Source organism: Pseudoduganella sp. LjRoot289, assembly GCF_964252925.1.
Classification (GTDB): Bacteria; Pseudomonadota; Gammaproteobacteria; order Burkholderiales; family Burkholderiaceae_D; genus Rugamonas.
In genome coordinates, this window is sequence record NZ_CAXUPN020000001.1 from 6,183,970 (window position 1) to 6,296,282 (window position 112,313).

The window sequence follows — 112,313 nt, forward strand, 5'->3', positions numbered from 1 at the left end:
GGTGTCGGTGAGGCGATCGCTGACAAGAAGGTCCTGGAGCACGCCGTTGGCGACCTGACCAAGATCGCTGGCCAGAAGCCAGTGACCACCAAGTCGCGTAAGGCAATCGCAGGTTTCAAAATCCGCGAAGGCTACCCGATCGGTACCATGGTGACCCTGCGCGGCGCCCGTATGTATGAGTTCCTGGATCGTTTCATCACCGTGGCCCTGCCGCGCGTGCGCGACTTCCGTGGCGTGTCCGGTCGTTCGTTCGACGGTCGCGGCAACTACAACATCGGTGTCAAAGAACAGATCATCTTCCCAGAGATCGAGTACGACAAGATCGATGCGCTGCGTGGTATGAACATTTCGATCACCACCACCGCGAAGACCGACGACGAAGCGAAAGCTCTGCTCGCCGCCTTTAAATTCCCGTTCAGGAACTAATAGATCATGGCAAAACTCGCACTGATTAACCGTGAACAGAAGCGTGTCGACCTGGCAAACAAATTCGCTGCCAAGCGCGCCTCGCTGAAGGCCATCATCGACGACCAGTCGAAGACGGAAGAAGAGCGTTACGAAGCCCGCCTGAAACTGCAGGCGCTGCCACGTAACTCCGCTCCGACCCGTCAGCGCAACCGTTGCGCCGTCACCGGTCGTCCACGCGGCACCTTCCGTAAATTCGGTCTGGGCCGTATCAAGCTCCGTGAATTCGCCATGCGTGGTGAAATTCCGGGTATGACTAAAGCCAGCTGGTAATAGGAGAACAAGCAATGAGTATGAGCGATCCTATCGCCGATATGCTGACCCGCATTCGCAACGCCCAAGGCGTTCAAAAAACGACTGTGGCCATGCCATCGTCGAAAGTCAAAGTAGCGATTGCCAACGTCCTGAAGGACGAGGGTTACATTGAGGATTACGCTGTCGCCGAAGCTGGTGGCAAGTCGGAACTCAAAATCGGTTTGAAGTATTATGTAGGCCGTCCTGTTATCGAGCGCCTTGAGCGCGTGTCCCGTCCGGGCCTGCGCGTGTACAAGGGCAAGGATGAAATCCCAACCGTGATGAACGGCCTGGGCGTTGCCATCGTGTCGACCCCGCAAGGCGTCATGACCGACCGCAAAGCGCGCGCTACCGGCGTCGGCGGCGAAGTCATCTGCTACGTCGCGTAAGGAGCAATAATGTCTCGTGTAGCTAAAATGCCTATCGCTGTGCCAGCTGGCGCTGAAGTCGCCATCTCCGCAGCAGCGATTACCGTAAAAGGCCCGCTGGGCGTACTGACCCAGGCCCTCACCGGCCAGGTGAAAGTAGAAAACAACGCTGGCACCCTGTCCTTCGACGTGGCCAACGACAGCCGCGAAGCCAATGCCATGTCCGGCACGCTGCGCGCGCTGGTGAACAACATGGTCACCGGCGTCACCAAGGGTTTCGAAAAGAAACTGAACCTGGTTGGCGTGGGTTACAAGGCGCAAGCCGCTGGCGACAAGCTGAACCTGTCGCTGGGCTTCTCGCACCCGGTGGTCCACTCGATGCCAGAAGGCATCACCGTGGCCACCCCGACCCCGACCGAGATCCTGATCAAGGGTGTCGATCGTCAAAAGGTCGGCCAGGTCGCCGCCGAAGTTCGCGCTTACCGCCCACCTGAGCCTTACAAGGGCAAGGGCGTCCGTTATTCGGACGAAGTGGTTAAGATCAAAGAAACCAAGAAGAAGTAATTAGGGGCTGACGATGGATAAAAAAGAATCTCGTCTGCGTCGCGGACGTCAAACCCGGATCAAGATTGCTCAGATGAAAGTGAACCGCCTGTCGGTTCACCGCACCAACCTGCACATCTACGCAAACCTGATTTCCCCGGATGCCAAAGTACTGGTTTCGGCCTCGACCGCGGAAGCGGAAGTGCGCGCTGAACTGGCTGGCAAAACCGGCAAGGGTGGCAACGCCGCCGCCGCCGCTCTGGTTGGCAAGCGCGTAGCAGAAAAAGCACTGAAAGCAGGAATCACCGAAGTCGCGTTCGACCGCTCCGGTTTCCGTTACCACGGCCGTGTCAAAGCGCTGGCAGAAGCTGCCCGCGAAGCCGGTCTGAAGTTCTAAGGGTACGATCATGGCAAAAATGCAAGCTAAAATGCAAAGCGACAAGCCGGATGACGGCATGCGCGAAAAAATGATCGCGATCAACCGCGTGACCAAAGTGGTCAAGGGTGGTCGTATCATGGGCTTCGCGGCGCTGACCGTGGTTGGTGACGGCGATGGCCGCATCGGCATGGGTAAAGGCAAATCGAAAGAAGTGCCAGTGGGTGTGCAAAAGGCAATGGAAGAAGCCCGCCGCAACCTGATCAAAGTGCCGCTGAAAAACGGCACGCTGCATCACACCGTTATCGGCCGCCACGGCGCGTCGAAAGTGATGATGATGCCAGCCAAGCCGGGTACCGGCGTGATCGCTGGTGGCGCCATGCGCGCGATCTTCGAGGTGATGGGCGTGACGGACGTGGTGGCGAAATCCACCGGCTCGTCGAACCCGTACAACCTGGTGCGCGCGACCCTGGACGGCCTGTCGAAAATCAGTACTGCTGCTGACATCGCTGCGAAACGCGGCAAGTCGGTGGAAGACATCCTGGCTTAAGGGGAATCCACATGAGCACTATCAAAGTACAACTGGTGAAGGGCCTGATCGGCACTCGTCAAGACCACCGCGCCACCGTGCGTGGCCTGGGTCTGCGCCGCGTCAACTCGGTTTCCGAGCTGCAGGACACCCCATCGGTACGCGGCATGATCAACAAGGTCAGCTACCTCGTGAAAGTCGTATCGTAAGCCTCGGCTTATGATCTGGAGAAATCAATGGAATTGAATACCATTCAACCTGCTGACGGCGCGAAGCACTACAAGCGTCGCGTTGGTCGCGGTATCGGCTCCGGCCTGGGTAAAACCGCTGGTCGTGGTCACAAGGGTCAAAAATCGCGTTCGGGCGGCTTCCACAAAGTCGGTTTCGAAGGCGGTCAGATGCCTCTGCAACGCCGTCTGCCTAAGCGCGGTTTCAAGTCGCTCAACGCCACCTTCAAAGCTGAAGTGCGTCTGTCCGACCTGGAAAAGCTGGCAGTGGGCGAAGTCGACCTGCTGGTCCTGAAGCAAGCCGGCGTGCTCGGCGTGCTGGCGCGCGACGTGCGTGTGATCGCCTCTGGCACCATCACCAAAGCCGTCGTCGTCAAAGGCCTGAAAGTCACCGCGGGCGCGAAAGCGGCCATCGAAGCGGCTGGCGGCTCGGTAGCCTGAGTCACCGCTAACAGCTAGATCGGAGCGAAAATTGGCGACCAACCCACAACTTGCTAAGAGCGCCGCGGCTGGCTTCCCTTGGGGCCGCCTGTGGTTCTTGCTTGGCGCATTGGTGGTGTACCGTATCGGCGCTCACGTTCCTGTACCGGGTGTAGACCCGGTACAGCTCGCGGCACTGTTCAAGTCGCAGGAAGGCGGCATCCTGGGCATGTTCAACATGTTCTCCGGTGGCGCCTTGTCTCGCTTTACGGTGTTTGCGCTCGGTATCACGCCTTACATCTCGGCCTCGATCGTCATGCAGTTGCTGTCGATCGTGTCGCCGCAGATGGAAGCGCTGAAGAAGGAAGGCGAATCCGGCCGCCGCAAGATCACCCAGTTCACCCGTTATGCGACGGTGGCGCTGGCGTTGTTCCAGGCACTGGCTGTTTCCGCGGCCCTGGAATCGCAAGCTGGCCTGGTGCTGGATCCTGGCCTGGGCTTCCGCTTCGTGACGATCGTGACGCTGTTGACCGGCACCATGTTCCTGATGTGGCTGGGGGAGCAGATTACCGAGCGCGGTCTCGGTAACGGCATCTCCATCATCATCTTCGCCGGCATCGCCGCCGGTCTGCCGGGCGCCTTGGGTGGCTTGTTCACCCAGGTGTCGACCGGTTCGATCGGCAGCTTCTCGGCCATCATCATCGTGGTGCTGGTAGCCCTGGTTACCTACGCGGTGGTGTTCGTGGAGCGTGGACAGCGCAAGATCCTGGTCAACTACGCCAAGCGTCAAGTCGGCAACAAGATCTACGGTGGCCAAACCAGCCACCTGCCGCTGAAGCTGAACATGGCAGGCGTCATTCCGCCGATCTTCGCATCGTCGATTATCTTGTTCCCGGCTACGCTCGTGGACTGGTTCTCGAAGGGCGCTGACAAGTCCAACGTTGTCGTCGTGTTCATGAAGGACCTGGCGGCATCGTTGAACCCCGGCGAGCCTATCCATGCATTGTTGTACGCCGTGGCAATCGTGTTCTTCTGTTTCTTCTATACCGCGCTGGTGTTCAACAGCAAGGAAACAGCGGACAACTTGAAGAAGAGCGGGGCCTTTGTGCCAGGGATCCGTCCCGGTGAGCAGACTGCCCGCTACATCGACAAGATCCTGACGCGATTGACCTTGGCCGGCGCCGTCTACATCACGCTGGTGTGCTTGTTGCCGGAGTTTATGAATGCCCAGTGGAAGGTTCCCTTCTACTTTGGCGGCACCTCCCTGTTGATTATTGTGGTTGTGACCATGGATTTCATGGCCCAGGTGCAAAACTATGTGATGTCGCAGCAATACGAATCGCTGCTGCGCAAAGCAAACTTCAAGGGCGGGATTCCGCAGCGATAAGCGCGGCAAACATAGCGAAAAATGGCAAAAGACGACGTCATACAGATGCAAGGCGAGATTCTGGAGAATCTCCCCAATGCAACATTTCGAGTGAAGCTGGAAAACGGGCACGTGGTGCTCGGACACATTTCGGGTAAAATGCGGATGAACTATATCCGCATCCTTCCTGGCGACAAGGTGACGGTCGAACTGACCCCTTACGACCTGAGCCGGGCCCGCATCGTGTTCCGGACCAAGTAAATAAACAATCGTACTAGAAGAGAGTGCAAAAATGAAAGTTAACGCTTCAGTCAAGCGCATCTGCCGCAACTGCAAGATCATCAAGCGCAAAGGTGTGGTCCGCGTAATCTGCGTCGAACCGCGTCACAAGCAGCGTCAAGGTTAATAACCGTTATTTATCGAGGAATAACGAATGGCACGTATTGCAGGGGTTAACATCCCAAATCACCAGCACACCGTTATCGGCCTGACGGCCATCTACGGTGTAGGCCGCCCGCGCGCGCAGTTCATCTGCGCCCAGACGGGTGTTCCGACCAACAAGAAGATCAAAGATCTGGACGACAGCGAACTGGAAAAGCTGCGCGATGAGATCGGCAAATTCGTAGTAGAAGGCGATCTGCGCCGCGAACTGTCGATGAACATCAAGCGTCTGATGGACCTGGGTTGCTACCGTGGTATGCGTCACCGCAAGGGCCTGCCGGTCCGCGGCCAGCGTACCCGCACCAATGCACGTACCCGCAAGGGCCCGCGCAAAGCCGCTCAATCGCTGAAGAAATAATCTAGGAAAATATTATGGCTAAGCAACAAAGCAGCGCAGCAGCAGCTCGCGTACGCAAGAAGGTCAAGAAGAACGTTGCAGAAGGTATCGCACACGTTCACGCTTCCTTCAACAACACCATCATCACCATCACCGACCGTCAGGGCAATGCTCTGTCGTGGGCGACCTCCGGTGGCGCTGGCTTCAAGGGTTCGCGTAAATCGACCCCGTTCGCAGCGCAGGTTGCTGCTGAAGCCGCTGGTAAAGTGGCTGTCGAGTGCGGCGTCAAAAACCTGGAAGTGCGCATCAAGGGCCCTGGTCCTGGTCGCGAATCCGCAGTGCGCGCACTGAACAACCTGGGCATCAAGATCACCGAGATCCAGGACGTTACCCCAGTACCGCACAACGGCTGCCGTCCTCCTAAGCGTCGTCGTATCTAATGGCGTTGCCGGCGGCTGGTCCGCCGGCGTCGTCCTCTTGGAAGCAAAAAACCGCTGGAACAGTGGGCCGGAAACGGCTATACTGTCCGGCTGTTATCGCCTGTCGAGATGGATTTCGACGGGTTTTTCGTTTTGAAGCCACCGTCCGAGCTGAAAGTGAGCTGGACTAGCGCCTAACCGCATGATGCGGCTGGGGCGTCATATTTAAAGGAAAACATCGTGGCACGTTATATCGGACCAAAAGCAAAACTGTCCCGCCGTGAAGGCACTGACCTGTTCCTGAAGAGCGCACGCCGCTCCCTGGATTCGAAATGCAAACTGGACGTCAAGCCAGGCCAGCACGGCGTCAAATCCGGCGCCCGCACCTCGGACTACGGCAACCAGCTGCGCGAAAAGCAAAAAGTCAAGCGTATGTACGGCATCCTGGAACGCCAGTTCCGCCGCTACTTCGCTGAAGCCGACCGCCGCAAAGGCAACACCGGTGAAACCCTGCTGTCCCTGCTGGAAACCCGCCTGGACAACGTTGCATACCGCATGGGCTTCGGCTCGACCCGCGCTGAAGCGCGTCAGCTGGTATCGCACAAAGCCTTCACCGTGAACGGCCAGGTTGTGAACATCGCTTCCTACGTCGTCAAGACCGGCGACGTGATCGCCGTGCGCGAAAAAGCCAAAAAGCAAGTGCGTATCGTTGAAGCGCTGTCGCTGGCTGAACAAGTCGGCATGCCAGCTTGGGTGTCGGTTGACTCCAAGAAAATGGAAGGCACGCTGAAATCGCTGCCAGAGCGTAACGAAATCGCTCACGACGTCAACGAATCGCTGATCGTCGAACTGTACTCGCGTTAATCGCGGTCGGTAGTTCCCCGCCCACTCCCCGGAGTGGGCGTTTTCACTAATGCCATCAGCCTTATCGGTGTAATGAGCCGAGGGTATTGAAGAGGACATTTCATGCAAAACAGTTTGTTGAAACCACGTATCATCGACGTCGAAGCCCTGGGCGCCGGTCACGCTAAAGTCGTGATGGAGCCGTTCGAGCGTGGCTATGGCCACACCCTGGGCAACGCGCTGCGCCGCGTGCTGCTGTCGTCCATGATCGGCTACGCGCCGACCGAAGTGACGATCGCCGGCGTCGTGCACGAGTACTCGTCGCTGGACGGCGTGCAGGAAGACGTGGTTGATCTGCTGCTGAACCTCAAGGGCGTGGTATTCAAGGTGCATAACCGCGATTCCGTCACCCTGACCCTGAAGAAGGAAGGCGAAGGCGCCGTCCTGGCATCGGACATCGACCTGCCGCACGACGTCGAGCTGATCAACCCGGACCACGTCATTGCCCACCTGACCGCAGGCGGCAAGCTGGACATGCAGATCAAAGTGGAAAAAGGCCGCGGCTATGTGCCGGGCAACGTCCGCCGCCTGTCCGAAGACACCAACAAGACCATCGGCCGCATCATCCTGGACGCGTCGTTCTCGCCAGTGCGCCGTGTGTCGTACTCGGTGGAATCGGCCCGCGTGGAACAGCGTACCGACCTGGACAAGCTGATCATCAACATCGAAACCAACGGCGTGATCACGCCGGAAGAAGCGATCCGCCAGTCGGCCCGCGTCCTGGTGGACCAGTTGAATGTATTCGCCGCCCTGGAAGGCACGGAAGCGGCCGCCGAAGCGCCATCGCGCGCTCCGCTGGTCGATCCTATCCTGCTGCGTCCTGTGGACGACCTGGAGCTGACCGTTCGTTCGGCCAACTGCCTGAAAGCGGAAAACATCTACTACATCGGCGACCTGATCCAGCGTTCGGAAAACGAACTGCTGAAGACGCCGAACCTGGGCCGCAAGTCCTTGAACGAAATCAAGGAAGTGCTGGCTTCGCGCGGTCTGACTCTGGGCATGAAGCTCGAGAACTGGCCGCCTGCAGGTCTGGAGAAGTAATTGCTCTACCCGCGCGCGGCATGTGCCGCGCGCGTTCAACCCCTTAGAACCGGTCCGCGCCCGGGCGATAGCCTGAGCGATCGAAGAACTCGGAATTAAACAAAACCGAAAGGAATTACCATGCGTCACCGTCACGGCCTCCGTAAGCTGAATCGTACCTCGTCCCACCGCCTGGCTATGCTGCGCAACATGACCGTTTCCCTGCTGCGTCATGAAGCCATCAAAACCACCGTTCCTAAAGCTAAGGAACTGCGCCGCGTGATCGAGCCGATCCTGACCCTGGGCAAGACCGATACCCTGGCAAACAAGCGTCTGGCCTTCGCCCGCCTGCGCGACCGCGAAATGGTCCTGAAGCTGTTCGCTGAACTGGGCCCACGCTACGCCAACCGCAACGGCGGTTACCTGCGCATCCTGAAAATGGGTTTCCGCGTAGGCGACAACGCTCCTATGGCTTACGTTGAACTGCTGGACCGTCCAGAGATCACCGAAGCTGTTGAAGTTGCCGACGAAGCGTAATTTACGCTGAGTAAGAAGAAGCCAGGCTCTGCCTGGCTTTTTTTACGCCCGCGCGCCGGCCCCGGCGGGAAATCGCGCCCGGGTGTACTATTTATGGGTTTTAGTCCAAGAAGCCCGCCATGTCCCGCTACACCCAGATGTTCATGCGCCTGTTCGCGCTGCTGATGCTGTTCCAGGCCGTTCCGGCCCGCGCCGAGGAGGAATTCCTCCAGCCTGCCGCAGCCTTCAAATTCTCCGCGCGCATGATCGACGGCAAGACCGCCGCCGTCACCTACCAGATCGCCGACGGCTACTATATGTACCGCGAGCGCTTCATCTTCAAGGCGCAGGGCGCCGCCCTGGGTGCGCCGGACATCCCGCCGGGCAAGATCAAGTTCGACGACACCTTCAACAAGGAAGTCGAAACCTACCGCAAGCAGGTCACCATCACCATCCCGGTCGACACGGCCGGCCCGTTCACCCTGATCGCCAGCTCGCAGGGCTGCTCGGACAAGGGCCTGTGCTACTCGCCGCAAGAGGCGAGGATCGGCCTGGTTGGCAGCGGCGGCAGCGGCGCTGCGGACGGTGCGCTGCAGCCGGCTGCGACGGGGCAGGCTGGCATGGCGGACGGCACTGCGCCGGCGGCAGCGCGGCGGAGTGCTGCGCTTGCGGCCGGGGATGCTTCCGCAGCGGGCACGGTGCCCAACGCCGATACCAGCGAGCTGGGCAAGATCGAGGCGGCGCTGAAAGGCGGCCGCTTGCTGGTCATCCTGCCGCTGTTCGCACTGCTCGGCCTGGGCTTGGCGTTCACGCCCTGCGTGCTGCCCATGGTGCCCATCCTGTCGTCCATCATCGTCGGCGAGGGCGCGCGCAGCAGCCGCGCGCGCGGCCTGCTGCTGTCGCTGACCTACGCCTTCGGCATGGCCATCGTCTACACCGCGCTGGGCGTGGCCGCCGGGCTGATCGGCGAAGGGCTGGCCGCCGCGCTGCAGAACCCCTGGGTGCTGGGCGCCTTCGGCCTGCTGATGGTGGCGCTGTCGCTGTCGATGTTCGGGCTGTACGAACTGCAAGTGCCGGCCGGCCTGCAAAGCCGCCTGAGCACGGTCTCCAACAAGCAATCCTCCGGCAAGCTGGCGGGCGTCTTCGCCATGGGCGCGATTTCGGCGCTGATCGTCGGCCCCTGCGTGGCCGCGCCGCTGGCCGGCGCCCTGGTCTACATCAGCCAGACGCGCGACGTCCTCATCGGCGGCGGCGCGCTGTTTGCCATGGCGGTGGGCATGAGCGTGCCGCTGCTGCTGGTCGGCGTGTCGGCCGGCACCTTGCTGCCGCGCGCAGGCGCGTGGATGGAAGGCGTGAAGAAATTCTTCGGCGTGTTGCTGCTGGCCATGGCGCTGTGGCTGGTGGCGCCCGTGCTGCCGGCCAAGCTGGCCATGCTGGGCTTCGCGCTGCTGGGCATCGGCTACGGCGCCTACCTGTTCGCGGGGGGCGGCAAAACCGGCTGGCTGGGCAAGGCCGCTGCGGTGGTGTTCGTCATCCTGGGCGGCGTGCAGCTGGCGGGCGTGGCGACCGGCGGCAGCGACGTGCTGGCGCCGCTGGCGCACCTGAAGGGCGAAGGCGCGCAGCCCTTGCACTTCACCCGCGTCAAGACCGTGGCCCAGCTCGACGCCGCGCTGGCGCGCACCGGCGGCAAAACCGCCATGCTGGATTTCTACGCCGACTGGTGCGTGTCCTGCAAGGAGATGGAGAAGCTGACCTTCATCGATCCGGCCGTCCAGGCCAGGCTGGCCGGCACCGTGCTGCTGCAGGTGGACGTGACTGCCAACGACGAGGACGACAAGGCCATGCTGAAGCGTTTCAATCTGTTCGGCCCGCCGGGCATCATCCTGTTCGACCGGCAGGGCAAGGAGATCGCCGACGGCCGCGTGATCGGTTTCCAGCATGCCGACGCTTTCTTGAAGTCGCTGGGCAAGCTCCCATAAAAGCAAGGGGGCGCCGCGGCGCCCCCTTCTCCATATGAAAAGATTGCTTAGCCGTGGCGCATCATGGCGCCGTGGCCGCCGTGCATCCTGCCGTGGTGCTGCCTGGCCTGCTCGTCGAAGGTCTTCTTTTGTTCCGGCGTCAGCACCGCGTAGAAGGTCTTCAGCGCCGCCAGGCGGGTTTCATGCTGGGCCAGCATCTGCTTGTGCAGTTCCAGCCGTTTTTCCATGCGTTCCGGCGCGCTCAGCTGCGCCAGCGCGGCGCGGTCCGGGCGGGCCGCAGGCAGCTGCGGCGTGGCGGCGGCAACGAAGGTGGCCCAGGCCGGCTCCTGCGCGGCGGTCAGCTTCAGCGCGTCGTGCAGCTTGGCCTGGTGCTGGGCCACCATCGCGCTGAATTTCGCCTTGTGCTCGGCCGCTTTCGCCGCGCGCTGCTCCTCGGTCAGGGCCTGGCCGTGGCGGCCGTGCGCCGTGCTGTCCTCGGCACGGGCGGCATTGCCCACCGCGCCCAGGCTGAGCACGGCCATGCCGACCAACAGGGTTTTGCGTATCGTGTTCATGGTATTTCCTTTGTGTTTGGGTTCAGTGGCGTTGATGTGCCCGAATGCGTGTGCACTGCACATGGAACACATCTTGGCAGCGGCGTGTTTCCGATGCGTGTCCCCCGCCGCCGCATTTGTATCAAACTGTTTCCCTGAAGCGTCACTCCCTGCCGATATACAAGACGATACAAAGGCTCATTGGCCTTCGCCTGCCGAACTGGGGATAATTGGGACATGGAACAAACCTCTACCATCCTGATCGTCGACGACGACCGCGACATCCGCACGCTGCTGGCCGACTACCTGGAAGCGAACGGCTACCGCACCCAGTGCGCGGCGGACGGTGCCGGCATGTGGAAGCAGCTCGACGAAGCCCGTCCGGACCTGATCGTGCTGGACCTGAACCTGCCCGGCGACGACGGCCTGACGTTGTGCCGCAAGCTGCGCGCGACCTCGTCGCTGCCTGTCATCATGCTGACCGCCCGCAGCGAGCCGCTGGACCGCATCCTGGGCCTGGAGATGGGCGCCGACGATTACCTGCCGAAGCCGTTCGAGCCGCGCGAACTGCTGGCCCGCATCCGCAGCGTGCTGCGCCGCAGCCACGCCATGCCGTCCAATGCCGGCTCCGACAAGGTGCAGCAGATGCGCTTTTCCAACTGGACGCTGGACCTGACCGCGCGCCACCTGCTCAATCCGGACGGCATCGTCATCATGCTCTCGGGCGCCGAGTTCCGTCTGCTGAAGGTGTTCCTGGAACACCCCAACCGCGTGCTCAACCGCGACCAGCTGCTGAACCTGACCCAGGGCCGCGACGCCGACCCCTTCGACCGCTCGATCGACATCCAGATCAGCCGCCTGCGCCAGAAGCTGGGCGAGGACGCGCGCGTGCCGCAGATCATCAAGACCGTGCGCAACGGCGGCTATGTGCTGGCCGGCGCGGTCAGCGTGGAACCGGCAACGTGAAAGCCTTCCTCAGCTCGATGACGGGCCGCGTCTTCCTGATGCTGCTGCTCGGCATCGTGGCCTCGGCCACGCTGACCCAGTACCTGGCCGTCACCGAACGCCAGCGCACCCTGGAGCGCTACCGCGATTCCTACGCGCTCGAGCGCGCCGACGAGCTGCTCTCCACGGTCAACGTGGTCAAGCCCGAAGCGCGCGCCGACTATCTGAAAATCACGGCCAAGGGCAGCTTGCGGCTGGAGCCCACCGGCGACGCCATCAACACCGCCCAGCCGCCCACCGAGTTCTCGCGCCAGCTGGCGGCCCGCCTCGGCGCCGGCTACCTGCTGTCGCCGCTGCCCGAGCGCCCGGCCGCCTGCGACACCCCGCGCGAGATCAACTCCGTCTTCGGCCCGGCCCATTGGCACGGCACCTGCGAGGCGATCAACGTGGCCATGCAGGACGGGCAGGTGCTGCGCCTGACGGTGCTGCCGCCGCGCTCGCCGCCGCCCACCGGCCAGAACGAAATCGTCTCCATCCTGCCTTTCCTGTTCAGCATCACCGGCCTGGCCTACCTGGTCACGCGCATGGCCGTGCGCCCGCTCAAGCAGCTGGCCCAGGCCGCGAAAGACCTCGGCGACGACATCAACCATCCGCCGCTGGAACTGCGCGGGGCCAGCGAGATCCGCCAGGCCAGCGCCGCCTTCAATGCCATGCAGGCACGCATCCGCCAGCACATCTTCCAGCGCACCCAGATGCTGGCCGCCATCACCCACGACCTGCAGACCCCGCTCACCCGCATGCGCTTGCGGCTGGAAAAAGTGGCCGACGCCGACCTGCAGCAAAAACTGCTGGGCGACTTGTCCGCCACCCAGCAGATGGTGAAGGAAGGCCTGGACCTGGCGCGCAGCATGGACAGCACCGAGAACATGCAGGCGCTGGACCTGGACTCGCTGCTCGACAGCGTCTGCGCCGACGCGGCCGACGCCGGCCAGGACGTGGCCCTGAAGGGCCGCGCCGCGATGGCGCTGATGGGGCGCCCGCTGGCGATACGGCGCTGCCTGGTGAACCTGCTGGACAACGCCGTCAAGTACGGCCAGAGCGCCAGCGTGACGGTCGAGCGCCTGGTGGGCGCCGCGCGCATCCGCATCCGCGACAGCGGTCCCGGCATTGCGGCCGACCAGCTGGCGCAGGTGTTCGAGCCCTTCTACCGCATCGAAACCTCGCGCTCGCGCGAATCGGGCGGCACCGGCCTGGGCCTGACCATCGCGCGCAACATCGCCGAGCAGCACGGCGCCAGCATCGCGCTGGCCAACCACCCGGACGGCGGCCTCGAAGTCACGCTGGTGGTTCCCGAATACTATGCGGCAAAATAATTCTGCCTTGCAATAACGTAGCGCAATACAATTAGAACAATGAAAAAGACAACTTTGGCAATTCTGGTCGCTGCGGCCGTCGTCATCGGCGCCGGCGCATGGCATTACTCGCAGCCGGCGCCCGCCGCCGCATCCGCACCGGCGGGGCAGGGCAAGAGCGGCCAGGGCCAGCAAGGCCCGACCTCGGTCAACGTCGTCACGCCGCAGCGCCAGGACGTGCCGGTGATGCTGGCCGCCAACGGCACCGTCAGCCCGATCAGCACGGTCGACCTGCACCCGCAGACCACCAGCACCATCGTCAAAGTGCACATCAAGGAAGGCCAGTTCGTCAAACAGGGCGAGCTGATGTTCTCGCTCGACGGCCGCAGCGAGACGGCCAATGTGGACAAGGCGCAAGCCCAGGTCATGCGCGACCGCGCCACGCTGGCCGACCTGGAACGCCAGCACCAGCGCAGCCAGGAGTTGCTGGCCCAGAAATTCATCGCCCAGGGCGCCGTGGACACCCTGCGCAGCCAGGTCGAGTCGGCCCGCGCCCTGCTCAACGCCGACCTCGCCGCCGCCCAGGCCGTGAAGGTGGACGCCAGCTACACCAGCATCCGGGCGCCGATGAGCGGCCGGGTCGGCGCCATCAATGTCTACCCGGGCAGCCTGGTGCAATTGTCCACCTCGCTTACCACGGTCACCCAGCTGAACCCGATCAACGTCTCCTTCACCTTGCCGGAAAGCGCGCTGGCCGGGCTGCTGGCGGCGCAGCAGGCCGGCACGGTGCCGGTCGAAGTGGAATCGGGCGGCAAGCAATTCAAGGGCAAGCTCAGCTTCATCGACAACGCGGTCGACCCGATGGCGGGCGTGATCCGCGTGAAGGCCGAGTTCGATAACAGCCGGACCCAGCTGTGGCCCGGCCAGTACGTCAACACCAGGCTGACCGTGCAGACGCTGAAAGATGCGCTGGTGGTGCCGCAAAACGCCATCATCACCAATACCCGGGGCACCTTCGTGTACACGGTCGGCGCAGACCAGACCGCCACGGTGGCCAACATCAAGCGCCTGCACACCTTCGGCCCCTATGCCGCCGTGTCCGGCCTGAGCGGCGATGAAAAGATCATCGTCGAAGGCAAGCAGAACCTGCGTCCCGGCGGCAAGGTGCGCATTGCCGACGCCGTGCCGGGCGGTAAGAAGAAGAGCAAAGAGCCGAGCGCCGGCAGCGAGCCGGCCCAGAAGAGGGATGGCGCGGCATGAATCTGTCCGAATTGTGCATACGCCGCCCGGTGATGGTGGTGCTGCTGTCGCTGAGCCTGATCCTGGCCGGCGTGCTGGCGTATTCCCGCATCCCGGTCGCGGCGCTGCCCAGCTATAACACCCCGGTCATCAACGTCGGCGCCGACCTGCCGGGCGCCAGCCCGGAGACCATGGCGTCCTCGGTGGCGCTGCCGCTGGAGAAACAGTTCTCCACGATCGCCGGCCTCAACCTCATCACCTCCACCAGCACGCTGGGCAACACCTCGCTGACCCTGGAATTCGATCCCAGCATCAATGTCAACGAGGCGGCGGTCGACGTGCAGGCCGCGCTGCTGCGCGCCCAGCGCTCGCTGCCGCAGGAAATGACGGACCTGCCGTCCTACCGCAAGGTCAACCCGGCCGACGCGCCGGTGCTGTTCATGGCCATGACTTCGCCGTCCCTGAGCCTGTCCGAGCTGAACGACTACGCCGAGAACCTGATCGCCCCCAGCTTGTCGACCTTGCCCGGCGTGGCCCAGGTGTCGGTCAACGGCCAGAAACGCTTCGCCGTGCGGGTGCGCGCCAAGGCCGACCTGCTGAACGCCCGCAACCTCACGCTCGAGGAACTGGCCGCCGCCATCAAGTCCGCCAACGCCAATACCCCGCTCGGCATCCTGGACGGCCCCAGCCAGACCCTGACCATCCAGGGCAACGCCCAGCTGATGAAGGCCGCCGAGTTCGCCGAGCTGATCATCGCCACGCGCAACGGCCAGCCGGTGCGCCTGAAGGACGTCGCCAGCGTCGAGGACAGCTACCAGTCCATCAAGGCGGCCGGCAGCTACAACGGCGAACGCTCCATCGTGCTGCTGGTGCAGCGCCAGCCGGACGCCAACACCGTGCAAGTGGTGGACGGCGTGCGCAAGCTGCTGCCGCGCTTCCTGGCGCAGGTGCCGGCCTCGGTCAAGATCAACCTGGTCAACGACCGTTCCATCTCCATCCGCGAAGCGCTGCACGACGTCAACCTGACCCTGGCGCTGACGGTGGGCCTGGTGGTGCTGGTGATCTTCCTGTTCCTGCGCAAGGCGGCCGCCACCTTCATCCCCGCCGTCACCATGCCGATCTCGCTGCTCGGCGCGCTCAGCCTGCTGTACGCCTTCGGCTACAGCCTGGACAACGTGTCCCTGCTCGGCATCACCCTGGCCGTCGGCCTGGTGGTGGACGACGCCATCGTGGTGCTGGAAAACATCGTGCGGCATATCGAATTGGGCAAGAAGCCGCTGCAGGCGTCGCTGGTCGGCGCGCGCGAGATGGGCTTCACCATCATTTCGATTTCGATCTCGCTGGTGGCCGTGTTCATCCCCATCTTCTTCATGCCGGGCGTGATCGGCCTGCTGTTCCACGAATTCGCCGTGGTGGTGGCGCTGTCGGTGCTGGTGTCGGCGGTGGTCTCGCTGACCCTGGTGCCCATGCTGTGCTCGCGCCTGCTGCCGGCCGACGCCCACGACGCCGAGGGCGACGACACCTTCATCGGGCGCTGGTTCGAAGCCGGTTTTTCGCGCCTGCGCCAAGGCTACGCCAGCACGCTCGACGTTGCCCTGAAGCACCGCCACGTGGTGCTGGCGATCGCGGTCGGCACCTTCGCGCTCACCATCTTCCTCTATATCGAGATCCCGAAAGGCTTCTTCCCGGAAGAGGACCTGGGCCAGATCCGCGTCACCACCGAGGCCTCGGAGGACATTTCCTCGGCCGCGCTGCTCGAGCTGCAGGGCAAGGTGGCCAGCGTCATCATGGCCGACCCCAATGTGCAGGACGTGACCTCCTTCATCGGCGGCGGCAACGGCGGCCGCATGTTCCTGGTGCTCAAGCCGCGCGGCGAGCGCGCCCGGATGCCGCAGGTGCTCGACAGCCTGCGCAAGGCCACCAAGGCCGTGCCCGGCATGGCCGTTTACCTGAGTCCGGTGCAAAACCTGCAGCTGGGCGGCCGCCCGAGCAAGAGCCGCTACCAGTACACCCTGCAGTCGGTCAGCCCGGACGCGCTCAACGACTGGGCCGGCAAGTTCCAGGAGCGCATGCGCGCCGACAACGCCTTCCGCGACGTCACCAGCGACTCGCAGAACAAGGGCCTGCAGGCTTCGCTGAAGATGGACCGCGACAAGGCCAACACCCTGGGCGTGGAAATGAGCGCCATCCGCAGCGCGCTCTACCTGGCCTTCGGCGAGCGCCAGGTGTCCACCATCTACTCGTCCGCCGCCAGCTATTTCGTGATCCTGGAAGCGGCCACCGAGGACCGCCAGTTCGACGACGCGCTGACCAGGATATCCGTGCGCAACAAGGCCGGCCAGCTGGTGCAGCTGTCCAGCTTCGCCAGCGTCGAGCGCACCGTGGGACCGACGGCGGTCAACCACCAGGGCCAGCTGCAGGCCATCACCCTGTCCTTCAACCTGGCGCCGGACGTGCCGCTGGGCGTGGCCACCGGCAAGATCGACAAGATGGCGGTGGAGATGGGCTTGCCCGCGTCCATCATCACCACCTATGGCGGCGACGCGGCCGTGTTCCAGAGTTCCCAGGGCAGCCAGCTGATCCTCATCATCGCCGCGCTGGGCGTCATCTACGTGCTGCTGGGCGTGCTGTACGAGAGTTACATCCACCCGCTGACCATCCTGGCCGGCCTGCCGTCGGCGGCCGTGGGCGCCTTGCTGACCTTGCGCATCTTCAACCTGGACCTGACGATGATCGCCATCATCGGCATCCTGATGCTGATCGGCATCGTGAAAAAGAACGCCATCATGATGATCGATTTCGCGCTGCACGCGCAGCGCAACGAGGGCATGCAGCCGGCGGAAGCCATCCGCGCCGCCTGCGTGCTGCGCTTCCGTCCCATCATGATGACCACGCTGGCGGCCCTGATGGGCGCCTTGCCGATCGCGCTCGGCCTGGGCGCCGGCGCCGAACTGCGCCAGCCGCTGGGCCTGGCGGTGGTGGGCGGGCTGATCTTCTCGCAGGTGATCACGCTCTACATCACGCCGGTGATTTACCTATTCCTCGACAAGTACAGCGGCAGCGGCCCGATGGACGACGCCACGCTGGCGCAGGAGCCCGGAGGGCCGGCCAAGGGGGCGGTCGAGCTAAAAGCTGTCAGCATGGCCAAGCACTGATATCATACGGCGGGCCGGAGATACAACCGGTTACATCCGTCAAGACCGAGTCCGGGTAAGCTGGCGGCTCTCGGGTGTTGTGCCTGTTTTATGGTCAGTGTGAGATCAGAAAGTCCGTAACCTTGTTCCAGTCCAGCCACACCCACGCGGGCGAACACGCCCACGAATACTGCGAAGCATGCGGCCAAAAGCTGCCCAGGCACGACGGCTACGGCTATGGCGGGCCGCGCAAGCACAACCGTATCGGCATCGGCATCTCGATTGCGCTGCACTTGCTGATCGTCGCGTATTACCTGTTCCATCCCAAGGACAAGATCACCATCAAGCCGCCCGCGAAAGAGGGTGAAATGGTGTGGGTGGCGCCGCTGAAGGACAAGCCTGCGCCGAAAGCCAAGCCGGAACCGAAGAAAACCGAGGTGGCGAAAGCCGCGCCGCAGCCGCGCCGCGAGTCGAAAGTCGTCAGCAAGACGGCCAAGCCCAAGCTGGAAACCTTCGTGCCGCCGGTGCAGGCCACCATGAAGCCGCCGACCCCGGCGCCGGAAGAGGACATGATGGCGCGCGTGGAAGCGGCCCGCAAGCGCCGCGCCGACGCCAATCCGCAGCCCCAGGCGGAGCCGCAGGAAAGCGAAAACGACCGCGCCAACCGCATCGCGCGCGCCAACATCATGGGCGCGCAGGGACGCAACGCGGCCGGCGAGCGCGACGAGACGGGCGGCATCTTCTCCATCGTCAACAAGTCGGGCTTGAGCGCGGACATCAAGTTCCGGGGCTGGAACACCAACTTCAAGCGCAACTGGTCGCAGCAGGTGCACGTCGAGCTGGGCACCGACATCGACATCGAAACCGCCATCGTGCGCCGGATGATCGATCTGATCCGCAAAGAGAAACCGGGCGAGTTCCAGTGGGAATCGCACCGCCTGGGCAAGGTCATCACCATGAACGCCGGCAAGCCCTACCAGGCCGAACTGGAAGCCTTCCTGCTGAAGGAATTCTTCCCGAACTACCGCCGATAATCCCGCAGGCAACCGCCGCCGGCGGGCCTGGCACAGGAGCGCAGATGAAACGACGCATGGCAGCGACTATCTTGTTGGGGGCATGCCTGGCCTGGGCCGGCGGGGCGCGGGCCGAGGTTGCTGCGGGCGGCGTGATGCGGGTCGACACGCGCGGCGTCAGCGTGCCGCTCTACGCGGCGTGGCGCGAGGACGCTGTCGCCACCGTCGTGCTGTACTCGGGCGGCAACGGCGGCTACGGCCAGGTCGGCGCCGACGGCTGGCCCGGCAGCCAGAACTTCCTGGTCCGCGCCGCCCGGCTGTTCGCCGCGCAGCCGTTCAATGTGGTGCTGGTGGGCCTGGCGCCGGACCTGCGCGAGCTCGACGGTAGGGCCAGGCTGGGCGACAGCCACGCGCAGGACAACCAAGCCATTTTCAAGGCCATCAAGGCCAAAAGCGCGGCGCCGCTGTGGCTGGTGGGCACCAGCATGGGCACCATTTCGGTCGCGGCCGCGGCGATCCGCGACGGCGCCGCCGGCGACGTGGCCGGCATCGTGCTGACGTCGACAGTGACGGCGTACAAGCGGGAGGGCGCCGTGCCCACGCAGGACATCGGCAAGATCAAGGTGCCGGTGCTGGTCGTGCACCACCAGCAGGACGCTTGCGGCATCTGCCGCCCCTGGGAGGCGAAAACACTGGCGTCGCGGCTGGGCGGCGCCCCGGTGACGAAAACCATGCTGGTCGACGGCGGGAGCGAGCCCGGGGGAGATGTCTGCGGAGCGCTGCACTACCACGGCTTCATCGGCATGGAACAGCAGGCCGTGGACCTGATCGCCAACTGGATCCGGCATCCGGCCCCCTGAAGCGCCGGCTTTGCTTAGCCTTCAGCTTGGGCGCGCTGTCGCGCGTATAAAAGCAAAAAGGCAAAAGGGGCCAGGGTTATTTATTCTCCGGGCGGAGAAAAATAACCCTGGCCCTTTTTAATATTTGACCCTGGCCCCTTTTTCGGGGCTGGTGTTTTTCAGGCTTTGAGCTTGCGCGCGATGTCGAGGGCGAAGTAGGTCAGCACGCCGTCGGCGCCGGCGCGCTTGAAGGCCAGCATGGATTCCATCATCACCTTGTCGTGGTCGAGCCAGCCGTTTTGCGCGGCCGCCTTGATCATCGCGTATTCGCCGCTGACCTGGTAGGCGAAGGTCGGCACCTTGAACTCGTCCTTCACGCGGCGCACAATGTCCAGGTAGGGCATGCCGGGCTTGACCATCACCATGTCGGCCCCTTCCTGCAGGTCCAGCGCCACTTCGCGCAGCGCTTCGTTGCCGTTGGCCGGGTCCATCTGGTAGGTGTTCTTGTCGCCCTTGCCCAGGTTCTTGGCCGAGCCCACCGCGTCGCGGAACGGGCCGTAGAACGCCGACGCGTACTTGGCCGAGTAGGCCATGATGCGGGTGTGGATGTGGCCGGCTTCCTCCAGCGCGGCGCGGATGGCGCCGATGCGCCCGTCCATCATGTCCGACGGCGCCACCACGTCCACCCCGGCGTCGGCCTGGCACAGCGCCTGGCGCACCAGCATGGCTGTGGTGATGTCGTTGAGCACGTAACCGTTGTCGTCGATCAGGCCGTCCTGGCCGTGGCTGGTGTACGGGTCCAGCGCGACGTCGGTCAGGATGCCCAGCTCGGGGAAGGCTTGCTTGAGGGCGCGCACGGCGCGCGGCACCAGGCCTTCGGGATTGGTCGCCTCGATGCCGTCCGGCGTCTTCAGCGCGCTGGCTATCACCGGGAACAGGGCCAGCACGGGAATGCCCAGCGCCACGCATTCTTCCGCCACCTTCAGCAGCAGGTCGACCGACACCCGCTCCACGCCCGGCATCGACGCTACCGGCTCGCGCTGGTTCGCGCCGTCGAGGATGAACACAGGGTAGATCAGGTCGGACGCGGTCACCGCGTTTTCGCGCATCAGGGCGCGCGAGAACGGGTCGCGGCGCATGCGGCGCATGCGGATGGCGGGGAAGGGCGTGTTGTGGGCCATAGTTCCAGGGTTCCTAGGGTTGGTTGATCAGGTCGGTTTATCCGCGTGTTCGTCCACGTCGTCCAGCTCGTCGTCATCGCCGTCCACCGGGTCGATCAGCTCGGCCTGTTCGGACGCGGCTTCCTCGTCCAGGCCGGCCAGTTCGACGATCTTGGCGGTGGCTTCGTCGATGCCGACCCGCTTCAGGGCCGAGAACAGTTGCACGGTGAAGGGGAAGCCTTCGCCGTCCTCGTCCACGTAGCTGGCCAGCTTGGCTTGCGCCTGGCGCAGCACGGTGGTCGATTCGCTGCGGGTCAGCTTGTCTACCTTGGTCAGGATGCAGTGGATGGGCTTGCCGGTCGGGGCGAACCATTCCAGCATCTGCACGTCCAGGTCGGTGAACGGGCGGCGCGAATCCATGATCAGGATCAGGCCGGCCAGCTGTTCGCGCTGCTGGATGTAGTCGCCCAGCAGGCGCTGCCAGTACAGCTTGGTGTTTCCGGACACTTCGGCGTAGCCGTAGCCCGGCAAGTCGACCAGCATGCACTGGATCTCGTCGACATTGGTCGGGTCCTTGCGGTGCATGGCCACGTGGGCGCCGCCGATCGAGAAGAAATTGATGTGCTGGGTGCGGCCTGGCGTTTTCGACGCGAAAGCGAGCCCCTTCTGGTTGCACAGGATATTGATGGAGGTCGACTTGCCGGCGTTGGAGCGGCCGGCGAAGGCGATTTCGGGCACCGTGGTATTTGGCAGTTCGCGCAAATGGTTTACGGTGGTAAAGAAGCGGGCTTGCCAGAGTTTGGACATGGGAGGGGATGGGCAGAAATGCAACAAAGAAAGCTAAAACGGCGAAAAGCTATTGTACAATAAGGGGTTACGAATTGTTGCCATGCAAAAAAGCAAATAGAGGCAGGCGACAGTCCCGCCATTTTTTTCACTAGTCTCAGGGTGTTTGAATGAATCGTGCGTTTTCCCCGTTTGTAAAGTCCTTGCTCGTTGCATTGCTGGCCGTTTCGGGTGCCGCATCGGCCGCCGAACATGCAGCCACCCCAGCGAAAGCCGATCCCGCCAAAGGCGGCAGCCTGTATGCCGACGGCGACAACGCCCGCGGCTTGCCGGCCTGCGTGTCCTGCCATGGCGCGTCGGGCAATTCCACCATCGCAGCCAACCCGAAACTGGCGGGCCAGCCGGAAGCGTATCTGTACAAACAGCTGGTGAATTTCGCCTCGCCGTCGCGCAGCAATCCGGTGATGAGCACCTATGCGAAGATGCTGACCGAGGATGAAAAGAAAAACATCGCGGCCTATCTGAGCACCCAGGCACCGAAAGCCGGCGCCGCCAAGAACAAGGACACCGTCGAACTGGGCAAGAAGATCTACCGCGGCGGCATCGCCGAGAAGAACGTGCCCGCCTGCGCCAGCTGCCACGGCCCCGCCGGCGCCGGCATTCCGGCCATGTACCCACGCCTGGGCGGCCAGCACCAGGACTACACGGTGGCGCAGTTGACCGCCTTCCGCGGTGAGGGGCGCAAGAACAGCCCGGAGATGAGCACCATCGCCAAGCGCCTGTCGGACGATGAAATGAAGGCAGTGGCCGACTACGTGGCCGGCCTGAAGTAATTCCCGGTGCCATCCGGCGCCTGACGTGCGCCTGAGCGGCGCCGGATATAGCGCTTATATGGCAGTGAGTATCGAAAAGAGGGCGGCCGCGTAAGCGGGCTGCCCTTTTTGTTGGTATTCTGCTGCCAGCCCTTTGAGAGATAGTGTCCGCATGAGCACCACCAGCACCGCCGGTATCACAATGAAGACCCGCCGTCCGGCAATCGACGCCACCGTCGAACTGCTGTCCTCGATGCGCTTCGCCATCAGCCTGCTGACCATGATCGCGATCGCCTCGGTGATCGGCACGGTGATGAAGCAGAACGAGCCGATGTCCAACTACGTGAACCAGTTCGGCCCGTTCTGGTTCGAAGTGTTCGACAAGATCGGCCTGTACGCCGTGTACTCGGCCTGGTGGTTCCTGGCCATCATGGGCTTCCTGGTGCTGTCGACGTCGCTGTGCATCATCCGCAATGCGCCCAAGATGATGAAGGACATGCGCAGCTGGCGCGAGAACGTGCGCGAGCAGTCGCTGCTGAACTTCCACCACAAGAACGACTGGCAGTCGCCGCTGCCGCGCGCCGCGCTGGCGCAGCAGATGGCGCAGCGCCTGGGCCACGCCGGCTACCGGTCGCGCGTCGTCGAGAAGGAACACGCGACCCTGGTGACCGCCAAGCGCGGCGCCGGCGCCAAGTTCGGCTACATCTTCGCCCACACCGCCATCGTGGTGATCTGCATCGGCGGCCTGCTCGACTCGGACATGCCGATCCGCTTCCAGGAATGGTTCATGGGCAAGACCCCGTTTGCAGGCAGCGGCGTCATCGCCGAGATCCCGGCGCAGCACCGCCTCGGCCTGGGCAACCCGACCTACCGCGCCAACACCGCCATCCCCGAGGGGCAGGGCAGCAACACCGCCATCATCCCGCGCGCGGACGGCGTGCTGATCCAGGAACTGCCGTTCACCATCCTGCTGAAAAAATTCAATATCGATTTCTACAGCACCGGCATGCCCAAGCTGTTCGCCAGCGAAGTCGAGGTGCGCGACCATGAGACCGGCAAGACCTTCAGCTCGGTCATCGAGGTGAACAAGCCGCTGATCTACAAGGGCCTGGCGGTCTACCAGTCCAGCTTCGAGGACGGCGGCACCAAGCTCAAGCTCAAGGGCTATCCGATGGCGGGCACCGGCTCGGCCAGCTTCGAACTGGCGGGCGAGGTGAATGCCGCGACACCGCTCTCGCTCGGGTCCGGCCAGGCCTACACCGTTGAATGGTCCGGTTTCCGTCCCTTCAACGTCGAGAACATGTCGACCCAGGACGCGCGCAGCGTGGCCCAGGGAGAGAAGCTGGAAGAGGGCTTCGCGCGCGGACTGGGCAAACAGCTCGGTTCGGCCGCCAAGAACGCCAACAACAAGGACTTGAAGAATGTCGGCCCGAGCGTGCAGTACAAGCTGCGCGACAAGACCGGCCAGGCGCGCGAGTTCCAGAACTACATGCAGCCGGTGACCATAGACGGCGCCACCGTGTTCCTGGCCGGCGTGCGCAGCAATCCGGGCGACCCGTTCAGCTATCTGCGCATCCCGGCCGACGGCGACCATACCGTCAAGGAGTGGATGCGCTTGCGCGCCGCGCTGAACGATCCGGCCCTGCGCGCGGCAGCCGCCGAACGCTACGCGCGCCGCGCCATGCCGGCCGCCGGCGCGGGTTCCAGCAAGGTGCTGCGCGAGCAGCTGGCGCAGTCGTCGGCGCGCAGTCTGAACATGTTCGCCGGCGAGGACGGCGCCAAAGAGGACGGCGCCAGGGGCGGCGGCTTCGTCGCCATCTCCCGCTTCCTGGAGAAAGTGCCGCAGGCCGAGCAGGAAAAAGCGGCCGACATCTTCATGAAGATCCTGAACGGCAGCATGTGGGAACTGTGGCAGGCCGCGCGCGAGAAGGACGGCTTGCCGCCGGTCGAAGGCAACGAGCAGCATGGCCGCTTCCTGCAGTTGGCCACCAACGCCCTGTCGGACAGCACCTTCTACGGCGCCCCCGTCTATTTGCAGCTGGACGAGTTCACCGAGGTGAAAGCGTCCGTGTTCCAGGTGACCAAGTCGCCCGGCAAGAACGTGGTGTACCTGGGCTGCCTGTTCCTGGTGCTGGGCGTGTTTTCGATGTTCTACATCCGCGAACGCCGCCTGTGGGTCTGGATCAAGGACAGCGAGCAGGGCGCCCATGCGCTGATGGCCATGAGCACGCAGCGCAAGACCCTCGATTTCGACAAGGAATTCGCGGAGCTGAAAGAAAAACTGCCGCAATCGGCGTAAGCTGGACGCGGCACACAAGCAGTTAGGGAGACAAAATGGAAATGACGCAGACTCAAACGTACACCCAGGCGCCGGGCTATTTCAAGCGCCTGAACGTGGTCGACTGGCTGTTCGCGCTGGCGCTGGCCGGCGGCGCGCTGTTCGCGCTGAACCGCTACGGCGCCCATATGGACATCTACGAGAAGGTGATCCTGCTGGCCGCGGCGCCCGCGTTCGCGGCGCTGGGATGGCACTGGAAGCCGGTGCGCTGGTTCATGCCGCTGGCCTTCGCGCTGGCGCTGCTGGCGGTGGCCATGTACGGCGGCAGCCTGGAGGCGGCCAACCAGAAGTTCTGGCTGCGCTACATGCTGTCGAGCCAGTCCGCCATCCTGTGGATGAGCACCTTCTTCTTCCTGTCGACGCTGTTCTACTGGATCGGCATGGTGGGGAATTCGTCCATGGGCTACACGGTCGGCTCCAAGCTGTGCTGGGCCGCGCTGGTGATCGGCCTGACCGGCATGCTGGTGCGCTGGTACGAGTCCTACCTGATCGGCATGGACGTGGGCCACATCCCCGTGTCCAACCTGTACGAAGTGTTCATCCTGTTCTCGCTGATCACGGCCATGTTCTACCTGTACTACGAGGCCCACTACAAGACCCGCCAGCTGGGCGCCTTCGTGCTGCTGGTGATCTCGGCGGCGGTCGGCTTCCTGCTGTGGTACACCGTCTCGCGCGGCGCTTCCGACATCCAGCCGCTGGTGCCGGCGCTGCAAAGCTGGTGGATGAAAATCCACGTGCCGGCCAATTTCATCGGCTACGGCACCTTCGCGCTGGCGTCCATGGTGGGCTGGGCCTACCTGCTCAAACATGAAAAGATCCGCACCCTGTGGCAGGCGCTGGTGATCGCCCCCGTCGTGCTGCTGGCGCTGGCCTGGCTGATCGCCTACCTGGCCGGCGCGGGCGAGGCCGTCATCAAGGGCATGGTCAACGCCAGCCGCTTCACGGCGGTGCTGGTGGTGCTGTTCGCCGTCACCAATCTGCTGCGCGACCGCCTGGCCGCGCGCATCCCGGACGCCGAAACGCTGGAGGACGTGATGTACAAGGCCATTTCGGCCGGCTTCGCCTTCTTCACCATCGCCACCATCCTGGGCGCGCTGTGGGCGGCCGAGGCGTGGGGCGGCTACTGGTCGTGGGATCCGAAGGAAACCTGGGCGCTGATCGTCTGGCTCAACTACGCGGCCTGGCTGCACATGCGTTTGATGTCCGGCCTGCGCGGCAAAGTGGCGGCCTGGTGGGCGCTGGTGGGCCTGCTGGTGACCACCTTCGCCTTCCTCGGCGTGAACATGTTCCTGTCCGGTTTGCATTCCTACGGCAAGCTGTAAATCCCCCCGCCGTGCCGGTCCGCCATGGGCCGGCACGGCCGCCGCACTGCCCTCCGCCCTGAAATGGCGCTCTGCCTCCCTGCGCTGTATCCCCGCTCTGCATCCCCGCTATGCATCCCCGGTCTGTAATCCCTGTCTGTATCCCATCTGTAGCGACTTGCTGCCCTGATGCAAGCCCGTGTATCGGCGCGTCCGCCGGACACACGGGGATACAAAAACCCGCTTTCCCTCCGCCGCCGCATTCCATAAGATCGCATCTGATTTAATCGTAAGCGCTTGATTAAGCGCTGCTTAGATCACTTATTCATAAGGAATCCGATGAAGTCTATCAAAACGGCGGCCCTCGCCCTGGCCGTCCTGGCGCCGGGCCTGGCCAGCGCGGCATTTCCGGACGTGGTCGTCTCCGGTGCGAAGAACGTGGTGCTGGTGCATGGCGCCCATGTCGACGGATCGAGCTGGCGCGCGATCCACGATCAGCTCTGGATCCGGGGCTACAAGGTCACCGTGGTACAGCAGCCGCACACCTCGCTGGACGAGGACGTGGCGGCGGCGCGCGAGGCCATCGACAGCCAGGACGGTCCCGTGGTGCTGGTGGGCCACGACTCCGGAGGCGCCGTCATTTCGATCGCCGGCGTCAGCGGCAAGGTCGGGGCGCTGGTCTACATCGCCGCCATCCAGCCCGAGATCGGCGAGAGCGTGTCGGAACTGGCCGCTTCCAGGCCGCTCCCGTCCAGTGCCGTGAAATCGACGCGCGACGGCCGCCTGTACATCGAACCGGCCAGGTTCAACGACGTGTTCGCCGCCGACCTGCCGCCCAACCGCACCAACTTCATGTCGGTCGCGCAGCCCAAGGTGGCCCGCGCGGCGCTCGATGCGCCGGTGTGGGCTGCCGCCTGGCGCGGCAAGCCGTCCTACGCCATCGTCGCCACCGACGACCGCTTCCTGAACCCCGAGCTGCAGCGCTGGATGTACCGGCGCGCCGGCGCCAGGGTGACGGAAATCAAAGCCAGCCATTCCCTGCAATTGTCGCAACCGGAAGCGGTGGCGCAAGTGGTGGTGCAAGCCGCCTTGAACGTCAAGTAAGCCAACCCGAAAGGATCAAACGATGAAAACCTCCCCTGCAGCCCTGGCCGCCTCGCTGGCCCTCGCCCTGTGCGCATCCGGCGCGCACGCCGCCGACGTCAAGAAGCCGATGGAAAAGTGCTACGGCGTGTCGCAGGCCGGCCAGAACGACTGCTCCGCCGGACCGGGCACCTCGTGCGCCGCCACCTCCAGGACCGACTACCAGGGCGATGCCTGGGTGCTGGTCGAGAAGGGCAGCTGCACCAGCATCAAAACGCCCAAAGGCTATGGCTCCCTCACCCCCCTCGCTTCGAAATAAACACCAAGGAGTATCACCATGAACCAGCAACTGAAATCCCAGGTCTTGCGCGCCGGCGCCGCTGCGCTGTTGGCGTTGTCGTCGATGAGCGCGGTCGTGCCCGCGCACGCCGAAAAGCCGGAACAGCCGGGCCGCTGCTACGGCGTCAACACCTGCAAGGGCACCAGCTTGTGCGCGACCGCCAAGAACGACTGCAAGGGCCTGAACGACTGCAAGGGCGAGGGCGTGCTGGTCAAGACGCCGTCCGAATGCAAGGCGCTGGGCGGCACCTTGACCGAGCAAGAGTAATCACGGCAAGCCTGTCCGGCAGCGGACGGGCTTCCGGCCTTTTCAAGCGAGCGCGAACATGTCTGCATTGCCACCTCCCCGACCTTTTTCCGGCTACGGCCTCGGGCTGCGCCGGGAGCATTACCGGCACTTTCTCGACACCGGCGTGCCGGTCGATTTCGTCGAAGCCGTCTCCGAAAATTTCATGGTCGATGGCGGACAGCCGCGCCATATCCTGCGGCAGGTGCGCGAGCGCTATCCGGTGGCCATGCATGGCGTGTCGATGTCGATCGGATCGGCCGACGGCTTGCGGCGCGACTACCTGCTGCGCCTGAAGGCACTGGCCGACGAAATCGAGCCGCTGTTCGTGTCGGACCACCTGAGCTGGTCCCGCATCGGCAGCTTCAACGCGCACGACCTGCTGCCGCTGCCCTACACGGAGGAGGCGCTCGACATCGTGTGCAACAACATCGACATGGCGCAAAACGTGCTCGGCCGTACCATGCTGTTCGAGAATCCGTCGAGCTACCTGGCCCTGCCCGGCGCGGCCATGCGCGAATGGGAATTTCTCGCCGAGATGAGCCGCCGCACGGGCTGCGCTTTGCTGCTCGACGTCAACAACGTCTACGTCAGCGCCGGCAACCACGGCTTCGACGCGCATGCGTTCCTGCAAGGTATTCCAGCCGACCGGGTGTTCCAGATCCATCTGGCCGGTCACAGCCGGGGCAGCGAATTGCTGATCGACACGCACGACAGCGCAGTCGCCGACGGGGTGTGGGCCTTGTACGCCGAGGCCGTCGCGCGCTGCGGGCCGGTGGCGACAATGATAGAGCGCGACGACAACATGCCCGCGCTGGCCGAGCTGCTTTCCGAACTGGACCGCGCCCGCCTTGCCGGCGTGCAGGCGGCGGCATGATGTTGGCCGACCTGCAGGGCGACTTCCGCAGCTGGCTGACCAGCGCTTCTGCCGGCGCCGCCAGCCGCCTGGGCGGCGGCTCGGGGGCAGGACTGGCTGTGTACCGGAACAACTACCGCGCCCAGTTGGTGGGTTGCCTGGGGGAAAGCTATCCGCGATTGCGCGCCCTCGTCGGCGAGGAGCGGTTTCTCCACGCGGCCACGGCGCATATCGGCGCCCATCCTCCGCATGCGTGGACGCTGGACGCTTACGCGGACGAATTCGGCACGACGCTGCAAGCGCTGTTCCCGCACAACCCCGACCTGCATGAACTGGCCTGGATAGAGCATGCGTTGTCGGCCGCTTTCGTGGCGCCGGACGCCCAGCCGCTCGCGCCCTCCGCGCTGGCCGCCGTGGACTGGGAGCAGGCCCGCCTGCGCTTCAGTCCCACGCTGCGCCTCGCGCCGCTGACCACCAACGCAAGCGACATCTGGTGGGCCCTGCACGCCGGGCAGCCGGCCCCGGAGGCGGAGATGCTGTCCGGTGCGGGCGGAGTGATGGTCTGGCGGCGCGGCTATGTGTCCAGCGTGCGCGCGCTCGACGCGCTCGATTTCGAGGCCCTGGTGCTGGCCAGCGGCAACGGCGATCGCCATGGCGCAGGCAATGGCGATAGTGGCGACAGTGGCGGCAGCTTCGGCGCGCTGTGCGGCATGCTCATCGGCCGGCTTGGCGAGGCCGGGGGCGTGGCGAAAGCCGGTGCGCTGCTGGCCGACTGGATAGGCAGCGAACTGATCATAGGACTGGACAAGCAGGGAGCCGGCCATGGGTGACCGTGCCGGCGTCCCCCCGTCGCCCGCCGTGCTGCCGCCGCTGTCCCTGCAGCGGGTTGCGACCGATGTGCTCGACATTGCCTACTTCAGCGCCGGACCGGAGGAGGGCAAGCCGGTCGTCCTGCTGCACGACCTGCTGTACGGACCGCAAAGCTACGCGCGGGTCGCGCGGCTGCTTGCCGCACAGGGCCTGCGCGTGCTGGTGCCGCACTTGCGCGGCCACGGGCAGACCGTTTTCAGGGATGCGGCCACGCCGCGTTCCGGACAGCAGGCAGCATTCGGCCTGGATGCGATTGCCCTGATCGACGCCCTGCACATCCCGGAGGCGGTCTTCGCCGGGTTCGGCTGGGGCGCCACCGCCGCCTGCGCCGTGGCCGTGCTCAAGCCGACCCGCTGTGCCGGCCTGGTGTCCGTGGATGGCTACCAGCTCGACGATCCCGCCCGGCTCGCCGAACCGCTGGCGCCCGAGGCCGAAGCGCGGCTTTGGCACCAGTATTACCTTCAGACCGAGCGTGGCCGCGCAGGGCTGGCGGCGTACCCGCGCGCCATCGCGCGCAGCCTGTGGCAGGCCCAATCCAGGGGCGGGCGCGTCGACGCCGCCGCCTTCGAGCTGATCGCGGGCGGCTTCGACAATCCCGATCTTGCCGCGATCGTCACCCACGCGCACCGCCACCGTTTCGGCAGCGCGGCGGGCGACCCGCGATACGGCAAAACGGAAAGCAAGCTTGCGCTGCGCCCGGCAATTGCGGTGCCTGCCATCACGCTGGCCGCCGCGCCAGGCGATAGCCCGGCCGGCACGAGGGAGGCCAGCGGCGCTGCGCCGGCCGCCGGCACGCTTGCCGCCGGCTTTCGCGGGCCCCACAGTCGCCGCCAGCTTGCCGCCACCGGCCACCATGTGCCGCACGAAGCGCCCCAGGCTTTTGCGGACGCGGTTGCCGACTTGGCGCGAGAAGGCCATTGGCGGACCTGACCGCCCGCTTTTCAACCACCTGCCTGCCCCTACCATCATGACGACTCGAACCACCAGACTCAACTCCCTGCTGGCGCGGCTGCTCCCGGCCCCGCTGCTCCTGCTGCTCGCGCGCCTGTCCGTCGCGGCCGTCTTCTTCCTGTCCGGCCGCACCAAGGTGCAGGGCCTGTTCACCATCAAGGACGCGGCCTACGAGCTGTTCCTCTACGAATACGCCTTGCCCCTCATTCCTGCCGAATTCGCGGCGCAGCTGGCCACGGCGGCCGAGCACGTATTGCCCGCCATGCTGGTCGCCGGCCTGTTTACGCGTTCGGCCGCTGCGGGCCTGCTCGGCATGACGGCGGTCATCCAGCTGTTCGTCTATCCGGCCGCCTGGCCCACGCACCTGAGCTGGGCCGCGCTGCTGCTGCCCCTCATTGCGTCGGGCGCCGGTGCATGGTCGCTGGACCATGCCTGGCGTGGGCGCCAAGGCTTTAAGCGGAACGTAAACGCCGCGCGCGGCGGATTGGTGTAAGGTTATCCATGTCTCGGCCGACAGAGCTGATACGAGCCCCTTTTATCCGGAGTAGTCATGTTGATCAAACGCAGTCCCAACGGTATCGATCTGCCGTTTCCGTCAGAAATCACGCCGCGCGAGGTGTTTGAATCGCGCCGCAGCTTCATCAAGCAGATCGCGGCCGGCACCATCGCCAGCGGCGCGCTGCTCGAGATGGTCAACCGCGAAGCTTTCGCCCAGGGCGTCCCTGGAAAACTGGGCGCCAAGCTCAATCCCGCGTATTCCGCCCTCGACAAGCAAACCGCCTATAAAGACGCGACCACCTATAACAACTTCTACGAGTTCGGCACCGCGAAGGAAGACCCGGCGCACAACGCCCACACGCTGAAACCGCGCCCGTGGACGGTGAGCATCGAAGGCGAAGTCAAGAAGCCGATGACGCTGGACCTGGACCAGCTGCTCAAGCTGGCGCCGCTGGAGGAGCGCGTGTACCGGCTGCGCTGCGTGGAAGGCTGGTCCATGGTGATCCCGTGGGTCGGCTATTCGCTGTCCGAGCTGATCAAGAAAGTCGAGCCGACCGGCAACGCCAAATACGTCGAGTTCATCTCGCTGGCCGACAAGAAGCAGATGCCGGGCGTGGGCAGCCGGGTGCTGACCTGGCCCTATGTGGAAGGCTTGCGCATGGACGAGGCCATGCATCCGCTGGCGCTGCTGACCCTGGGCATGTACGGCGACGTGCTGCCGAACCAGAACGGTGCGCCGGTGCGCATCGTGCTGCCGTGGAAATACGGCTTCAAGTCGGCCAAGTCCATCGTCAAGATCCGCTTCGTCAAGGAGCAGCCGCGCACCGCGTGGAACGAGGCGGCGGCGTCCGAGTACGGCTTCTATTCCAACGTGAACCCGGAAGTGGACCACCCGCGCTGGTCGCAGGCGTCCGAACGCCGCATCGGCGAGGACGGCTTCCTGGTACGCAAGCGCAAGACGCTGATGTTCAACGGCTACACCGACGTGGCGCCGCTGTACGCCGGCATGGACTTGAAGAAGTTCTTCTGACATGGCCAGCTATCCGACCGCCAGGCAGGTGTCGGCGCTGAAGGCCGCGGTCTTCGTGCTGGCGCTGCTGCCCTTCTTCAAGCTGGTGTGGCTCACGGCCAGCGATCAGCTGGTCGAGCCGCTGCAATACATCACGCGCGCCACCGGCGACTGGACCTTGTACTTCCTGTGCATCACCCTGGCGGTGACGCCGCTGCGCCGGCTCACGAAGTGGAACTGGCTGCTCAAGCTGCGCCGCATGGTGGGGCTGTACGCCTTCTTCTACGGTCTGCTGCACTTCACCACCTTCCTGTGGTTCGACCATTTCTTCGACGTGCAGGAAATGCTGAAGGACGTGCTGAAGCGGCCCTTCATCACGGTCGGCTTTATCGCCTTCGTGCTGTTGATACCGCTGGCAGTGACCAGCACCAACGGCATGGTGCGCCGCCTGGGCGGCAAGCGCTGGCAATGGCTGCACCGGCTGGTGTATGTGGTCGCGCCGCTCGGCATCCTGCACTTCTGGTGGATGAAGGCGGCCAAGCACGACTTCTCGCAGCCCATCCTGCTCGGGCTGATCGTGCTGGCGCTGCTGGGTGTGCGGGTCTACTGGGCGCGCAGCAAGGCCGCCGCAAGCGGGCGCGCCGTCAGCTCGGCATAGCTTGGCGGCTTACGCACTGCGTGCTAATCCGCCCTGCAAGACAGCGATAGCCGTTCCGTAGGGCGGGTTGGCGGGGGACGCCGAGTCGGCCAGCCGCCGTAACCCGCCACGGCCCGGAACCTTACTTGATCAGCGATTCCAGCGCGAACAGGTCGGCCGGATTTTCGCGCTGGCGCACCAGGTGCACCTGGGTGCCGTCGACGATCAGTTCGACGGCGCGGCCGCGCGTGTTGTAGTTGGACGCCATCGTCATGCCGTAGGCGCCGGCCGTCTTCATCACCAGCAGCTCGCCTTCCTGCACCGCCAGCGCGCGGTCGCGCGCCAGCCAGTCGCCCGATTCGCAGATCGGTCCGACCACGTCATACAGGGCGCCGCCGCCGGCCTGCAGCACCGGCTGCATGTCCATCCAGGCCTGGTACAGCGCCGGACGCGCCATGTCGTTCATGGCCGCGTCGACGATGCAGAAGTTCTTTTCTTCGCCGTGCTTGATGAACTCGACCTTGGTCAGCAGCACGCCGGTGTTGCCGACGATGGAGCGGCCCGGCTCGAAAATCACCTTGATGGCCTTGCCGCCGTGGCGCTCGGCGCGCCAGGCGTCGATGCGTTTGAACACGCGGCCCAGGTAATCGCCCACCGGCACCGGCGCGCCGTCTTCCTCGTCGCCGTAGTCGATGCCGATGCCGCCGCCCAGGTCGAGGTGGTGCAGATGGATGCCCTCGGCGCCCAGCGCGTCGATCAGCTCGATCAGCTTGTCCAGCGCTTCCAGCAGCGGCGCGTCGTCCAGCAGCTGCGAGCCGATGTGGCAGTCAATGCCGGCCACGTCCAGGTGGGGCAGGCCGGCGGCCGCGCGGTAGGTCGCCAGCGCGTCGGTGTAGGCCACGCCGAACTTGTTGGCCTTCAGGCCGGTGGCGATGTAGGGGTGGGTCTTGGCGTCCACGTTGGGGTTCACGCGCAGCGACACGCGCGCCTTCTTGCCCATGCTGCCCGCCACTTCGTTCAGGCGGTGCAGCTCGGGGATCGATTCCACGTTGAAGCACAATATGTCGTGTTGCAGCGCCAGGCGCATTTCTTCCACGCTCTTGCCCACGCCCGAGAAGATCACCTTCTGCGGATCGCCGCCAGCCGCTAGCACGCGCAGCAGCTCGCCGCCGGACACGATGTCGAAGCCCGCGCCCTGGCGCGCCAGCAGGTCCAGGATGGCCAGGTTGGAGTTCGCCTTCATGGCGTAGCACACCAGCGCATCGCGGCCCTGGCAGGCATCGGCGTATGATGCGTAGTTAGCGAGCAACTGCTGTTTGGAATACACGTACGCTGGCGTGCCGTATTGTTCGGCGATGGCGCTCAGCGACACGCCCTCGGCGTGCAGCACGCCTTCTTGATAGGAAAATTGCGACATAGGGCTTATTTGTGAAGCTTATTGTTGGGATGCGGGGGGAGTCGAAGGCACGGGGGCGGACGGCGGCGCCACGCCGGGTTTGCCTTGGGTATTGGCAGAGGCGGGTTTGGCGGGCTGTTTGGGTAGATACAGCGGGCCAGGCTGGCCGCAGCCGCCCAACAGGGCAGCGGTACAGGCCAACGCGGTGAGTTGCAGCGCTAATGTGGACTTCACGATTAAAATCACGGTTTGACTAGAGAGCTTGGAGTGTAGCATGACCGAAACAGAATTTTTGACCCTGGCCGACGCCACCCTCAACACCATCGAGGCCGCGCTGGACCGTTTGAACGACCAGGACATGGTGGATGTGGAGTGCAAGCGCAGCGGCAACGTGCTGGAAATCGAGTTCATCGACAACGGCTCCAAGGTCATCGTCAACAGCCAGGCGCCGATGCAGGAGCTGTGGGTGGCGGCCCGTTCCGGCGGCTTCCACTACAAGCGCATCGAAGGCCGGTGGATCAATACCCGCGACGGCTCCGAGCTGTTCCAAGCCTTGTCGGACATCACGACCGCCCAGGGCGGCGCCCCGGTCGTCCTCAGCGACGCGTAAGAACAAAGTGGGCCGCGACAGCGGCCCACTTAGTTAAAACAATTCGTTTTTCACGGCATCTTTGGCTTTTTCCTCGGCCGGCGTGGCGCGCGCGGCGCCTTCCAGGCTGCCGACCCCGGTGCCCGGCGGGTTTTCCGCATAGTAATACTCGCCGTCCACCACGACCATGCCTTCGGGCACCACCCGCTCCTCGATCGGAATGTTCTTCAGCGCCTTCTGCATGTAGCCTATCCAGATCGGCAGCGCCAGGCCGCCGCCGGTTTCGCGGTTGCCCAGGTTCTTGGGCTGGTCGTAGCCGATCCAGGCCACCCCCACGAGCTTGGACTGGTAACCGGCGAACCAGGCGTCGATCGAGTCGTTGGTGGTGCCGGTCTTGCCGGCGATGTCGGGCCGCTTCAGCGACAGCGCCTTGGTGGCGGTGCCGAAACGGACCACGTCCTTCATCATGCTGTCCATCAGGAAGGCGTTGCGCTCGTCGATGACGCGGTTGGCGTCCACGCCGGCCCGGTCCGGGTTGGCCTGCGAGAGCACCTTGCCGTTGGCGTCGGTCACTTTCGAGATCAGATAGGGCGCCACCTTGTAGCCGCCGTTGGCGAACACCGCGTAGGCGCCGGCCATCTGCAGCGGCGTCACCGCGCCCGCGCCCAGCGCCAGGGTCAGGTAGGGCGGGTTGCGCTCGGCTTCGAAGCCGAACCGCGTGGTGTATTCCTGGCCGTACTTGGCCCCGATGCGGTGCAGGATGCGGATCGAAATCATGTTCTTGGACTTGGTCAGGCCGCGCCGCATCGACATCGGGCCTTCGTACTTGCCGTCGTAGTTCTTCGGCTCCCAGGCCTGGCCGCCGGTCTGGCCGGCGTCGAAGGAGATCGGCGCGTCGTTGATGATCGTGGCCGGCGACAGGCCGCGCTCGAGCGAAGCCGAGTAGATGAAGGGCTTGAACGAGGAACCCGGCTGGCGCCAGGCCTGGGTCACGTGGTTGAACTTGTTGCGGTTGTAATCGAAGCCGCCGACCATGGCCTTGATGGCGCCGTCCTCGGTGGAGGCGGCCACGAAGGCCGACTCGATTTCCGGCATCTGGGTGATTTCCCAGTCCTTTTCCTCGCGCATGACGCGGATCACGGCGCCGCGCCGGATGCGCTTGTTCGGCACGGCCTTGTCCGACAGCCAGGACTTGCCCATGTCCAGCCCGGCGCCGGTGATGGTCAGCTCCTCGCCGGTGGCGGTCACCGCCGTCACTTTCTGCGGCGTGGCCTGCAGCACCATGGCCGCCACGATGTCGTCGCTGTCCGGGTGGCCGGCCAGTTCGGATTCGATGGCGTCGTCGGCCTCGTCCTTGCTGGCCGGGATGTCGATATAGGCCTCCGGACCCCGGTAGGCGTGGCGCTTTTCGTATTCCATGACGCCGCGGCGCAGCGCCAGGTAGGCCGCGTCCTGGTCGGCCTTGGTGATGGTGGTAAATACGTTCAGGCCGCGCGTGTAGGTGTCCTCCTTGAATTGCTCGTACACCAGCTGGCGCGCCATTTCGGCCACGTATTCGGCGTGCACGCCGAATTCGCTGCTGTCGGTCTTCACTTTCAGCGGCTCGGCCTTGGCGGCCTGGAACTGCGCGTCGCTGATGTAGCCCAGCTGCGCCATGCGGATCAGGATGTATTGCTGACGGGTGCGCGCGCGTTTCGGATTGACCACCGGGTTGTAGGCCGACGGCGCTTTCGGCAGGCCGGCCAGCATGGCCGCCTCGGCCACGCTAATGTCTTTCAGATTCTTGCCGAAATAGATCTGTGCGGCCGATGAAAAGCCGTAGGCACGCTGGCCCAGGTAGATCTGGTTCATATAGACCTCGAGGATCTGGTCCTTGCTGAGGTTTTTCTCGATCTTCCAGGCCAGCAGGATTTCGTACAGCTTGCGTTTGAAGGTCTGCTCGCTGGACAGGAAGAAATTGCGCGCGACCTGCTGGGTGATGGTGGAGGCGCCCTGACGCGCGCCGCCGGTGGCGTTGTGCACCGCCGCGCGCAGGATGCCGGCGTAGTCGATGCCGCCGTGGTCGTAGAAGCGGTCGTCCTCGATCGCCAGCACGGCCTTCTTCATCACGTCGGGGATGTCCTTGATGCGCACCAGGTTGCGGCGCTCCTCGCCGAACTCGCCGATCAGCACATTGTCGGCGGAGAAGATGCGCAGCGGCATCTTGGGGCGGTAGTCGGTCAGCGAGTCCAGCTCGGGCAGGTTGGGGTAGGCCATCGCCAGCCCGAATACCACCAGCAGCACGGCGGTCAGCGCCAGGCCCAGCATGCAGACCAGCGCGGTCAGCAGGAATTTCTTGGAACGGGAAGGGGCGGCGGAACCGGATGGGGCAGAGCGCATGCGTGATCTTTCGATATCGTTATAGTGCGATAGATTATCCGGCCCATTATAAGCGAGCCCAGATGGCTGCGGCGCTTCCGCAGCCCTGCCGGGTTTTTGGAAATATTTACCACTGAGTAACTAAACAACTTAGTTGTTTTTGCAGTCACAGCAGGGGTGAAACCGGTGTGGCCGAAGTGTGGCGAACGCGCACAACCCAGCAATTGTGCACAGTAGAAATACCTTTACACTGGATTCATCTTATTGCTAGGATTTAATGTAGCGCTTCACTTCTGTCTCCTAAACGCTGGTTTTCAAACGAGTTCCCTTATGCATTCAACCACAGGTGTTGCAATATGAACCTGGACCTCGGTACTCTGTTCGGCGGTGGCAATCCACCGCTGGTCGGCGTGGACATCAGCACCTCCAGCGTGCGGCTGGTGGAACTGTCGCAGTCCGGCAAGGAAGGCTGGCGGCTGGAACGCTACGCCGCCGAGCCGCTGCCGCGCGGCGCCGTGGTGGACGGCAATATAGAGAACCTGGAGCAGGTGGTCGACGCCTTGCGCCGGGTGTGGAAGAAAAGCGGCACCCGCGCCAAGCTGGTGGCGCTGGGCATGCCGCCCGCGTCCGTCATCACCAAGAAGATCGTGCTGCCGGCCGGCATGGCCGAGGACCAGCTCGAAGTGCAGGTCGAATCCGAGGCCAGCCAGTACATCCCCTTCGCGCTCGACGAGGTCAGCCTGGACTTCGACGTGATCGGCCCGGCGCCCAATTCGCCGGACGACATTGAAGTGATGCTGGCCGCTTCGCGCCGCGAGAAGGTCGAGGACCGCGTTGCCATCGCCGAGGCCTCCGGCCTGAAGGCGACCGTGATGGACGTCGAGTCTTATGCCGCGCGCGCCGCGCTGGACCGTCTCCTGGTGCAATTGCCGGAAGGCGGCGCCGGCCAGATCGTCGCGCTGTTCCAGATCGGCGCCCAGGTCACGCACATCTCGGTGCTGCTGGACGGCGCCACCATTTACGAACGCGAGCAGCCCTTCGGCGGCAATACGCTGACGCAGGAAATCGTGCGCACCTACGGCATGTCCTTCGACGAGGCCGAGGGTCGCAAGAAGTCGGGCGAGCTGCCGGACGGCTACGCGGCCGACATCCTCACCCCTTTCCTGGAAAGCGCCGCGCTGGAAGTGACGCGCGCCATCCAGTTCTTCTACACCTCCACGCCGTACACCCGGGTCGACCAGCTGTTCCTGGCGGGCGGCTGCGCGCTGATCCCCGGCCTGCTCGACATCGTTGCCAGCCGCAGCAAGATCTCCAGCGCCGTCATCTCGCCGTTCAAGGGCATGCAGCTGGGGCCGGGCGTGCGCGAGCAGGCCCTGCGCGCCGAGGCGCCGGCCTACCTGGTCGCCTGCGGCCTGGCCATGCGGAGGTTCGGCTGATGATCCATATCAATCTGCTGCCGCACCGCGAGGAAAAGCGCAAACAGAAAAAGGCCGCGTTCTACGCCTTGCTGGTGCTGGGCGCGCTGATCGGCGCGGCCGTGGTGCTGGCCGTGGGCGGCTACAACGCGCGCGCCATCGCCATCCAGGAGCAGCGCAACAAGGTCATCAAGACCGCCATCGTCGAACTCGACAAGAAAATCGTCGAGATCGCCACGCTGAAGCAGGAGATCGAATCGCTGAAGGCGCGCCAGCAGGCCGTCGAGGACTTGCAGGGCGACCGCAACCAGCCGGTCTACCTGCTCGACGAGCTGGTCAAGCAGACACCGCCCGGCGTCTACCTGCGCGAATTCAGGCAGGAGGGCCAGAAGGTGACGCTGAAGGGCTATGCGCAATCGCAGGAGCGGGTCTCCGAATTGCTGCGCAACGTGGCCGGGGTGTCGCCGTGGCTGGAGAAGCCGGACCTGATCGAGGTCAAGTCCACCGGCCTGGGCCAGGGCAAGACGGCCAAGAAGGTGGTGGATTTCAACATGATCGTCAGCATCAAGCGGCCACGCGACAAGGACAAGGCCGGCGAAGGCAAGCCTGACGGCAAGCCTGGAAGCAAGCCCGGCGCCGCGGCGCCGGCCCCGGCCCCGGCCAAGCCCTGAGAGCGGAAAACATGGCTATAGACCTGAAACAATTGAGCGAGTCGCTGGCGGACCAGTTCCGCGGACTCGGCGGCCGGCACCCCGGCCAGTGGCCGCTGGCGCCGCGCCTGCTGTGCGCGGTCGGCATGGTGGCCGGCGTCGCCGCGCTGGGCTATTTCGCCTACTGGAGCGGCCAGTTCGAGACCCACGAGGCGCTGGTGGCCGAGGAACAGAAGCTGCGCGGCGAATACACGATGAAGACCCAGCAGGCCGTTAACCTGGACGCGCTGCGGGCGCAGAAGGTGCAGGTCGACCAGTATGTCGACCGTCTGCAGAAGCAGCTGCCGAGCAAGGCCGAGATGGCCGCGCTGCTGTCGGACATCAACCAGGCCGGCCTCGGGCGCGGCCTGCAGTTCGAGCTGTTCAAGCCGGGCCAGGTGGTGGTCAAGGACTATTACGCCGAGCTGCCGATCGACATCAAGGTCACCGGCAACTACCACGACATCGGCGCCTTCGCCAGCGACATGGCCAACCTGCCGCGCATCGTCACGCTCAACAACATGGCCCTGGTGGCCGGCAAGGACGGCGGCCTGACCCTGGACGCGGTGGCCAAGACCTTCCGCTACCTGGACCCCGAGGAAGTGGCGGCCCAGCGCAAGACGGCGGCCGACAAGAAGAAGGCGGCCAAGAAATGAGCCAGCGCACCTTACAGCTTTCACGTTACGCCCTGGCAGGGGCCGCACTGCTGGCGCTGGCCGGCTGCGGCGACAGCGACGTGCAGGAAGTGCGGCAGTGGATGAAGCAGGTCGACAGCTCGGCCGTGGTGGCGGTGACGCCGATCAGCGAGCCCAAGACCTTCATCCCCTTCGTCTACGCCTCGAACGACGAGGTCGATCCGTTCAGCGCCAACAAGCTGCTGGCCGAACTGGCCCGCATGGACCGCAAGCCGGGCGGCGGCCTCAAACCCGACACCGGGCGGCGCAAGGAATTCCTCGAGGGTTTCCCGCTCGACACCGTCAAGATGGTGGGCACGATGGAGAAAAGCAAGGTGATCTATGCCCTGCTGCAGGTGGATAAATCGGTGTACCAGGTGCGTCCCGGCCAGCATGTCGGCCAGAACTTCGGCCTGATCACCAGCGTGACGGAGGATGCCGTGAGCGTCAAGGAAATCGTACAGGACGCGACCGGCGACTGGGTCGAGCGCATATCGAAGTTGGAGCTGCAGGAAAGCAAGGAGAGCAACAAATGAACTTCCACTGGAACTTCCGGCCGCTGCCGGCGCTGCTGCTGTCCGGCGCCGCCGCGCTGATGCCCCTCCTGGTCCACGCGCAGGCCCCAGCTTTGCAGGCCAACGCCATCGAGGCCATCACGTCCAACCAGCAAGGCTCGAACGTGATCGTCAAGATCGCGCTGAAGAATGCGCCCGAGAAATTGCCGATCGGCTTCGCCATCACCAATCCGCCGCGCATCGCGCTCGACTTCGGCGCCACCGTGAACGCCACCGGCAAGACCACCCAGGAAATGAACCAGGGCGAGCTGCGCAGCGTGAACGTGGTGCAGGCCGGCGAGCGCTCGCGCCTGGTGTTCAACCTCAAGCGCAGCCTGAACTACGCCACCGCCATCGACGGCAACAGCGTGATCCTGACCATAGACGGCTCCGGCGGCCTGGCCACGGCGGTGGACGCCTCCGGCCTGCCGGTCAAGCAGGCGGCTGCGGCGCCGCTGGCAGCCGTGGGCAAGCAGCAGTTGCGCGACATGGATTTCCGCCGCGGCGCCAACGGCGAGGGCCGGGTGGTGGTGGATCTGCCGAACAGCCAGGTGGCGGTCGACGTGCGTCCGACCAGCGCAGGCGTGGTGGTCGACTTCCTCAAGACCGGCCTGCCCGAAACGCTGCGCCGCCGCCTCGACGTGGCCGACTTCGGCACCCCGGTGTCGCAGATCACCACCGTGCCGCAGGGCGACAACGTGCGCATGACCATCGAGGCCAAGGGTTTGTGGGAACAGAGCGTCTACCAGAGCGACACCCAGCTGGTGGTGGACGTGCGGCCGATCAAGGAAGACCCGAACAAGCTGACCCAGGGCACCCAGGGCTACCGCGGCGAGAAACTGTCGTTCAACTTCCAGAACGTGGAGGTGCGCGCCGCGCTGCAAGCGATCGCCGACATCTCGGGCCTGAACATCATCACCAGCGACAGCGTGGCCGGCAACCTGACCTTGCGGCTGAAGGAAGTGCCGTGGGACCAGGCGCTGGACGTGGTACTGCAGGCCAAGGGCCTGGATATGCGCAAGAACGGCTCGGTGCTGTGGATCGCCCCCAAGGAGGAGTTGCTGACCAAGGAAAAGCTGGAGCTCGAGCAGCGCGCCCAGATCGCCGACCTGGAGCCGCTGAAGTCGGAAATCTTCCAGCTGAACTACCAGAAGGCCGAGTCGTTCAAGACCGTGTTCGGCCTGGACGGCGCCGACGCGCGCAACCGCGTGCTGTCCAAACGCGGCAGCGCCATCATCGAGCCGCGCACCAACCAGCTGTTCGTCACCGACATCGCCTCCAAGCTGGACGATATCCGCAGGCTGATCCAGAAGACCGATATTGCATCCAAGCAAGTTCTGATCGAGGCGCGCATCGTCGAGGCCAGCGATTCCTTCACGCGCAACCTGGGCGCCAAGCTGGGCTTTGCCGACATGCGCACCATCCGCGGCGGCGACTCGGGCTGGCAGCTGGGCAGCGGCACCAGCACCCGGCTCGGCGTGGGCGGCAACCTGGTCGGCGTCGGCCAGACCACCGGCCAGGTAAACCAGACCAGCGACAGCTTCAACAACACCCAGTTCGTCAACCTGCCGGCCGCGCCCATCAACGGCGCCGCCGCCGGCAGCCTGGCCATCAGCCTGTTCTCGTCGGCCGCCAACCGCTTCCTGAACCTGGAGCTGTCGGCGCTGGAGGCGGACGGCACCGGCAAGATCGTGTCCAGCCCGCGCGTGGTGACGGCCGACAAGGCGGTCGCCATCATCGAGCAGGGCCTGGAGCTGCCCTACCAGGTGGCCACCAGCAGCGGCGCCACCTCCATCGTGTTCCGCAAGGCCAATCTGCGCCTGGAAGTGACGCCGCAGATCACGCCGGACGGCAACGTGGTGATCGACGTCGACGTCAACAAGGACAGCGTCGGCCAGGAAACCCGGGCCGGCTTCGCGATCGACACCAAGCATGTCAAGACCCAGGTGATGGTCGACAACGGCGGCACCGTGGTGCTGGGCGGCATCTACCAGCAGATCGAGCGCAACACCGTGAGCAAGGTGCCGCTGCTGGGCGACGTGCCGGTGCTCGGCTATCTGTTCCGTAGCGACACGCGCACCAACGACAAGACAGAATTGCTGGTATTTATTACGCCCAAGATCGTCGCCGAGCGGCTCTCGGCACGCTAACCGGCCACCAAGGAATCCCCATGTTTACAACGGAAAACTGCGTCATGAAAAAATTCAAGCAATGGCTCGCGCTGTTACTGTGCTCCAGCCTGCTCGCCGCTTGCGGCGGCGGCGGCGGCAATCCCGGCAGCACCGGCAGCGGCACCGGGACCGGCACGGGCACCGGCACCGGCACCACCGCCAAGGTGGCCAGCGTGGTGCTGGTGTCGAGCGCCGACACCATCGCCTCGTCCGGCGCGGACGGCACCGAAGTGACGCTGACCGTGGTGGTCAAGGACGCCAACAACAACGTCATGGCGGACCAGACCGTGGACTTCAAGGCCAGTTCCGGCGCCATCGCCGCCGCCGCCAAGACCTCCGACGCGGCCGGCACCGTGCTCGCCAAGCTTAATACCAAGGGCGACAGTTCCTTGCGCACCATTACCATCACCGCCAGCGCCGGCGGCGTCACCTCGGCCGAGAAGAAGATCCAGGTCGTGGCCGGCACCCCGGTGCAGGTGCCGACGGTCACGCTGGCGCTGCTGAGCAGCACCGGCGCGGCCAGCAATTCGCTCTCCAGCGTGGCGCCGCTGACCGCGCGCGCCACCGTGCGCGACAAGGACGGCAAGCCGGTCGCCAACGCCCTGGTGACCTTCGTCTCGAGCAGCGCGCCGGGCGGCTCGCCGCTGGTGGCATTCTCGCCGTCGGCCGGCACCACCCTGAGCGACGCCAACGGCGTGGCCGACGCCACCATGCGTCCGGCCAGCCTGGTCGCCAGCGGCGCCGGCACGGTCACCGTGTCGACCTCGGTCGACGGCAGCACCGTCTCGGCCTCGGCCAACTACAGCGTCGGCGCCACCTCCATCACGCTGAGCAAGCTGACCCTGACGCCGGCCAGCATCGGCGCCTACGGCTCGTCCGTGATCTCGGTCGACGTCCTGGCCGGCACCGCCAAGTACACCGACCAGCAGATGAACATCGCCTTCAGCTCGGCGTGCGTGACCGCCGGCAAGGCCACCCTGGCGGCCAGCGCGCCGACCAGCAACGGCACCGCGCAAGTGGTGTTCCGCGACCAGGGCTGCGGCAACAACGACGTCATCACCGCCACGCTCAACAGCGGCGCCTCGACCCCGGCCTCGGCCAGCGCCGCGCTGGCCATCGCCAGCCCGGCCGCCGCGTCGATCCAGTTCGTCGGCGCCACACCGGTCGACCGCTCCATCGTCATCAAGGGCCAGGGCGGCATCGGCCGCACCGAGACCGCGACCTTGACCTTCAAGGTGGTCGACATCTTCGGCAAGGCGCTGGCGGCGCAGCTGGTCAACTTCAGCACCACCTCGCCGGACGTCACCATCAACAAGACCAGCGACAGCACCGACGCCAACGGCGAGGTGATTACCACCGTCAACTCCGGCACCAAGCCGACCTCCTTCCGCGTGCAGGCGACGCTGGCCTCGAACCCGCTGGTGTCGACTTCGTCGGACTCCATCGTCGTCACCACCGGCCTGCCCGTGCAGCAAGCGTTCTCGCTGAGCGTGGGCAGCCCCAACGTGGAAGGCTGGACCTTCGACAGCGGCCCGACCGTGCCCGCCACCAACGTCAGCATCCTGGTGGCCGACCAGGCCGGCAACCCGGTGCCGGACGGCCTGCCGGTGGTGTTCCAGACCAACCTGGCCTCGGTCGGTTCGTCCAGCAAGGGCGCTTGCAACACCGTCAACGGCGGCTGCTCGGTCGACTTCCGCACCCAGTCCCCGCGCACCGCGACCGCCAACCTGCCTAAAACGCCGTGCAACTCGCCGACCGTGCATACCGACGGCACCAGCACCTCGGTGGGCGTGAGCAACGACAGCACCCGCATCGGCCTGGCCACCGTGTGCGCCAGCACCACCGACGGTTTCAATACCCTGTTCTCGAAGATCGGCATCTTCCTGAGCGGCAGCTTCGCCGAGAACGTCTGGTTCTCCGACACGGTCAGCCCGGTGCCGGTGCGCCTGACGGGCGGGGAGTACGACCTGGGCACCGTCGGCGCGAACGATTCGCGCGTGTTCGCGCTGCAGCTCAACGACATCAACAACAACCCGATGCCGGCCGGCACCCGGGTCGACATCACCAACGCCACCAACGCGGCCGCCACCGGCGTCTCGCCGGCCACGGTGCAGAACGTCTTCGCCCACACCGCCGGCGGCGACGCCACCAGCGGCACCGGCATCGACAACAACAGCGTGCGCCAGGGTTCGACCCACGTGGTGACGATCGGCAGCGTCCAGCCCAAGCCGTGCCTGACCGCGTTGAATGCAACTTTCAACGTCACGATCACCACGCCGCGCAACAACGTAACCAGTTATCCGTTTAAACTGCGGTTTAGCTGCCCGTAAGGAGGCGGCTGCGGACGCCGGCGGCACTGCCGGCGTCCGCCCATACTGAAAATTGGACCATAGTGGCTGATACTAACGGCAGTAATATATTCCTGGTTGGACTGATGGGGGCGGGAAAGACCACCATAGGCCGCATCCTCGCCCGCAAGCTGGGCCTGAAATTCATCGATTCCGACCACGAAATTGAAGCGCGCACCGGCGCCTCCATCCCGTGGATCTTCGAAATCGAAGGCGAGCCGAGCTTCCGGCGGCGCGAGGCCGAGGTGATCCGCGACCTGACCGCGCTGCGCGGCGTGGTGCTGGCCACCGGCGGCGGCGCCATCCTCAACCCCGACAGCCGCGAACTGCTCAAGGCGCGCGGCACCGTGATCTACCTGCGGGCCAGCGTCAACAGCATCCTGGCGCGCACCGCGCACGACAAGAACCGCCCCCTGCTGCAGACGGCCGATCCGCGCAAAAAGCTCGAGGAGCTGATGGCGCAGCGCGAGCCGCTATACGAGGAATTGGCCCACATCGTTATCGATACCGGCCGACCTAACGTACAATCGATGGTTCACACAATTCTGAACCAGCTGGACGCGCTGGCTTGCCAGGCCGCGCCCAACTGTGTCACACAGGCACAACCATCGATGACTGAACAAACCACCATACTCCTGAACGTCGACCTGGGCGAGCGCAGCTACCCCATTTCCATCGGACCGTCGCTGCTGGCCGACGGCGCGCTGCTGGCGCGCCACGTAGCCGGCAACAAGGTCGCCATCGTCACCAACACCACCGTGGCCCCGCTCTACCTGGAGGGCGTCAGCGGCGCGCTCAAGGCGCACGGCAAGGAAGTGATCGAGATCATCCTGCCGGACGGCGAGGAGCACAAGACCTGGGCCAGCCTGATGCAGGTGTTCGACACCCTGCTGGCGGCCAAGGCCGACCGCAAGACCACCCTGCTGGCGCTGGGCGGCGGCGTGATCGGCGACCTGACCGGCTACGCGGCGGCCAGCTATATGCGCGGCGTGGACTTCATCCAGGTGCCGACCACCTTGCTCAGCCAGGTCGATTCCTCGGTCGGCGGCAAGACCGGCATCAACCATCCGATGGGCAAGAACATGATAGGCGCGTTCTACCAGCCGCGCGTGGTCATCGCCGACACCTCGACCCTGGAAACGCTGCCGGACCGCGAACTGTCGGCCGGCCTGGCCGAGGTGATCAAGCACGGCGCCATCATCGACGCCCAGTTCTTCGACTGGATCGAGGCCAACATCGGCCTGCTGGTGGCGCGCGACAAGGGTGCGCTGGCCTACGCCATCGCCCGTTCCTGCGAGATCAAGGCCGACGTGGTGCGCCAGGACGAGCGCGAGGGCGGCTTGCGCGCCATCCTCAATTTCGGCCACACCTTCGGCCACGCCATCGAAAACGGCCTCGGCTACGGCGTCTGGCTGCATGGCGAAGCCGTCGGCTGCGGCATGGTGATGGCGGCCGACCTGTCCCACCGCATGGGCCTGGTCGACGCGGCGACCGTCGAGCGCGTGCGCAAGCTGGTGGACGCGGCCGGCCTGCCGACCGTGGCGCCGGACCTGGGCACGGCGCGCTGGCTCGAGCTGATGGAGGTCGACAAGAAGAACGAGGGCGGCGCCATCAAGTTCATCCTGCTCCATCCGCTGGGCAGCCCGAGCATCAGCAACGCGCCGCAGGAATTGCTGCTGGCCACGCTGGCCGCCTGCGTGCAGCAGTAAGGGGGCGGCAGCGATGCGCGGCGAAGCCCACCTGGCCCCGTACGCCGTGCATTCGGACCAGGGCGTGGGCCGCCGCCATCCCGAAACCCCGCACGCTTCGCGCAGCCAGTACCAGCGCGACCGCGACCGCATCATCCATTCCACCGCTTTCCGGCGCCTGGAGTACAAGACCCAGGTCTTCCTCAACCATGAGGGCGACCTGTTCCGCACCCGTTTGACGCACAGCCTGGAAGTGGCGCAGGTGGGCCGCTCGCTGGCGCGCAACCTGCGCCTGAACGAGGACCTGGTGGAGGCGGTCGCGCTGGCGCACGACCTGGGCCACACGCCCTTCGGCCACGTCGGCCAGGACGTGCTGAACGAATGCATGGCCGGGCACGGCGGCTTCGAGCACAACCTGCAGAGCCTGCGCGTGGTCGACGAGCTGGAGCAGCAGTACGGCGCCTTCGACGGCCTGAACCTGATGTTCGAAACCCGCGAAGGCATCCTCAAGCACTGCTCGCTGGCCAACGCCAGGCTGCTGGGGCCGGTGGCCCAGCGCTTCCTCGACCGCACCCAGCCCTCGCTGGAGGCGCAGCTGACCAATCTGGCCGACGAGATCGCCTATAACAGCCACGACATCGACGACGGCCTGCGTTCGGGGTTGATCACGATAGGGCAGCTCGAGCAGGTGGAGTTTTTCGCGCGCCTGTGGCACGACGTGCAGCGCGCCCATCCGGGCCTGAGCGGGCGCCGCGCCATCTACGAAACGCTGCGCCGCCTGATCACCGCGCTGGCCGACGACCTGATCGCCACCTCCGGCCAGCTGCTGCTGGAGGCCGCGCCCAAGAATCTGGACGAGGTGCGGCACGCGCCGCCCCTGATCCGTTTCTCGGACCGGATGCGCAAGGACGCGACCGAGCTCAAGCGCTTCCTGCGGGCCAATCTGTACCGGCACTACAAGGTCAACCGCATGCGGGTGAAGGCGAGCCGCATCTTGCGCGAGCTGTTCGACGCCTTCATGGCCGACCCGGTGCTGCTGCCGCCCGACTACGTCGTGGCGGGCGGCGACGCCACCGTGCAGGCGCGCAAAATCGCCGACTACATCGCCGGCATGACCGACCGCTACGCCATCCGCGAACACCGCCGCCTTTTTTCGCTCGACGAACTGTAGGGAACCTCGAATAACCGCTAAATTGTCATTCCCGCGCAGGCGGGAGTCCATGCTACTCCTCTGAGCATGCGAAGTATGGGTTCCCCTTGCTGCCGCAAGTCGTTCCGCAGGCGTGGGGCGTACCCCACGAATTCCCTGCTACACCCTGCGCGGCGGTCCGCCGATGCGGAACGACAGGTATTTCGAGGTGCCCTGCAGGGTTACTGGTCTGCCTCAAGTCTTCCTCGCGCTCCGCTTGATGCTCCCCCTTGCGTGGCGCATCATGACGTAGTGAGAGGTGCGCCATGGACGAGACCAGCAGGCTGTTTGATTCAATCGATGGGCGCCTGCGTGCGCTGGAAATCGATGTTGCCGCTATTGAAGTGGTTCATGGCGACGGCCTTGTCCATCACGGCGCTAACTTTCACTATTGCCAAGTTCACCAGTTAGAACATGCGTCCCTGCGCGGCGGCGCTGTCGCCCAGCAGTTCAAGCAGCAGCTTCTTGACGGGGGCGGGCAGGGCGGCGTCTGCCACGCGGGCCGCGTCCAGCCAGACGTGGCGTCCGCCGCCGGCGAAAGGCGCGCGGCGCGCCAGCGTTACCAGCAACGGCGCGATGTGCAGCTTGTAGTGCGTAAACACATGCGTCACCGTCATCAGCCGCTCGTGCATTTCCATTTCCCCGAATAAGTTGACAGCCGCGAGCAGCGCCGCCGCGTCCGGCGGCGGCACGTCGCCGTCTTCGGCCAAGGTGTGGCCGTCCAGCTCCGGCAGCGACAGCAGGCCGCCCCAGATGCCGCTGGCAGGGCGTTGCTCCAGCAGCACCTGGCCGTGGTCTATGATCACCAGCATGGTCGCGTGCTTCTCCGGCGACGCCTTTTTCGGCTTGCGCACCGGCAGCTCCTTGACCCGGTCCGTGGCGTAGGCCACGCAGCGCGGCTGCATAGGACAGCGGCCGCAGTCCGGGCTGCTGCGCGTGCACAGGGTGGCGCCCATGTCCATCAAGCCTTGCGTATAAGACTCGATACCCTGCTCGGGCAACAGCGCCTCGGCGCGCAGCCACATCGCCTGCTCCACCTTCTTTTCGCCGGGAAAGGCGTCTATGCCGAACACGCGCGCGAACACGCGCTTGACGTTGCCGTCCATGATGGCGGCGCGGGTGCCGCTGGAGAAGGCGGCGATCGCCGCCGCCGTCGAGCGGCCTATGCCGGGCAATTCGGCCAGCAGCGCCGGATCGGACGGGAACACGCCATCATAGTCGGCCACCACGCGCTGCGCGCACTTGTGCAGATTGCGCGCGCGGGTGTAGTAGCCCAGGCCGGCCCACTGCGCCATCACGTCTTCCACCGGCGCCTCGGCCAGCGAGCGCAGGGTGGGGAAGCGCTCCAGGAAGCGCGCGTAATAGCCCAGCACGGCCGACACCTGGGTCTGCTGCAGCATGATTTCGGACAGCCACACCAGGTAGGCGTCGCGCGTGTTTTGCCACGGCAGCGCGTGGCGGCCGTGCGCCTTCTGCCAGGCGATCAGTTCGGACGAAAAAGTGGGGTCGGTATAGTCCGCCGCGCCTTCGGGCGCCAGCGGATGGGTCAAACGTTTCATTCTGTTCCTTGCGATGGCATGTCATTCTCGCGAACGCGGGAATCCATACCCGGTATGGACCGCATCGGCGGACCGTCAGTGGTGTTATGCGGCGGCTTCCAAAGCCACGAACTCCGCGTTGATGGCGATGCTGATGTTGCCGGCCAGTTCGGTGAGCCGCGCCTTCTGTTGTTCGAGTTCGGCCTGGCTGTGCTCGAAGGCCTCGATTTTCTGCTCCAGGCTGTCGGTCGCGTCGTGGATGCGCTGGATCGACGCCAGCCTGTGCTTGAGCTGGTCCTTGTGCTGCCGGATCTGCGCCTCCAGCGGCGCCATGATCACCTTGAGCCACGCTTCCGCGTCCGCGTTGGCGGCCTTGAAGCAGCGCTTCACGGACGAGGCGATCGAATCGAAGAAGCGCTCGATCAGCACCACGCGGCTGGTGGTGAGCAAGGTCACGGCGCCGAACTGGGCCAGGTAGACTTCCTCGATGTCGGCGATCTCGTCGCGGTAGCGGTCCAGCGAAAACGGCATCGGCGGCGCCAGGGTCAGCCCGTGCTCGGCCGAGAATTTGCGGTACATCCCTTCCATCATGTCGCGGATTTCGGCGGTCTTTTGCTCGGACACCAGCAAGTCCTGCTTGATGCGCTCGAAGAACACCTTGACCGCCTCCCGCATGCCGCTCGAGAAGCGGCTGCTGCCCATGGCCTCGCGCACCTCGTGCACGTGGTCGCGCAGGATGTCCATGCCCAGGCTGGTGTACAGCTCGGTGGACAGCCGGGTGAACACCGAGCGCGTCGCCTGCAGCTTGAACAGGCTGCTGTCGAATTCCTTCTTCTCGATATCGATGCGGCGCATCATGTGCGCCACCACGTTCTGGTTCTTGCCGCGCAGGCTTTTCAGTTCGTGCAACTGCTCGACGATGCCGCGCATGCGCGCACCCAGCATGGCCTGCTGCGCGCCGCTCAGGGCGCCCAGGTCGTGCGCCAGCTGCTTGCGCACGATGTCCTTCTTGGCCGGGATCAGCTCGTTGAACAGCGCCTGCTCCAGCAGGCCGAGGCGGCTCTTTGCCAGCAGTGCGGCATCGTTGTTGATCTTGCCCACCAGCGCTTTCTGCGCCGACACCGGGAACACCTGGCGCGGCGCGAGCGCCAGCATGTGCGCGGCATGCTCCTGCTGGCGCGCGATCTCGGCGTCGACCTCGGCGTCGCTGCGCAGCTCGTCCCACATGCTGTCGATCTTGTTGAGCACGACCAGGCGGCCCGCGCCGGCGCCGATGTGCTTGCGCCAGACCTCGATGTCGCTCTTGGTCACGCCGGTGTCGGCCGCCAGGATGAACAGCACCGCGTGCGCGTGCGGGATCAGGTTCAAGGTCAGCTCGGGCTCGGTGCCGATGGCGTTCAAGCCCGGCGTGTCCAGGATCACCAGGCCCTGCTTGAGCAGCGGGTGCGGGAAGTTGATGATGGCGTGGCGCCACAGCGAAATCTCGACCATGCCCTGTTCGTCCAGCGTGACCGGCATGTCCGGATCGTTCTCGTCGTACAGGCCGTAGCGCTTGGCTTCCTCGACGCTGACATGGCGCGTCAGGCTGACCTGCTTGAACATGTCGTGCATGGAATCGGCCGCGTCCAGGTTCAGCGGCAGCATGGTCCAGGCGGCCGCGTTGTCGCGGTAGTCGCTGGTGGACAGGTTCTCGGCCCGCGTTTCGATCGGCAGCAGGCGGATGCAGGCCGGCCAGGCGGGATCGTACATCAGCTCGGTGGGGCACATGGTGGTGCGGCCGGCTGCGGACGGCAGGATGCGCTGGCCGTAGTCGGCGAAGAAAATGGCGTTGATCAGCTCGGACTTGCCGCGCGAGAATTCGGCCACGAAAGCGACCGACAGTTTGTCGTCGGCCAGCCGCGCCAGGGTGCGCGCCAGGCGCTGCTCGGTGGCCGCGTCGCCCAGCTCGGCGCCGTGCAGCCAGCCCTGGTACTGCTGCAGCGCCACCACCACGCCCTGGCGCCACGCGCTGTACTGCTCAAGATCCCTGACCATGCTGCCCTCTTATTTTTGGCACTGCACACAATAGAAGGTCGAACGCTGCCCCTGCTTGATCTGGCGCACCGGCGTCCCGCATACCCGGCAGGGTATGCCGGTACGATCATAGACGAAATAGCTCTGCTGGAAATAACCGGACTGTCCATTGACGCTGATAAAGTCGCGCAAGGTGCTGCCGCCCTGGACGATGGCTTCGGCCAGCACGTCGCGGATGGCCTGCGCCAGCTTCCGGTAGCGCGCCAGGCCGATGCGGCGGGCCGGCGTCTTCGGATTGATGCCGGCGCGGAACAGGCTCTCCGAGCAGTAGATATTGCCCACGCCGACCACGATGTCGCCGGCCATCAGCACCTGCTTGATGGCCGCGCCGCGCGTGCGCGTCATGCGGTGCAGCAGTTCGCCGTTGAAACCGGCCTCCAGCGGCTCCACGCCCAGCCCGCGCAGCAGCAGGTGCTGCTCCAGGTCGCCGTCCGCGCTGGCATGCCACAGCACGGCGCCGAACCGGCGCGGATCGGTCATGCGCAGCACCTGCGGGGCCGCGTCGCCATCGACCACCAGGTCGAAATGGTCGTGTTTCTGCGGCGGGATGTCCGGCGGCAGCACGCGCAGGTGGCCCGACATGCCGAGGTGGATGATCAGGGTGCCGTTGTCGAAGCGCAGCAGCAGATACTTGCCGCGCCGTCCGGTCGAGGCCACCTTGCGGCCGGCCAGCGCCTGCGCCAGGCCGGCCGGGAAGGGCCAGCGCAGGCCGCTGCGGCGCAGCACCACGTCGCGCACGGTGCGGCCTTCGATATGGGGCGCCACCCCGCGCCGGGTGACTTCGACTTCTGGCAATTCTGGCATGGCTTGCTTAAAAAGAAATTCGTTACACCTGCAAATGGTCGCTTGCGGTGGGTTGGCGTAAAATCAGGGTTAGTTTCCGACCAGCCAGGACTATCCTTTGAAAAACGCATTCGTCATTGTAACCCTCTCGGCCGTGCTCTCCGCCTGTGCTGTTGCGCCACAAAAACAGTCTATCGCCGACCCGGCGGCGGCCGGCGCCGTCCCGGGCACGGAAACGCGCGAGGCCGGCGACACGCCGGCAGTGCAGGCGGTGGCTGCCGCCGCCGCGGCGCAGGCCATCGAAGCGCTGCCCAGCGTCGAGCTGACCAGCGACCTGTTCTACAAACTGACGAAGGCCGAGCTCGATTTCAAGCGCGGCCAGTGGCAAAGCGCCTACGTCACCATGATGGTGCTGGCCCAGCAGACGCGCGACCCGCGCCTGGCCCAGCGTTCGGCTGAAATGGCGCTGGCCGCCAAGCAGGGCGGCGAGGCGATGGCGGCGATCCGCCTGTGGCGCGAACTGGCGCCGGAATCGGACGAGGCGGCGCAGTACTTCCTCGGCTTCTCGGTGCTGGGCGACGACCTGAGCGAGGCCGAGCAGGTGTTCTCGCAGCGCCTGAAAACCAGCCCCGCCAGCGCGCGCGGCCTGGCCATGTTCCAGATGCAGCAATTCCTGCTGCGCGCCAAGGACAAGGCGGCCGCCTTCGCGCTGATGGAGCGCGTGCTGGCGCCGTACGGCCAGACGCTGGAAGCCCACCTGGTGCTGGCCCAGGGCGCGTTTGCCAACAACGACGGCGAGCGCGCCGCCAAGGAAGCCCGCCAGGCCATGCGCATCAAGCCCGACTCGGAGCTGGCCCTGCTGACCATGGCGCAGGTGACGCCGGACGCGGAGGCGGTGACCAAGCTGGTGACGGCCTTCCTGGCCAAGTACCCGAACTCGCGCGAAGTGCGTTCCGCCTACGCCCGCATGCTGGTCGAGCAGAAGAAGTACGGCCTGGCGCGCGATGAGTTCGAATTCCTGCTGAAAAGCCAGCCCGACCACGCCGCCACCCTGTACGCGCTGGGCATCATGTCCATGCAAAGCAACGACACCGGCGCCGCCGAAGGCTATTTCAAGCGTTTCGTGACCGCGCTGGACAAGGAAGGCGGCGAGGACCGCGACCCGACCAAGGCGCTGCTGATCCTGTCCCAGATCGCCGAGGAGCGCGGCGACTACGCCGGGGCCCGGGAGTGGCTGGAGAAGATCGAAGGCGGCGAGCCGCGCCTGCTGCTGACGGTGCGCTTGAAGCGTGCCCAGCTTGCCGCGCGCATGGGCGACCTGGACGGCGCCCGCAAGCAACTGGCCGACATCAAGAGCGAAGACCCGGCCGAGCTGGCGCAGGTGGCGCAGACCGAGGCCCAGCTGCTGCGCGACGCCGGCCGCGCCGACGAGGCCTACCAGGTGCTGCAGGACGGCGTGCTGCGCTACCCGAACAGCCCGGACCTCTTGTACGACTTCGCGCTGGCGGCAGAGAAGATGGGCAAGACCGAGCTGATGGAAACCAGTTTGCGCAAGGTGATCGAGATCGCGCCGGACAACCATCACGCCTACAATGCGCTGGGCTATTCGCTGGCCGACCGCAACCAGCGGCTGGAGGAGGCGTATACCCTGGTCGAGAAGGCCATGCAGATGGCGCCGAACGACCCCTTCATCATGGACAGCATGGGCTGGGTGCAGTTCCGCCTGGGCCGCATGAAGGAAGCCGAAACGCTGCTGCGCCAGGCTTACACGCTGCGCAACGACCCGGAGATCGCGGTGCACCTCGGTGAAGTGCTGTGGGCCCAGGGCGACCAGGGCGGCGCGCAGAAGCTGTGGCGCGAGGCCCGCGCCAAGGATCCGCAGAACGACGCGCTGAAAAGCACGCTGGCCCGTTTGAATACGAGCCTCTGATGCGGATGCCTACAGTTCGCCTGGCGGCGCTGGCGCTCGTGTTCCTTGCCGTGCTGTCCGGCTGCACCACCATCGGCGCGCCGTCCGTCCCGGCCTCCACCGCCACCGTCGCCCCCTACCGCGACACGCTGGAACTGTCCGGCAAACTGTCCGTCACGTATGCCAAGGACGGCAAGCCGGAAGCGAGCCATGTGCGCTTCAACTGGGAGCAAACCCCGGAGCGCGTCGACATCGCGATCACCGCGCCGCCGCTGAACCAGACCGTGGCCACCATCAGCGTCACGCCCCAGGAGGCCACGCTGACCGAGAGCGGCAAGCCGCCGCGCCGCGCCGCCGACATCGATGCCCTGAGCGCGCAAACGCTGGGCTGGCCCTTGCCGGTGTCCGGCCTGCGCGCGTGGCTGCAGGGCTACGCCACCGCGGCCGGCGGCAAGCGCTTCATCGCCAGCCCGGCCGCCAACAGCGTCACCACCGCCGACGGCTGGCGCGTCAGCTACGTCTCGTGGCAGGATGGCGTCCCGGGAACGCCGCCCAAGCCGAAGCGCATCGACGCCGAGCGCGGCGCCACCGGCCAGCTGGACGACGTCAGCATCCGCATAGTCATAGACGCACCGCAGCCCGAGTAGTGAACGAATTGATGAACGAATCGATGAACGAACTGAAAAACCTGCCGGCCCCGGCCAAACTGAACCTGTTCCTGCACGTCACCGGCCGCCGGCCGGACGGCTACCACCTGCTGCAGACCGCCTTCCAGCTCATAGACCGGGGCGACCTGCTGCACATCGGCGTGCGCGGGGACGGCCGGCTGCGCCGCGTCAACGACATCCCCGGCGTGCCCGAGCAGCAAGACCTGGTGATACGCGCGGCCAGGCTGCTGCAGGCCGAGGCGCAGCGGCGCAGCGGCGCGCTGCCCGGCGCCGACATCACGGTGGAAAAGGTCCTGCCCATGGGCGGCGGCCTGGGCGGCGGTTCGTCCGACGCGGCCACCACGCTGATGGCGCTGAACAAGCTGTGGCAAGTGGGCCTGACGCGCGAGGAGCTGATGGCGCTGGGCCTGCCGCTGGGCGCGGACATCCCGTTTTTCATCTTCGGCCAGACCGCCTTCGCCGAGGGCGTCGGGGAGGCGCTGCAGCCGGTGGAGGCGCCGGATTGCTGGTATGTGGTGATCGAGCCGGGCGTTGCCGTGCCCACGGCGGAAATATTTTGCTCCCAGCATTTGACAAGGGACACGGCGCCCATCATAATAGCGGACTTTTCCAGCCACTACGAAAATCGAAAAGATTTGAAGCAGTTTGGCAGGAATGATTTGCAACAAGTAGCGAGCAGTATTTACCCGCCGGTGGCAAAGGCGATAGAATGGCTGGGCGCTTACGGAGATGCCAGGATGACTGGTTCCGGTGCTTGTGTGTTTTGTGCCTTTGCAGATGAAGGCCAGGCCGATGCGGTACTCGAAAGAGCGCAGGGTGTCTGGACTGCCTGGAAGGCCAGGGCGCTGAAGCGGCATCCGGTCTGCGAAATGTTGTGAAGAAAAAAGATTTTGCTTTTCGTTGGTTCGGTAGTATAATAATCGCCGTCGTAACGACAAGCAGCAAGTTACAGCAGGGGAATCGCCAAGCTGGTTAAGGCACTGGATTTTGATTCCAGCATACCAAGGTTCGAATCCTTGTTCCCCTGCCACTCATTTTTCTTGAGTCTGTCGATGCATCAGCGTCCAGTCAAGATAAAAAACAGGTGCCCACGGCGCCGAAGCACGCAGCGCCAGGTAAGTGGTTTATCTGGCGGTCAATCAAGATATCAACGCTTACTTCTCTGGGACTCCCCATGGCTTACGAAAACCTGATGGTTTTTACCGGCAACGCTAATCCTGCGCTGGCTGAAGGAGTCGCAAAAAACCTCGGCATCCCTCTCGGCAAAGCAGTCGTCTCGAAATTCTCGGACGGCGAAATCATGGTCGAAATCAACGAAAACGTCCGCGGTAAAGACGTGTTCGTGCTGCAATCGACCTGCGCACCGACCAACGATAGCCTGATGGAACTGATACTGATGGTCGACGCACTGAAACGCGCCTCCGCAGGCCGTATCACTGCCGCCATCCCTTATTTCGGTTACGCCCGCCAGGACCGCCGCCCTCGCTCCGCGCGTGTTGCCATCTCGGCCAAGGTGGTGGCCAATATGCTGGAAAGCGCCGGCGTTGAGCGCGTCCTGATCATGGATCTGCACGCAGACCAGATCCAGGGCTTCTTCAACATCCCGGTCGACAACATCTACGCCTCGCCTATCCTGCTGGGCGACCTGCAGAAAAAGGACTACCAGGACCTGCTGGTCGTGTCGCCCGACGTCGGCGGCGTGGTCCGCGCCCGCGCCCTGGCCAAACGCCTGGGCTGCGACCTGGCCATCATCGACAAGCGCCGTCCGAAAGCCAACGTCTCCGAGGTGATGAACATCATCGGCGAAGTCGAAGGCCGCAACTGCGTCATCATGGACGACATGGTGGACACCGCCGGCACCCTGGTGAAAGCGGCCGAAGTGCTGAAAGAGCGCGGCGCCAAGAAGGTAGTGGCCTACTGCACGCACGCCGTGCTGTCCGGCCCGGCGATCGACCGCATCTCCAGCTCCTCGCTCGACGAACTGGTGGTGACCGACACCATCCCGCTGTCCGACGCGGCCAAAGCTTGCGGCAAGATCCGCCAGCTGACCTGCGCACCGCTGCTGGCCGAGACGTTCAAACGCATCATCAAGGGCGATTCCGTGATCTCCCTGTTTATCGACTGATTAGCAGCTTAACCTTCGATAACACACTGTTTTTAGCGGCGGCGCGACCGGTTTTCAACCGGTTGCGCCTTCGCTTTTCCGGAGCGTCCTGGTCGCGGGGCGCTTCTTCACAACAGGGCGCGAGCCTTGTTTATTATTGGAGTCTCAAATGAAAGTTGTTGCATTCAAACGCGAACTGCAGGGCACGGGTGCGAGCCGCCGCCTGCGTATTTCCGGCCAAACCCCAGGCATCGTTTACGGCGGCGCTGATGCCCCGTTGAACATCGCTCTGGACCACAACGCGCTGTACCACGCGCTGAAAAAAGAAGTGTTCCACTCGTCCATCCTGGACCTGGAAATCGACGGCAAGAGCCAGCAAGTTCTGCTGCGCGACTTCCAGATGCACGCATTCAAGCAACTGGTGCTGCACGCTGACTTCCAGCGCGTTGATGCAAACACCAAGCTGCACAAGAAAGTGGCACTGCACTTCATCAACGCCGACGTATCGCCAGCAGTCAAGCTGCACGGCGCCACGATCAGCCACGTGATCGCTGACCTGGACGTTTCCTGCGTCGCCAGCGAACTGCCGGAATTCATCACCGTCGACCTGGCCAACATCGATGTCGGCCACTCGATCCACGTGTCGGACCTGGCGCTGCCAAAAGGCGTGACCGCTGTTACCCACGGCAAGAACCAGACCGTCGCCACCGCGTCGGTACCAGCCGGCCACGTGTCCGCTGAAGCGACCGCAGCAGCAGCCGCTCCTGCAGCCGATGCCAAGCCAGCAGCCAAAGGCAAGAAGTAATCTTTACTGCCATGCAGTAGAATAAAAAACCCCGCTGGCCGGGGTTTTTTTACAGCCAAAATAACAGAACCCATGTCCATCCGCCTGATCGTCGGCCTCGGCAACCCCGGCCCCGACTACGAACAAACCCGCCACAACGCCGGCTTCTGGCTGGTCGACAACCTGGCCAACAGCCTGGGCGCGCGCCTGCAGCGCGAAACCCGCTTCAACGCGCTGATGGCCAAGACCACGCTCGCCGGCAATGAACTGTGGCTGCTGGAACCGCAGACCTATATGAACCGTTCCGGCCAGTCGGTCGGCGGCCTGGCGCGCTTCTACAAGATCAATCCGGACGAGGTGCTGGTGGTGCACGACGAGCTCGACATGCTGCCCGGCGTGGCCAAGCTGAAGAAGGGCGGCTCGTCCGGCGGCCACAACGGCCTGAAGGACATTACCGCCGCGCTCGGCACACAGGATTACTGGCGGCTGCGCATCGGCATCGGCCATCCGCGCACCTTGAACCTGCAGCAGGCGGTGGCCGACTTCGTGCTGCACCGCCCGCGCCGCGACGAGCAACTGCTGATCGACGAGGCCATCGAGAAAAGCCTGAACATCATTCCCCTGGTGTGCGAAGGCAAGTTCCCGCTCGCCACCACCCAGCTCCACACGGCGTGAGCCGGCGCGCAGGCTAGGCTGCCGACTTGTCGGGAGCGGCCTTGCCGGCGTCGAAGTAATAGCTGACCCGCTTGCGCGGGCTCAGGTAGGCGTAGGCCTCGGGCGGCACCTGGCCCGGCCGCAGCGCCTTGACGATATTGAGCTCGGTCTCGCGCTCCAGGTCCACCATGATGGCTTCCTGGCGCGGCACGGCCGGGTCGTACACCACCACCATGGGTTTCATCGGCCGCGCCGTGTTGACGGTGGCCACCATGCCCGTCATCCCGTTCGACAGCTGCACCACCGTGCCGGGCGGATACACGCCCAGGCAGCGGATGAACATTTGCAGCAGCTTGGGGTCGAACTTGGCGCGGTGCTTGGCGAACATCATCGATAGCGCCTCGTGCGGCGTGACGGCGTTGGCGATGTTGAAGGGGTTGCACAGGCTGTCGTAGTAGTTGGCGATCGCCACGATGCGCGCCAGCACGCCGATCGCTTCGCCCTTCAGCTTGCGCGGGTAGCCGCTGCCGTCGAACAGCTCGTGGTGGTCGTGGATGATGGCCGCCACCGCCGGCACGCACTTCATCCGCTGCGCCATCTCGGCGCCGTACTGCGCATGCATCTCGTACAGGTTCTGTTCGGCGGTGCTGTAGGGCTCGGTCTTGGTCAGTATCTTGTCGGGTATGTTCTTGCGGCCGATGTCGTGGAATAGCGCGCCCAGGCCCAGCAGATTGACCACCTCGGCCGGCAGCCCCACTTCGCGCGCGATCATCATGGCCAGCGTGGTCACATTGAGCGAATGGAAATACAGTTCCTCGTTGCCGGCCGTATCGCCCATCACATGGATCGCCAGCTCCGGCGCCGACAGGATGGAATCGGTAATCTGCGTCACCAGCACGATGGCTTGCTTGAACGATTCCTCGGGACGCGAAAACAGGTTTTTTTCGATGTCGCGGATGGCCCGCGCGGTATTGGTGAACGCGGCCTCGACACGGGCGGCGTCGGCCCGGTGCAGCTTCAGGCGCTCCAGCATGGCGCGCTTGGCCAGCATGGCCGGCGACGCTTCCGTGGCGGCGGCGGCGGCGCTCGCGGCGCGCGCGGCGGCCGCGCTGGCCACGGACGGGCCTGCCGCGTTGCCGGTGGCCGGTGGCGGCGTCACATCGCTCAGCTCGGGCTTGTAGCGCACCGAGTGCAGTCCCAGGCTGCGCAGCGTGCTGATCTGTTCCTCGGACTTGATCTTGAAACGGCTGAAGGCGAACGGATGCTCAAACCATTTCAAATCCAGTTCGACATACAGGCCGACGCACAGCTGGTTCATGGTAATCGTCACATCATCCAAATCGGCATCCCCCCAACGCTTGCATGGCCGTAGTTGCTGATTTCGGCGTGTCCTCCTGTAAGTGTATACGAGCTGCAATAAGAAAGGGCGGCCAGCTTGACGCTGGCCGCCCTTCTTTTGGCGCAAGGTGTTTATTTGCCTTTTTTACTCATCTGGCTGGCACTGATGTCGCGCGTCGGATCCGCGGCCGGCAGGCCGCCGTTGGTGTCGACGCGCAGCACCGTCGTCGCCTGCACCGTGCCGTCGGGGTCCTTGTACTGCACGCCGCCGACGTAGCGGCCGTTGGGCGCCAGGCCGGACCAGGTGATGCCGACGGTGGCGCTGCCGCCCGAATACACCTGGGAAGGCAGCATGACGTTCAGCTTGCCGCCGACGTCGGCCCGGGTGACGATCCAGCTCGACAGCTTGTGCCACATCGTCGCGCCGCCGCCATAGGCCACCACGCAGACGCGGTAGTCGCCGGCCGCCGGACTGGCGAGCTGGGCCGCCTCGACCGAACCGCCGTTGCCGGAATAGACGTGGCTGCCATCGGGCGCCAGCAGCAGCAGATCGTTGTCGTCGCCTGCGGCGCTGACGTCCTGCTGGCGCAGCGCGAAGCGGGCCGCGACGGTGCCGGCCGGGATGGTGACGCTGTGCACCTTCACGTTCGGCAAGTCGGCACCGGCGATGCACGCTTCCTTCAGCCCATCCTCGTCCAGCTGGCCGGGCACCAGGGACGCTTGCGGCAACAGGGTGACGTCCTTCAGCCCGCCCTTGTTGGCCGTCATGCGGCCGGAGAAACCGGTGCGCACGGTGATCAGCCGGGTGCCGGAGGTGGTGTCGCCGGTCAACATCTCAGGGGCGACGATGGACTTGCCGGCGCGCAAGCTGACCGGGATGTTCACCACATGGGTATGGTCGGTCCAGCTCAGCGATCCGAACGCCCACTGGTTGATCGGATTGCGATCGTTGGTGAGCTTGACCGTGAAGGCCTTGGTTTCGCCGGGATCGAGGGTCAGGCTGGACGGCGTGACCAGGGCCGTCGCGCCCGGCACCGCGATGCTGGACTCATAGGTCGCCGCCGTTGCGCCGACGTTGGTGACCCGGCGCGTGACGGTGGTGGTGCCGAGCGCGTTGCCCACGGTGATGCTGGGCAGGTTCAGGTTGTAGGTTTCGTCCAGGGTGCCCACGGTGGTGCAGTCGCTGGCAGGCACGACGGCGGCCCGGTTCACCTTGCACTGGTAGCGGGTCCAGTCGCTGGCGCCCGCGTCGTACACCAGGCCGGGATCGGTTGCCTGGTTGGGCGTCACGTGGCCCGCGCCCTGCGACCATGGCAGCAGCCCGTTCGCGGCGCCGGGCTGGCCGTCGTCCAGGGTGGTGCCGGCGCTGGTCATCAGGGCCGACTTGATGGCGGCCGGCGACCAGGCGGGATGCGCCTGGCGCAGCAGCGCGGCCAGGCCGGCCACGTGCGGGCTGGACATCGATGTGCCCTGGTAGGAGGCGAAGTTGGCCGGCGGCACGGCGGTGCCGTTGGCCACGGCGTCGCGTTCATCCTCGCTCAGGTTGGCGGTCACAGCGGCGATCACGTCCACGCCGGGCGCGGTCAGGTCGGGCTTGAGCAGGTTGCTGTCGCCCGCGTTCGGGCCGCGCGAGGAGAAGGCTGCCATGATGGGGGCCGGCGCCGTGCTCAGATAGAACGCGCCGATGGCGCCGGTGGCGCCGGCCCCCGCCGCGTAAGTCTTGACCAGCACGCCGGTTGCCAGGTCGACGTGGACCGTGGGCACCGCGTGGCTCTCGGCCACCAGGCCGGCGCCGTTGTCGGCCAGCACCATGCCGGCGCCGCCGGCATTGGCCACGGTCTGGCTTTTATCGACGCGGGCGATGCCGCCGCCGCGCGTGCACACCACGATCTTGCCGGCCGCCTTGGCCGGGTCTAGCGTGGGCGCGTTGCCGGCGCCGCTGGTGGGCTTGCAGAACTCGGCGTCGGCATTGCTGGCGGTGGCGGCCTTGGCGGCCGTCGACAGTATCATCGGCGCCGAAGGCAGGGGGCTCGGGTTCATCGAGGCGCCCCAGTACTGCGCGCCGTTGCCCAGGGTCAGGTCGGCCTTGAACAGGCGGTCGTGGGTGGAGGCGGCCACCGTGGTCAGCCATGGGCTGACGTGGGCCACCGCCTGCGACGGGCCGGAATTGCCGGCCGACGCGGCCACGAACACGCCGGCGCGCGCCGCCTTCAGGAAGGCCTGCTCGACCGGGTCGTTGACGCTGGTCTGGCTGCCGCTGATCGAATAGTTAATCACGTGCACGCCGTCCTGCACCGCCTTCTCGATGGCTTTCACCGAGTCCGAGTTGTAGCAGCTGTTCTGGGTGCCGGTGCCGTCGTCGGCGTCCGGGTTGACGTAGGTCCAGCACACCTTGTAGGCGGCGATGCGGGCGCGCGGCGCCATGCCGGAGGCCTTGCCCAGCGCCAGGCCGTTGATGACCACCGGGTTGTTGCCGTTGCCGCCGGCGGTGGACGCGGTGTGCGTGCCGTGGCCGCCGTGGCCGGTCGGACCGGCCACCGAGTCGCGCGGCGAATTGAGGAACTCGGTCCAGTGCGGCGTCTGGCCGCTGGCGTTGAAGCCCGCGTTGAAGTATTGCGCGCCGATCAGTTTGTTGTTGCAGTGCGTGGAGGCGGTAAAGCCGGTGCCGTCGACGCAGGCGCCGCTCCAGCCGGTGGGGGCGCCATAGACCTGGGTGCCGTCCGCGCTGTGGGTGGGCACGCCGTTCAGTTCGCGGTCCGCGAAGGCCGGGTTTTCCGGCCAGATGCCGCTGTCGACGATGCCGATGATGACGTCCTCGCCCTTGTTCAGCGCGGCGCCCACGGTTTGCGACCACAGGCCGCCCGGCGCCGTCAGGCCCAGGAAGGCGGAGGTCGAAATGGTGGTGGGCTGGCGCGGCGTGTCGAGCTGGATGTCGAGTACCTGGCCGCTGGCTTTGAGCGTCAGCACTTCGGCCTCGGTCAGGCGGGCGGCGAAGCCGTTCAGCACCGTGTTGTAGGTGGCGATGACGGGGGCGTTGCCCACCAGCGTGGCGACGTTTTGCTGCCTGGCCGTCAGGTAGCGGACGTAGGCTTGGGCTTCGGGCGAGTTGATGTTGAAACGGCGGCCGGGCGCTGGCTGGGTCGCGCTGAGGCCGGCGACGCCGCCGGCATAGCTTGCGGCGGGCTCGCCGTTGAGGATGACGATGTAGGTGCGGCGGTCGTCGGCGCTGGCGCCGGCGGAGAAGGCGGCCAGCAGCAGCGCGGCAAGGGCATGTAGTTTCATTGCATATCCTTCAAATAGGGGAAGCGCGTGTGGTCCGACGGGCGGACCCGAGGGGCGGAGCTCAGGCGGAACGGCGGCGGGCCATCATGCCCATGCCGGCCAGGCCGAGAGCGATCAGGGCAAGACTGCCCGGCTCCGGCACCTGGGTCAGCTCGATGTTGTCGAGCGCAAACTGACCCTTGTCCGTCGAGAACGCGGAGCAATTGCCCGTTGCGTCGCACGCGTAGCCATAGATGAAGATGTGGGTGAATTCGGTGCTGGCGAACAGGCCGCCCGTGGCAAAGGAATCGAAATTGAAGGCGCCGTTGCTTGGACCCGGCAAGTAGAACTGCGCATCCATGTAGCCGCCGCCGGCCTGATTGCCCTGGATGTTCAGCACCAGGGAGAGGCCGGGGAAGATCTCGCCGCTGGCCCCGACATAGCTGGCGTCGAAGGAATCGAGCCGGAAGCTGCGTCCGTTCTCGGCGCCTATCGCCAGGTAGCCGTCGTTGAGCGCAGTATAGAAACTGCTGCTGTTGTTCACCGGACAGGCGACGCTCCAGCAGGTGTTGGCCAGGTCGCTGCCATTGACGATGGCGCCTACCAGGTCGCCCTCCTGCGCGAGCGGCTGGGCCGAGAGGCCGTCTATCCAATAGCCGGACTGGTAGAACTCGTCGGTGTGGCCCACCAGGGGCATGTTCTGCGCCAAGGGCGAGGCGGCCAGATTATCGAAGGTGATGGTGCTCGCCTGGCTGGGCGCGGCGAACGAGAGGGCGGTGGCGAATAAGGCGAGAGGGAGACGCTTGTGCATATTGAAGCCCTAAAAATGTCTGATTCGATCGGAATAACATTTCTGCAGAACTACTTATGTTTTTGTGTTGTTGCTGCTCGTTTGTGACAAGGTGCAACAATTTTCGTAGCGCTTTTCATCATGCAAAAACAATGCCACAAACGCAACTCTTTGAATTTGCAGGAACTGCACGGTACAAGCCGACAATATTGAAAAATGCACTACTCAAAGTGTAAAAATTTTCGACATGCTAATCCTGTTCAGTAGGCAACTATGCGGTCTGGCGCTGCTGGGATTTCCAGTATTCCAGCGGCGACTTTCCCACCAGCTTGCCGAAGCTGCGCGTGAAGTGGGCCTGGTCGAAGAAGCCGAGCCGGGCGGCCAGCGCCGCCAGGTCGACCGCTCCCGGTTTGGCCAGATACCAGGTGGCCTCCTGCAAGCGGAAGCGCTGTATCACCCATTTCGGCGACACGCCGACGTAGTTGCTGAACAGTCTTTGCAGCGCGCGTTCTTCCATGCCCAGCCGCTCGGACAGTGCCGCCACGCTGACCGGCCCGTGCTCCGCCGCTGCCGCTTGTACCGCCACGGCGGCCAGTTGCGCGCGTTCATCCGGCGCGGGCAGGGCGGCCCCCAGCATGGCTTCGGCGGCGGCCACCATGGCCTGGTCGTCCTGCAGGCTGAGCACACGCTGTTCCGCCGCAGCGCCCTGGATGCCGAGCACGCCGTCCACCGGCACGGTGCGGTCGGTCAGCCGCGACAGCGGATAGTCCAGGAAGGGCCGCAATCCGCCCGGTTTGAAGCGCATGCCCAGCACCCGGCCGGCGCCTTCCACCTTGCGCTCGAAGGCGCCGCGCACCACGCCGTGGATGGCGGTCCGGCCCCGGTCGAACACCAGGTGGGCGTTCGGATGCGGAAGCACCCGCTGCAGCTCCGGCGGGCGCGCACCCATGTCCCACTCCACCACCCAGTGATAGTCGACAAAGGGCTGCAGGGCAGCCGAGGGCGGATAGGTCGCCAGCCGTATGCGGCGCGCGGCGCCCAAGGGATCGACGACGCCTCTGGGAGTGTCGGATTTTTGCAATATTTTCCCCTTTGGTGAGCTTACAGTGCCAGGTTTCCCCCGTCGAAACTCACCGAAAGAGACCCATGACATCATGTCGTTTTGCATTTCCGTTCATCGGAGCACTGGCTTGCTTGCCTGCGCAAGCCCAAACCGGCCCCGAAGCCGGCCCCGCAATTGGCCCCGAAGCCGGCCGCGTCGGCGGCAAGTTCGAGATAACGGTCGCGCCGGCCGCACCGCCCATCCACGAGGGCCGCACGGCAGTGGCTCGCATGTTACTTTATAAGCAATATTTTGGCGACCTGCAGGCCACCGGCAAAGGAGAGATGCTGACCGCCAGGACGGATACGAAAGGCTCGGCGGCCTACGTCGCCATCGAGCGCATCACGGGCACGCTGGCCGGACGCAAAGGCAGCTTCGTGGTCCAGCACGCAGGCAGCATGCGCGGCGGAGCGAGCGACTTGAAGGTCGGCATCGTACCCGACTCGGGCAGCGGGGAACTGGCAGGCATCAGCGGTCAAATGTCGCTAAAACAGGTCGAACGCCAGCACTACTACGAAATGGACTATGTGTTGCCGGCGCCCCCCAGGTAATCAGGGATGGGGGCGGTTAGGCATGGCTGCCTGCTTTCCGGGTTGAGCCGGGAATAAGATAATATATTGACCACGCACAGCCAGGCCGCCAGCAAATGTCGCCAAAGCGCCAGGATCACGGTCCATCACATAAGGAAAACGATGAAAAAATCACTCGCATGCATCCCGCTGGCGCTGGCGGCGTCGCTGCCGGCGCTTTCCGCGCAGGCGCAGGACGGCGCGCCGTTCAAGGCGCAGGTCGCTCACCGCGTCAGTGCCATGTATCCGCAGCTCGAGACGGTCTACAAGGACCTGCATGCCAACCCCGAAATCGCTTTCCAGGAAGTGCGCACCGCCGCCAGGCTGGCCGCCGAGATGCGTGCTTTGGGATTCGACGTCACGGAGAAGGTAGGCAAGACCGGTCTGGTGGCCATGTACAAGAACGGAGCGGGACCGACCATCATGGTACGCACCGAACTGGACGCCTTGCCGATGGAGGAGAAGACCGGCTTGCCCTACGCCAGCAAGGCGCACGCACAGGTCGGCGGGCGCGACAGCTTTGTCATGCACAGTTGCGGGCACGATATCCATATGGCCAGCTGGCTGGGCGCGGCGCGCACCCTGGTTGAGATGAAATCGCAATGGAAGGGCACCTTGATGTTCGTCGCCCAGCCTGCCGAGGAAACCGTGTCCGGCGCCAAGGCCATGCTGGCCGATGGCCTCTTCAAGCGCTTCCCCAAGCCCGACTTCGCCTTCGCCCTGCATTCCTGGCCGACCGCGCACGGCACAGTGGGCTACAACATCGGCCCGGTGTCGTCCAACTCGGACAGCATCGAGATCGTCTTCAAGGGACGTGGCGGCCATGGCTCCGCGCCCGACAAGGCGGTAGACCCGATCACGATTGCGGCGCGTTTCGTGGTGGACGTGCAGACCGTGATCAGCCGCGAAAAGGATCCGAAGGAGTTCGGCGTCGTGACCATAGGCGCGATCCAGGGCGGCACGGTGGGCAACATCATCCCCGACAGCGCGCAGTTGCGCGGCACCATCCGGTCCTACAGCCCCGCCGTACGCGCCAAGCTGCTTGAAGGCGTGCGGCGTGTGGCGAACGCGTCGTCCGCGATGGCTGGCGCGCCGGAGCCCGACGTCGAATTGAAACAGGGCGGCATGGCCATCATCAACAGCGAAGCGCTGGTGCTGAAAACGGAGGCGGTGCTGAAGGATGCGTTCGGCAGCGCCAACGCCGGCCGCATCGCCCCCATGACGGCCAGCGAGGACTTCTCCGAGTTCGTCAACGACGGCATCCCTTCGATGTTCTTCTTCACCGGCGTCTACCCCGCCAAGGCGGTGGCCGAGGCCGATATGCCGGGGGGCAAGCCGCTCGCCTTCAACCACTCGCCGTTCTACTCGCCCGTACCCGAACCGTCGATCAAGACGGCGGTGCAAGCGATGAGTCTGGCGGTGCTGGGCGCGCTTGGGCGCTAGCGCCCCTTGCAGCGGGGCTGCGGAGCGGAAAACACGGGCGCATCAGAGCTTGGCGCAGCGTGCTTGCTCGGGCGGCGCCGCGCGAGGCGGGTGCAGCCGGTCCCGCAGCAGCAAGAACGGCCGTTCCAGCGAGACGTGCAGCAGCCACGCGGCAGTCCAGGACATGGCGCAATAGAGGAGCAGGAACAGCAGGCTGGCCAGCGCAGGTGCCGCTTGCGCGGCGCTGCCCAGCAAGGCCTGGCATAGCTGCGCCGCAGGTTCGATCAGCGGGTAGTGCACCAGATACAAGGCGTACGACAGCTTGGCGACGGCCCGCAGCGGCCGGGTGGAACCGAAAGCGGGCCGGCTGCAATTGACGGCCAGGCCGCAGCGCACCAGCAGGGCAAACAGGCAGCAGGACAGCATGATGACCCGGCAGACGGCTGGCCAGTCGCCTTGCGCCAGCCAGTCCCGGCCCGTGTGCAGCGCCAGCGGCAATGCCGCCAGCGCCAGGAAGAGCACGCGCGGTGCGCGGCGCGCGCTGGATGCGCCGTGCTCGATGGCGACCAGCAAGCCTGCCAGTATGCCCAGTAGCGCATGGTGAAACGGCGCCCGCACGGACCAGAAGAAGCTTGCGTATGCGCCGGCCGGCACGCCGCGCGCACTGGCCAGCATGGACCAGCATAGCAAGCCCATGGCCATGGCCAGCAGAACGCAGGCGGCGCGCCTGCCCGCCCGCATCAGCAGGAACAGCAGCGCCGGGGCGGCGAGGTAGAATTTTTCTTCGACCGCGAGCGACCAGAGCGTAACCATGACATCCGAGCCCAGGTAGTCCTGCAGGAAAAGCAGGTGGGTGGCGAACGCCAGGCGCGTGAATTCCGCGCCGGGATTCCATGGCGCGCTCAGCCAGCACAAGAGGATGACGCCCCAGTACAGCGGCAGCGTACGGAATGCCCGGCGCCGGTAGAATTCCAGCACGGCGGAGCGGCCCCGGGGCGTCGCTTGCGGTCCCGCGAAATGGCTGCCGATCAGAAAGCCGCTCAGCACGAAAAACAGGTCGACACCGATCCAGCCGTTGGCCGACAGCAGCGCCAGCGGGCCGCCGGGCACGGTGCCGAAGGTGTTTTGCGCAGCGACCGCCCAATGGCGCGCCAGCACCAGCAGGATCGCCACGGCGCGCAGCGCATCGAGGACAGGATAGCGTCCCGGCGGGCCGGCCAGGCCGGTGTGCGCGGCTGCGGGCATGGCTAGCCTATCTTCAAGGCGCTCTGGACTTCCCGCTTGCGCAGCTTCCAGATGATGGCGTCGACGATGTAGTGGTGGAAATTGATGCTCTGGTAGACGATGACGACCAAGGGCACCAGCGTGTAGTTTTCAAACCAGGCATTGGCCGCGTCGATCGACATGTACACCACGCCTGTCAGTGCCAGGCAAGCCAGCAGGTAAACGGGCCAGCGGCCCTCCTGGCTGAGCCAGGACAGTGCCAGTTGCTGCCGGTTGACGCCGCCCTTGAACTGGTTGGAGTTGAACAGCCATACAAAGGCGATGTACTGCGCGTTATGCCAGACGTTGATGACCAGCCAGCCGGTCGTGATGTCGCGGATGGCGACATAAGACACCAGGTAGATCACATAGTGCGAGCACAGGTAGGCGAAATGCAGCAGGCCCAAGGTACCGGCGCGCAAGGCGCGCACCTGGGCCGCCAGCCACCACGCCAGGCTGGCGCCCGCCGCCGCCATCGCGGCCTGGGCCGCCCATGCGGGCACCGGCAGTTTCCATACCGTCATCGACAGGAAGGTGGCTTCCGGCCGCGCGCTCATCATGAGGAACGCGGCGGCCGGCACCAGGTAGAAGGTGGCGCGGTTGAACGCGGGGTTGCCGGCCTGGACGCTGCGCGTCTTCATGCCGTATGCCTTGTTGATCCCTTCGCTTTGCCGCGTGTAGTGATACCACTGCCAGTGCATATACAGGGTGGCGACGGCGGCCACGCCGCCCCAGCCTATCAGCAGGTAGACGCCGGCGAACACCGCCAGCGGCAATGGCAGCAGCAAGGCCCAGTGCTGGCGCGCCGACTTCAGGTCGAACAGCAGCCGCGTGTAGGTCGAAATGACGTGGTGATAGCCCAGCAGAGCAAGGTCCAGCGTCAGTATCAGGAAAAAGTACTCCGGCAAGCCGAATGCCAGCGCCCCCGCCGCCAGCGCAAGCAGGGGAATGCCCAGCACGAACAGGCGGTCGAAGCGCGCGCTGCGCATATAAATCGGGGCCGTCTGGGCGCTTGCTTGCATGGGGGGACTCCAGCGGGAAGGGTTGAGCTGCACTGACTGCATGATAGTGCCACCCGGCAATAAGTCCAATAAAGCTTTGCGCAGGTGTTGTCCTATTGATGCACGGCTACCGTTGCAAGCACCGCGCGCACGGCGGGCGGGATAGGAACGGAGCGGTTCGTGGCGCGTTCGACATAGACGTGGACGAAATGCCCGGCCGCGCAGGCTTGCTCGTCGGCGTTGCGGAACAGCGCGATCTCGTAGCGCACGCTGGCGTTGCCCAGTTTGGCCACCCGGATGCCGGCGTGGACCACGTCCGGGAAGGAGATCGAACTGAAGTAGGCGCAGCCGCTGTCGACCACGAAACCGACCACCTCGCCCCGGTGGATGTCGAGCACGCCGCGCGCGATCAGGAACTCGTTTACGGCGGTGTCGAAATATGAATAGTAGACAACGTTGTTCACATGGCCATACACATCGTTGTCCATCCAGCGTGTGGGTATGGACAGAAAATGGGGGAACTGCGACCGTGTGGCATCGCGCATCGTCATGGAAGCTCCTGGTTCTGGGGTACAATTGCTCCTTACGCGCGGGCAATCGGCGCAGCAAAACAATACCATCATTAAAGGTTTTCCATGAGTCTCCAATGCGGCATCGTCGGCCTGCCTAACGTCGGCAAGTCCACCCTTTTCAATGCACTGACCAAGGCCGGCATCCCGGCAGAGAACTACCCGTTCTGCACCATCGAGCCGAACGTCGGCGTGGTGGAGGTGCCGGATCCGCGCATGGCAGCCCTGGCCGCCATCGTCAAACCGGAGCGCATGGTCAACGCCATCGTCGAGTTCGTGGACATCGCCGGCCTGGTGGCTGGCGCCTCGCAGGGCGAAGGCCTGGGCAACCAGTTCCTGTCGCACATCCGCGAAACCGACGCCATTGTCAACGTGGTGCGCTGCTTTGAAGACGACAACGTGATCCACGTGTCCGGCAAAGTCAGTCCGCTGGACGATATCGAAGTGATTCAAACCGAATTGGCTTTGGCCGATTTGGGCACCGCTGAAAAAGCGCTGCACCGCGAAAACAAGAAAGCGCGCTCCGGCGACAAGGACGCGGCGAAACTGGTGGCGCTGCTGGAAGTAATTATTCCGCAACTGAATGAAGCCAAGCCGGTGCGCGCCATGGGCCTGGATGCCGATCAAATGGCGATCATTAAATCGCTGTGTCTGATCACCGCCAAGCCGGCCATGTATGTGGCCAACGTGTCCGATACCGGTTTCACCAATAATCCGCTGCTCGATCAATTGACCGAATACGCGAAAAAACAGAATGCGCCCATCGTCGCCATTTGCGCGGCGATCGAAGCGGAAATCGCCGATCTGGACGACGCCGATAAAACCGAATTCCTGTCCGACATGGGTATGGAAGAACCTGGCCTGGACCGTTTGATCCGTGCCGCATATAAACTGCTGGGTCTGCAGACCTACTTTACCGCCGGCGTAAAAGAAGTGCGCGCCTGGACCATTCATGTCGGCGACACCGCCCCGCAGGCGGCCGGTGTTATCCACACCGACTTCGAACGCGGCTTTATCCGCGCGCAGACCATCGCCTATGACGACTTCGTGGCGCTCAAGGGCGAAGCGGGCGCCAAGGAAGCGGGCAAGATGCGCGCCGAGGGCAAGGAATATGTCGTCAAGGACGGCGACGTATTGAACTTCCTGTTCAACGTTTAAATACCTCAAGCGGCTTCGGCCGCTGAATTGGAAAGCCGCGAGCGATCGCGGCTTTTTTTTTGCCGGTACTGTCCGTTGGCCCATCGCCGTGAAACCACGCAGTCCGCACTGCTTTCTGGCGCGATCGCGCTAAAACTTGGCATAAATAGCCCGTACAAACCCGTAAAATGGTACGCCGGCCTGGGTTTTACTGCCTGGCCTCGAATTCCTTCACTGCCTTGGTAAACTGGTCCATCAATGGGTTGGGTACTGCCAGCGACAGCTGGTAGTGTTCGATTTCGAATCCCCGGCCGGTGCGGTGTATTACGCCGCTGGCCTGACAAATTCCCATTGGCGTATTCAACTGTTCGTCGAACCAGATATATTCCTTATCGGCCGAGAAATACACATTGCGTTTAATGGCGGTGAAAGCCCACGCTTTTTTTCGGTCGAAAAACGGCTGGGCCCAGGTCTTGAATTGATCGCGCGTCCATATTTCGCTTTTATCCGTGCCGATATAAACGCCCCGGACTGCCATTTTGTCGAAATAGGCCGGGTCGGCGTTGGCGGCATCCTTATGCCACTGGTCGACGAAGGCATCGGCCTGCCGGCGCAGCTCAGCTTCGGTATTGCCGGGTTGGGCGGCGGTGATACCGCTCGTCAGGAGAAAGGCGAGGGCGGCGAGCAATTGCTTCATGGCGGCTCCAAGAAAAATAACAGGCCGAGCATACACCGGGGCGGGCGGCAGGCGGGGCTGGCTGTATAATCACCGACACGTTCGCCGGTCACCGGCCCCTTAGCTTCTCTTCACCACAGAAAATCTCATCTCATGGCTTCATCCAACGATAACGTCAGCATGGCGCTGTTCTGCGACTTCGAAAACGTCGCCCTGGGCGTGCGCGACGCCAATTACGAAAAATTCGACATCAAGCCCGTGCTGGAGCGCTTATTGCTCAAAGGCAGCATCGTGGTCAAAAAAGCGTATTGCGACTGGGACCGCTACAAGGGTTTCAAAGCGCCCATGCATGAAGCCAATTTCGAGCTGATCGAAATACCGCACGTGCGCCAGTCGGGCAAGAATTCGGCCGATATCCGCATGGTCGTGGATGCGCTGGATTTGTGCTACACCAAGTCCCACGTTAACACTTTCGTCATCATTTCCGGCGACTCGGACTTCTCGCCGCTGGTCTCCAAGCTGCGCGAGAACAACAAGAAAGTGATCGGCGTGGGCGTCAAGCAGTCGACTTCCGATTTGCTGGTGGCCAACTGCGACGAGTTCATCTTCTACGACGACCTGGTGCGCGAAATCCGCCGCGCCGCCGCCAAGCGCGACACGCGTGAAGGCCAGCCTGTCGTCAAGCGCACGCCGGAAGAGGAAAAAGGCCGCCGTGAGGAAATGGACAAGCGCCGCCGCGAAGCGGTCGACATGGCGGTCGAGACCTTCGACGCGCTGGTGTCCGAACGTGGCGATTCCGGCAAGATCTGGGCCTCGGTGCTGAAAGAAGCGATCAAGCGCCGCAAGCCGGACTTCAGCGAGTCCTATTATGGTTTCCGCACTTTCGGCAACCTGCTGGAGGAAGCCAAGGCGCGCGGCCTGCTGGAATTCGGCCGTGACGAGAAATCCGGCGCCTATGTATACCGCAGCAGCGGCGTGCCAGGCGAGCAGGGCGCCGGCGAAGGGGTGGGCAACGCGTCCGCGCCGGCCCAGCACGAGGGCGCCGAGGGCGGCCGCCATGAAGGCCGGCGCGGCCGCGGCCGTGGCCGCAACCGCGGCGCAGACCGCCACGCGGCCAGCGAGCCGGTCTCCGAGGAAGTGTCCGCCGAGCTGCAGCTGGCGCAGGACGAGAACGCCTACGCCGAAGCGGAAGCCGTGCATGCGGCCGATGACGCGGCGTATGCGCGCCAGCCGCAGGCCGCCGAGCAGGATGCGGAGCAAAACGCCGAGCAAAACGCCGGGCAGGACGGCGAGCAGGACGTCCACGCGCTCAGCAGCAGCGAGCAGGACGACCTGGACGAGGAAGAGCGCGCGCTGGACGCCGCAGCGGCAGCGATCGCCAACGCCGCCGGCGGCAACCAGCGCCAGATCGGCCGTGATGGCCAGCCCAAGCGCAGCTCGGCGAAGATGCCGGCCCGCCAGGCCAAGGCGAAGCAGAAAGCCGTGCAGGCGACCGCCTCGGGCGAGGTCTGGGCCAAGGGCAAGGGCCGGGGCAAGCCTGCCCAGGGCGGCGGCCAGCGCGGCAAACCGGGCCAGCCGGCGCCGCAATCCTCGACGCAAGCCATCGTTCAGCCAGGCACGCCGTCCGGCGGACAGTATCCGGCCCAGCAGGCTGCGCAGCAAGCGGCCCAGGTGGTGCTTCCTGCAGCGGTCCAGGCAGACCTTCCCTCCGCCGCGCAGGCAGCCGAGCATGCCGGCCAGCCATCCGGCCACGCTGCGGCGCAGCCGGCGGTACAGCCGGCCGGCCGCGCAGGCGGGCGTCCAGGCAGCCGCCAGCCAGGCAATCGCCAGCCGGCCAGCCGCCAGGCAGAGACGGTGCACACTGCCGACGCAGTCGCTGCGCCGGTAGCGCACAGCGCCGTAGCGGATCAAGCCGCCAAATCGGATGCAGCGGAGCCAGCGGATCAGGCGGCCAAGCCGGCCGCCAAGAGCCGCACCCGCGCTGCCGCCAAGGGCCGTGCCAAGGCCGGCGAGTCGCGTATCACGGCCGCCGCTGCGGAAGCGGCCGCTGCGACCGAAGCGCCGGCCGCGGCGGAGGATGCGGCTGACAAGCCTGCCAAGCCAGGCCGTGCGGCTGCCGCCCGCGCCAAGGCCGCCAAGCCGGTTGTCGTCGGCAGCGACGCGGAAGGCGGCGAGCAGCCAGCCCGCAAGCCGGCCGCGCGCCGCCCGCGCAAGGCCGCTTAAGCCATTGCTTGCCGTTCCGCATCGGTGCTTTACCGATGCGGAGGCAAGCGGCATTGCCAATCAGGCAATGCTGCGCTCAGCGCCGATTTACTGCCGAGCGCTTTGCTGCCATACTGCCAACTTGAATAACATTTTGGCAGCGGCTGTCGCGTTGCCTTTTGGCGGCGCGCATGGCTATCCTCTCCGAAATCAACCTCTATCCGATCAAATCGTGCGCCGGCATGCCGTTGCGCTCGGCCACCCTCACGCCCGCCGGGCTGATGAAGGAGCAGATCTACGACCGCGAATGGATGGTGGTGGACCAGGCTGGCATTGCCATGACCCAGCGCGAACATCCGCGCATGGCCCTGATCACGCCGCGCCTGAAAGCCGACACCCTGGAACTGCGCGCCCCGGGCATGTTGCGCCTGGAAATCGAACTCGGCCTGCCCGATCCTGAACTGGCCCCTACGCTGACGGTGCAAGTATGGGACGACCAGGTGCTGGCCTACGACTGCGACGCCACCACTGCCGCCTGGTTCAGCAACTTCCTGGGCCACCCGTGCCGCCTGGCGCGCTTCCACGCCAACGCCAGCCGCGCCGTGTCGCAGAAATGGACCCAGGGCATCGCCGCCACCACCTTGTTCTCCGACGGCTACCCGGTGCTGGTCGCGGGCAGCGCCTCGCTGGCCGACCTGAACGGCAAGCTGGTGCAAGCCGGCCGCCAGGCCTTGCCGATGAACCGCTTCCGTCCCAACCTCGTCATCGACGGCATCGAAGCGTTCGAGGAAGACTACGCCGAACACTTCCGCATCGGCGCGGCCGTGCTCAAGCCCGTCAAACCCTGCCCGCGCTGCCCGATGCCGTCGATCGACCAGGCCACCGGCGAATTCGGCCCCGACCCGCTCGACATCATGCAGAGCTACCGCGCCAAACCCGAAGTCGAGGGCGCGCTGTGTTTCGGCATGAACAGCATCCTGACCGAAGGCGACGGCCAGGAATTGCGCGTTGGACAGGAAGTCGACGTCACACTGGCTTTTTGAGCCTCGGATCCATCATGATGCATACCAAAAAGCCCGAAACCGCCAACCTGGCGGAGGAAAACAAGGCCTTGCGCACGCGCATGGCCTACCTGCTGGATCAGGCCGAGCGCAACCACAACATCATGATGCGCCACCAGGCTTTCGACCTGGAGATCGTCGGCGCGTCCACCTTCCCCGAACTGGTGGGCACCATCTTCCGCACGCTGCCCATCATTTCGGAACTCGAGGCGGTCACGCTGACCCTGCTCGACGAGGGCGGCGACATCCATACCGTGATGGGCAAGCTGGGCGTGATCTTCACCGATTTCCCGGACCTGCTGTTCGTCGATGAAGTGGACGGGCTGGGCTTCGACCTGGGCCGCCGCAACGCCTATTCGCCCGCGCCCAAGCCGCTGCTGGGCATGTACGACGGCGCCAGGCACGGCCATGTCTTCCCGCGGCCGCCGGACGGCCTGCAGAGCGTGGCCCTGGTGCCCCTGCTGCGCAACAAACGCATCATCGGCAGCCTGAACCTGGGCAGCGTCGACCCGACCCGCTTCACGCCCAGCCTGGGCACGGACTTCATCGAGCACATGGCGTCCATCATCGCGATCTGCCTGGAAAACGTGATTTCCAACGAGATGCTGAAATACATCGGCCTGACCGATTCGCTGACCGGCGTCTACAACCGGCGCTATATGGACCGGCGGCTGCTGGAAGAGATTTCGCGCGCACGGCGCCAGGCCTACGACATTTCCTTCATGTACATCGACATCGACCACTTCAAGCGCGTCAACGACACGGTGGGCCACCAGGGCGGCGACGAAGTGCTGCGCGAGGTGGCGCAGCGCATCAAGGCCGAGCTGCGGCTGTCGGACGCGCTGGCGCGCTTCGGCGGCGAGGAGTTCGTGGTGCTGCTGATCAATGCTGACCTGGACAGCGCCGCCTTCGTGGCCGAGCGCATCCGCGCCGGCATCGCCGCCAGCATGATAGACGTGTCGCCCAGCGTGCGGGTCTCGATCACCGCCTCGATCGGCGTGGCCTGCCTGGACCGCTCGGACAGCGAGATGGCGCCGGAAGCCTCGGCGATGGAACTGATCGCCCAGGCCGACTCGGCCCTCTACCAGGCCAAGGACAGCGGCCGCAACCGCGTCGTCAGCTACCGCCCAGGGTAGGGCGGGTAGCGGGCTTGGCCCGCGTAAGCCGCCACGCCTGCCGCGCCTGCGGCTTCGGCGGCTTCGGAGGATTAAGCCGCGACGCGGCTCGGCGCCCCCGGCTCGGCGCCCCCGGCTAACCCGCCCTGCGGCTTTACGCCAGCAACTGGCTTTCGGCGCGGGCCACCGCGTCGGCGGCGCCGCGCAGCACCACCACGTCGCCCGCTTCGAGCACCGTGCCGGGGGTCGCTTCCACGCGGCCCTTGCCGCGCCGGATAGCGGCCACTTCGGCGCCGGCGCTGGCCACGTCCACCTCGCCCAGGGCTTTGCCGACGCAGCTGGCGTCTTCGCCCACCGTCACCGAATGCAGGCGCAGCATGTCGTCGTCCTCGCCGGCGTCGCTGGAACCGTGGAACCAGCCGCGCAGGGAGGCGTAACGCGCCTCGCGCGCGGCCTGCACCCGGTGCACCACGCGCCGCAGCGGCACGCCCAGCATCACCAGCGCGTGCGAGGCGAGCATCAGGCTGCCTTCCATCAGTTCCGGCACCACCTCGGCCGCGCCGGCCGCCTTCAGGCGGTCCAGGTCGGTGTCGTCGTGGCTGCGCACGATGACCGGCAGCGCCGGCGCCAGTTCATGCACCAGGTGCAGCACCCGCAGCGCCGAGGGCGTGCTGGCGTAGGTGATCACCACCGCGCTGGCGCGGTAGATGCCGGCCGCGATCAGGCTTTCGCGCCGCCCGGCGTCGCCGTAGGACACGTTGGCGCCTGCCGTCTGCGCTTCCTGCACCCGCTGCGGGTCGAGGTCGAGCGCGTGGTAGGCGATGTCCTCCTCGCTGAGCAGGGTGGCCAGGCTTTGCCCGCTGCGGCCGAACCCGGCCACGATGACGTGCTTTTGCGTCGACATGGTGCGCGTGGCGATCTTGGTCAGCGCCAGCGACTGCATCATCCATTCATTGCTCGACACCTTCATCACCAGCTGGTCGGAATTGTCGATGATGAAGGGCGCCAGCAGCATCGACAGCACCATAGACGCCAGCACCACCTGGATGATGAAGGGATCCATCAGCGCCACGCCGCCGGCCAGGTTGAGCAGCACGAAGCCGAATTCGCCGGCCTGCGCCAGCGCCAGGCCGGTGCGCATCGACACCCCGTCCGAGGAGCCGAACAGCTTGGCCAGCCCGGCGATCAGCGCGAACTTGAGCAGCACCGGGCCGGCCAGCAGCACCAGCACCAGCCACCAGTTCTGCGCCACCAGTCCCAGGTTGAGCAGCATGCCGACATTGATGAAGAACAGGCCCAGCAGCACGTCGCGGAAGGGCTTGATGTCCTCCTCCACCTGGTGCTTGTATTCGGTTTCCGAGATCAGCATGCCGGCCACGAAGGCGCCCAGCGCCATCGACAGCCCGGCCTTTTCCGTGATCCAGGCCGCGCCCAGGGTGATCAGCAGCAGGTTCAGCATGAACAATTCCTGCGAGCGCCGCTTGACGACGATGGCGAACCAGCCGCGCACCAGCTTCTGGCCGACGAACAGCAGCAGCAGCAGCACGATGACGGCCTTGCCGCCGGCCCAGGCCAGCGTTTGCAGCAGGTCGTCCGGGTTTTTCGCCAGCGAGGGGATCAGGATCAGCAGCGGCACCACGGCCAGATCCTGGAACAGCAGGATGCCCATGATCTTGCGGCCATGCTCGCTTTCCAGCTCCAGCCGCTCGGTGAGCATTTTCACGACGATGGCGGTGGACGACATGGCCAGCGCGCCGCCCAGCGCGAACGAGGCCTGCCAGCTGATGTGGATGCCCGGCAGCTGGTAGGCCAGCAGCCAGCCCAGCCCCATGGTGGCGCCAATGGTGGCCGTCACCTGCGCCATGCCCAGCCCGAACACGATGCCGCGCATGGCCATCAGCTTGGGCAGCGAAAATTCCAGGCCGATCGAGAACATCAGGAACACCACGCCGAATTCGGCCAGGATATGGCCGGCCTCGCTCTGTTCGGCCAGCCCCAGCGCGTGCGGCCCGATCAGGATGCCGACCGTCAGATAGCCCAGCATCGGCGGTAAATGCATCATCCTGAACGCGACCACGCCCAGCACGGCGCTGCCTAGCAGCAAGAGGGTCAGTTCCAGCGGTGAAAACATGCGGCGTATCCAGGTAAGGCGCTTGTCCCGTTGTTTGTTAGGACTGGCAAGTTTTTTGCTTTCGCAATTCGGCTATACTTCCGGCATGAGTGTAACCGATGGAAATCCCATGCTGAAAGCTTTTGACAACAAGACGGCGCAGCGCGCCCTGGCGCTGGCCCGTGAAACCCTGCAGATCGAGGCGGACGCCATCAACGCCATGCACGCGCGCCTAGCCACCGACGACAGCGTCGGCCAGGCGGTCGCGTTGTTGCTGAATTGCAAAGGCCGCGTGGTGGTCTCGGGCATAGGCAAGTCCGGCCACATCGCGCGCAAGATCGCCGCCACCCTGGCCTCGACCGGCACCCCGGCCCTGTTCGTGCACCCGGCCGAAGCGGCGCACGGCGACCTGGGCATGGTGACCGCGGACGACGCCTTCATCGCCATCTCCTATTCCGGCGAAAGCGCGGAACTGATGGCCATCCTGCCGGTGGTCAAGCGCATGGGCGGCACCCTGATTTCCATGACCGGCAAACCCGGCTCCAGCTTGGCGCTGCTGGCCGACGTGCACCTGGACGTGTCGGTGGCCAAGGAAGCGTGCCCGCTGAACCTGGCGCCCACCGCCAGCACCACCGTCACGCTGGCGCTGGGCGACGCGCTGGCCGTGGCGCTGCTGGACCTGCGCGGCTTCAAGGAAGAGGATTTCGCCCGTTCCCACCCCGGCGGCGCGCTGGGCCGCCGCCTGCTGACCCATGTGCGCGACGTGATGCGCAGCGGCGACGCCGTGCCCTCGGTGCCGCTCGACACCCGCTTGCCGGACGCGCTGCTGGAGATCACGCAAAAAGGCATGGGCATGACCGCCATCGTCGACGCCGACAACCGCCCGGTCGGCGTGTTTACCGACGGCGACTTGCGCCGCATGATAGAAAAAGTGCAGGATTTCAGCAAGGTCATCATCAGCGACGTGATGCACGTCAACCCGCGCAGCATTTCACCGGATAAGCTGGCGGTGGACGCGGTGGCCGTCATGGAGCAGTTCCGCATCAACCAGATGCTGGTGGTGGACGCCGACGGCAAGCTGGTCGGCGCCCTGCACATCCACGACTTGACGCGTGCCAAGGTGATCTGATGAACAAGGCCTACAATCTGGAAAACGTGGCGCGCGCGGCCAAGGTCAAGCTGATCATCTTCGACGTCGACGGGGTGCTGACCGACGGCAGCCTGCATTACGGCGCCGAGGGCGAAATGATGAAGACCTTCAACGTGCAGGACGGCCTGGGCATCAAGCTGCTGCAGGAAGCGGGCATCCTGACCGCCATCATCAGCGCGCGCCGTTCGCCGCAGGTGACGGCCCGCGCCAAGGACCTCGGCATCGAGTTCGTGCACCAGGGCGGCCACGACAAGCTGACCCCGTTCAACGCGCTGCTGGCCAAGACCGGCCTGTCCGCCGAGGAAGTGTGCTTCATCGGCGACGACGTGGTGGACCTGGTGATACTCAAGCGCGTCGGCTTCGCGGTGGGGGTGCCGAACGGCCGCGCCGACGTGCTCAGCCGCGTGCACCACGTGACCGAAGCCCACGGCGGCCGCGGCGCGGTGCGCGAAGTGAGCGAGTTCGTCTTGCGCGCCACCGGCAACTACGACAAGGTCATGGCCCAGTTCCTGGTCTGAAAGAATCGAGAATATGCGAAGGTTGAATGATGCGTAAACGAACCGCGCAGCGCTGGCGGCTGTCGATCACCATGGTGGCCGGGGTGTTCGCCGCCTGCGGCAGTTTCTGGCTGGTACAGCTGATGAGCCGCAGCGACGAGGAACTCATGGCCGACAAGCGCCTGAACGAGCCCGATTACATCATCGAGCAGTTCAGCGTGGTGCGCATGACCAAGGAAGGCAAGCCGAGCTACATCGTGGCCGGCGACAAGCTGGTCCACCGTCCGATCGACGACGCGTCGGAGATCGACAAGCCGGTGGTGCGCAACCTGAGTTCCGGGCATCCGCCGCTGGACATGACGGCCAGGCGGGCCCGCGTGGACGAGGGCAATTCGCGCGTGAAACTGGAGGGCAATGTGGTGATCGACCGCGCAGCGCAGGGCACGGGCGCGGCCATGCACATGACCACCGAGGCCCTCACCGTTTATCCGGACGAGGACCGCATGGAGACCGATGCGCCGGTGCAGATCATGCAGGGCGGCACCACCGCGACCGGCACCGGCATGAAGGCGAACAACGCCACGCGCCAGGTGCAGCTGCGCGGACGCGGCACCATCGTCACGCCGCCGCCGGCGCCTAAATAATCGAATACACTGAATGGAAAAAACATGAAAAAAATGCTCTTGTCGGCCTTGCTGCTGTGCACGGCCGGGCTGGTCCAGGCCGAGAAGGCCGACTCCACCAAGCCGACCCAGATCAGCTACGACAACGCCGACGTCGACGACGTCAAGCAGATCAGCACGCTGACCGGCAACGTCGTGCTCACGCGCGGCACCTTGCTGATGAAGTCGGCCAAGGCGGTGGTGACCAAGGATCCGGAAGGCTACCAGTACGTGACCTTGACCAGCGTGGGCGGCAAGCCCGCCACCTTCCGCCAGAAGCGCGACGGCGAGGGCGAGCAGTGGGTCGAAGGCGAAGCCGAACGCATCGAGTACGACGGCAAGGCCGAACTGGTCAAGCTGTTCTCGCGCGCCAAGGTGCGCCGCCTGGAAGGCAACAAGCCGAGCGACGAGGTCGAGGGCGAGTTCATTTCCTACGACAGCCGGCGCGAATTCTTCAGCGTGCGCAACAGCGCCGACGGCGGCAGCAAGCCGGGCGCCGGCCGCGGCACCATGGTGATCCAGCCGTCGAACAAGCCTGCCAAGCCGTCCGCGCCGGCAACTGCGCCCGCACCGGCGCCGGTGCAGCCTGCGGCGGGGAAATGACGATGGCGGAACACACTCCAAGCTGCAACAGCACCCTGGTCGTGCGCGGCCTGCAGAAGACCTACGGCAAGCGCCAGGTGGTGCACGACGTCTCGCTGCAGGTCGAGTGCGGCGAGGTGGTCGGCCTGCTCGGCCCCAACGGCGCCGGCAAGACCACCTCCTTCTACATGATCGTCGGCCTGGTGCCGTCCGACGCGGGCAGCATCGACATCGCCGGCGTGGACGTGTCGAGCATGCCGATCCACCAGCGCGCCACGCTGGGCCTGTCCTACCTGCCGCAGGAAGCGTCCGTGTTCCGCAAGCTGACGGTGGAGGAGAACATCCGCGCCGTGCTGGAGATCCAGAAGGTGGACGGCAAGCGGCTGAGCAAGGCGCAGATCGACGAGCGCCTGGACCGCCTGCTGGCCGACCTGCAGATCGAGAAGCTGCGCGAGAACGCGGCGCTGTCGCTGTCCGGCGGCGAGCGCCGCCGCGTCGAGATCGCGCGCGCGCTGGCCACCAATCCGCGCTTCGTGCTGCTCGACGAACCCTTCGCCGGCGTCGACCCGATCGCCGTGATCGAGATCCAGCGCATCGTGCGCTTCCTCAAGGAGCGCGGCATCGGCGTGCTGATCACCGACCACAACGTGCGCGAAACGCTGGGCATCTGCGACCGCGCCTATATCATCAACCAGGGTAGCGTGCTCGCGTCCGGCCGGCCGGACGACATCATCGCCGACGAATCGGTGCGGCGCGTCTACCTCGGCGAACACTTCCGCATGTAAGCACCCATGAAACAGTCTCTGCAACTCCGCACCTCGCAGCATCTGGCGCTCACGCCGCAGCTGCAGCAATCGATCCGCTTGCTGCAGTTGTCCACGCTGGAGCTGCACCAGGAACTGGAGCAGCTGCTGGGCGACAATCCCCTGCTGGAACGGCTGGACGATCCGCTCGACCGCTCGCTGCGCCTGCTTGGCGACGGCGCCATCAACCAGACCCAGTCCAGCGGCGCCGAAGCGTCGCCGGCCGACGTCGGCGCGCCGGCGCAGGACAGCGCGCCCGCGCAGGAAGCCGAAGCGTTCGAGAGCGGCGACGGCGACAGCGCCAGCAACGCCGAGGCCGACAGCGACTGGAGCGACGCCGGCCGCAGCAAGGCGCCCGACGACGAGGACTCGCGCCCGCAGCTCGAGGCCAGCCACTGCACCTTGCGCGAGCACCTGATGGAACAGATGCGCGTGACGGTGCAGCAGCCGCGCGACCGCGTGCTGATGGAGCTGATCATCGACGCGCTGGACGAGAACGGCTACCTGGAAGAGAGCCTGGAGGACATCCACGCCCGCCTGCCGGAAGAGGCCGATGTCGAGCTCGACGAGCTGCAGACGGCGCTGACCCTGCTGCAATCGTTCGACCCGATCGGCGTCGGCGCGCGCAGCGCGTCCGAGTGCCTGTCGCTGCAGATCCGGCGCATGCCGGGCGTGCCCCTGGTGACGCGCCGCATGGCCGTCACCATCGTCGAAAAGCACCTGGCCTGGTTCGCGCAGCGCGAATTCAACAAGCTCAAAAAAGCCCTCGACTGCGACGACGAGGACTTGCGCGAAGCGCAAACGGTGATACGGCTGTGCAATCCGCACCCGGGCGCGGAGTTCGCCTCCGACGTGTCCGACTACGTGGTGCCGGACGTGATCGTGAAGAAGGCGCGCAATGGCTGGCAGGTCTCCTTGAACAACGACGTGATGCCGCGCCTGCGCGTAAACGCGCTGTATGCCAACATGCTCAAGCAGGGCAAGGGCGAGTCCGCCATGGGCGCGCAGCTGCAGGAAGCGAAGTGGCTGATCAAGAATATGCGCCAGCGTTTCGACACCATCCTGCGCGTCGCGCAGGCGATAGTAGAAAGACAAAAGAACTTTTTCAGCCATGGCGCGGTTGCCATGAGACCCCTTGTGTTGCGTGAAATTGCTGATACACTGGGACTACACGAGAGCACTATTTCTCGGGTAACAACTCAGAAATACATGCTGACTCCGCATGGCATGTTTGAGTTGAAATATTTCTTTGGCAGCCACGTCGCCACCGAAGCAGGAGGAGAAGCATCCTCGACGGCGATACGGGCGCTGATAGTGCAATTGACAGGAGCTGAAGACCCGAAAAATCCATTATCCGACAGTAAGATTGCGGACATGCTGGGGGAACAAGGCATGGTAATTGCGCGACGGACTGTTGCCAAGTATCGCGAAGCTCTGAAAATCCCACCGGTTAGTCTGCGTAAAGCTTTGTAGTTTTACTTGGGTTCCCCTACGCGCCAACAAGACGACAGCGTATGAGCCCTCTTCTTTAGGAGTGTGTATGAATCTCACCATCAGTGGACATCATCTCGAAGTGACGCCAGCCATCCGTGAATACGTGCAGAGCAAGCTGGAGAGGATCAAACGCCATTTCGATCAAGTTATTGATATTGCTGTCATCCTGACCGTAGATAACCTCACCGAGAAAGACAAAAGGCAAAAGGCCGAAATCAATCTGCGCATGTCCGGCAAGACCGTGTACGTGGAAAGCCTGTCGCAAGACCTGTATGCTGCCATCGATACGCTGATCGACAAACTGGACCGCCAAGTCATGAAATACAAATCGAAAGTGCAGGAGCACGGCCACGACGCCATCAAACACCTCCCCGACACTTACGAACCCGCCGCCACCCTGTAGGGTCCCCGGCACTCCAACAAAGGGCGCATCTGGCGCCCTTTTTTGCGGCCATCGATCTAGAATACGGTATTGTTGATTTAGCTGATTTAAACCCATGAGCGGACACGTCCTCACGCAAGTTTCCAACGGCACCGGCTTCATCACGCTCGACCGCCCGAAGGCCCTGAACTCCCTGTCGCTGGACATGGTGCGCGCCCTGACCTCCGCCTTGCTGGCCTGGCGCGACGACAGCGCCGTGGCCGCCGTGGTGATACGCAGCAGCAGCGAGAAGGCCTTGTGCGCGGGCGGCGACATCCGCTTCTTCCACGACGTGGGCCGCGCCACGCCGCAGGGCGGCAGCGCGCTGCTGGAGGATTTCTTCACCGAGGAATACGCGCTCAACCACCTGATCCACTATTACCCTAAACCGTATATCGCGTTAATGGACGGCGTGGTGATGGGCGGCGGCATGGGCATCGCGCAGGGCGGACCGGACTGCGGCGTGCGCGTCGTCAGCGGGCGGACGAAGATGGCGATGCCCGAGGTGAACATCGGCCTGTTCCCCGACGTCGGCGGCAGCCATTTCCTGTCGCACGCGCCGGGCCGCCTGGGCCGCTACCTGGGCCTGACCGGGCTGACCGTGGGCGCGCCGGACGCGCTGTACGTGGGACTGGCCGATCATTACGTGCCGGAAGCCGAATGGCAGGCGCTGGGCGACTTGCTGGAAGTCGTGCCGGGCGCGGAATTGCGCGAGGCCGTGCAGGCCTACGCTGCGGGCTTTGACGCCGGCGCCGGCGTGCTGGAAGGCGAGCGTGCCGCCATCGAGCGCCACTTCGCAGCCGACAGCGTGGCGGCCATCATGGCCTCGCTGGCCGGGGACGAGGGCGCGTTCGCGCAGAAGGCGCTGGCAGCGATGCGGACCCGGTCGCCGCTGATGATGTGCGTGACCTTGGAACTGTTGAACCGCGGCGCCTCGCTCGGCGTGGCGGACTGCCTGCGCATGGAGCGCAACGTGGTGCGTCGCAATTTCGAGCACGGCGAAGTGCTCGAAGGCGTGCGCGCGCTGGTGGTCGACAAGGACAACGCGCCGCAGTGGTCGCCGGCGACGCTGGAGGAGGTGACGCCGGCGCTGGTGGCCGGCTTCTTCGCGCCGCCGTGGCCGGCGCACGCGCACCCGCTGCGCCACCTGGCCTAGCCGCCGCCCGGCGCCGGCCCGCGCTTATCCCTACCCCCGAATCAACCTTTCCCTATGTTGGCGCGGCCGCGCCTTTGCTATCGTCTGCATGGGCCGGCCGATGGCGCGCCGCGCCATCGACAGCCGCGGCCGAAGGGGATGGTTTGGTGAGCAGGATAGACAAACGCGCAGTGCGGCCGGGCCGCACGATGGAAGGCTGACATGCACCGCACCCTGGCGCGCCAGTTGCGCCGTTTTTGCGGGATCGACAGCCCCGAGGCTTGGCGCGCCTTGCTGGACGCGCTGCCGGCGGCGGGCGCGCTGCCCGGCATGCCGCCGCCGGTGGCGGCCCTGCTGGGCGGCCTGGAACAACTGGTCGAACAGATCGACCGCAATTTCGTGCGCTACGAGCACGACGTCGCGCTGCGCGCGCACGTGCTGGAACTGCGCTCGGGCGAGCTGACCCAGGCCAATGCCCGCCTGCGGGACGAACTCGGCAGCCGCAACCGGACCTTGCATTCGGTGCGGCTGGCCATGGCTGAACTGCTGCGCCATGAGGACGGCGCCCGCGCGCTGCCCCCCGAGGAGGATCTGGAGGGGCTGTCGGCCCTGCTGCCCGATCTGGTGCGGCGCCAGCAGGCCGGCCGGATCGAATTGATCAACCAGCGTTTCGCGCTGGACCAGCATGCCATCGTCAGCATCGTCGACACCAGCCGCCGCATCATCTACGTCAACGAGAAGTTTTGCCTGGTCACCGGCTACGCGCGCGAGGAACTGCTGGGCTGCGGCTATGCGGTGCTCGATTCCGGCCAGCATGACGCCAGCTATTTCGAGCAGGTGTGGAAGACGGTGGAAAGCGGGCAGGCCTGGCACGGGGAGGTGCACAACCGGGCCAAGGGCGGCCGCCCGTACAGCGTGTACGCCACCATGGTGCCTTTCCTGGACGGCGACGGCCGCCCCTATCAATACGTGTCGATCGAGACCGACATCACCGAAAACAAATTCCTGTCCGAGATCGTCGCCACCAGCGAAAGGCAGTACCGCACGCTGGTCAACAGCCTGCGCGAGGCGGTGTTCCGGACCGACGCGCGCGGCTGCATGACCTTCGTCAATCCGGCCTGGACCGACATCACCGGCTACACGGTGGACGAGACGCTGGGCCATGCTTGCGTCGAGTTCATCCACCCCGACGACCTGGCGCCGGCGCGCCTGCAGTTGGCCCAGCTGCTGGGCGGCCGGGCGGTGCCGCTGAAGCGCGAGCTGCGCTGCCGCACGCGCGACGGCGGCTTATGCTGGCTCGGGGTCCACGTGCGCGCCGAACTGGGCGAGGACGGCCAGCCGAACGGCTTGAGCGGCACGCTGCACGATGTCTCGGAGCGGCGCCGGGCGGCCGAGCAAATCCAGGAAAACCTCAGTTTCGTCGACGCCTTGTTCGATTCCATCCCGCTGCCGGTCAGCCTGAAGGATGCCGACGGCCGCTACCTGCGCGTCAACCAGGCTTATCTCACCTTCTTCTCCACCACCGAGGAGCGCTTGCGCGGCAAATCCCTGGCGCAGGTTGTGCCGAGCGGCAACTCCACCATCCATGCCGAGCGCGACCGCGAAGTGCTGGCCAGCGGCGTGCCGCAAATCTACCAGGACACCTTCCGCATGGGCGACGGGCGCCCGGTCGACCTGCTGGTCAGCAAGGCCTTGCTGCGCGGCGCCGACGGCCGCGCGCGCGGGGTGATCGGGGTGGTGGTCGACGTCACGACGCAGGCCGAAGCGGTGCGCGCGCTGCGCCAGGCCAAGGAAGCGGCCGATGCCGCCAGCCGCGCGAAAAGCGACTTCCTGGCCAATATGAGCCATGAGATCCGCACCCCGCTCAACAGCGTCATCGGCATGACCCTGCTGGCCTTGAAGGCTGCGCCGTCGGCCCGCCTGCAGGACTACCTGGGCAAGATCCGGCTGTCGGGCGAGCATTTGCTGGGTTTGATCGACGACATCCTCGATTTCTCCAAGATCGAGGCCGGCATGCTGACGCTGGAGTATGCCCCGTTCGACCCGGCGCAGCTGCTGGCCAAGGTCCTGGCCCAGGTGGCCGGGCGGGCGTCCGCCAAGGGCTTGCGGCTCGACAGCGCGGTGGCGCCTGAACTGAGCGGCTGGCTGCGCGGCGACGGCTTGCGCCTGAGCCAAGTGCTGATCAATCTGGTCGGCAATGCCGTCAAGTTTACCGACGCCGGCGCCGTCGGCGTGGCGGTGACGGTGCGCGCTCAGGACCCGGCCCGCTGCAGCCTGCTGTTCGAGGTGCGCGACAGCGGCATCGGCATCAGCGCCGAGCAATTGGGCCGTTTGTTCCAGTCCTTCCACCAGGCCGACAGTTCGACCACCCGCAAATACGGCGGCACCGGCCTGGGACTGGCGATCTGCAAGCGCCTGGTGGAACAGATGGGCGGGGAGCTGGGCGTCGACAGCATCGAGGGCCAGGGCAGCCGCTTCTGGTTCGCACTGACCTTGGAGCGGGCAGCGCGTCCGGCGCAATTGGCCGCGCCGCCGGCGGCGCAGCCGCAGACCTTGCACGGCATGCGCGTGCTGGTGGTCGACGACCACGAATTCAACCAGCAGGTGGCGCGCGAATTCCTGGAGCTGGCCGGTGTCGAGGTGGCGCTGGCCGGCAATGGCATGGAGGCGCTGGCCCAGCTGGCCCTGGAGCGTTACGACTGCGTGCTGATGGATGTGCAGATGCCGGTGATGGACGGGATAGCGGCGACGCGCCGGATGCGCGCCGACCCGGCCTTGGCCGGCGTGCGCGTGATCGCCATGACAGCCAACGTCAGCGCCGAAGACAGGGCGCGCTGCCAGGCGGCGGGGATGGACGAGTTCATCAGCAAGCCGGTGGCGCCGGAAAAACTGTACGCCACCCTGGCCGGCCGTGCCGCGTCCGGCGCCGCGCCGGCGGAGGCGGAAGAGGAGACGGAAGCGGAAGTAGATTCGGAAGCGGAAGCGGAAGCGGACATCAGCCTGGCTGAACTGGCCCGGCATTTCGACGGCAAGCCGGCGCGCATGCGCCAGTTCGCCCTGCGTTATCTGGAGACGGCGGGCGCGGGCATCGCGCAGCTCGAGGCGGCGCTGGCCGGTGGCGACCTCGCCACGGCGGCGGCGTTGGGGCACCGCTACAAGTCGAGCGCGCGGGCGGTGGGCGCGCTGCGGATGGCGCGGCAGTGGCAGGCCCTGGAACAGCCGGGCGGCTTGGCGGCGGCGGCCATGCTGGCGGCCGACCTGGGGGCGGCATTGGAGCGCTTCGAGCGCTGGGTGGCAGCCGAACTGGCCGCCTGACAGGCCGGGTGAGGGTTTCCTTACCCCCGCCGCGTCCCATTCCTACGCCAAAACCGACCTTTCCCTATGGATGGATATTTTGCCAATAGGCATGATATAGGCAGGGTTTTTCTTGGCACGCCGGATATGAAGGTTACTGAAAAGATATGGCTGGAGACATCACCCACGCTGTGTTGCAGCGTTGCGGACATGTATTGGTGATCGATGACGACGTCTTCATGCTCGACATGCTGGGCATCATGCTCGAGGACATGGGCATCGCCCGCGTCACCGCGACGGCCGACGGCCGCCAGGGCTTGTCGGCCTTCGATCCGGGCAAGTTGCCCCCCGACCTGGTCATCTGCGATATCAACATGCCGCAGATGGACGGCTTCCAGCTGATGGAGCAACTGGGCGCAAGCCATCCGGGCTGCGCCATCATCCTGATGTCCGGGCTGGCGCAACGCTTCCTCGATTCCGCGCAGCTGATGGCCAGGTTCCACCATTTGAATATCCTGGGCGCCCTGCATAAACCGGTCGACAAGCACGAACTGGCCGGCCTGATGTCCCGGCTGGCGCTGCCGGCGCCACCCAAAAAATGACGGCACGCCCGTCCACCGGCGCAGGCGGCCGCGTTCCGGCATGGCGCCGCCCATTTTTGCGGAGTACTCCACGATGATCGCTTTGTACGGAATGGATGGCGGCCGCAGGCGCGCCGCCCTGGTCCGCCTGTTCGCTTGCGCCTGGCCGGCGCTGGCGGCGGTGGCGTTCGCCGCGCTGCCGCTGTGGGAACGCCGCGGTCCGCTGCAGGCGCTGGCGCTGGCCGGCGTGCTGGCCAGCGCCGCGCTGCTGGCGTGGCGCTTGCAGGGCCAGACCGGCGCGGCGCGCGACAGTGCCTCGTCGGCGCACATGCTGGGCGCCGACCTGGGCCAGATCGAGGACCTGATGGGCGGCGTGCTGCCGGTGTGGCAGCACCATGTGCAGGCGGTTAACACGCAGACCGACGACGCGGTCGCCCAGTTGCTGGGCAGCCTGGCCGCGCTGCTGGAACAATTCAGGGCGGCCGGTTTCACCGGCGGCACGGCGCCGGCCGGCGAGCAAGTGACGCTGAGCCTGCTCACCCTGTGCGAGCGCGAACTGGGTCCCGTGATCCGTTGCCTGGAAACCGTGGTCGGCAGCAAGGTGGTCTTGCTCGACAATGTGCGCGCGCTGGCGTCGGCCACCGAGGAGTTGCAGGAGCTGGCAGACGAGGTCCGCAAGATCGCGGCCCAGACCAACCTGCTGGCCATCAACGCGTCGATCGAGGCGGCGCGGGCCGGCGCCGCCGGGCGCGGCTTCGCCGTCATCGCCGGCGAAGTGCGTGCGCTGTCGCAGTCGTCGGCCACGATAGGCAGCCGCATGACCGGCCGCATGGCCGAGATTTCCGCCACCATGCGCGCCACGCTGGACGCCGCGTCGCGCGCCGCCGCCGACGACGGCGACGCCATCGGCGCCTCCAGCGGCGTGGTCGAAGACGTGCTGGGCCATGTGCGTGAACTGGCCCATGCGGCCGACGACATGCGGGCGCGCGGCAGCGCCATCCGCGACGAAGTGGAAAACCTGCTGATGGCGCTGCAATTCCAGGACCGCATCCGCCAGATCCTGGAAGTGGTCGACGCCGACATGGGGCGCCTGGGGCAGGCGCTCGGGCAGGCCGGCGCGCGCGCGCTGCCGCCGCTGGCCGACTGGCTGGGCGAGCTGGAGTCCCGCTACACCATGCAGGACGAGCGCCGGGGCCATGCCGCGCCGGGCCAGGCCGGCCAATTGCCGGCGCCGAGCGACGAACTCACCTTTTTCTAGCCCATCCCCATCCCATACCCAGAGGTAACCATGGCAAAACTTATCATGATCGTCGACGATTCCGCATCCTTGCGCCAGGTGGTCGGCATGACCCTGAGGGAGGCCGGCTATGATGTGCAGGAGGCGGTCGACGGCAGGGACGCGCTGGCCAAGCTCCAGGGGCAGAAGGTGCACCTGATCGTCAGCGACGTCAACATGCCGAATATGGACGGCATCACCATGGTGCAGGAGGTCAAGAAGCTGGCCGCCTACCGCTTCACCCCCATCCTGATGCTGACCACCGAGTCGCAGGAGGAGAGGAAGCGCCAGGGCCAAGCCGCCGGCGCCAGGGCCTGGCTGGTCAAGCCCTTCAAGCCGCAGGTGCTGCTGGGCGCAGTGCAGAAGCTGGTGCTGCCGTGAGCGCAGCGCCGGGCGCGCTGCGGATCGCCGGCGAGATGGGCATCTACCGCGCCGAGGAGTTGAAACAGATGCTGCTGGCCGCGGTGGCGGCGCAGCCGGCGCTCGAGCTCGACCTGTCCGGGGTCAGCGAGTTCGACGGCGCCGGCCTGCAGCTGCTGCTGCTGGCCCGGGACGCGGCGCGCGCCGCCGGCGGCGCGCTGCGCCTGGCCGCGCCCAGCGGCGCGGTGCTCGACGTGCTCGCGCTGACCGGCCTGGGCGGCAGCTTCGGCGCGCCGGCCCCAGCCGCAGGGGCGGCGCCATGAACCTGGACGCGGCGCTGCACACCTACATCCTGGAAAGCCGGGACCTGCTGGAGGACATGGAGCGGGCCTTGCTGTCGGTGGGCCCGCACGCCGAGATGGGAGAACTGGTCGATGCCGTGTTCCGCGCCGTGCACACCATCAAGGGCTCGGCCGGCTTGTTCGGGCTCGACCACGTGGTCGATTTCGCGCACGTGGTCGAAAACGTGCTCGACCGGGTGCGCGCCGGCGCCGTGCTGGACGAAGCCCTGGTGGCGCTGCTGCTGGCCTGCCGCGACCACACCGCGGCGCTGATCGACGCGCTGCAATCGGGGACGGACGCGCCGGACCCGGCGCTGCTGGCGCAGGGCGCGCCCTTGCTGGCGCGCCTGCGCGCCCACCTGCTTGCCGGCGGCGCGCCGCCGGCCGCAGCCGTGCCTGCCGTGGCTGCGGTGGCGGCGCAGCCGGACTGCCGCGGCGACGGCGAGCTGTGGCACATCTCGCTGCGCTTCGGCGAGGACACGCTGCGCAACGGCATGGACCCGCTGTCGGTGCTCCGTTACCTGGGGCAGCTCGGCAGCGTGGCCGGCATCGTCACGCTGAGCGACGCCATGCCGGCGCCCGCGCTGATGGATCCCGAGGCCTGCTATCTCGGCTTCGAAATCGCCTTCAGCAGCGCGGCCGACAAGGCGGCCATCGACGGCGTGTTCGATTTCGTGCGCGGCGACTGCGCCATCCGCATCCTGGCGCCGGAGAGCCGGCTGGCCGAGTACGTCCAGCTGATCGAGGCGCTGCCGGAAGACAATGCGCGGCTGGGCGAAATCCTGGTGCGTTGCGGCAGCGTGACGGAGCGCGAGCTGGCGCAGGCGCTGCAGGCGCAGCACGGCGGCGCCGCGGCTGCCGCGCCGCTCGGCGCCATGCTGGTGGAGATGGGCGCGGTGCGCCCGCCCGTGGTCGAGGCCGCCCTGGCCAAACAGGAGCGCGCCCGCCAGCCGGCGCAGCAGGAAAACCGGTCGATCCGGATCGACGCCGACAAGCTCGACCATCTGATCAATCTGATCGGCGAGCTGATCATCGTCGGCGCCGGCGCCAATGTGGCGGCGGCGCGCGTCAGCGATGCCGAGCTGCAGGAGCGCACCTCGACCCTGGCGGCCCTGGTCGAGCAGGTGCGCGACAGCGCGCTGCAGCTGCGCATGGTCAAGATCGGCGCCACGCTGAACCGCTTCCAGCGCGTGGTGCACGACGTCTCGCGCGAGATCGGCAAGGACATCGCGCTGCTGGTGCGCGGCGGCGACACGGAACTGGACAAGACCGTGGTCGAGCGCATCGGCGATCCGCTGACCCATCTGGTGCGCAACGCGATCGACCACGGCATCGAACCGGCCGGGCAGCGCATCGCGTGCGGCAAGCCGGCCAGGGGCACGGTCGAGCTGAACGCCTACCACGACGCCGGCTGCATCGTCATCGAGGTGCGCGACGACGGCGGCGGACTGCAGCGCGACAAGATCCTGGCCAAGGCGCTCGAGCGCGGCCTGGTCGAGCCGGGCCGCAAGCTGTCCGACGGCGAGGTGTACGGCCTGATCTTCGCGCCCGGCTTCTCCACCGCCGAGCAGGTGACCCAGTTGTCCGGGCGCGGCGTCGGCATGGATGTGGTCAAGCGCAATATCGACGCGCTGCGCGGCACGGTGGCCGTTGCCAGCGAGGCCGGCGCCGGCACCACCATCGCGCTGCGCCTGCCGCTGACGCTGGCCATGATAGACGGCTTCCTGGTCACGGCCGGCAAATCGATGTTCGTCATTCCGCTCGACATGATCGAGGAGTGCCTGGCCTTCGACGCCGGCGCCGACGCCGGGCGCGGCTACACCAGCTTGCGCGGCCGGGTGCTGCCCTGCGTGCGCCTGCGCGAGCTGTTCGGCGTGGCCGGCGAGCCGGCCCGGCGCGAGAACGTGGTGGTGGTCAAGCATGGCGGCCAGCGCTGGGGGCTGGTGGTCGACGGGCTGCTGGGGGAATTCCAGACTGTCATCAAGCCGCTCGGCAAGCTGTTCCAGCAGGTGCGCTGCATCAGCGGTTCGACCATCCTCGGCAGCGGCGAAGTGGCGCTGATACTGGACATGGCCGCGCTGATGGCGGTGATCGAAGGGCGCGCGCAAGCGGCCGCCATGGCCGAGCGCGAGACCAGCCTGGCATAGCGGGCGGCAACGGCGGCGCGCGGCGCCGCCGTCACGAATCAATGATTGGGGACGGACATGTTCGGAAATTTGAAAATCGGGGCCCGGCTGGCGCTGGGATTTGGCACGGTGGTGCTGCTGATGGCCGCCATCAGCGGGGTCGGCATCACGCGTCTGGGCAATGTGAACGACGCGCTGGACGACGTGGTCCAGGACAAGTGGCCTAAGGTGCAGCTGGCCGCCGCGATCACGGCCGGCACCAACGAGATCGCCATCGACATGCGCAACCTCCTGCTCAGCGACGACAGCGCGCAGGTGCAGGGCGAGATCGACGCCATCCTGGCCGCGCGCGCCAGGATAGGCGAGAAGCTCGAGGCGCTCAAGCGCGTGGTGAGCACGGCGCGCGGCAAGGAAGCCTTGCTGGCCATACAGCAACAGCGCGCCAAGTTCGTGGCCGGGCAGGAACAGTTGTTTGCGCTGGTGCGGGCTGGCAAGGAGCCGGAAGCCCGGCAACTGCTGAACCGCGAACTGCGGCCCGTGCTGCGCGCCTACCAGGGCGCGGTGGCCGAGCTGGCGCAGTTGCAGGGCGAGATGGTCGACGCGTCGGGCAAACTGGCGCAACAGTCTTACCTGGAGGCGCGCCGGCTGATGATCACGCTCAGCGCCGTGGCCGCCATGCTGGCCGCCGCCGCCGCTTGGTGGGTGACGCGCAGCGTGGTCGTGCCGCTGCGGCTGGCGGCAGCAGTGGCGGACCGCCTGGCGCAGGGCGACCTGACAGTGCGCATCGGCGCCACGTCCGGCGATGAAACGGGGCAGATGCTGCGCTCGATGCAAAACATGGTGACCAAGCTGGCCCACGTGGTGGGCGAAGTCAACGGCAGCGCCGACGCGCTGGCCAGCGCCTCGGAGCAAGTCAGCGCGACGGCGCAGTCGCTGTCGCAGGCGGCCAGCGAGCAGGCCGCCGGGGTGGAAGAGACGTCGGCCTCGCTGGAGCAGATGACGGCCTCGATCGCGCAGAACACGGACAACGCCAGGGTGACCGACGGCATGGCCGGCAAGGCGGCGCTGGAGGCGGCCGAGGGCGGCGAGGCGGTCGCGGCGACGGTGGCGGCGATGCGCCAGATCGCCAGGAAGATCGTCATCATCGACGACATCGCCTACCAGACCAACTTGCTGGCGTTGAACGCGGCCATCGAGGCGGCGCGGGCGGGCGAGCACGGCAAGGGCTTCGCGGTGGTGGCGGCCGAGGTGCGCAAGCTGGCCGAGCGCAGCCAGGTGGCGGCGCAGGAAATCGGCGAAGTGGCCGGCGGCAGCGTGGCGCTGGCAGAGCGGGCCGGCCAGCTGCTGACCACGATGGTGCCCAATATCCAGAAGACGTCGGACCTGGTGCAGGAGATCGCGGCCGCGTCGCAGGAACAGTCGGCCGGCGTGAGCCAGATCAATGAGGCGGTCGGGCAGCTGAGCGAGGCCACCCAGCACAACGCTTCCAGCTCGGAGCAGCTGGCCGCCACCGCCGAGGAAATGAGCGGCCAGGCCGAGCAGTTGCAGCAGGCGATGGCCTTCTTCCAGCTCGACGGCGCGAACGGCCGCGGCGCGGCTGCGCCGGCCGCGGCGCGCGCCGCGCAGGCAGCCGGACGGCGCGCCGCGCCGGGGCCGCTGGCCTCCTTGAGCCGCTACTGAGTCGCTACTGAGCCGCTGCTGAGCCGCGCCGGACCAGCGGCGCCGGACCGAACGATTGCACACTTCCACACGAGGGACGAGATGAGAAATTTGAAGATAGGCGTGCGCCTGGGCCTGGGTTTCGGCCTGCTGCTGGCGTTGTTGCTGGGAATGGCGGCCATCGGCCTGTCGCGCATGGCGCAGATACAGACGCATCTGGACGAGATCGTCGACAGCAATATGGTCAAGGCGAAAAGCGCCAAGGCGATGAGCGACGCCGTGCAGACCAATGCCAGGGCGGTGCGCAATATCGTGCTGATGACCACCGAGGGCGAGATGGCGGTCGAGATCAAACGCATGGCCGACATGCGCGAACAGTATCAGCGCGAATTCCGCAGCCTGAGCGCGATTGTGGTGACCCCGACCGGCAAGGCCATCATGGCCAGGATAGGCGAGGACGGCAGCGCCGCCGACGCCGTGATGGACAAGGTGGTCGCGCTGGCGCGCAACAACGACGATGCCGCCGCGACCAGCATGCTGATGAACGCGGTGCGTCCCTTGCAAAAGAAATGGTTCGCCGATCTGGACGACATGGTGGCGTTCCAGGAAAAAAACACGGCCGAGGATGTGGCGCAGGCGCGCGACGCCTATGACAACGCGATCAAGCTCATGCTGTCGGTGGCCGGGGCCGCGCTGCTGAGCGGTGCGCTGGTGGCCTGGCTGACCACCCGTTCCATCACCGGGCCGATGGCGCAGGCGCTCAGGCAGGCGCAGGCAGTCGCCGCCGGCGATTTGAGCGGCCGCATCGAGACGGCCGCCAGGGATGAAACCGGGCTGCTGCTGTCGGCGCTGGGCGAGATGACGGCCAGGCTGGCCCACGTGGTGGGCGAGGTCAACGGCAGCGCCGACGCGCTGGCCAGCGCCTCGGAGCAGGTCAGCGCGACGGCGCAGTCGCTGTCGCAGGCGGCCAGCGAGCAGGCCGCCGGGGTGGAGGAGACGTCGGCCTCGCTGGAGCAGATGACGGCCTCGATCGCGCAGAACACGGACAACGCCAGGGTGACCGACGGCATGGCCGGCAAGGCGGCGCTGGAGGCGGCCGAGGGCGGCGAGGCGGTGGCGGCGACGGTGGCGGCGATGCGCCAGATCGCCAGGAAGATCGTCATCATCGACGACATCGCCTACCAGACCAACTTGCTGGCGTTGAACGCGGCCATCGAGGCGGCGCGGGCGGGCGAGCACGGCAAGGGCTTCGCGGTGGTGGCGGCCGAGGTGCGCAAGCTGGCCGAGCGCAGCCAGGTGGCGGCGCAGGAAATCGGCGAAGTGGCCGGCAACAGCGTGGCGCTGGCAGAGCGGGCCGGCCAGCTGCTGACCACGATGGTGCCCAATATCCAGAAGACGTCGGACCTGGTGCAGGAGATCGCGGCCGCGTCGCAGGAGCAGTCGGCCGGCGTGAGCCAGATCAACCAGGCGGTCGGGCAGTTGAGCCAGGCCACCCAGCACAACGCCTCCAGCTCGGAGCAGCTGGCCGCCACCGCCGAGGAGATGAGCGGCCAGGCCGAGCAGTTGCAGCAGGCGATGGCCTTCTTCCAGCTCGACGGCGCGCACGCGGGCATGCCGGCCCAGGCCGCGGCGCCGGTCACGCGCCTGGCGTCCGTGCGCGCCAAGCGCGCCGTCGCGCGCAGCAAGCCCAGGCTGATGGTGCCGGCCGACGACGACGCCGTGGACGAGTCGCAATTCACCCGCTTCTGAGGAGCCGCCTATGAACGCAGCAATACCCAACACGCCAGCGCGGCCGCAGGCGGGCACAGCCGGGCATACGCAATACCTGACCTTCATGCTGGGCACGGAAATGTTCGCCATCGGCATCCTGGCGATCAAGGAGATCATCGAATACAGCGGCGTGACCACGGTGCCGATGATGCCGGCCAGCATATGCGGCGTGATCAACCTGCGCGGCGCGGTGGTGCCGGTGCTGGACCTGGCCGTGCGCTTCGGGCGCGTACCCAGCCCGCCCACCAAGCGCACCTGCGTCGTCATCGTGGAGATGGCGTCGGACGGCGGGCAGCAGGTGCTGGGCGTGCTGGTCGATTCGGTCAGCGCCGTGCTGGAAATCGCCGGCGCCGACATCGAGCCGGCGCCCACCTTCGGGGCCAGGGTGCCGGGCGACTTCATCGAAGGCATGGGCAAGGTGGACGGCAAGTTCGTGATCCTGCTGCAGCTCAGCGAGGTGCTCTCGGTCGACCAGCTGGTGGCCTTGTCCGCGCTGCACGGCGCCGATGCCGCCGCCACGCAGGATGCGTGCGCTTGACAGCGCTTGCGCGGCGCGCGCGCGGGGCGGCGGCGCCGTGAGCGAGGCCGCGCTCAGCGAACAGGAGTTCGCCCAGTTCCAGCGCTTCATCTACGAGGCCGCCGGCATCCACCTGTCGCCGGCCAAGCGGGCGCTGGTGGGAGGGCGCCTGGCGCGCCGCCTGGGCCCGTGCAAGGCGCGCTCCTACGGCGAGTATTTCAAGCTGCTGAGCAGCGGCGGCGCACCGGACGAGGTGCAGACGGCGGTCGACCTGCTGACCACCAATGAAACCTATTTCTTCCGCGAGCAAAAGCATTTCGATTTCCTGCGTGGGCTGGCGCTCGAGGCGGCGCGCGCCGGGCTGCCGATGCGGGTCTGGAGCGCGGCCAGTTCGTCCGGCGAGGAAGCCTACAGCATCGCCATGCTGCTGGCCGACTGCATGCCGGCACGGCCATGGGAAGTGTTCGGTTCCGATATCAGCCTGCGCGTGCTGCAGCGCGCGCGCCGGGGCCATTATCCGATGGAACGGGCCAGCCATATCCCGCCGGCCTATCTGCAGCGCTACTGCCTGAAGGGCACCGGCCAGCAGCAGGGCACCTTGCTGGTGGCGCCGGCCCTGCGCAGCCGCGTGCAATTCTCCCAGGTCAACCTGAACGAAGCGCTGGCCGACCTGGGCCAGTTCGACGTGATCTTCCTGCGCAACGTGATGATCTATTTCGACGGCGACACCAAGCGCGCGGTGGTGGCGCGGGTGCTGGCCCAGCTCAGGCCGGGAGGCCATTTCTGCATCGGCCACTCCGAGAGCCTGAACGGCATCAGCGACGCGGTCGAGCAAGTGGCGCCGGCGATTTACCGCAAGCGGTGACGCAGTGCCCGGGCTGATCGACGTGTTCCTGCAGCCGGGCGAGTATTTCGTCGGCGACGCCGGTTTCCGCATCCGCACGCTGCTTGGCTCCTGCGTGTCGATCACGCTGTGGCATCCGCAGCGCCGGATCGGCGCGATGTCGCACTTCCTGCTGGCGCAGCGCGGCAAACGGCCCCCCGGCCCGCTGGACGGGCGCTACGGGGCGGACTCGCTGGCCTTGATGCTGGAGGAGCTGGCGCAGCAGGGTGTCGCTGCCGCCGAATGCCAGGCCAAGATATTCGGCGGCAGCGCCATGTTTGCGCCGCAGACGTGCCGGCAGGCGTCCGAGATCGGACGCCACAACGGCGAGGCGGCGCGCGCCCTGCTGCGCACGCACGGCATCGCGGTGGCTGCCGAAAGCCTGTTCGGCGCCGGCCACCGGCAGATCCTGTTCCATATCGCCAGCGGCGATGTATGGGAGCGCCAGGCAGCGGCGCTGCCCGCCCGCCGCTGATGACGGCACCGTAAGCTGTGCCTGCCCTTGCCGCTGGAAGTTGCTCCGCAGGCCGGCGAGTTCCTGGCTGCGCGGCTGGTTTAAGACTGCTCGCGGTGCCGCAGCACGACCTGCTCGATCGGATGGAAATGGCGCGCCAGGCGTTCGGCCATGTATACCGAGCGGTGCTGGCCGCCTGTGCAGCCGACAGCCACGGTCAGGTAGCTGCGGTTGTCGGTCTTGAACGACGGCAGCCATTTGGCCACGAAATCGCGGATGTCCTTGAACATTTCGTCGGCGCTGGGCTGAGCGTCGAGGAAGGCGATGACAGGCGCGTCGCGGCCCGTCATCGGGCGCAGCGCCAGGTCGTAATAGGGATTCGGTATGGCCCGCACGTCGAACACGAAGTCAGCGTCCAGCGGCACGCCCACCTTGAAGGCGAACGATTCGAAGAACAGCGTCAGCGGCGCATTCTCGCTTTGCACCAGGTCCTTGATCCACGCGCGCAGCTTGTTGGCGCTCGATTCCGAGGTGTCGATCACGTGGCCCAGCTGCTCGATGGCAGACAGGCGCTCGCGTTCTTCGGAGATGCATTCGATCAGCGTGCGGCGCGCCGCCGGGTTCTGGCCCGGTTTCAATTCGTGCGACAGCGGATGGCTGCGGCGCGTCTCCGAGAAGCGCGCCACCAGCGAGTGGGTGTTCGCCGTCAGGTACATGATCTTGACGTCGTGGCCCTGGTCGCGCAGGGCGCGCACGGCATCGGGCAGGCTGACCAGCGACTCCGCGCTGCGCGCGTCGACCGCCACGGCCAGCGCTGGCGTGCCTTCGTCGGAGAGCTGCGTGACCAGGTGCGCCAGCAGTGCCGGCGGCAGATTGTCCACGCAATAATAGCCCGTGTCCTCGAGGACATTGAGGGCGACGGATTTTCCTGAGCCGGATATACCGGTAATGAGCACGATACGCATAGCTAAAGATAATACCTCAAGACTACGCGATAGGTGTGTTTGGGTCCTGATCGCGGGGCTAGTCCCCGCTCATTGCCTGCCGCTGGCGTAGCAGGGAATTCGTGGGGCACAGCCCCGCGCCTGCGTAGCGGGGCAGCCCTGCAGGGCTGCCCTCCTTAGCAACGTTGGTAATGAGCGGGGCTAGTCCCCGCTCATTGCCTGCCGTTGCCGTTCCATGAACTCCTGCAGCGTATCGATGCCGCGCAGTTGCAGGATGGTGTTGCGCACGGCCGCTTCCAGCAGCACCGCGATGTTGCGGCCGGCCGCCACGGGTATCACCACTTTGCGGATCGGCAGTCCCAGCACGTCCTCGGTCGGGAACTGGAACGGCAAACGCTCCACTTCCTCCTCCAGCGCCGAACGGCGCACCAGGTGCACGATCAGTTTCAGGCGCATCTTGCGCCGCACCGCCGTCTCGCCGAAGATGGCCTTGATGTCCAGCAGCCCCAGGCCGCGCACTTCCAGCAGGTTTTGCAGCAGGGCGGGGCAGCGCCCCTCGATCATGTTCGGCGCGATGCGCGCGAATTCCACCGCGTCGTCGGCCACCAGGCCGTGCGAGCGCGAAATCAGTTCCAGGCCCAGCTCCGACTTGCCCAGGCCCGAATCGCCGGTGATCAGCACGCCCACGCCCAGCACGTCCATGAACACGCCGTGCATGATGATGCGCTGCGCCAGTTTCTTCGACAGGTACACGCGCAGGAAGTCGATCACCTGCGCCGCGGGCAAGGGCGTGGAGAACAGCGGGATATTCTTTTCGTCGCAGATGGCCAGGATGTCCGGCGGCGTTTCCAATCCCTGCGCGATGATCAGCGCCGGCGGGCCGCCCGCGATCAGCTCGCTGATGACGTGGGCGCGCGTGAGCGACTTGAGGCGCTGGTAGTAGTTGATTTCCTGATGGCCGAAGACCTGGATGCGTCCGGGGTGGATGGTGTTCAGGTGGCCGACCTGGTCGGCGGCGGAAGCGACATCGCCCGAGATCAGCCGCTCGCCGCCGGGAAAGCCGGCAAACCAGCCTAGCTGCAACGTTTCACGATTATCGTCATACAGGCGTTGTATCGTCAGGGGCGTTTGCAGCATGGCTTTTTATCTGGTGAGGGCGGACGCCCACAGTTTAACCTGCGGCTTGCAAGCTGGGTTGCCAATTCACGATGCGGCTGTGCACAGATTGCGGGTCGGCGTCGGTCATCAGCGCCGCGCGGAAACTGTCGTCCGAGAACATTTCGGCGATCTCGGACAGGATCTCCAGGTGCTGCTGGGTAACGTGGTCCGGTATCAACAGGAAGAACAGCAGGCTGACCGGTTTGCCGTCCGGCGATTCGAAGGGAATCGGCTCGGCCAGGCGCACGAAGGCCGCCAGCGGCGACTTCAGGCTCTTCATGCCCTTGATGCGCCCGTGCGGCACGGCCACGCCGTGGCCCAGGCCGGTGGAGCCCAAGCGCTCTCGCGCGAACAGATTGTCCGACACGGTGGAGCGGGCGATGCCGCAGTTGTTCTCAAAAATCAGGCCGGCTTGCTCGAAAGCGCGCTTCTTGCTGGAAACTTCCAGATCGAGCTGGACGTTTTCGAGGGATAGGATTTTGCTCAGGTTGTTCATAACGCGACGTGGAATGGTGCGGCGCACAAATGTGGCTTGCGAGCGGAATTATAGGCTTGTTTTTTCGCCTTGTAACATGAATTCGCTTGCGCCATGGCTGGCTCCGCAATCCGCCGCAGTCCGCTGGGGGCAGGCCGTAGCGTTGTTAAATAAGCACTGGCAGAGATAATAGCTATTTCCGCAGCGAATACAAGACAAATGCCAGTTTTTTGTCAGTAATTCCGCGGCCACGCCGATTTTTGAATGTCTTTAACTGTTATCGGCAGCAGCTTTGAAAACTGCAACCTTTATTGATTCATTGTAAGACAAATCCCGGTCTAGTGATACACGATTGCGCCAGCGGCCCGGGATGCTGATGGATGTTACTGACGAGCATTACGCAGGTTGGACGGCTGGGATCCGGTGCTGTAGTTGCTGCGCCAGGGATTGATGTCCAGGCCGCCGCGCCGCGTATACCGGGCATATACGGCCAACTGGGTCGGTTTGCAATGGCGCAGGATGTCGGTGAAGATGCGTTCGACGCATTGTTCGTGGAATTCGTTGTGCTCGCGGAAACCGATCAGGTAGCGCAGCAGGCTTTCCTGGTCGATCTGCGGGCCGGAGTAGCTGATCTGCACGCTGCCCCAGTCCGGCTGGCCGGTGACCAGGCAGTTCGACTTGAGCAAATGGGAAATAAAGGTTTCGGTGACCGGCAGGTCGTCAGCATCGGCTTTGAGCACTTCCGGCTGCGGCGCGTAGTTGTCCACCTCGATGTCCAGGCGGTCCAGCAGCACGCCTTCAAGCTCGCCCATGCGCAGTTTGGCGAACTCTTCCTGCAGCGTGACGGCCACGTGCACGCTGCCGCCGGCGGCAGCCGACAGGTCCTGCACCATCAGCGAGCGCAGCGCCTCCTCGTTGGCCAGGCGGGTCTGGTTGAATGAGTTCAGGTAGAGCTTGAAGGACTTCGACTCGATGATGTTCGGCGTATCCGCCGGGAAGGTGATTTTCGCCACCGCCACTTGCGGCTTGCCGCGCATGTTCAGCCACGACAGCTCGTAGGCGTTCCAGATGTCGACGCCGAAGAAGGGCAGCGTGCCCTGCAGGCCGAGTTCGTCGCGTTTGCCCTGGCGCGGGATGGGGAACAGCAGTTCCGGCGCGTAATCGCTGCGGTAGGCGGAATTTTTGCCCAGGGGGGACAGGTCGGCGGTATTGGTCATGACGGTGCTCGGTGCGGGAACGAAGCGTGCATGGTAGCGCAAATGCGGCGCGGGAGCACGCTGCTGCCCGCTTCAGGGCGGCTTGGCGACCATCAGGTAGAACACGGCGACAAAGGCGAAGAAAGCTGGTACGCCCAGCGCCACCCACCAGCGGAAGTAACGCCAGTAAAGGGGCGGCAGGGCCTCCCCGGCGGCGTCGGCGGCGGCCGCCACGTCGCGTAGGCGCATCTGGATCCAGACCACGGGCAGCCAGCAGGCAGCGGCCGCCAGGTAGAGACAGAGCGACCACAAGATCCATTTGCTGTGCAGCGGATAGCCGGCCAGGTGGGCCAGGTAATAGCCCGTGGCGGGCTGGACGACCATGGTGGTGGCGGTAAACAGCCAGTCGGCGCGCACCACGTTGCGGCTGACCACGGCCACCGCGCGCACGTCGCGGCTCAGGCTGGCGAGCAGCAAATACCAGGCCGAGCCGATACCGGTGCCGAACAGCAAGGTCGAGGACAGGATGTGCAGCCATTTGACGATGACATATTCCATCAGCGTTTTTCCAGCAGGTAGAGCAGGTAAATGGCGGCCAGCATGGGCAGATTCTTGGTCAGCGGGCCGTAGGGATGGACCAGGAATTCGGGCAGGCGCCAGGCGATGACGATGGTGTAGAAGGCGATCAGGGCCATCTGCGCCAGCCACAGCGCCGGACGCAAACGCCGCGGCAGCGCCACGGTGGCCAGGCCCAGCAGCAAGTCGCAGCCGGCGGCGCCGTGCAGCATCAGCGGCGCCAGCGCGGGCGGCACGCCGCTGCGTTCGAGCAGGCGGTAGCTCTCCGCTTCGGGGTAGGCGAAGGCCGACACCCAGGCGGTGACCAGCCACACGGCGGCGATGCTCAGGCGCAGCAGCGGCAGCAGCCAGTTCAGCTGCGCCAGCCTGCGCTCGGCGGCGCGGCTTTCCGGTGGAATGAATTCGGCCACGGCTTTGGGCGCGCGGCCGAGCAGGGCGGCGGTCGGCGCGGCGTCGGCCGTGTTGCCGCGATCGAGCATCCGCAGCGCGTCGCGGTCCAGCGGCAGGCCAGGCACGACGCCACCCAGCCACGCGAAGGCGCGCGCAACGGCGTCCGGCAAGACCAGCACCCATTGCCGGCCCAGCCCGAGCTCGCGCCGCAAGGCGGCCAGGTAGTGCTGCAAGGGCATGGCCTGCGGCCCGACCAGCGCGATGCGCTGGCTGCCGCCGTCGGCCGCCGCCGTACCGGCAATATGGTCCAGCCCTGCCGTAGCGCGGGCGGCGGCCGCGCGGGTACGGTGGCCGCTTGCGACCGCGATCGCGGCCTCGTGCCGAACTGCTGCACCACCGCTGCTCGGCGCGCCGCCGCCGCACTGCATCGCCAGCAACGCGAGGGCCTCGGCAACGTCGTCGACGTGGACGGGCTGGACCGGCTGCGGCGCGCGGCCGAAGCGTATGCCGACCGGCGTCGTCGCCAAGGTCTTGAACAGCTCGGCGCTGCCGCCGCCGGGGCCGTAGATCAGCGACGGTTGCACGATCACCGAGCGCAGCGGCAGGCCTGCCAGGAAGTCGTCGGCGGCTTTTTTGCTCAAGTGGTAGGCGGTAGCGGCACTGTCGTCGGCGCCCAGTGCCGATATCTGGATCACGCAGCGCACCTCCGCCTCGGCGCAGGCGGTGAACAGCGCTTGCGGCGTGGCCACGTGCAGTTGCGCAAAGCGCTGCCGTCCGGTTTCGCGGATGATGCCGACCGTGTTGATCACCACGTCCACGCCGCGCAGGCGCGGCCGCCACACGGCCGGATCGCTGTCGCGGCTGAAGTCGGCTTCGACGAAACCGAGGCGCGGGTCGCCGCCCGGCCGCCTGCCCGCCGCCGTCACGCGGCAACCGCGCGCCAGCAGCGCCTGCGCCACGCGCCGGCCGACGAAACCGCTCGCACCGGTAATCAAGACATGCATGCGTCCTCCCTCCCTGCATTCTGGCGGCGCGGCGGACGGCGCTCGGTGCGCCAGCTCACGCAGCCGGGCGCGGGCAGCGGCGATTTTTCGGTATCGTGAACGCAGCCTTTGCACCGAGGAGACTAGCATGGAAAACAAGTACGAAGCCTGGAGCGACACCTTGCGCCGCGGGGCGCTGACCGGGTCGGTGGCCAGCGCCACGTCGGCGCTCGCGCTGGCCGTGTGCAGCCAGGGCGAGAACCGCAGCCCGTTCAGCGCCGTCAATGCCGTGAGCCACTGGCTGTGGGGCGACAAGGCGGCGCGCAAGGACCAGCCGAGCATGCGCTACACGCTGCTCGGCTACGGCATCCACCATGCCAGTTCCGTGTTCTGGGGCGTGCTGTTCGAGCGCTGGTTCCGCCGTGTGCTGGCGCGGCGGGAGCCGGCAGCCACTGCGGCGGCGGGCACGGCGATGGCGGCAGTCGCTTGCTTCGTCGACTACCAGATGACGCCCCGGCGCTTGCACCCGGGCTACGAGCAGCGGCTGTCGGTGCCATCGCTCACGCTGGTCTATGCCGCGTTCGGCGCCGGGCTGGCGCTGGGCGCCCTGGCGGGGCGCCGCCGGTGATGTGGCATGTGCCAAGGCGGGCGACGGCCGCCGCCTGCACGCGCCTTGCCCAACGTCCTACAGCATGCGTCCGGTCCGTCCTATAGGCGGCCGCGCGCCCGCGCCCTAAAGTGCGTGGACGGCAAGCATCCACTTCGAAGGAGTTCGACATGGCTTACAAGATTTCCACGCTGTTGTGCGCGGCAGCGATATCGGTATTGGCGCTGAGCGGCTGCAAGGACCGCAATCCGGACGCGCCCGGCACGGGGGCGGGCAGCAGCGAATCGGGGGTGGCAGGCGGCACCGCCACCTCGCCAGGCGCGGCCGGGCTGGGCGCGGCGACCGGCGTGGCGCAGACGCCAGGCACGTCCAGCGCTAGCCGGACGTCGCCGGCGGGCGGCACCACCACCGGCAACGATGGCGGCGCCACAAGCAGCGGTGGCACTGCCGCCAGCGGCGGTTCCGGCGCCGGCGGGACGTCTGGTTCCGGCACCGGTTCCGAACCGTACGGCGGCAGCGGGGGCGACGCGGCCAAGGGCAGCGGCAGCGCGCCGGAGCAGGCCAGCGGCCAGCCCAGCGGCGCTACCCAGCGCAATGGCAACAAACTGGGCAAAGAGGGCGCGCGCGACCATTGAGGAAGCGCGGCCCGGGTCTTGGGTCTTAGCCCAGGAACAGCTTGTACACCGGGTTCTGCGTCTCGTCCCAGTAGCGGTAGCCGAGGTTGGCGAGGAAGGTGGTGAACTCGCCCATCTCGTCCGGCGGCACCTGCAGGCCGATCAGGATGCGGCCCACGTCGCCGCCTTGCGAGCGGTAGTGGCACAGCGAGATGTTCCAGTTCGGCGCCATCGAATCGAGGAAGCGCATCAGCGCGCCCGGACGCTCGGGGAACTCGAAGCGGTACAGCAGCTCGTCCTTGGCCAGCGCGCTCTTGCCGCCCACCAGATGGCGCAAGTGCGACTTGGCCAGTTCGTCGTGCGTCAGGTCCAGCGTCTTGAAATCGGCCGCTTCGAAGCCGCGCGCCAGCACGCCCGACTCGCCGCGGTCAGACACCTGCACGCCCACGAAGACGTGCGCTTCCTTCTCGTCGCTGATGCGGTAGTTGAACTCGGTGACGTTGCGCGGACCGACCAGCGCGCAGAAGCGCTTGAAGCTGCCGCGCTGCTCGGGCAGCGTGACGGCGAACACCGCCTCGCGCGATTCGCCCAGCTCGGCGCGCTCGGCCACGAAGCGCAGGCGGTCGAAGTTCATATTGGCGCCGCTGGCGATGGTGACCAGCGTTTCGTTCCTGATCGGGTCCTTGGTCAGCTCGGCGCGTTCCACATAGGCCTTGGCGCCGGCGATGGCCAGCGCGCCTGACGGTTCCAGGATGCTGCGCGTATCGGTGAACACGTCCTTGATGGCGGCGCACACCGCGTCCGTGTCGACGATGATGATGTCGTCCACGTACAGCTGCGCCAGGCGGAAGGTCTCCTCGCCCACCAGGCGCACGGCCGTGCCGTCCGCGAACAGGCCGACGTCGGCCAGGGTCACGCGCTCGCCCGCCTTCAGGCTCTTGCCCATGGCGTCCGAATCGAAGCTGTGCACGCCGATGATCTTGATATCGGGCCGCACCTGCTTGACGTAGGCGGCGACGCCGGCCAGCAGGCCGCCGCCGCCGATCGGCACGAAAATCGCGTGGATGGGGCCGGCGTGCTGGCGCAGGATCTCCATGCCGATGGTGCCCTGGCCGGCGATCACGTCCGGATCGTCGAAGGGATGGACAAAGGTCAGGTTCTGTTCTTTTTCCAGCGTCAGCGCGTGGTTGTAGGCGTCCGTGTAGGACTCTCCGTGCAGGATGACTTCGACCGCCGGACCGCCGCGCGTGCGCACCGCGTCCACCTTCAACTGGGGCGTGGTGGTCGGCATGACGATCACTGCGCGGCAGCCCATCTTGTTCGCCGAGAACGCCAGGCCTTGGGCGTGGTTGCCCGCAGAGGCGCAGATCACGCCGCGCTTCAACTGGCCTTCGCTCAGGTGCGCCATCTTGTTGTAGGCGCCCCGAATCTTGAAGCTGAACACATCCTGCATGTCTTCGCGCTTGAAATAAATTCGGTTGCCATAGCGGGCCGACAGGGCCGGCGCCAGTTCAAGCGGCGTTTCGTGGGCCACGTCGTAGACGCGGGCGGTCAGGATTTTCTTCAAGTAGTCGATAGTCATAGTCTGCAATATTTAGTCTGGGATAGGTGTCCTGGAACGTGCTGCAAGGACTTGCTTTTCAACGGCGGGTAACCGGGAAGGGGCGGCGCTTTACTGCGTACTGTTGTGTAGTACCTCGTGCGTCATGCCGACTCATTATAATGGACGGATGATTGAATCCACCATCCAGTGGCTGCTGGAGCAGCTGTCGGCGCCCGAAGTCGGCCTGACGTCGGTCTTTTTCGTCAGTTTCGTCTCCGCCACCTTGCTGCCCATGGGGTCCGAGCCGATGGTGTTCGCCACCATCAAGGCCAACCCGGAACTGTTCTGGCCGGCCATCGCAGTCGCCACCGTGGGCAACACCCTGGGCGGCGCGGTCGACTATTGGCTGGGCTACCGCGCCAAGGTGGCTTTTGCCAGGGAGCGCGAGAGCCGCTGGTTCCGCTGGCTGGCCCGCTACGGCGCCAAAACCATGCTGCTGTCCTGGGTGCCGGGCATCGGCGACCCGCTGTGCACGCTGGGCGGCTGGCTCAAGCTGCCGTTCTGGCCGTCCATCGGCTACATGGCCGTCGGCAAGCTGGCGCGCTACCTCACCATGACCGCTTTGTTGCTCTATGTGCCGGATGGCGTCTGGAAAACCATCGCCCGCGCGCTGGGCGGCTGAAACAGGCCGATTTTGCCAATTGCCAATTTAGACGAACGAAATCCGGCAAGGCGGGCGAAAATGGCATTAAATTGTTTGGAATTGATCTTTTTTCAAATTAATTTTGGCTGCTTGACGTTTACGTAACCCTGCGGCGCCCTAAGGGTGTTGGCGCGTGGTGCGGCGCAATAAGATAGAATGTGCTTCCTTAGGGTCAGTCTGCAGTCCATCATACAATGAACGCCCCAGCACAAATTCAAGCACTCCTCGCCGAAACGCCAAACGGTCCCGCAGCCACGCGCCTGCGCGAAATCCCCTACAACTACACGTCGTTTTCCGATCGCGAGATCGTCATCCGGCTGCTGGGAGAGGAGTCCTGGCGCCTGCTCGACGAGCTGCGCAGCGCCCGCCAGACCGGCCGTTCGGCGCGCATGCTGTACGAAGTGCTGGGCGATATCTGGGCCGTGCGCCGCAACCCCTACCTGCAGGACGACCTGCTGGACAATCCGAAGCGCCGCCAGGAGCTGATCGATGCCCTGCACCACCGCCTGAACGAGGTCGACAAGCGCCGCATGACGGTCGACGCCGGCGCCGAAGGCGACAAGGCGCGCAGCGAGAACGTGGAAAAGCTGCTGGCGGCCGCCAAGCTCGCGGTGGACAAGTTCGGCGAGGAATTCCGCCAGACTTACGACCTGCGCAAGCGCGCCACCAAGGTGCTGGGCCGCTACACCGAAAAGCACAACGTCTGCTTCGACGGCATGAAGCGCATCTCGCACGTGACCGACGCCACCGACTGGCGCGTCGAGTATCCCTTCGTGGTGCTGACGCCGGACACCGAAGATGAAATGGCCGGCCTGGTCAAAGGCTGTATCGAACTGGGGCTGACCATCATCCCGCGCGGCGGCGGCACCGGCTACACCGGCGGCGCCATTCCGCTGACGCCGCTGTCGGCCGTCATCAACACCGAAAAGCTGCTGAACCTGGGCGCGGTGGAAATGAGAGTGCTGCCCGGCCTGGAGCGCGAATACGCCACCATCTACTCGGGCGCCGGCGTCATCACCAACAAGGTGTCGGAAGCGGCCGAGAAGGCCGGCTTCGTGTTCGCGGTCGACCCGACCTCGGCGCATGCTTCCTGCATCGGCGGCAATATCGCCATGAACGCGGGCGGCAAGAAGGCCGTGCTGTGGGGTACCGCGCTCGACAACCTGGCCTCGTGGAAGATGGTCGACCCGAACGGCGACTGGCTGGAAGTGACGCGCCTGGACCACAACCTGTCCAAGATCCACGACACGCCGCTGGCGCGCTTCAAGCTGGAATGGACGCATCCGAACGCGCGCGGCGAAGCCAAGGGCGAACCGTTCAAGACCGAGATCCTGGAGATCGCCGGCCGCGTGTTCCGCAAGGAAGGCCTGGGCAAGGACGTCACCGACAAATTCCTGGCCGGCCTGCCCGGCATCCAGAAAGAGGGCTGCGACGGCCTGATCACGTCGGCGCGCTGGATTTTGCACAAGATGCCCAAGCACACGCGCACCGTCTGCCTGGAGTTCTTCGGCCAGGCGCGCGACGCGATCCCGTCCATCGTCGAGATCAAGGATTACCTGGACGGCCTGCCGGCGACCGGCGAGAAGTTCGCCACCTTGCGCCTGGCCGGCCTGGAGCACCTGGACGAGCGCTATCTGCGCGCGGTCGGCTACTCGACCAAATCGAAACGCGGCGTGCTGCCGAAGATGGCGCTGTTCGGCGACATCGTCGGCGACGACGAGGACGCGGTGGCCATCGCCGCCTCGGAAGTGGTGCGCCTGGCCAACACCCGCGTGGGCGAAGGCTTCGTGGCCGTGAGCCCGGAAGCGCGCAAGAAATTCTGGCTGGACCGCGCCCGCACCGCCGCCATCGCCAAGCACACCAACGCCTTCAAGATCAATGAAGACGTGGTGATCCCGCTCGACCGCATGGGCGAGTACACCGACGGCATCGAGCGCATCAACGTCGAGCTGTCGATCAAGAACAAGCTGCAACTGGCGGGCGAGCTGCGCGCGTTCATCGCCGCCGGCAACCTGCCGATCGGCAAGAGCGACGACGCCTCCGACGACCGCGTGGGCGACGCCGAAATGCTGGGCGACCGCGTGCAGCAGGCGCAAGCCTTGCTGGAACTGGTCGAGCAGCGCTGGACCGTCATCCTGGACAAGCTGGACCTGCCGCTGGCCTCGCTGCGCGAGCAGCTGCGCTCGCTCGGCCTGGGCGCGCTGGACGCCGCCTTCGACGCGCGCCTGGCGCAGCAGCCGGACGCCACGCTGTTCGACGTGGTGCAGGACCGCACCGTGCGCATCAGCTGGAAACAGGAAATCCGCGCCGAGCTGCGCCACATCTTCAACGGCGCCGCCTTCAAGCTGATCCTGGACGAAGCGGCCGCCATCCACAAGCGCGTGCTGCGCGGGCGCGTGTTCGTGGCGCTGCACATGCACGCCGGCGACGGCAATGTGCACACCAACCTGCCGGTGAACTCGGACCACTACGAGATGCTGCAGCTGGCGCACCAGGCCGTGGCGCGCATCATGAAGCTGGCCCGTTCGCTGAACGGCGTCATCTCGGGCGAGCACGGCATCGGCATCACCAAGCTGGAGTTCCTGACCGAAGAGGAAATCGGCTCTTTCCGCGAATACAAGCTGCGCATCGACCCGGAAGGCCGCTTCAACAAGGGCAAGCTGCTGAACCTGCCCGGCATGGACGCCGACCTGTCGAACGCCTACACGCCGTCCTTCGGCCTGATGGGCCACGAGTCGCTGATCATGCAGCAGAGCGATATCGGCGCCATCGCCAACAGCGTCAAGGACTGCCTGCGCTGCGGCAAATGCAAACCGGTCTGCTCCACGCACGTCCCGCGCGCCAACCTGCTGTACTCGCCGCGCGACAAGATCCTGGCGACGTCCTCGCTGATCGAAGCCTTCCTGTACGAAGAGCAGACCCGGCGCGGCATCTCGATCAAGCACTGGGAAGAGTTCGAGGACGTGGCCGACCACTGCACCTTGTGCCACAAGTGCCTGACGCCATGCCCGGTCAACATCGACTTCGGCGACGTGTCGATGAACATGCGCAACCTGCTGCGCAAGATGGACAAGAAGTCCTTCAATCCGGGCACGGCGGCGGCCATGTTCTTCCTGAACGCGACCGACCCGATGACCATCAACGCCACCCGCGCGGTGATGAAGAACGTGGCCTACAAGGCGCAGCGCCTGGGCAACGACGTGCTGAAGAAGTTCGCCAAGAAGCAGACCAAGGCGCCGCCGCCGTCGCTGGGCAAGCCGGCCATCCGCGAGCAGGTGATCCACTTCATCAACAAGAAAATGCCGGGCAACCTGCCGAAGAAGACCGCGCGCGCGCTGCTCGACATCGAAGACGACAAGGTGATCCCCATCATCCGCAATCCCAAGGCCACCACGGCCGACACGGAAGCGGTGTTCTACTTCCCGGGCTGCGGCTCCGAGCGCCTGTTCTCGCAAGTGGGCCTGGCCACGCAGGCGATGCTGTGGGAAGTGGGCGTGCAGACCGTGCTGCCGCCGGGCTATCTGTGCTGCGGCTATCCGCAGCGCGGCGCCGGCCAGTTCGACAAGGCCGACAAGATGATGACGGACAACCGCGTGCTGTTCCACCGCATGGCCAACACGCTGAACTACCTCGACATCAAGACCGTGCTGGTCTCGTGCGGCACCTGCTACGACCAGCTGGCGACCTACGAGTTCGACAAGATCTTCCCCGGCTGCCGCATCATGGACATCCATGAATACCTGCTGGAGAAGGGCGTCAAGCTGGAAGGCGTGAACGGTACGCGCTATATGTACCACGACCCTTGCCACACGCCGATGAAGATGCAGGACCCGCTGAAAACGGTGAATGCATTGATCACCACGGTGGACGACACCAAGATCGAGAAGAACGACCGCTGCTGCGGCGACTCGGGCACGCTGATGGCGTCCCGTCCCGACATCTCGACCCAGGTCCGCTTCCGCAAGGAAGAGGAAATGGTCAAGGGCGCCGACAAGCTGCGCGCCGACGGCTTCACCGGCGAAGTCAAGGTGCTGACCAGCTGCCCAGCCTGCCTGGGCGGCGTATCGCGCTACAGCGAAGACGCGGGCACCACGGCCGACTACATCGTGGTCGAGATCGCCAAGCATTTGCTGGGCGAGAACTGGCTGCCGGCTTACGTCGAGAAAGCCAACAACGGCGGCATCGAGCGGGTGCTGGTATGACGCAGGCCACGCATTGCGACCTGTGCGCGCTGCTGGCCGAGCCGGCGGCCGAGGTGCTGATCTGGCGCGACGGCAAGCTGAGCGTGGTGTTCGTCGACGAGCCCAACTATCCCGGCTTCGTGCGCGTGGTGTGGAACCGGCACGTCAAGGAAATGTCGGACCTGGCGCCGGCCGACCGCATGGCGGTGATGCACGCGGTGTTCCAGGTCGAGGCGGCGCTGCGCGAAGTGATGGCGCCATCCAAGATCAACCTGGCCAGCCTGGGCAATATGACGCCGCACGTGCACTGGCACGTCATTCCGCGCTACACCAACGACGCGCACTACCCGAATCCGGTCTGGGGCGCGGCGCAGCGCGAGCCTGACGCGCTGGCGCTGGCCGGGCGCGGCGCGCTGCTGCAGAAGCTGCGCGAGACCATCGTCGCCAACCTGTCCAAAGCATCATGAAACAGCCCACCGGCCTGACGGTCCACAGCAAATCGCGCGTGCTCGAAATCAGTTTCGACGACGGCGCCACCTTTCACCTGCCCTTCGAGCTGCTGCGCGTGTACTCGCCGTCGGCCGAAGTGAAGGGGCACGGCGCCGGGCAGGAAGTGCTGCAAGTGGGCAAGCGCGAAGTCGGCATCGCCGGCATCGAACCGGTTGGCAACTATGCCGTCCAGCCGACCTTCTCGGACGGCCACAACACCGGCCTGTTCAGCTGGGACTACCTGTACAAGCTGGGCGCCGAACAGGAACAGCTGTGGGCCGACTACCTGGCGCGCCTGCAGGCCGCCGGCTTTGCAGGCGAGAGCGGACGGGAGTCCGGCGCCGCCTTGCCCTCCGCACCCAAGGCGCACGGCTGCGGCAGCAAGCACTGACTTCCGATCCCCGCCCGCTGCGGGGATTTTTTTCGCCGGCCTTGTCGATATTGTTAAACTCATTCGTCGTGGTGATGTCCGACTATCCGGACGACCCTAAAGGAGAATGACATGGAATACCTGGTCCTGATCTACGCCGACGAAAAAATCTACGGCAGCATGAGCGAGCAGCAGTTGGGTGAGGTGATGCAAGCTTATGGCGCCTACACGAAGGAGTTGGGAGCGGCCGGCGTGCTGCGCGGCGGCTCCGAGCTGGCTCCGGTGCACACCGCCACCACGGTGCGTGTGCGCGGCGGCAACATCGCCTGCACCGACGGGCCCTTCGCCGAGACCAAGGAACAGCTGGGCGGCTACTACCTGCTCGACTGCGCCAACCTCGACGACGCCATCAAATGGGCCGCCAAGTGTCCGTCGGCCACCATAGGCTCGATTGAAGTGCGCCCCCTGATCAAGAGCGTCTAGGCGCATGTCCGACTCGCCGCCAAACGGCCTGAGCCGCATTCGGGGACTGGGCGTTCCCGTCAGACCCCGAGCTGCGGCCCGGCTTGCCTGCCATGCTGACGCGCGCGGTTGAGGAGGTGTGCCGCCGCGAGGGCGGCAAGGTGCTGGCTGGGCTGATACGGCGCTTCGGCGACATCGGCCTGGCCGAGGACTTGCTGCAGGACGCCTACAGC

At 65.6% G+C, this 112,313-nt stretch carries 108 protein-coding genes and 1 tRNA gene (2 of these 109 only partly in view); 84 read left to right on the forward strand and 25 right to left on the reverse strand.

The annotated features are described in order from the left end of the window. The 17 genes from rplE to dsbD form a co-directional block, all read left to right on the forward strand. Positions 1-426 carry the 3' portion of a 50S ribosomal protein L5 gene (gene rplE / locus ACSQ8Y_RS26590; protein ID WP_436269392.1) on the forward strand. 114 nt of this gene lie to the left of the window's left edge, so 426 of the gene's 540 nt are visible here — the last part of the coding sequence; its start codon lies beyond the left edge, outside the window; its stop codon occupies positions 424-426. Between the two features lie 6 nt (positions 427-432). Next, positions 433-738: a 30S ribosomal protein S14 gene (gene rpsN / locus ACSQ8Y_RS26595; protein ID WP_056404282.1), complete on the forward strand. Its 306-nt coding sequence runs from the start codon at positions 433-435 to the stop codon at positions 736-738. Positions 739-752: 14 nt separating this feature from the next. Then, on the forward strand, positions 753-1,148 hold the full coding sequence (gene rpsH / locus ACSQ8Y_RS26600) for a 30S ribosomal protein S8 (protein WP_161071429.1): 396 nt from the start codon (positions 753-755) through the stop codon (positions 1,146-1,148). A 9-nt stretch (positions 1,149-1,157) separates the two neighbouring features. Beyond that, positions 1,158-1,691 (forward strand): 50S ribosomal protein L6, encoded by a 534-nt coding sequence (gene rplF / locus ACSQ8Y_RS26605; protein ID WP_436269393.1) that lies wholly within the window; start codon positions 1,158-1,160, stop codon positions 1,689-1,691. A gap of 13 nt (positions 1,692-1,704) precedes the next feature. After that, positions 1,705-2,067, forward strand: coding sequence for a 50S ribosomal protein L18 (gene rplR, locus ACSQ8Y_RS26610; protein WP_436269394.1), 363 nt, complete (start codon positions 1,705-1,707; stop codon positions 2,065-2,067). 10 nt (positions 2,068-2,077) lie between these two features. Further along, positions 2,078-2,596: a 30S ribosomal protein S5 gene (gene rpsE / locus ACSQ8Y_RS26615; RefSeq protein WP_049817602.1), complete on the forward strand. Its 519-nt coding sequence runs from the start codon at positions 2,078-2,080 to the stop codon at positions 2,594-2,596. 11 nt (positions 2,597-2,607) lie between these two features. Continuing rightward, positions 2,608-2,784 (forward strand): 50S ribosomal protein L30, encoded by a 177-nt coding sequence (gene rpmD / locus ACSQ8Y_RS26620; protein WP_436269395.1) that lies wholly within the window; start codon positions 2,608-2,610, stop codon positions 2,782-2,784. A gap of 27 nt (positions 2,785-2,811) precedes the next feature. Continuing rightward, entirely contained in the window at positions 2,812-3,243 is a 432-nt protein-coding gene (rplO, locus tag ACSQ8Y_RS26625) for a 50S ribosomal protein L15 (RefSeq protein WP_436269396.1), read from the forward strand. A gap of 31 nt (positions 3,244-3,274) precedes the next feature. Beyond that, on the forward strand, positions 3,275-4,609 hold the full coding sequence (gene secY / locus ACSQ8Y_RS26630; RefSeq protein ID WP_436269397.1) for a preprotein translocase subunit SecY: 1,335 nt from the start codon (positions 3,275-3,277) through the stop codon (positions 4,607-4,609). Between the two features lie 21 nt (positions 4,610-4,630). Beyond that, positions 4,631-4,849, forward strand: a complete 219-nt coding sequence (gene infA, locus ACSQ8Y_RS26635) for a translation initiation factor IF-1 (RefSeq protein ID WP_005663428.1) — start codon at positions 4,631-4,633, stop codon at positions 4,847-4,849. A 31-nt stretch (positions 4,850-4,880) separates the two neighbouring features. Beyond that, positions 4,881-4,994: a 50S ribosomal protein L36 gene (gene rpmJ, locus ACSQ8Y_RS26640; RefSeq protein ID WP_005663407.1), complete on the forward strand. Its 114-nt coding sequence runs from the start codon at positions 4,881-4,883 to the stop codon at positions 4,992-4,994. Positions 4,995-5,021: 27 nt separating this feature from the next. Beyond that, the gene (rpsM, locus tag ACSQ8Y_RS26645) at positions 5,022-5,387 is read left to right on the forward strand and encodes a 30S ribosomal protein S13 (protein ID WP_093556901.1); all 366 of its coding nucleotides are present in this window, start codon (positions 5,022-5,024) and stop codon (positions 5,385-5,387) included. A gap of 14 nt (positions 5,388-5,401) precedes the next feature. Then, positions 5,402-5,806 (forward strand): 30S ribosomal protein S11, encoded by a 405-nt coding sequence (rpsK, locus tag ACSQ8Y_RS26650; protein WP_008444339.1) that lies wholly within the window; start codon positions 5,402-5,404, stop codon positions 5,804-5,806. Positions 5,807-6,025: 219 nt separating this feature from the next. After that, positions 6,026-6,649 (forward strand): 30S ribosomal protein S4, encoded by a 624-nt coding sequence (gene rpsD, locus ACSQ8Y_RS26655; protein ID WP_436269398.1) that lies wholly within the window; start codon positions 6,026-6,028, stop codon positions 6,647-6,649. A 102-nt stretch (positions 6,650-6,751) separates the two neighbouring features. Next, the gene (locus ACSQ8Y_RS26660; protein WP_134386530.1) at positions 6,752-7,729 is read left to right on the forward strand and encodes a DNA-directed RNA polymerase subunit alpha; all 978 of its coding nucleotides are present in this window, start codon (positions 6,752-6,754) and stop codon (positions 7,727-7,729) included. Between the two features lie 120 nt (positions 7,730-7,849). Continuing rightward, a complete protein-coding gene (gene rplQ, locus ACSQ8Y_RS26665; RefSeq protein WP_056404269.1) occupies positions 7,850-8,245 on the forward strand; it encodes a 50S ribosomal protein L17 in 396 nt (131 codons plus the stop codon). Positions 8,246-8,364: 119 nt separating this feature from the next. Beyond that, positions 8,365-10,203, forward strand: coding sequence for a protein-disulfide reductase DsbD (gene dsbD / locus ACSQ8Y_RS26670; protein ID WP_436269399.1), 1,839 nt, complete (start codon positions 8,365-8,367; stop codon positions 10,201-10,203). A 47-nt stretch (positions 10,204-10,250) separates the two neighbouring features. Here the strand turns inward: dsbD and ACSQ8Y_RS26675 are convergent, their stop codons facing one another. Then, the gene (locus ACSQ8Y_RS26675) at positions 10,251-10,757 is read right to left on the reverse strand and encodes a Spy/CpxP family protein refolding chaperone (RefSeq protein ID WP_436269400.1); all 507 of its coding nucleotides are present in this window, start codon (positions 10,755-10,757) and stop codon (positions 10,251-10,253) included. A 216-nt stretch (positions 10,758-10,973) separates the two neighbouring features. On the opposite strand from ACSQ8Y_RS26675, the gene ACSQ8Y_RS26680 reads away from it, so the two are divergent. The 6 genes from ACSQ8Y_RS26680 to ACSQ8Y_RS26705 all read left to right on the forward strand — a co-directional run bounded on the left by ACSQ8Y_RS26680 (position 10,974) and on the right by ACSQ8Y_RS26705 (position 19,279). Then, the gene (locus ACSQ8Y_RS26680) at positions 10,974-11,702 is read left to right on the forward strand and encodes a response regulator (RefSeq protein ID WP_436269401.1); all 729 of its coding nucleotides are present in this window, start codon (positions 10,974-10,976) and stop codon (positions 11,700-11,702) included. Next, on the forward strand, positions 11,699-13,054 hold the full coding sequence (locus ACSQ8Y_RS26685; RefSeq protein ID WP_436269402.1) for an ATP-binding protein: 1,356 nt from the start codon (positions 11,699-11,701) through the stop codon (positions 13,052-13,054). The genes ACSQ8Y_RS26680 and ACSQ8Y_RS26685 overlap by 4 nt, the downstream gene beginning before the upstream one ends. 39 nt (positions 13,055-13,093) lie before the next feature. Further along, positions 13,094-14,293: an efflux RND transporter periplasmic adaptor subunit gene (locus ACSQ8Y_RS26690; protein ID WP_436269403.1), complete on the forward strand. Its 1,200-nt coding sequence runs from the start codon at positions 13,094-13,096 to the stop codon at positions 14,291-14,293. Beyond that, on the forward strand, positions 14,290-17,427 hold the full coding sequence (locus ACSQ8Y_RS26695) for an efflux RND transporter permease subunit (RefSeq protein WP_436269404.1): 3,138 nt from the start codon (positions 14,290-14,292) through the stop codon (positions 17,425-17,427). The genes ACSQ8Y_RS26690 and ACSQ8Y_RS26695 overlap by 4 nt, the downstream gene beginning before the upstream one ends. Positions 17,428-17,549: 122 nt before the next feature. Then, a complete protein-coding gene (locus tag ACSQ8Y_RS26700) occupies positions 17,550-18,440 on the forward strand; it encodes a cell envelope integrity protein TolA (protein WP_436269405.1) in 891 nt (296 codons plus the stop codon). 56 nt (positions 18,441-18,496) lie between these two features. Beyond that, a complete protein-coding gene (locus ACSQ8Y_RS26705; protein ID WP_436269406.1) occupies positions 18,497-19,279 on the forward strand; it encodes an alpha/beta hydrolase in 783 nt (260 codons plus the stop codon). A gap of 158 nt (positions 19,280-19,437) precedes the next feature. Here ACSQ8Y_RS26705 and hemB read toward each other — a convergent pair whose 3' ends face one another. Together hemB and yihA are read right to left on the reverse strand one after the other, a co-directional pair. Further along, positions 19,438-20,439 carry a porphobilinogen synthase gene (gene hemB, locus ACSQ8Y_RS26710; RefSeq protein ID WP_436269407.1) on the reverse strand — a complete coding sequence of 334 codons (1,002 nt, stop codon included), beginning with the start codon at positions 20,437-20,439 and terminating at the stop codon, positions 19,438-19,440. Between the two features lie 27 nt (positions 20,440-20,466). Beyond that, a complete protein-coding gene (gene yihA, locus ACSQ8Y_RS26715) occupies positions 20,467-21,225 on the reverse strand; it encodes a ribosome biogenesis GTP-binding protein YihA/YsxC (protein WP_436269408.1) in 759 nt (252 codons plus the stop codon). 149 nt (positions 21,226-21,374) lie between these two features. On the opposite strand from yihA, the gene ACSQ8Y_RS26720 reads away from it, so the two are divergent. The 12 genes from ACSQ8Y_RS26720 (at position 21,375) to ACSQ8Y_RS26775 (ending at position 32,205) form a co-directional block, all read left to right on the forward strand. Next, positions 21,375-22,037: a c-type cytochrome gene (locus tag ACSQ8Y_RS26720; protein WP_436269409.1), complete on the forward strand. Its 663-nt coding sequence runs from the start codon at positions 21,375-21,377 to the stop codon at positions 22,035-22,037. A 151-nt stretch (positions 22,038-22,188) separates the two neighbouring features. Beyond that, positions 22,189-24,315 (forward strand): cytochrome c biogenesis protein ResB, encoded by a 2,127-nt coding sequence (locus tag ACSQ8Y_RS26725; RefSeq protein ID WP_436269410.1) that lies wholly within the window; start codon positions 22,189-22,191, stop codon positions 24,313-24,315. A 35-nt stretch (positions 24,316-24,350) separates the two neighbouring features. After that, positions 24,351-25,676 (forward strand): c-type cytochrome biogenesis protein CcsB, encoded by a 1,326-nt coding sequence (gene ccsB, locus ACSQ8Y_RS26730; RefSeq protein WP_436269411.1) that lies wholly within the window; start codon positions 24,351-24,353, stop codon positions 25,674-25,676. A 318-nt stretch (positions 25,677-25,994) separates the two neighbouring features. After that, on the forward strand, positions 25,995-26,759 hold the full coding sequence (locus ACSQ8Y_RS26735) for an alpha/beta fold hydrolase (protein ID WP_436269412.1): 765 nt from the start codon (positions 25,995-25,997) through the stop codon (positions 26,757-26,759). Between the two features lie 22 nt (positions 26,760-26,781). Further along, a complete protein-coding gene (locus ACSQ8Y_RS26740; RefSeq protein ID WP_436269413.1) occupies positions 26,782-27,057 on the forward strand; it encodes a BufA1 family periplasmic bufferin-type metallophore in 276 nt (91 codons plus the stop codon). A gap of 18 nt (positions 27,058-27,075) precedes the next feature. After that, positions 27,076-27,345: a BufA2 family periplasmic bufferin-type metallophore gene (bufA2, locus tag ACSQ8Y_RS26745; RefSeq protein ID WP_436269414.1), complete on the forward strand. Its 270-nt coding sequence runs from the start codon at positions 27,076-27,078 to the stop codon at positions 27,343-27,345. A 58-nt stretch (positions 27,346-27,403) separates the two neighbouring features. Continuing rightward, the gene (gene bufB / locus ACSQ8Y_RS26750) at positions 27,404-28,240 is read left to right on the forward strand and encodes an MNIO family bufferin maturase (RefSeq protein WP_436269415.1); all 837 of its coding nucleotides are present in this window, start codon (positions 27,404-27,406) and stop codon (positions 28,238-28,240) included. Continuing rightward, positions 28,237-29,049, forward strand: a complete 813-nt coding sequence (locus tag ACSQ8Y_RS26755) for an HvfC/BufC family peptide modification chaperone (protein ID WP_436269416.1) — start codon at positions 28,237-28,239, stop codon at positions 29,047-29,049. The genes bufB and ACSQ8Y_RS26755 overlap by 4 nt, the downstream gene beginning before the upstream one ends. Then, a complete protein-coding gene (locus tag ACSQ8Y_RS26760) occupies positions 29,042-30,019 on the forward strand; it encodes an alpha/beta fold hydrolase (RefSeq protein WP_436269417.1) in 978 nt (325 codons plus the stop codon). The genes ACSQ8Y_RS26755 and ACSQ8Y_RS26760 overlap by 8 nt, the downstream gene beginning before the upstream one ends. Positions 30,020-30,056: 37 nt before the next feature. After that, positions 30,057-30,533, forward strand: coding sequence for a DoxX family protein (locus ACSQ8Y_RS26765; protein WP_436269418.1), 477 nt, complete (start codon positions 30,057-30,059; stop codon positions 30,531-30,533). A 57-nt stretch (positions 30,534-30,590) separates the two neighbouring features. Further along, on the forward strand, positions 30,591-31,568 hold the full coding sequence (msrP, locus tag ACSQ8Y_RS26770) for a protein-methionine-sulfoxide reductase catalytic subunit MsrP (RefSeq protein ID WP_436269419.1): 978 nt from the start codon (positions 30,591-30,593) through the stop codon (positions 31,566-31,568). Position 31,569: 1 nt separating this feature from the next. Next, positions 31,570-32,205: a sulfite oxidase heme-binding subunit YedZ gene (locus ACSQ8Y_RS26775; RefSeq protein ID WP_436269420.1), complete on the forward strand. Its 636-nt coding sequence runs from the start codon at positions 31,570-31,572 to the stop codon at positions 32,203-32,205. 121 nt (positions 32,206-32,326) lie between these two features. Here the strand turns inward: ACSQ8Y_RS26775 and lysA are convergent, their stop codons facing one another. Both lysA and lptM read right to left on the reverse strand, forming a co-directional pair. Further along, positions 32,327-33,601 carry a diaminopimelate decarboxylase gene (gene lysA / locus ACSQ8Y_RS26780; RefSeq protein ID WP_436269421.1) on the reverse strand — a complete coding sequence of 425 codons (1,275 nt, stop codon included), beginning with the start codon at positions 33,599-33,601 and terminating at the stop codon, positions 32,327-32,329. An 18-nt stretch (positions 33,602-33,619) separates the two neighbouring features. After that, on the reverse strand, positions 33,620-33,940 hold the full coding sequence (gene lptM / locus ACSQ8Y_RS26785; protein WP_436269422.1) for an LPS translocon maturation chaperone LptM: 321 nt from the start codon (positions 33,938-33,940) through the stop codon (positions 33,620-33,622). On the opposite strand from lptM, the gene cyaY reads away from it, so the two are divergent. Next, positions 33,855-34,190, forward strand: a complete 336-nt coding sequence (cyaY, locus tag ACSQ8Y_RS26790) for an iron donor protein CyaY (protein WP_436269423.1) — start codon at positions 33,855-33,857, stop codon at positions 34,188-34,190. The genes lptM and cyaY overlap by 86 nt on opposite strands. Before the next feature lie 33 nt (positions 34,191-34,223). Here the strand turns inward: cyaY and ACSQ8Y_RS26795 are convergent, their stop codons facing one another. Further along, positions 34,224-36,548 carry a penicillin-binding protein 1A gene (locus ACSQ8Y_RS26795; RefSeq protein WP_436269424.1) on the reverse strand — a complete coding sequence of 775 codons (2,325 nt, stop codon included), beginning with the start codon at positions 36,546-36,548 and terminating at the stop codon, positions 34,224-34,226. Between the two features lie 335 nt (positions 36,549-36,883). On the opposite strand from ACSQ8Y_RS26795, the gene ACSQ8Y_RS26800 reads away from it, so the two are divergent. From ACSQ8Y_RS26800 to ACSQ8Y_RS26835, 8 genes are all read left to right on the forward strand, one after another. Then, positions 36,884-37,963 carry a pilus assembly protein PilM gene (locus tag ACSQ8Y_RS26800; RefSeq protein WP_436269425.1) on the forward strand — a complete coding sequence of 360 codons (1,080 nt, stop codon included), beginning with the start codon at positions 36,884-36,886 and terminating at the stop codon, positions 37,961-37,963. Beyond that, entirely contained in the window at positions 37,963-38,613 is a 651-nt protein-coding gene (locus ACSQ8Y_RS26805) for a PilN domain-containing protein (RefSeq protein ID WP_436269426.1), read from the forward strand. Before ACSQ8Y_RS26800 ends, ACSQ8Y_RS26805 begins: the two co-directional genes overlap by 1 nt. Before the next feature lie 11 nt (positions 38,614-38,624). Beyond that, positions 38,625-39,287, forward strand: a complete 663-nt coding sequence (locus ACSQ8Y_RS26810) for a type 4a pilus biogenesis protein PilO (RefSeq protein WP_436269427.1) — start codon at positions 38,625-38,627, stop codon at positions 39,285-39,287. After that, on the forward strand, positions 39,284-39,841 hold the full coding sequence (locus tag ACSQ8Y_RS26815) for a pilus assembly protein PilP (protein ID WP_436269428.1): 558 nt from the start codon (positions 39,284-39,286) through the stop codon (positions 39,839-39,841). The genes ACSQ8Y_RS26810 and ACSQ8Y_RS26815 overlap by 4 nt, the downstream gene beginning before the upstream one ends. Positions 39,842-39,900: 59 nt before the next feature. Beyond that, a complete protein-coding gene (gene pilQ / locus ACSQ8Y_RS26820) occupies positions 39,901-42,009 on the forward strand; it encodes a type IV pilus secretin PilQ (protein ID WP_436269916.1) in 2,109 nt (702 codons plus the stop codon). 44 nt (positions 42,010-42,053) lie between these two features. Then, the gene (locus ACSQ8Y_RS26825; RefSeq protein WP_436269429.1) at positions 42,054-44,360 is read left to right on the forward strand and encodes a hypothetical protein; all 2,307 of its coding nucleotides are present in this window, start codon (positions 42,054-42,056) and stop codon (positions 44,358-44,360) included. Between the two features lie 104 nt (positions 44,361-44,464). Next, positions 44,465-46,087, forward strand: a complete 1,623-nt coding sequence (gene aroKB / locus ACSQ8Y_RS26830) for a bifunctional shikimate kinase/3-dehydroquinate synthase AroKB (RefSeq protein WP_436269917.1) — start codon at positions 44,465-44,467, stop codon at positions 46,085-46,087. Between the two features lie 13 nt (positions 46,088-46,100). Next, on the forward strand, positions 46,101-47,237 hold the full coding sequence (locus tag ACSQ8Y_RS26835; protein WP_436269430.1) for a deoxyguanosinetriphosphate triphosphohydrolase: 1,137 nt from the start codon (positions 46,101-46,103) through the stop codon (positions 47,235-47,237). A 425-nt stretch (positions 47,238-47,662) separates the two neighbouring features. Here ACSQ8Y_RS26835 and mutY read toward each other — a convergent pair whose 3' ends face one another. The 3 genes from mutY to mutM form a co-directional block, all read right to left on the reverse strand. Continuing rightward, positions 47,663-48,814 carry an A/G-specific adenine glycosylase gene (gene mutY / locus ACSQ8Y_RS26840; protein WP_436269431.1) on the reverse strand — a complete coding sequence of 384 codons (1,152 nt, stop codon included), beginning with the start codon at positions 48,812-48,814 and terminating at the stop codon, positions 47,663-47,665. 84 nt (positions 48,815-48,898) lie between these two features. Further along, positions 48,899-50,827, reverse strand: a complete 1,929-nt coding sequence (locus ACSQ8Y_RS26845) for a dynamin family protein (protein ID WP_436269432.1) — start codon at positions 50,825-50,827, stop codon at positions 48,899-48,901. 9 nt (positions 50,828-50,836) lie between these two features. Next, positions 50,837-51,670 carry a bifunctional DNA-formamidopyrimidine glycosylase/DNA-(apurinic or apyrimidinic site) lyase gene (gene mutM / locus ACSQ8Y_RS26850; RefSeq protein WP_436269433.1) on the reverse strand — a complete coding sequence of 278 codons (834 nt, stop codon included), beginning with the start codon at positions 51,668-51,670 and terminating at the stop codon, positions 50,837-50,839. A 97-nt stretch (positions 51,671-51,767) separates the two neighbouring features. Here mutM and ACSQ8Y_RS26855 point away from each other — a divergent pair, with 97 nt between their 5' ends. From ACSQ8Y_RS26855 to pth, 7 genes are all read left to right on the forward strand, one after another. After that, positions 51,768-53,579 (forward strand): tetratricopeptide repeat protein, encoded by a 1,812-nt coding sequence (locus ACSQ8Y_RS26855; RefSeq protein ID WP_436269434.1) that lies wholly within the window; start codon positions 51,768-51,770, stop codon positions 53,577-53,579. Further along, complete coding sequence (locus tag ACSQ8Y_RS26860) at positions 53,579-54,205, forward strand: outer membrane lipoprotein LolB (protein WP_436269435.1); 627 nt, start codon at positions 53,579-53,581, stop codon at positions 54,203-54,205. The genes ACSQ8Y_RS26855 and ACSQ8Y_RS26860 overlap by 1 nt, the downstream gene beginning before the upstream one ends. Positions 54,206-54,228: 23 nt before the next feature. After that, on the forward strand, positions 54,229-55,104 hold the full coding sequence (ispE, locus tag ACSQ8Y_RS26865; RefSeq protein WP_436269918.1) for a 4-(cytidine 5'-diphospho)-2-C-methyl-D-erythritol kinase: 876 nt from the start codon (positions 54,229-54,231) through the stop codon (positions 55,102-55,104). A gap of 75 nt (positions 55,105-55,179) precedes the next feature. Next, positions 55,180-55,256, forward strand: a tRNA-Gln gene (locus ACSQ8Y_RS26870). Positions 55,257-55,400: 144 nt separating this feature from the next. Next, positions 55,401-56,351 carry a ribose-phosphate pyrophosphokinase gene (locus ACSQ8Y_RS26875; protein ID WP_436269436.1) on the forward strand — a complete coding sequence of 317 codons (951 nt, stop codon included), beginning with the start codon at positions 55,401-55,403 and terminating at the stop codon, positions 56,349-56,351. A gap of 148 nt (positions 56,352-56,499) precedes the next feature. Beyond that, complete coding sequence (locus tag ACSQ8Y_RS26880) at positions 56,500-57,135, forward strand: 50S ribosomal protein L25/general stress protein Ctc (protein ID WP_436269437.1); 636 nt, start codon at positions 56,500-56,502, stop codon at positions 57,133-57,135. 72 nt (positions 57,136-57,207) lie between these two features. After that, positions 57,208-57,789: an aminoacyl-tRNA hydrolase gene (gene pth, locus ACSQ8Y_RS26885; RefSeq protein ID WP_436269438.1), complete on the forward strand. Its 582-nt coding sequence runs from the start codon at positions 57,208-57,210 to the stop codon at positions 57,787-57,789. 13 nt (positions 57,790-57,802) lie between these two features. On the opposite strand, the gene ACSQ8Y_RS26890 is transcribed toward pth, so the two are convergent. The 4 genes from ACSQ8Y_RS26890 to ACSQ8Y_RS26905 form a co-directional block, all read right to left on the reverse strand. Continuing rightward, complete coding sequence (locus ACSQ8Y_RS26890; protein WP_436269439.1) at positions 57,803-59,086, reverse strand: HD-GYP domain-containing protein; 1,284 nt, start codon at positions 59,084-59,086, stop codon at positions 57,803-57,805. A 152-nt stretch (positions 59,087-59,238) separates the two neighbouring features. Further along, positions 59,239-62,388, reverse strand: coding sequence for a S8 family serine peptidase (locus ACSQ8Y_RS26895; RefSeq protein ID WP_436269440.1), 3,150 nt, complete (start codon positions 62,386-62,388; stop codon positions 59,239-59,241). Positions 62,389-62,449: 61 nt separating this feature from the next. Next, complete coding sequence (locus tag ACSQ8Y_RS26900; protein WP_436269441.1) at positions 62,450-63,178, reverse strand: NF038120 family PEP-CTERM protein; 729 nt, start codon at positions 63,176-63,178, stop codon at positions 62,450-62,452. Between the two features lie 250 nt (positions 63,179-63,428). Beyond that, entirely contained in the window at positions 63,429-64,238 is an 810-nt protein-coding gene (locus tag ACSQ8Y_RS26905) for an AraC family transcriptional regulator (protein ID WP_436269442.1), read from the reverse strand. 113 nt (positions 64,239-64,351) lie between these two features. On the opposite strand from ACSQ8Y_RS26905, the gene ACSQ8Y_RS26910 reads away from it, so the two are divergent. After that, the gene (locus ACSQ8Y_RS26910; protein ID WP_436269443.1) at positions 64,352-64,810 is read left to right on the forward strand and encodes a DUF3224 domain-containing protein; all 459 of its coding nucleotides are present in this window, start codon (positions 64,352-64,354) and stop codon (positions 64,808-64,810) included. Between the two features lie 141 nt (positions 64,811-64,951). After that, positions 64,952-66,271, forward strand: coding sequence for an amidohydrolase (locus tag ACSQ8Y_RS26915; protein ID WP_436269444.1), 1,320 nt, complete (start codon positions 64,952-64,954; stop codon positions 66,269-66,271). A 42-nt stretch (positions 66,272-66,313) separates the two neighbouring features. Here ACSQ8Y_RS26915 and ACSQ8Y_RS26920 read toward each other — a convergent pair whose 3' ends face one another. From ACSQ8Y_RS26920 to ACSQ8Y_RS26930, 3 genes are all read right to left on the reverse strand, one after another. Continuing rightward, positions 66,314-67,495, reverse strand: coding sequence for an acyltransferase family protein (locus ACSQ8Y_RS26920; protein WP_436269445.1), 1,182 nt, complete (start codon positions 67,493-67,495; stop codon positions 66,314-66,316). A 2-nt stretch (positions 67,496-67,497) separates the two neighbouring features. Continuing rightward, positions 67,498-68,535 (reverse strand): hypothetical protein, encoded by a 1,038-nt coding sequence (locus ACSQ8Y_RS26925; protein WP_436269446.1) that lies wholly within the window; start codon positions 68,533-68,535, stop codon positions 67,498-67,500. A gap of 92 nt (positions 68,536-68,627) precedes the next feature. Further along, a complete protein-coding gene (locus ACSQ8Y_RS26930) occupies positions 68,628-69,059 on the reverse strand; it encodes an acyl-CoA thioesterase (RefSeq protein WP_436269919.1) in 432 nt (143 codons plus the stop codon). Positions 69,060-69,149: 90 nt separating this feature from the next. On the opposite strand from ACSQ8Y_RS26930, the gene ychF reads away from it, so the two are divergent. Then, on the forward strand, positions 69,150-70,241 hold the full coding sequence (gene ychF, locus ACSQ8Y_RS26935; protein ID WP_436269447.1) for a redox-regulated ATPase YchF: 1,092 nt from the start codon (positions 69,150-69,152) through the stop codon (positions 70,239-70,241). Between the two features lie 187 nt (positions 70,242-70,428). On the opposite strand, the gene ACSQ8Y_RS26940 is transcribed toward ychF, so the two are convergent. Beyond that, positions 70,429-70,917: a nuclear transport factor 2 family protein gene (locus ACSQ8Y_RS26940; RefSeq protein WP_436269448.1), complete on the reverse strand. Its 489-nt coding sequence runs from the start codon at positions 70,915-70,917 to the stop codon at positions 70,429-70,431. A gap of 132 nt (positions 70,918-71,049) precedes the next feature. On the opposite strand from ACSQ8Y_RS26940, the gene ACSQ8Y_RS26945 reads away from it, so the two are divergent. The 3 genes from ACSQ8Y_RS26945 (at position 71,050) to ACSQ8Y_RS26955 (ending at position 75,295) form a co-directional block, all read left to right on the forward strand. After that, positions 71,050-73,119: an NYN domain-containing protein gene (locus ACSQ8Y_RS26945; RefSeq protein WP_436269449.1), complete on the forward strand. Its 2,070-nt coding sequence runs from the start codon at positions 71,050-71,052 to the stop codon at positions 73,117-73,119. A 170-nt stretch (positions 73,120-73,289) separates the two neighbouring features. After that, entirely contained in the window at positions 73,290-74,141 is an 852-nt protein-coding gene (locus ACSQ8Y_RS26950; RefSeq protein WP_436269450.1) for an MOSC domain-containing protein, read from the forward strand. A 14-nt stretch (positions 74,142-74,155) separates the two neighbouring features. Beyond that, a complete protein-coding gene (locus ACSQ8Y_RS26955) occupies positions 74,156-75,295 on the forward strand; it encodes a DUF484 family protein (protein ID WP_436269451.1) in 1,140 nt (379 codons plus the stop codon). Between the two features lie 133 nt (positions 75,296-75,428). On the opposite strand, the gene ACSQ8Y_RS26960 is transcribed toward ACSQ8Y_RS26955, so the two are convergent. Then, complete coding sequence (locus tag ACSQ8Y_RS26960) at positions 75,429-77,405, reverse strand: cation:proton antiporter domain-containing protein (RefSeq protein ID WP_436269452.1); 1,977 nt, start codon at positions 77,403-77,405, stop codon at positions 75,429-75,431. Positions 77,406-77,514: 109 nt separating this feature from the next. On the opposite strand from ACSQ8Y_RS26960, the gene ACSQ8Y_RS26965 reads away from it, so the two are divergent. From ACSQ8Y_RS26965 to ACSQ8Y_RS27055, 19 genes are all read left to right on the forward strand, one after another. Next, the gene (locus ACSQ8Y_RS26965) at positions 77,515-78,513 is read left to right on the forward strand and encodes a KpsF/GutQ family sugar-phosphate isomerase (RefSeq protein ID WP_436269453.1); all 999 of its coding nucleotides are present in this window, start codon (positions 77,515-77,517) and stop codon (positions 78,511-78,513) included. Next, positions 78,513-79,052 carry a KdsC family phosphatase gene (locus ACSQ8Y_RS26970; protein WP_436269454.1) on the forward strand — a complete coding sequence of 180 codons (540 nt, stop codon included), beginning with the start codon at positions 78,513-78,515 and terminating at the stop codon, positions 79,050-79,052. The genes ACSQ8Y_RS26965 and ACSQ8Y_RS26970 overlap by 1 nt, the downstream gene beginning before the upstream one ends. A 26-nt stretch (positions 79,053-79,078) precedes the next feature. Then, on the forward strand, positions 79,079-79,675 hold the full coding sequence (gene lptC / locus ACSQ8Y_RS26975) for an LPS export ABC transporter periplasmic protein LptC (RefSeq protein ID WP_436269455.1): 597 nt from the start codon (positions 79,079-79,081) through the stop codon (positions 79,673-79,675). A 24-nt stretch (positions 79,676-79,699) separates the two neighbouring features. After that, the gene (gene lptA, locus ACSQ8Y_RS26980; RefSeq protein ID WP_436269456.1) at positions 79,700-80,296 is read left to right on the forward strand and encodes a lipopolysaccharide transport periplasmic protein LptA; all 597 of its coding nucleotides are present in this window, start codon (positions 79,700-79,702) and stop codon (positions 80,294-80,296) included. Positions 80,297-80,298: 2 nt separating this feature from the next. Then, positions 80,299-81,060 carry an LPS export ABC transporter ATP-binding protein gene (gene lptB, locus ACSQ8Y_RS26985; protein ID WP_436269457.1) on the forward strand — a complete coding sequence of 254 codons (762 nt, stop codon included), beginning with the start codon at positions 80,299-80,301 and terminating at the stop codon, positions 81,058-81,060. Positions 81,061-81,066: 6 nt separating this feature from the next. Then, entirely contained in the window at positions 81,067-82,551 is a 1,485-nt protein-coding gene (locus ACSQ8Y_RS26990; protein WP_436269458.1) for an RNA polymerase factor sigma-54, read from the forward strand. A 67-nt stretch (positions 82,552-82,618) separates the two neighbouring features. Further along, positions 82,619-82,975, forward strand: coding sequence for a ribosome hibernation-promoting factor, HPF/YfiA family (hpf, locus tag ACSQ8Y_RS26995; RefSeq protein WP_436269459.1), 357 nt, complete (start codon positions 82,619-82,621; stop codon positions 82,973-82,975). Positions 82,976-83,069: 94 nt separating this feature from the next. Next, positions 83,070-84,149, forward strand: a complete 1,080-nt coding sequence (locus ACSQ8Y_RS27000; protein WP_436269460.1) for an enoyl-CoA hydratase/isomerase family protein — start codon at positions 83,070-83,072, stop codon at positions 84,147-84,149. Positions 84,150-84,350: 201 nt separating this feature from the next. Continuing rightward, positions 84,351-87,443: a PAS domain S-box protein gene (locus tag ACSQ8Y_RS27005; protein WP_436269461.1), complete on the forward strand. Its 3,093-nt coding sequence runs from the start codon at positions 84,351-84,353 to the stop codon at positions 87,441-87,443. 197 nt (positions 87,444-87,640) lie between these two features. Beyond that, complete coding sequence (locus tag ACSQ8Y_RS27010) at positions 87,641-88,024, forward strand: response regulator (RefSeq protein ID WP_436269462.1); 384 nt, start codon at positions 87,641-87,643, stop codon at positions 88,022-88,024. Between the two features lie 73 nt (positions 88,025-88,097). Continuing rightward, on the forward strand, positions 88,098-89,261 hold the full coding sequence (locus ACSQ8Y_RS27015; RefSeq protein ID WP_436269463.1) for a methyl-accepting chemotaxis protein: 1,164 nt from the start codon (positions 88,098-88,100) through the stop codon (positions 89,259-89,261). A 30-nt stretch (positions 89,262-89,291) separates the two neighbouring features. Beyond that, on the forward strand, positions 89,292-89,660 hold the full coding sequence (locus ACSQ8Y_RS27020; RefSeq protein ID WP_436269464.1) for a response regulator: 369 nt from the start codon (positions 89,292-89,294) through the stop codon (positions 89,658-89,660). Next, positions 89,657-89,962 (forward strand): STAS domain-containing protein, encoded by a 306-nt coding sequence (locus ACSQ8Y_RS27025; RefSeq protein WP_436269465.1) that lies wholly within the window; start codon positions 89,657-89,659, stop codon positions 89,960-89,962. The genes ACSQ8Y_RS27020 and ACSQ8Y_RS27025 overlap by 4 nt, the downstream gene beginning before the upstream one ends. Further along, positions 89,959-92,127, forward strand: a complete 2,169-nt coding sequence (locus ACSQ8Y_RS27030; RefSeq protein ID WP_436269466.1) for a chemotaxis protein CheA — start codon at positions 89,959-89,961, stop codon at positions 92,125-92,127. The genes ACSQ8Y_RS27025 and ACSQ8Y_RS27030 overlap by 4 nt, the downstream gene beginning before the upstream one ends. A gap of 57 nt (positions 92,128-92,184) precedes the next feature. Further along, positions 92,185-93,786, forward strand: coding sequence for a methyl-accepting chemotaxis protein (locus ACSQ8Y_RS27035; protein ID WP_436269467.1), 1,602 nt, complete (start codon positions 92,185-92,187; stop codon positions 93,784-93,786). 81 nt (positions 93,787-93,867) lie between these two features. Further along, positions 93,868-95,514 carry a methyl-accepting chemotaxis protein gene (locus ACSQ8Y_RS27040; protein WP_436269468.1) on the forward strand — a complete coding sequence of 549 codons (1,647 nt, stop codon included), beginning with the start codon at positions 93,868-93,870 and terminating at the stop codon, positions 95,512-95,514. A gap of 10 nt (positions 95,515-95,524) precedes the next feature. After that, entirely contained in the window at positions 95,525-96,073 is a 549-nt protein-coding gene (locus tag ACSQ8Y_RS27045; RefSeq protein ID WP_436269469.1) for a chemotaxis protein CheW, read from the forward strand. Further along, a complete protein-coding gene (locus ACSQ8Y_RS27050) occupies positions 96,060-96,917 on the forward strand; it encodes a CheR family methyltransferase (protein WP_436269470.1) in 858 nt (285 codons plus the stop codon). The genes ACSQ8Y_RS27045 and ACSQ8Y_RS27050 overlap by 14 nt, the downstream gene beginning before the upstream one ends. A gap of 4 nt (positions 96,918-96,921) precedes the next feature. Beyond that, positions 96,922-97,410, forward strand: a complete 489-nt coding sequence (locus ACSQ8Y_RS27055) for a chemotaxis protein CheD (protein ID WP_436269471.1) — start codon at positions 96,922-96,924, stop codon at positions 97,408-97,410. 80 nt (positions 97,411-97,490) lie between these two features. On the opposite strand, the gene rapZ is transcribed toward ACSQ8Y_RS27055, so the two are convergent. The 6 genes from rapZ to ACSQ8Y_RS27085 form a co-directional block, all read right to left on the reverse strand. After that, a complete protein-coding gene (gene rapZ, locus ACSQ8Y_RS27060) occupies positions 97,491-98,354 on the reverse strand; it encodes an RNase adapter RapZ (protein WP_436269472.1) in 864 nt (287 codons plus the stop codon). 180 nt (positions 98,355-98,534) lie between these two features. Then, positions 98,535-99,470: an HPr(Ser) kinase/phosphatase gene (gene hprK / locus ACSQ8Y_RS27065; protein WP_056404135.1), complete on the reverse strand. Its 936-nt coding sequence runs from the start codon at positions 99,468-99,470 to the stop codon at positions 98,535-98,537. Positions 99,471-99,504: 34 nt separating this feature from the next. After that, positions 99,505-99,987 carry a PTS sugar transporter subunit IIA gene (locus ACSQ8Y_RS27070; RefSeq protein WP_436269473.1) on the reverse strand — a complete coding sequence of 161 codons (483 nt, stop codon included), beginning with the start codon at positions 99,985-99,987 and terminating at the stop codon, positions 99,505-99,507. Positions 99,988-100,349: 362 nt separating this feature from the next. Continuing rightward, entirely contained in the window at positions 100,350-101,183 is an 834-nt protein-coding gene (gene queF, locus ACSQ8Y_RS27075) for an NADPH-dependent 7-cyano-7-deazaguanine reductase QueF (protein WP_436269474.1), read from the reverse strand. A 72-nt stretch (positions 101,184-101,255) separates the two neighbouring features. Further along, complete coding sequence (locus ACSQ8Y_RS27080) at positions 101,256-101,720, reverse strand: DUF2269 family protein (protein WP_436269475.1); 465 nt, start codon at positions 101,718-101,720, stop codon at positions 101,256-101,258. Beyond that, positions 101,720-103,132, reverse strand: a complete 1,413-nt coding sequence (locus ACSQ8Y_RS27085; protein WP_436269476.1) for an SDR family oxidoreductase — start codon at positions 103,130-103,132, stop codon at positions 101,720-101,722. The genes ACSQ8Y_RS27080 and ACSQ8Y_RS27085 overlap by 1 nt, the downstream gene beginning before the upstream one ends. Positions 103,133-103,259: 127 nt before the next feature. On the opposite strand from ACSQ8Y_RS27085, the gene ACSQ8Y_RS27090 reads away from it, so the two are divergent. Further along, positions 103,260-103,739: a hypothetical protein gene (locus ACSQ8Y_RS27090; RefSeq protein ID WP_436269477.1), complete on the forward strand. Its 480-nt coding sequence runs from the start codon at positions 103,260-103,262 to the stop codon at positions 103,737-103,739. A gap of 149 nt (positions 103,740-103,888) precedes the next feature. Further along, the gene (locus ACSQ8Y_RS27095) at positions 103,889-104,353 is read left to right on the forward strand and encodes a hypothetical protein (RefSeq protein ID WP_436269478.1); all 465 of its coding nucleotides are present in this window, start codon (positions 103,889-103,891) and stop codon (positions 104,351-104,353) included. A gap of 25 nt (positions 104,354-104,378) precedes the next feature. Here ACSQ8Y_RS27095 and ilvA read toward each other — a convergent pair whose 3' ends face one another. Beyond that, the gene (gene ilvA / locus ACSQ8Y_RS27100; protein ID WP_436269479.1) at positions 104,379-105,914 is read right to left on the reverse strand and encodes a threonine ammonia-lyase, biosynthetic; all 1,536 of its coding nucleotides are present in this window, start codon (positions 105,912-105,914) and stop codon (positions 104,379-104,381) included. Positions 105,915-106,062: 148 nt separating this feature from the next. Between ilvA and ACSQ8Y_RS27105 the strand changes: the two genes are divergently transcribed. The 6 genes from ACSQ8Y_RS27105 to ACSQ8Y_RS27130 all read left to right on the forward strand — a co-directional run. Then, entirely contained in the window at positions 106,063-106,557 is a 495-nt protein-coding gene (locus ACSQ8Y_RS27105; protein ID WP_436269480.1) for a YqaA family protein, read from the forward strand. Positions 106,558-106,772: 215 nt separating this feature from the next. Continuing rightward, positions 106,773-110,780: a DUF3683 domain-containing protein gene (locus tag ACSQ8Y_RS27110; RefSeq protein ID WP_436269481.1), complete on the forward strand. Its 4,008-nt coding sequence runs from the start codon at positions 106,773-106,775 to the stop codon at positions 110,778-110,780. After that, the gene (locus tag ACSQ8Y_RS27115; RefSeq protein ID WP_436269482.1) at positions 110,777-111,226 is read left to right on the forward strand and encodes an HIT family protein; all 450 of its coding nucleotides are present in this window, start codon (positions 110,777-110,779) and stop codon (positions 111,224-111,226) included. The genes ACSQ8Y_RS27110 and ACSQ8Y_RS27115 overlap by 4 nt, the downstream gene beginning before the upstream one ends. Next, entirely contained in the window at positions 111,223-111,639 is a 417-nt protein-coding gene (locus ACSQ8Y_RS27120) for a gamma-butyrobetaine hydroxylase-like domain-containing protein (protein WP_436269483.1), read from the forward strand. The genes ACSQ8Y_RS27115 and ACSQ8Y_RS27120 overlap by 4 nt, the downstream gene beginning before the upstream one ends. A 111-nt stretch (positions 111,640-111,750) precedes the next feature. Beyond that, on the forward strand, positions 111,751-112,101 hold the full coding sequence (locus tag ACSQ8Y_RS27125; RefSeq protein WP_436269484.1) for a YciI family protein: 351 nt from the start codon (positions 111,751-111,753) through the stop codon (positions 112,099-112,101). Between the two features lie 92 nt (positions 112,102-112,193). Beyond that, positions 112,194-112,313, forward strand: the 5' portion of a protein-coding gene (locus tag ACSQ8Y_RS27130; RefSeq protein WP_436269485.1) for an RNA polymerase sigma factor. The gene runs 1,257 nt beyond the window's last position; 120 of the gene's 1,377 nt are visible here — the first part of the coding sequence; it begins with the start codon at positions 112,194-112,196; the stop codon falls past the right edge of the window.

Coding starts and splice junctions, on each gene's coding strand:
- rpsN (WP_056404282.1), top strand. CDS start 433: ATGGCAAAACTCGCACTGATTAACCGTGAACAGAAGCGTGTCGACCTG.
- rpsH (WP_161071429.1), top strand. CDS start 753: ATGAGTATGAGCGATCCTATCGCCGATATGCTGACCCGCATTCGCAAC.
- rplF (WP_436269393.1), top strand. CDS start 1,158: ATGTCTCGTGTAGCTAAAATGCCTATCGCTGTGCCAGCTGGCGCTGAA.
- rplR (WP_436269394.1), top strand. CDS start 1,705: ATGGATAAAAAAGAATCTCGTCTGCGTCGCGGACGTCAAACCCGGATC.
- rpsE (WP_049817602.1), top strand. CDS start 2,078: ATGGCAAAAATGCAAGCTAAAATGCAAAGCGACAAGCCGGATGACGGC.
- rpmD (WP_436269395.1), top strand. CDS start 2,608: ATGAGCACTATCAAAGTACAACTGGTGAAGGGCCTGATCGGCACTCGT.
- rplO (WP_436269396.1), top strand. CDS start 2,812: ATGGAATTGAATACCATTCAACCTGCTGACGGCGCGAAGCACTACAAG.
- infA (WP_005663428.1), top strand. CDS start 4,631: ATGGCAAAAGACGACGTCATACAGATGCAAGGCGAGATTCTGGAGAAT.
- rpmJ (WP_005663407.1), top strand. CDS start 4,881: ATGAAAGTTAACGCTTCAGTCAAGCGCATCTGCCGCAACTGCAAGATC.
- rpsM (WP_093556901.1), top strand. CDS start 5,022: ATGGCACGTATTGCAGGGGTTAACATCCCAAATCACCAGCACACCGTT.
- rpsK (WP_008444339.1), top strand. CDS start 5,402: ATGGCTAAGCAACAAAGCAGCGCAGCAGCAGCTCGCGTACGCAAGAAG.
- ACSQ8Y_RS26660 (WP_134386530.1), top strand. CDS start 6,752: ATGCAAAACAGTTTGTTGAAACCACGTATCATCGACGTCGAAGCCCTG.
- rplQ (WP_056404269.1), top strand. CDS start 7,850: ATGCGTCACCGTCACGGCCTCCGTAAGCTGAATCGTACCTCGTCCCAC.
- dsbD (WP_436269399.1), top strand. CDS start 8,365: ATGTCCCGCTACACCCAGATGTTCATGCGCCTGTTCGCGCTGCTGATG.
- ACSQ8Y_RS26675 (WP_436269400.1), bottom strand. CDS start 10,757: ATGAACACGATACGCAAAACCCTGTTGGTCGGCATGGCCGTGCTCAGC.
- ACSQ8Y_RS26680 (WP_436269401.1), top strand. CDS start 10,974: ATGGAACAAACCTCTACCATCCTGATCGTCGACGACGACCGCGACATC.
- ACSQ8Y_RS26690 (WP_436269403.1), top strand. CDS start 13,094: ATGAAAAAGACAACTTTGGCAATTCTGGTCGCTGCGGCCGTCGTCATC.
- ACSQ8Y_RS26695 (WP_436269404.1), top strand. CDS start 14,290: ATGAATCTGTCCGAATTGTGCATACGCCGCCCGGTGATGGTGGTGCTG.
- ACSQ8Y_RS26705 (WP_436269406.1), top strand. CDS start 18,497: ATGGCAGCGACTATCTTGTTGGGGGCATGCCTGGCCTGGGCCGGCGGG.
- hemB (WP_436269407.1), bottom strand. CDS start 20,439: ATGGCCCACAACACGCCCTTCCCCGCCATCCGCATGCGCCGCATGCGC.
- yihA (WP_436269408.1), bottom strand. CDS start 21,225: ATGTCCAAACTCTGGCAAGCCCGCTTCTTTACCACCGTAAACCATTTG.
- ACSQ8Y_RS26720 (WP_436269409.1), top strand. CDS start 21,375: ATGAATCGTGCGTTTTCCCCGTTTGTAAAGTCCTTGCTCGTTGCATTG.
- ACSQ8Y_RS26725 (WP_436269410.1), top strand. CDS start 22,189: ATGAGCACCACCAGCACCGCCGGTATCACAATGAAGACCCGCCGTCCG.
- ccsB (WP_436269411.1), top strand. CDS start 24,351: ATGGAAATGACGCAGACTCAAACGTACACCCAGGCGCCGGGCTATTTC.
- ACSQ8Y_RS26735 (WP_436269412.1), top strand. CDS start 25,995: ATGAAGTCTATCAAAACGGCGGCCCTCGCCCTGGCCGTCCTGGCGCCG.
- ACSQ8Y_RS26740 (WP_436269413.1), top strand. CDS start 26,782: ATGAAAACCTCCCCTGCAGCCCTGGCCGCCTCGCTGGCCCTCGCCCTG.
- bufA2 (WP_436269414.1), top strand. CDS start 27,076: ATGAACCAGCAACTGAAATCCCAGGTCTTGCGCGCCGGCGCCGCTGCG.
- bufB (WP_436269415.1), top strand. CDS start 27,404: ATGTCTGCATTGCCACCTCCCCGACCTTTTTCCGGCTACGGCCTCGGG.
- ACSQ8Y_RS26755 (WP_436269416.1), top strand. CDS start 28,237: ATGATGTTGGCCGACCTGCAGGGCGACTTCCGCAGCTGGCTGACCAGC.
- ACSQ8Y_RS26760 (WP_436269417.1), top strand. CDS start 29,042: ATGGGTGACCGTGCCGGCGTCCCCCCGTCGCCCGCCGTGCTGCCGCCG.
- ACSQ8Y_RS26765 (WP_436269418.1), top strand. CDS start 30,057: ATGACGACTCGAACCACCAGACTCAACTCCCTGCTGGCGCGGCTGCTC.
- msrP (WP_436269419.1), top strand. CDS start 30,591: ATGTTGATCAAACGCAGTCCCAACGGTATCGATCTGCCGTTTCCGTCA.
- ACSQ8Y_RS26775 (WP_436269420.1), top strand. CDS start 31,570: ATGGCCAGCTATCCGACCGCCAGGCAGGTGTCGGCGCTGAAGGCCGCG.
- lysA (WP_436269421.1), bottom strand. CDS start 33,601: ATGTCGCAATTTTCCTATCAAGAAGGCGTGCTGCACGCCGAGGGCGTG.
- cyaY (WP_436269423.1), top strand. CDS start 33,855: ATGACCGAAACAGAATTTTTGACCCTGGCCGACGCCACCCTCAACACC.
- lptM (WP_436269422.1), bottom strand. CDS start 33,940: ATGTCCTGGTCGTTCAAACGGTCCAGCGCGGCCTCGATGGTGTTGAGG.
- ACSQ8Y_RS26795 (WP_436269424.1), bottom strand. CDS start 36,548: ATGCGCTCTGCCCCATCCGGTTCCGCCGCCCCTTCCCGTTCCAAGAAA.
- ACSQ8Y_RS26800 (WP_436269425.1), top strand. CDS start 36,884: ATGAACCTGGACCTCGGTACTCTGTTCGGCGGTGGCAATCCACCGCTG.
- ACSQ8Y_RS26805 (WP_436269426.1), top strand. CDS start 37,963: ATGATCCATATCAATCTGCTGCCGCACCGCGAGGAAAAGCGCAAACAG.
- ACSQ8Y_RS26810 (WP_436269427.1), top strand. CDS start 38,625: ATGGCTATAGACCTGAAACAATTGAGCGAGTCGCTGGCGGACCAGTTC.
- ACSQ8Y_RS26815 (WP_436269428.1), top strand. CDS start 39,284: ATGAGCCAGCGCACCTTACAGCTTTCACGTTACGCCCTGGCAGGGGCC.
- pilQ (WP_436269916.1), top strand. CDS start 39,901: ATGCCCCTCCTGGTCCACGCGCAGGCCCCAGCTTTGCAGGCCAACGCC.
- ACSQ8Y_RS26825 (WP_436269429.1), top strand. CDS start 42,054: ATGAAAAAATTCAAGCAATGGCTCGCGCTGTTACTGTGCTCCAGCCTG.
- aroKB (WP_436269917.1), top strand. CDS start 44,465: ATGGGGGCGGGAAAGACCACCATAGGCCGCATCCTCGCCCGCAAGCTG.
- ACSQ8Y_RS26835 (WP_436269430.1), top strand. CDS start 46,101: ATGCGCGGCGAAGCCCACCTGGCCCCGTACGCCGTGCATTCGGACCAG.
- mutY (WP_436269431.1), bottom strand. CDS start 48,814: ATGAAACGTTTGACCCATCCGCTGGCGCCCGAAGGCGCGGCGGACTAT.
- ACSQ8Y_RS26845 (WP_436269432.1), bottom strand. CDS start 50,827: ATGGTCAGGGATCTTGAGCAGTACAGCGCGTGGCGCCAGGGCGTGGTG.
- mutM (WP_436269433.1), bottom strand. CDS start 51,670: ATGCCAGAATTGCCAGAAGTCGAAGTCACCCGGCGCGGGGTGGCGCCC.
- ACSQ8Y_RS26860 (WP_436269435.1), top strand. CDS start 53,579: ATGCGGATGCCTACAGTTCGCCTGGCGGCGCTGGCGCTCGTGTTCCTT.
- ispE (WP_436269918.1), top strand. CDS start 54,229: ATGAACGAACTGAAAAACCTGCCGGCCCCGGCCAAACTGAACCTGTTC.
- ACSQ8Y_RS26875 (WP_436269436.1), top strand. CDS start 55,401: ATGGCTTACGAAAACCTGATGGTTTTTACCGGCAACGCTAATCCTGCG.
- ACSQ8Y_RS26880 (WP_436269437.1), top strand. CDS start 56,500: ATGAAAGTTGTTGCATTCAAACGCGAACTGCAGGGCACGGGTGCGAGC.
- pth (WP_436269438.1), top strand. CDS start 57,208: ATGTCCATCCGCCTGATCGTCGGCCTCGGCAACCCCGGCCCCGACTAC.
- ACSQ8Y_RS26890 (WP_436269439.1), bottom strand. CDS start 59,086: ATGAACCAGCTGTGCGTCGGCCTGTATGTCGAACTGGATTTGAAATGG.
- ACSQ8Y_RS26895 (WP_436269440.1), bottom strand. CDS start 62,388: ATGAAACTACATGCCCTTGCCGCGCTGCTGCTGGCCGCCTTCTCCGCC.
- ACSQ8Y_RS26900 (WP_436269441.1), bottom strand. CDS start 63,178: ATGCACAAGCGTCTCCCTCTCGCCTTATTCGCCACCGCCCTCTCGTTC.
- ACSQ8Y_RS26915 (WP_436269444.1), top strand. CDS start 64,952: ATGAAAAAATCACTCGCATGCATCCCGCTGGCGCTGGCGGCGTCGCTG.
- ACSQ8Y_RS26920 (WP_436269445.1), bottom strand. CDS start 67,495: ATGCCCGCAGCCGCGCACACCGGCCTGGCCGGCCCGCCGGGACGCTAT.
- ACSQ8Y_RS26925 (WP_436269446.1), bottom strand. CDS start 68,535: ATGCAAGCAAGCGCCCAGACGGCCCCGATTTATATGCGCAGCGCGCGC.
- ACSQ8Y_RS26930 (WP_436269919.1), bottom strand. CDS start 69,059: ATGCGCGATGCCACACGGTCGCAGTTCCCCCATTTTCTGTCCATACCC.
- ychF (WP_436269447.1), top strand. CDS start 69,150: ATGAGTCTCCAATGCGGCATCGTCGGCCTGCCTAACGTCGGCAAGTCC.
- ACSQ8Y_RS26940 (WP_436269448.1), bottom strand. CDS start 70,917: ATGAAGCAATTGCTCGCCGCCCTCGCCTTTCTCCTGACGAGCGGTATC.
- ACSQ8Y_RS26945 (WP_436269449.1), top strand. CDS start 71,050: ATGGCTTCATCCAACGATAACGTCAGCATGGCGCTGTTCTGCGACTTC.
- ACSQ8Y_RS26950 (WP_436269450.1), top strand. CDS start 73,290: ATGGCTATCCTCTCCGAAATCAACCTCTATCCGATCAAATCGTGCGCC.
- ACSQ8Y_RS26955 (WP_436269451.1), top strand. CDS start 74,156: ATGATGCATACCAAAAAGCCCGAAACCGCCAACCTGGCGGAGGAAAAC.
- ACSQ8Y_RS26960 (WP_436269452.1), bottom strand. CDS start 77,405: ATGTTTTCACCGCTGGAACTGACCCTCTTGCTGCTAGGCAGCGCCGTG.
- ACSQ8Y_RS26965 (WP_436269453.1), top strand. CDS start 77,515: ATGCTGAAAGCTTTTGACAACAAGACGGCGCAGCGCGCCCTGGCGCTG.
- ACSQ8Y_RS26970 (WP_436269454.1), top strand. CDS start 78,513: ATGAACAAGGCCTACAATCTGGAAAACGTGGCGCGCGCGGCCAAGGTC.
- lptC (WP_436269455.1), top strand. CDS start 79,079: ATGATGCGTAAACGAACCGCGCAGCGCTGGCGGCTGTCGATCACCATG.
- lptA (WP_436269456.1), top strand. CDS start 79,700: ATGAAAAAAATGCTCTTGTCGGCCTTGCTGCTGTGCACGGCCGGGCTG.
- lptB (WP_436269457.1), top strand. CDS start 80,299: ATGGCGGAACACACTCCAAGCTGCAACAGCACCCTGGTCGTGCGCGGC.
- ACSQ8Y_RS26990 (WP_436269458.1), top strand. CDS start 81,067: ATGAAACAGTCTCTGCAACTCCGCACCTCGCAGCATCTGGCGCTCACG.
- hpf (WP_436269459.1), top strand. CDS start 82,619: ATGAATCTCACCATCAGTGGACATCATCTCGAAGTGACGCCAGCCATC.
- ACSQ8Y_RS27000 (WP_436269460.1), top strand. CDS start 83,070: ATGAGCGGACACGTCCTCACGCAAGTTTCCAACGGCACCGGCTTCATC.
- ACSQ8Y_RS27005 (WP_436269461.1), top strand. CDS start 84,351: ATGCACCGCACCCTGGCGCGCCAGTTGCGCCGTTTTTGCGGGATCGAC.
- ACSQ8Y_RS27015 (WP_436269463.1), top strand. CDS start 88,098: ATGATCGCTTTGTACGGAATGGATGGCGGCCGCAGGCGCGCCGCCCTG.
- ACSQ8Y_RS27020 (WP_436269464.1), top strand. CDS start 89,292: ATGGCAAAACTTATCATGATCGTCGACGATTCCGCATCCTTGCGCCAG.
- ACSQ8Y_RS27030 (WP_436269466.1), top strand. CDS start 89,959: ATGAACCTGGACGCGGCGCTGCACACCTACATCCTGGAAAGCCGGGAC.
- ACSQ8Y_RS27035 (WP_436269467.1), top strand. CDS start 92,185: ATGTTCGGAAATTTGAAAATCGGGGCCCGGCTGGCGCTGGGATTTGGC.
- ACSQ8Y_RS27040 (WP_436269468.1), top strand. CDS start 93,868: ATGAGAAATTTGAAGATAGGCGTGCGCCTGGGCCTGGGTTTCGGCCTG.
- ACSQ8Y_RS27045 (WP_436269469.1), top strand. CDS start 95,525: ATGAACGCAGCAATACCCAACACGCCAGCGCGGCCGCAGGCGGGCACA.
- ACSQ8Y_RS27050 (WP_436269470.1), top strand. CDS start 96,060: ATGCGTGCGCTTGACAGCGCTTGCGCGGCGCGCGCGCGGGGCGGCGGC.
- rapZ (WP_436269472.1), bottom strand. CDS start 98,354: ATGCGTATCGTGCTCATTACCGGTATATCCGGCTCAGGAAAATCCGTC.
- hprK (WP_056404135.1), bottom strand. CDS start 99,470: ATGCTGCAAACGCCCCTGACGATACAACGCCTGTATGACGATAATCGT.
- ACSQ8Y_RS27070 (WP_436269473.1), bottom strand. CDS start 99,987: ATGAACAACCTGAGCAAAATCCTATCCCTCGAAAACGTCCAGCTCGAT.
- queF (WP_436269474.1), bottom strand. CDS start 101,183: ATGACCAATACCGCCGACCTGTCCCCCCTGGGCAAAAATTCCGCCTAC.
- ACSQ8Y_RS27080 (WP_436269475.1), bottom strand. CDS start 101,720: ATGGAATATGTCATCGTCAAATGGCTGCACATCCTGTCCTCGACCTTG.
- ACSQ8Y_RS27085 (WP_436269476.1), bottom strand. CDS start 103,132: ATGCATGTCTTGATTACCGGTGCGAGCGGTTTCGTCGGCCGGCGCGTG.
- ACSQ8Y_RS27090 (WP_436269477.1), top strand. CDS start 103,260: ATGGAAAACAAGTACGAAGCCTGGAGCGACACCTTGCGCCGCGGGGCG.
- ACSQ8Y_RS27095 (WP_436269478.1), top strand. CDS start 103,889: ATGGCTTACAAGATTTCCACGCTGTTGTGCGCGGCAGCGATATCGGTA.
- ilvA (WP_436269479.1), bottom strand. CDS start 105,914: ATGACTATCGACTACTTGAAGAAAATCCTGACCGCCCGCGTCTACGAC.
- ACSQ8Y_RS27105 (WP_436269480.1), top strand. CDS start 106,063: ATGATTGAATCCACCATCCAGTGGCTGCTGGAGCAGCTGTCGGCGCCC.
- ACSQ8Y_RS27110 (WP_436269481.1), top strand. CDS start 106,773: ATGAACGCCCCAGCACAAATTCAAGCACTCCTCGCCGAAACGCCAAAC.
- ACSQ8Y_RS27115 (WP_436269482.1), top strand. CDS start 110,777: ATGACGCAGGCCACGCATTGCGACCTGTGCGCGCTGCTGGCCGAGCCG.
- ACSQ8Y_RS27120 (WP_436269483.1), top strand. CDS start 111,223: ATGAAACAGCCCACCGGCCTGACGGTCCACAGCAAATCGCGCGTGCTC.
- ACSQ8Y_RS27125 (WP_436269484.1), top strand. CDS start 111,751: ATGGAATACCTGGTCCTGATCTACGCCGACGAAAAAATCTACGGCAGC.